The 110,197-nt window shown below is 70.8% G+C and carries 121 protein-coding genes, 2 tRNA genes and 1 riboswitch (2 of these 124 only partly in view); of the genes, 82 read left to right on the top strand and 41 right to left on the bottom strand.

Features of this window, described 5'->3' with window-relative positions; genetic code table 11:
- On the top strand, positions 1 to 677 hold the 3' portion of the coding sequence (locus ACFY2B_RS23340) for a hypothetical protein (protein ID WP_390765011.1). 121 nt of this gene lie to the left of the window's left edge; only the last 677 of its 798 coding nucleotides appear in the window; the start codon falls outside the window, past its left edge; the stop codon is at positions 675 to 677.
- Positions 678 to 741: 64 nt separating this feature from the next.
- Here the strand turns inward: ACFY2B_RS23340 and ACFY2B_RS23335 are convergent, their stop codons facing one another.
- Positions 742 to 1,053, bottom strand: coding sequence for a hypothetical protein (locus ACFY2B_RS23335; RefSeq protein ID WP_390765010.1), 312 nt, complete (start codon positions 1,051 to 1,053; stop codon positions 742 to 744).
- A gap of 99 nt (positions 1,054 to 1,152) precedes the next feature.
- On the opposite strand from ACFY2B_RS23335, the gene ACFY2B_RS23330 reads away from it, so the two are divergent.
- Complete coding sequence (locus ACFY2B_RS23330; protein WP_376532123.1) at positions 1,153 to 1,383, top strand: DUF4287 domain-containing protein; 231 nt, start codon at positions 1,153 to 1,155, stop codon at positions 1,381 to 1,383.
- A 166-nt stretch (positions 1,384 to 1,549) separates the two neighbouring features.
- Here the strand turns inward: ACFY2B_RS23330 and ACFY2B_RS23325 are convergent, their stop codons facing one another.
- From ACFY2B_RS23325 to ACFY2B_RS23315, 3 genes are all read right to left on the bottom strand, one after another.
- Positions 1,550 to 2,416, bottom strand: a complete 867-nt coding sequence (locus tag ACFY2B_RS23325) for a Bax inhibitor-1/YccA family protein (protein WP_390765009.1) — start codon at positions 2,414 to 2,416, stop codon at positions 1,550 to 1,552.
- A 228-nt stretch (positions 2,417 to 2,644) separates the two neighbouring features.
- Positions 2,645 to 3,820: a 4-hydroxybenzoate 3-monooxygenase gene (locus tag ACFY2B_RS23320; protein WP_390765008.1), complete on the bottom strand. Its 1,176-nt coding sequence runs from the start codon at positions 3,818 to 3,820 to the stop codon at positions 2,645 to 2,647.
- A gap of 224 nt (positions 3,821 to 4,044) precedes the next feature.
- Complete coding sequence (locus ACFY2B_RS23315) at positions 4,045 to 4,644, bottom strand: CGNR zinc finger domain-containing protein (protein ID WP_390765007.1); 600 nt, start codon at positions 4,642 to 4,644, stop codon at positions 4,045 to 4,047.
- Positions 4,645 to 4,970: 326 nt separating this feature from the next.
- On the opposite strand from ACFY2B_RS23315, the gene ACFY2B_RS23310 reads away from it, so the two are divergent.
- On the top strand, positions 4,971 to 6,191 hold the full coding sequence (locus tag ACFY2B_RS23310) for an MFS transporter (protein ID WP_390765006.1): 1,221 nt from the start codon (positions 4,971 to 4,973) through the stop codon (positions 6,189 to 6,191).
- On the opposite strand, the gene ACFY2B_RS23305 is transcribed toward ACFY2B_RS23310, so the two are convergent.
- Complete coding sequence (locus ACFY2B_RS23305; protein WP_390765005.1) at positions 6,188 to 6,937, bottom strand: class I SAM-dependent methyltransferase; 750 nt, start codon at positions 6,935 to 6,937, stop codon at positions 6,188 to 6,190. The two genes, ACFY2B_RS23310 and ACFY2B_RS23305, sit on opposite strands and share 4 nt — an antisense overlap.
- A gap of 307 nt (positions 6,938 to 7,244) precedes the next feature.
- Between ACFY2B_RS23305 and ACFY2B_RS23300 the strand changes: the two genes are divergently transcribed.
- On the top strand, positions 7,245 to 8,210 hold the full coding sequence (locus ACFY2B_RS23300) for an alpha/beta hydrolase (protein ID WP_390765004.1): 966 nt from the start codon (positions 7,245 to 7,247) through the stop codon (positions 8,208 to 8,210).
- Between the two features lie 103 nt (positions 8,211 to 8,313).
- On the opposite strand, the gene ACFY2B_RS23295 is transcribed toward ACFY2B_RS23300, so the two are convergent.
- From ACFY2B_RS23295 to ACFY2B_RS23280, 4 genes are all read right to left on the bottom strand, one after another.
- Entirely contained in the window at positions 8,314 to 9,141 is an 828-nt protein-coding gene (locus ACFY2B_RS23295) for an alpha/beta fold hydrolase (RefSeq protein ID WP_390765003.1), read from the bottom strand.
- 233 nt (positions 9,142 to 9,374) lie between these two features.
- Complete coding sequence (locus ACFY2B_RS23290; RefSeq protein ID WP_390765002.1) at positions 9,375 to 10,526, bottom strand: oxalate decarboxylase family bicupin; 1,152 nt, start codon at positions 10,524 to 10,526, stop codon at positions 9,375 to 9,377.
- 282 nt (positions 10,527 to 10,808) lie between these two features.
- A complete protein-coding gene (locus ACFY2B_RS23285) occupies positions 10,809 to 12,116 on the bottom strand; it encodes an Nramp family divalent metal transporter (RefSeq protein WP_390765001.1) in 1,308 nt (435 codons plus the stop codon).
- The gene (locus tag ACFY2B_RS23280) at positions 12,113 to 12,391 is read right to left on the bottom strand and encodes a hypothetical protein (RefSeq protein WP_390765000.1); all 279 of its coding nucleotides are present in this window, start codon (positions 12,389 to 12,391) and stop codon (positions 12,113 to 12,115) included. The genes ACFY2B_RS23285 and ACFY2B_RS23280 overlap by 4 nt, the downstream gene beginning before the upstream one ends.
- 463 nt (positions 12,392 to 12,854) lie before the next feature.
- On the opposite strand from ACFY2B_RS23280, the gene ACFY2B_RS23275 reads away from it, so the two are divergent.
- On the top strand, positions 12,855 to 13,679 hold the full coding sequence (locus ACFY2B_RS23275; protein ID WP_390764999.1) for a BTAD domain-containing putative transcriptional regulator: 825 nt from the start codon (positions 12,855 to 12,857) through the stop codon (positions 13,677 to 13,679).
- Positions 13,680 to 13,713: 34 nt separating this feature from the next.
- Positions 13,714 to 13,929 (top strand): hypothetical protein, encoded by a 216-nt coding sequence (locus ACFY2B_RS23270; protein ID WP_390764998.1) that lies wholly within the window; start codon positions 13,714 to 13,716, stop codon positions 13,927 to 13,929.
- 128 nt (positions 13,930 to 14,057) lie between these two features.
- Here ACFY2B_RS23270 and ACFY2B_RS23265 read toward each other — a convergent pair.
- Positions 14,058 to 14,142 (bottom strand) — tRNA-Leu (locus ACFY2B_RS23265).
- A gap of 429 nt (positions 14,143 to 14,571) precedes the next feature.
- On the opposite strand from ACFY2B_RS23265, the gene ACFY2B_RS23260 reads away from it, so the two are divergent.
- Together ACFY2B_RS23260 and ACFY2B_RS23255 are read left to right on the top strand one after the other, a co-directional pair.
- Entirely contained in the window at positions 14,572 to 15,345 is a 774-nt protein-coding gene (locus ACFY2B_RS23260; RefSeq protein WP_390764997.1) for an ABC transporter ATP-binding protein, read from the top strand.
- Between the two features lie 33 nt (positions 15,346 to 15,378).
- Entirely contained in the window at positions 15,379 to 17,907 is a 2,529-nt protein-coding gene (locus ACFY2B_RS23255) for an ABC transporter permease (RefSeq protein ID WP_390764996.1), read from the top strand.
- A gap of 78 nt (positions 17,908 to 17,985) precedes the next feature.
- On the opposite strand, the gene ACFY2B_RS23250 is transcribed toward ACFY2B_RS23255, so the two are convergent.
- Positions 17,986 to 19,272, bottom strand: coding sequence for a class I SAM-dependent methyltransferase (locus ACFY2B_RS23250; RefSeq protein WP_390764995.1), 1,287 nt, complete (start codon positions 19,270 to 19,272; stop codon positions 17,986 to 17,988).
- 312 nt (positions 19,273 to 19,584) lie between these two features.
- Between ACFY2B_RS23250 and ACFY2B_RS23245 the strand changes: the two genes are divergently transcribed.
- From ACFY2B_RS23245 to ACFY2B_RS23235, 3 genes are read left to right on the top strand one after another with little or no spacing between them, the layout of a single operon-like run.
- Positions 19,585 to 19,770: a hypothetical protein gene (locus tag ACFY2B_RS23245; RefSeq protein ID WP_390764994.1), complete on the top strand. Its 186-nt coding sequence runs from the start codon at positions 19,585 to 19,587 to the stop codon at positions 19,768 to 19,770.
- A gap of 7 nt (positions 19,771 to 19,777) precedes the next feature.
- The gene (locus tag ACFY2B_RS23240; protein ID WP_390764993.1) at positions 19,778 to 20,863 is read left to right on the top strand and encodes an aKG-HExxH-type peptide beta-hydroxylase; all 1,086 of its coding nucleotides are present in this window, start codon (positions 19,778 to 19,780) and stop codon (positions 20,861 to 20,863) included.
- Entirely contained in the window at positions 20,860 to 21,486 is a 627-nt protein-coding gene (locus ACFY2B_RS23235; protein ID WP_390764992.1) for a hypothetical protein, read from the top strand. The genes ACFY2B_RS23240 and ACFY2B_RS23235 overlap by 4 nt, the downstream gene beginning before the upstream one ends.
- A gap of 315 nt (positions 21,487 to 21,801) precedes the next feature.
- On the opposite strand, the gene ACFY2B_RS23230 is transcribed toward ACFY2B_RS23235, so the two are convergent.
- From ACFY2B_RS23230 to ACFY2B_RS23215, 4 genes are all read right to left on the bottom strand, one after another.
- Positions 21,802 to 22,065: a tetratricopeptide repeat protein gene (locus ACFY2B_RS23230; protein WP_390764991.1), complete on the bottom strand. Its 264-nt coding sequence runs from the start codon at positions 22,063 to 22,065 to the stop codon at positions 21,802 to 21,804.
- A gap of 244 nt (positions 22,066 to 22,309) precedes the next feature.
- Positions 22,310 to 23,707, bottom strand: coding sequence for an NAD(P)/FAD-dependent oxidoreductase (locus ACFY2B_RS23225; protein WP_390764990.1), 1,398 nt, complete (start codon positions 23,705 to 23,707; stop codon positions 22,310 to 22,312).
- Between the two features lie 474 nt (positions 23,708 to 24,181).
- A complete protein-coding gene (locus ACFY2B_RS23220) occupies positions 24,182 to 24,325 on the bottom strand; it encodes a hypothetical protein (protein ID WP_390764989.1) in 144 nt (47 codons plus the stop codon).
- A gap of 47 nt (positions 24,326 to 24,372) precedes the next feature.
- Positions 24,373 to 25,104: a dienelactone hydrolase family protein gene (locus ACFY2B_RS23215; protein WP_390764988.1), complete on the bottom strand. Its 732-nt coding sequence runs from the start codon at positions 25,102 to 25,104 to the stop codon at positions 24,373 to 24,375.
- A 292-nt stretch (positions 25,105 to 25,396) separates the two neighbouring features.
- Between ACFY2B_RS23215 and ACFY2B_RS23210 the strand changes: the two genes are divergently transcribed.
- The gene (locus ACFY2B_RS23210) at positions 25,397 to 25,669 is read left to right on the top strand and encodes a type II toxin-antitoxin system Phd/YefM family antitoxin (protein WP_390764987.1); all 273 of its coding nucleotides are present in this window, start codon (positions 25,397 to 25,399) and stop codon (positions 25,667 to 25,669) included.
- Positions 25,666 to 25,935 (top strand): type II toxin-antitoxin system RelE/ParE family toxin, encoded by a 270-nt coding sequence (locus tag ACFY2B_RS23205; RefSeq protein WP_390764986.1) that lies wholly within the window; start codon positions 25,666 to 25,668, stop codon positions 25,933 to 25,935. The genes ACFY2B_RS23210 and ACFY2B_RS23205 overlap by 4 nt, the downstream gene beginning before the upstream one ends.
- On the opposite strand, the gene ACFY2B_RS23200 is transcribed toward ACFY2B_RS23205, so the two are convergent.
- From ACFY2B_RS23200 to ACFY2B_RS23190, 3 genes are all read right to left on the bottom strand, one after another.
- Positions 25,857 to 27,635, bottom strand: a complete 1,779-nt coding sequence (locus ACFY2B_RS23200; RefSeq protein ID WP_390764985.1) for a recombinase family protein — start codon at positions 27,633 to 27,635, stop codon at positions 25,857 to 25,859. The two genes, ACFY2B_RS23205 and ACFY2B_RS23200, sit on opposite strands and share 79 nt — an antisense overlap.
- Positions 27,636 to 27,706: 71 nt before the next feature.
- Positions 27,707 to 28,027, bottom strand: a complete 321-nt coding sequence (locus tag ACFY2B_RS23195; protein WP_390764984.1) for a hypothetical protein — start codon at positions 28,025 to 28,027, stop codon at positions 27,707 to 27,709.
- Positions 28,028 to 28,038: 11 nt separating this feature from the next.
- Positions 28,039 to 28,431 (bottom strand): helix-turn-helix domain-containing protein, encoded by a 393-nt coding sequence (locus ACFY2B_RS23190; RefSeq protein WP_390764983.1) that lies wholly within the window; start codon positions 28,429 to 28,431, stop codon positions 28,039 to 28,041.
- A 304-nt stretch (positions 28,432 to 28,735) separates the two neighbouring features.
- On the opposite strand from ACFY2B_RS23190, the gene ACFY2B_RS23185 reads away from it, so the two are divergent.
- The 53 genes from ACFY2B_RS23185 to ACFY2B_RS22925 all read left to right on the top strand — a co-directional run bounded on the left by ACFY2B_RS23185 (position 28,736) and on the right by ACFY2B_RS22925 (position 63,756).
- Positions 28,736 to 28,972, top strand: coding sequence for a hypothetical protein (locus ACFY2B_RS23185; protein WP_390764982.1), 237 nt, complete (start codon positions 28,736 to 28,738; stop codon positions 28,970 to 28,972).
- Complete coding sequence (locus tag ACFY2B_RS23180) at positions 28,969 to 29,148, top strand: hypothetical protein (protein WP_390764981.1); 180 nt, start codon at positions 28,969 to 28,971, stop codon at positions 29,146 to 29,148. Before ACFY2B_RS23185 ends, ACFY2B_RS23180 begins: the two co-directional genes overlap by 4 nt.
- Positions 29,149 to 29,238: 90 nt before the next feature.
- On the top strand, positions 29,239 to 29,631 hold the full coding sequence (locus ACFY2B_RS23175; RefSeq protein ID WP_390764980.1) for a hypothetical protein: 393 nt from the start codon (positions 29,239 to 29,241) through the stop codon (positions 29,629 to 29,631).
- Positions 29,628 to 30,578: a hypothetical protein gene (locus ACFY2B_RS23170; RefSeq protein WP_390764979.1), complete on the top strand. Its 951-nt coding sequence runs from the start codon at positions 29,628 to 29,630 to the stop codon at positions 30,576 to 30,578. The genes ACFY2B_RS23175 and ACFY2B_RS23170 overlap by 4 nt, the downstream gene beginning before the upstream one ends.
- A 76-nt stretch (positions 30,579 to 30,654) precedes the next feature.
- A complete protein-coding gene (locus ACFY2B_RS23165) occupies positions 30,655 to 31,269 on the top strand; it encodes a hypothetical protein (protein WP_390764978.1) in 615 nt (204 codons plus the stop codon).
- Positions 31,269 to 31,457, top strand: a complete 189-nt coding sequence (locus ACFY2B_RS23160) for a hypothetical protein (RefSeq protein ID WP_390764977.1) — start codon at positions 31,269 to 31,271, stop codon at positions 31,455 to 31,457. The genes ACFY2B_RS23165 and ACFY2B_RS23160 overlap by 1 nt, the downstream gene beginning before the upstream one ends.
- The gene (locus ACFY2B_RS23155) at positions 31,454 to 32,491 is read left to right on the top strand and encodes a YqaJ viral recombinase family protein (protein ID WP_390764976.1); all 1,038 of its coding nucleotides are present in this window, start codon (positions 31,454 to 31,456) and stop codon (positions 32,489 to 32,491) included. The genes ACFY2B_RS23160 and ACFY2B_RS23155 overlap by 4 nt, the downstream gene beginning before the upstream one ends.
- A 1-nt stretch (position 32,492) precedes the next feature.
- Positions 32,493 to 33,269: an ERF family protein gene (locus ACFY2B_RS23150; protein WP_390764975.1), complete on the top strand. Its 777-nt coding sequence runs from the start codon at positions 32,493 to 32,495 to the stop codon at positions 33,267 to 33,269.
- Positions 33,266 to 33,973 carry a 3'-5' exonuclease gene (locus ACFY2B_RS23145; protein WP_390764974.1) on the top strand — a complete coding sequence of 236 codons (708 nt, stop codon included), beginning with the start codon at positions 33,266 to 33,268 and terminating at the stop codon, positions 33,971 to 33,973. The genes ACFY2B_RS23150 and ACFY2B_RS23145 overlap by 4 nt, the downstream gene beginning before the upstream one ends.
- On the top strand, positions 33,970 to 34,122 hold the full coding sequence (locus ACFY2B_RS23140) for a hypothetical protein (RefSeq protein ID WP_390764973.1): 153 nt from the start codon (positions 33,970 to 33,972) through the stop codon (positions 34,120 to 34,122). The genes ACFY2B_RS23145 and ACFY2B_RS23140 overlap by 4 nt, the downstream gene beginning before the upstream one ends.
- Positions 34,119 to 34,718, top strand: a complete 600-nt coding sequence (locus tag ACFY2B_RS23135; protein WP_390764972.1) for a hypothetical protein — start codon at positions 34,119 to 34,121, stop codon at positions 34,716 to 34,718. Before ACFY2B_RS23140 ends, ACFY2B_RS23135 begins: the two co-directional genes overlap by 4 nt.
- Positions 34,715 to 35,281, top strand: a complete 567-nt coding sequence (locus ACFY2B_RS23130; RefSeq protein ID WP_390764971.1) for a hypothetical protein — start codon at positions 34,715 to 34,717, stop codon at positions 35,279 to 35,281. Before ACFY2B_RS23135 ends, ACFY2B_RS23130 begins: the two co-directional genes overlap by 4 nt.
- The gene (locus ACFY2B_RS23125; RefSeq protein WP_390764970.1) at positions 35,278 to 35,520 is read left to right on the top strand and encodes a hypothetical protein; all 243 of its coding nucleotides are present in this window, start codon (positions 35,278 to 35,280) and stop codon (positions 35,518 to 35,520) included. Before ACFY2B_RS23130 ends, ACFY2B_RS23125 begins: the two co-directional genes overlap by 4 nt.
- Positions 35,517 to 35,903, top strand: coding sequence for a hypothetical protein (locus ACFY2B_RS23120; protein WP_390764969.1), 387 nt, complete (start codon positions 35,517 to 35,519; stop codon positions 35,901 to 35,903). The genes ACFY2B_RS23125 and ACFY2B_RS23120 overlap by 4 nt, the downstream gene beginning before the upstream one ends.
- 40 nt (positions 35,904 to 35,943) lie before the next feature.
- Positions 35,944 to 36,381: a hypothetical protein gene (locus ACFY2B_RS23115; RefSeq protein ID WP_390764968.1), complete on the top strand. Its 438-nt coding sequence runs from the start codon at positions 35,944 to 35,946 to the stop codon at positions 36,379 to 36,381.
- 84 nt (positions 36,382 to 36,465) lie between these two features.
- Positions 36,466 to 37,272 carry a hypothetical protein gene (locus ACFY2B_RS23110; protein ID WP_390764967.1) on the top strand — a complete coding sequence of 269 codons (807 nt, stop codon included), beginning with the start codon at positions 36,466 to 36,468 and terminating at the stop codon, positions 37,270 to 37,272.
- Entirely contained in the window at positions 37,269 to 37,433 is a 165-nt protein-coding gene (locus ACFY2B_RS23105) for a hypothetical protein (RefSeq protein WP_390764966.1), read from the top strand. The genes ACFY2B_RS23110 and ACFY2B_RS23105 overlap by 4 nt, the downstream gene beginning before the upstream one ends.
- A gap of 15 nt (positions 37,434 to 37,448) precedes the next feature.
- Positions 37,449 to 37,979 (top strand): histone-like nucleoid-structuring protein Lsr2, encoded by a 531-nt coding sequence (locus ACFY2B_RS23100; RefSeq protein ID WP_390764965.1) that lies wholly within the window; start codon positions 37,449 to 37,451, stop codon positions 37,977 to 37,979.
- Positions 37,976 to 38,236 carry a hypothetical protein gene (locus ACFY2B_RS23095; RefSeq protein ID WP_390764964.1) on the top strand — a complete coding sequence of 87 codons (261 nt, stop codon included), beginning with the start codon at positions 37,976 to 37,978 and terminating at the stop codon, positions 38,234 to 38,236. Before ACFY2B_RS23100 ends, ACFY2B_RS23095 begins: the two co-directional genes overlap by 4 nt.
- On the top strand, positions 38,233 to 38,490 hold the full coding sequence (locus ACFY2B_RS23090; protein ID WP_390764963.1) for a hypothetical protein: 258 nt from the start codon (positions 38,233 to 38,235) through the stop codon (positions 38,488 to 38,490). Before ACFY2B_RS23095 ends, ACFY2B_RS23090 begins: the two co-directional genes overlap by 4 nt.
- A gap of 37 nt (positions 38,491 to 38,527) precedes the next feature.
- On the top strand, positions 38,528 to 39,262 hold the full coding sequence (locus ACFY2B_RS23085) for a hypothetical protein (RefSeq protein ID WP_390764962.1): 735 nt from the start codon (positions 38,528 to 38,530) through the stop codon (positions 39,260 to 39,262).
- Between the two features lie 79 nt (positions 39,263 to 39,341).
- Positions 39,342 to 39,704: a hypothetical protein gene (locus ACFY2B_RS23080; RefSeq protein ID WP_390764961.1), complete on the top strand. Its 363-nt coding sequence runs from the start codon at positions 39,342 to 39,344 to the stop codon at positions 39,702 to 39,704.
- Positions 39,705 to 40,011: 307 nt separating this feature from the next.
- On the top strand, positions 40,012 to 40,329 hold the full coding sequence (locus tag ACFY2B_RS23075; protein WP_390764960.1) for a hypothetical protein: 318 nt from the start codon (positions 40,012 to 40,014) through the stop codon (positions 40,327 to 40,329).
- A gap of 18 nt (positions 40,330 to 40,347) precedes the next feature.
- Positions 40,348 to 40,623 carry an HNH endonuclease gene (locus ACFY2B_RS23070; RefSeq protein WP_390764959.1) on the top strand — a complete coding sequence of 92 codons (276 nt, stop codon included), beginning with the start codon at positions 40,348 to 40,350 and terminating at the stop codon, positions 40,621 to 40,623.
- 6 nt (positions 40,624 to 40,629) lie between these two features.
- Positions 40,630 to 41,067, top strand: coding sequence for an AAA family ATPase (locus tag ACFY2B_RS23065; RefSeq protein ID WP_390764958.1), 438 nt, complete (start codon positions 40,630 to 40,632; stop codon positions 41,065 to 41,067).
- Between the two features lie 169 nt (positions 41,068 to 41,236).
- Positions 41,237 to 41,503 carry a hypothetical protein gene (locus tag ACFY2B_RS23060; protein ID WP_390764957.1) on the top strand — a complete coding sequence of 89 codons (267 nt, stop codon included), beginning with the start codon at positions 41,237 to 41,239 and terminating at the stop codon, positions 41,501 to 41,503.
- Position 41,504: 1 nt separating this feature from the next.
- Positions 41,505 to 42,974: a terminase gene (locus tag ACFY2B_RS23055; RefSeq protein ID WP_390765050.1), complete on the top strand. Its 1,470-nt coding sequence runs from the start codon at positions 41,505 to 41,507 to the stop codon at positions 42,972 to 42,974.
- Positions 42,975 to 42,986: 12 nt separating this feature from the next.
- Complete coding sequence (locus tag ACFY2B_RS23050; protein ID WP_390764956.1) at positions 42,987 to 44,132, top strand: phage portal protein; 1,146 nt, start codon at positions 42,987 to 42,989, stop codon at positions 44,130 to 44,132.
- Positions 44,125 to 44,808 (top strand): HK97 family phage prohead protease, encoded by a 684-nt coding sequence (locus ACFY2B_RS23045; RefSeq protein WP_390764955.1) that lies wholly within the window; start codon positions 44,125 to 44,127, stop codon positions 44,806 to 44,808. The genes ACFY2B_RS23050 and ACFY2B_RS23045 overlap by 8 nt, the downstream gene beginning before the upstream one ends.
- Before the next feature lie 81 nt (positions 44,809 to 44,889).
- On the top strand, positions 44,890 to 46,107 hold the full coding sequence (locus tag ACFY2B_RS23040; RefSeq protein WP_390764954.1) for a phage major capsid protein: 1,218 nt from the start codon (positions 44,890 to 44,892) through the stop codon (positions 46,105 to 46,107).
- Positions 46,108 to 46,169: 62 nt separating this feature from the next.
- The gene (locus ACFY2B_RS23035; protein ID WP_390764953.1) at positions 46,170 to 46,415 is read left to right on the top strand and encodes a hypothetical protein; all 246 of its coding nucleotides are present in this window, start codon (positions 46,170 to 46,172) and stop codon (positions 46,413 to 46,415) included.
- Positions 46,416 to 46,427: 12 nt separating this feature from the next.
- Positions 46,428 to 46,982, top strand: a complete 555-nt coding sequence (locus ACFY2B_RS23030; RefSeq protein ID WP_390764952.1) for a head-tail connector protein — start codon at positions 46,428 to 46,430, stop codon at positions 46,980 to 46,982.
- The gene (locus ACFY2B_RS23025; RefSeq protein ID WP_390764951.1) at positions 46,982 to 47,446 is read left to right on the top strand and encodes a hypothetical protein; all 465 of its coding nucleotides are present in this window, start codon (positions 46,982 to 46,984) and stop codon (positions 47,444 to 47,446) included. Before ACFY2B_RS23030 ends, ACFY2B_RS23025 begins: the two co-directional genes overlap by 1 nt.
- Positions 47,447 to 47,474: 28 nt before the next feature.
- On the top strand, positions 47,475 to 47,675 hold the full coding sequence (locus ACFY2B_RS23020; RefSeq protein WP_390764950.1) for a hypothetical protein: 201 nt from the start codon (positions 47,475 to 47,477) through the stop codon (positions 47,673 to 47,675).
- 3 nt (positions 47,676 to 47,678) lie between these two features.
- A complete protein-coding gene (locus ACFY2B_RS23015) occupies positions 47,679 to 48,665 on the top strand; it encodes a phage tail tube protein (RefSeq protein ID WP_390764949.1) in 987 nt (328 codons plus the stop codon).
- Positions 48,666 to 48,672: 7 nt separating this feature from the next.
- Positions 48,673 to 49,179 carry a hypothetical protein gene (locus tag ACFY2B_RS23010; RefSeq protein ID WP_390764948.1) on the top strand — a complete coding sequence of 169 codons (507 nt, stop codon included), beginning with the start codon at positions 48,673 to 48,675 and terminating at the stop codon, positions 49,177 to 49,179.
- 11 nt (positions 49,180 to 49,190) lie between these two features.
- Entirely contained in the window at positions 49,191 to 49,658 is a 468-nt protein-coding gene (locus ACFY2B_RS23005) for a hypothetical protein (RefSeq protein ID WP_390764947.1), read from the top strand.
- Positions 49,659 to 49,788: 130 nt separating this feature from the next.
- On the top strand, positions 49,789 to 52,986 hold the full coding sequence (locus ACFY2B_RS23000; protein WP_390764946.1) for a hypothetical protein: 3,198 nt from the start codon (positions 49,789 to 49,791) through the stop codon (positions 52,984 to 52,986).
- Entirely contained in the window at positions 52,964 to 54,850 is a 1,887-nt protein-coding gene (locus tag ACFY2B_RS22995; RefSeq protein ID WP_390764945.1) for a LamG-like jellyroll fold domain-containing protein, read from the top strand. Before ACFY2B_RS23000 ends, ACFY2B_RS22995 begins: the two co-directional genes overlap by 23 nt.
- 10 nt (positions 54,851 to 54,860) lie before the next feature.
- Complete coding sequence (locus ACFY2B_RS22990; RefSeq protein WP_390764944.1) at positions 54,861 to 55,316, top strand: hypothetical protein; 456 nt, start codon at positions 54,861 to 54,863, stop codon at positions 55,314 to 55,316.
- Positions 55,313 to 55,822, top strand: coding sequence for a hypothetical protein (locus ACFY2B_RS22985; protein ID WP_390764943.1), 510 nt, complete (start codon positions 55,313 to 55,315; stop codon positions 55,820 to 55,822). Before ACFY2B_RS22990 ends, ACFY2B_RS22985 begins: the two co-directional genes overlap by 4 nt.
- Before the next feature lie 77 nt (positions 55,823 to 55,899).
- Complete coding sequence (locus ACFY2B_RS22980; protein ID WP_390764942.1) at positions 55,900 to 56,841, top strand: N-acetylmuramoyl-L-alanine amidase; 942 nt, start codon at positions 55,900 to 55,902, stop codon at positions 56,839 to 56,841.
- A gap of 12 nt (positions 56,842 to 56,853) precedes the next feature.
- Entirely contained in the window at positions 56,854 to 57,072 is a 219-nt protein-coding gene (locus tag ACFY2B_RS22975; RefSeq protein WP_390764941.1) for a hypothetical protein, read from the top strand.
- A 2-nt stretch (positions 57,073 to 57,074) separates the two neighbouring features.
- Positions 57,075 to 57,290, top strand: a complete 216-nt coding sequence (locus tag ACFY2B_RS22970; protein ID WP_390764940.1) for a hypothetical protein — start codon at positions 57,075 to 57,077, stop codon at positions 57,288 to 57,290.
- On the top strand, positions 57,287 to 57,604 hold the full coding sequence (locus ACFY2B_RS22965; protein ID WP_390764939.1) for a hypothetical protein: 318 nt from the start codon (positions 57,287 to 57,289) through the stop codon (positions 57,602 to 57,604). The genes ACFY2B_RS22970 and ACFY2B_RS22965 overlap by 4 nt, the downstream gene beginning before the upstream one ends.
- Positions 57,605 to 57,898: 294 nt before the next feature.
- Positions 57,899 to 58,537, top strand: coding sequence for an HAD family hydrolase (locus ACFY2B_RS22960; RefSeq protein ID WP_390764938.1), 639 nt, complete (start codon positions 57,899 to 57,901; stop codon positions 58,535 to 58,537).
- A gap of 63 nt (positions 58,538 to 58,600) precedes the next feature.
- Positions 58,601 to 59,779 carry a helix-turn-helix domain-containing protein gene (locus ACFY2B_RS22955; RefSeq protein ID WP_390764937.1) on the top strand — a complete coding sequence of 393 codons (1,179 nt, stop codon included), beginning with the start codon at positions 58,601 to 58,603 and terminating at the stop codon, positions 59,777 to 59,779.
- A gap of 387 nt (positions 59,780 to 60,166) precedes the next feature.
- Entirely contained in the window at positions 60,167 to 60,523 is a 357-nt protein-coding gene (locus ACFY2B_RS22950) for a hypothetical protein (RefSeq protein ID WP_390764936.1), read from the top strand.
- Positions 60,524 to 60,713: 190 nt separating this feature from the next.
- Positions 60,714 to 60,938, top strand: coding sequence for a hypothetical protein (locus ACFY2B_RS22945; protein WP_390764935.1), 225 nt, complete (start codon positions 60,714 to 60,716; stop codon positions 60,936 to 60,938).
- A gap of 41 nt (positions 60,939 to 60,979) precedes the next feature.
- Positions 60,980 to 62,365, top strand: coding sequence for a hypothetical protein (locus tag ACFY2B_RS22940; protein ID WP_390764934.1), 1,386 nt, complete (start codon positions 60,980 to 60,982; stop codon positions 62,363 to 62,365).
- Positions 62,362 to 62,979 carry a class IV adenylate cyclase gene (gene cyaB, locus ACFY2B_RS22935; protein WP_390764933.1) on the top strand — a complete coding sequence of 206 codons (618 nt, stop codon included), beginning with the start codon at positions 62,362 to 62,364 and terminating at the stop codon, positions 62,977 to 62,979. Before ACFY2B_RS22940 ends, cyaB begins: the two co-directional genes overlap by 4 nt.
- A gap of 251 nt (positions 62,980 to 63,230) precedes the next feature.
- Positions 63,231 to 63,443, top strand: coding sequence for a hypothetical protein (locus tag ACFY2B_RS22930; protein WP_390764932.1), 213 nt, complete (start codon positions 63,231 to 63,233; stop codon positions 63,441 to 63,443).
- 112 nt (positions 63,444 to 63,555) lie between these two features.
- Entirely contained in the window at positions 63,556 to 63,756 is a 201-nt protein-coding gene (locus tag ACFY2B_RS22925) for a DUF397 domain-containing protein (RefSeq protein ID WP_390764931.1), read from the top strand.
- A 21-nt stretch (positions 63,757 to 63,777) separates the two neighbouring features.
- Here ACFY2B_RS22925 and ACFY2B_RS22920 read toward each other — a convergent pair whose 3' ends face one another.
- The 14 genes from ACFY2B_RS22920 to mfd all read right to left on the bottom strand — a co-directional run bounded on the left by ACFY2B_RS22920 (position 63,778) and on the right by mfd (position 82,415).
- A complete protein-coding gene (locus ACFY2B_RS22920) occupies positions 63,778 to 64,026 on the bottom strand; it encodes a helix-turn-helix domain-containing protein (RefSeq protein ID WP_390764930.1) in 249 nt (82 codons plus the stop codon).
- A gap of 206 nt (positions 64,027 to 64,232) precedes the next feature.
- Positions 64,233 to 65,189, bottom strand: coding sequence for an exopolyphosphatase (locus ACFY2B_RS22915; RefSeq protein WP_390764929.1), 957 nt, complete (start codon positions 65,187 to 65,189; stop codon positions 64,233 to 64,235).
- On the bottom strand, positions 65,186 to 65,857 hold the full coding sequence (locus tag ACFY2B_RS22910; RefSeq protein WP_390764928.1) for a DUF501 domain-containing protein: 672 nt from the start codon (positions 65,855 to 65,857) through the stop codon (positions 65,186 to 65,188). Before ACFY2B_RS22910 ends, ACFY2B_RS22915 begins: the two co-directional genes overlap by 4 nt.
- A gap of 29 nt (positions 65,858 to 65,886) precedes the next feature.
- A complete protein-coding gene (locus ACFY2B_RS22905) occupies positions 65,887 to 66,363 on the bottom strand; it encodes a septum formation initiator family protein (protein WP_390764927.1) in 477 nt (158 codons plus the stop codon).
- A gap of 211 nt (positions 66,364 to 66,574) precedes the next feature.
- Entirely contained in the window at positions 66,575 to 67,861 is a 1,287-nt protein-coding gene (gene eno, locus ACFY2B_RS22900; RefSeq protein WP_376532145.1) for a phosphopyruvate hydratase, read from the bottom strand.
- 562 nt (positions 67,862 to 68,423) lie between these two features.
- On the bottom strand, positions 68,424 to 69,128 hold the full coding sequence (locus ACFY2B_RS22895) for a transglycosylase family protein (protein WP_390764926.1): 705 nt from the start codon (positions 69,126 to 69,128) through the stop codon (positions 68,424 to 68,426).
- 4 nt (positions 69,129 to 69,132) lie between these two features.
- A riboswitch (cyclic di-AMP (ydaO/yuaA leader) is annotated at positions 69,133 to 69,300 on the bottom strand.
- A 182-nt stretch (positions 69,301 to 69,482) separates the two neighbouring features.
- Positions 69,483 to 70,577, bottom strand: a complete 1,095-nt coding sequence (locus ACFY2B_RS22890; protein WP_390764925.1) for a transglycosylase family protein — start codon at positions 70,575 to 70,577, stop codon at positions 69,483 to 69,485.
- Positions 70,578 to 70,771: 194 nt separating this feature from the next.
- On the bottom strand, positions 70,772 to 72,052 hold the full coding sequence (locus ACFY2B_RS22885; RefSeq protein ID WP_390764924.1) for a cytochrome P450: 1,281 nt from the start codon (positions 72,050 to 72,052) through the stop codon (positions 70,772 to 70,774).
- Positions 72,049 to 74,121, bottom strand: a complete 2,073-nt coding sequence (locus ACFY2B_RS22880) for a hypothetical protein (protein ID WP_390764923.1) — start codon at positions 74,119 to 74,121, stop codon at positions 72,049 to 72,051. Before ACFY2B_RS22880 ends, ACFY2B_RS22885 begins: the two co-directional genes overlap by 4 nt.
- A 176-nt stretch (positions 74,122 to 74,297) precedes the next feature.
- Complete coding sequence (locus ACFY2B_RS22875; RefSeq protein ID WP_390764922.1) at positions 74,298 to 75,302, bottom strand: nucleoside triphosphate pyrophosphohydrolase; 1,005 nt, start codon at positions 75,300 to 75,302, stop codon at positions 74,298 to 74,300.
- A gap of 212 nt (positions 75,303 to 75,514) precedes the next feature.
- Entirely contained in the window at positions 75,515 to 76,165 is a 651-nt protein-coding gene (locus ACFY2B_RS22870; RefSeq protein WP_390764921.1) for a SurA N-terminal domain-containing protein, read from the bottom strand.
- A gap of 423 nt (positions 76,166 to 76,588) precedes the next feature.
- Positions 76,589 to 77,416: a glycoside hydrolase domain-containing protein gene (locus tag ACFY2B_RS22865; protein ID WP_390764920.1), complete on the bottom strand. Its 828-nt coding sequence runs from the start codon at positions 77,414 to 77,416 to the stop codon at positions 76,589 to 76,591.
- 387 nt (positions 77,417 to 77,803) lie between these two features.
- Entirely contained in the window at positions 77,804 to 78,529 is a 726-nt protein-coding gene (locus ACFY2B_RS22860) for an HNH endonuclease family protein (RefSeq protein ID WP_390765049.1), read from the bottom strand.
- Between the two features lie 316 nt (positions 78,530 to 78,845).
- A complete protein-coding gene (mfd, locus tag ACFY2B_RS22855; RefSeq protein ID WP_390764919.1) occupies positions 78,846 to 82,415 on the bottom strand; it encodes a transcription-repair coupling factor in 3,570 nt (1,189 codons plus the stop codon).
- A 143-nt stretch (positions 82,416 to 82,558) separates the two neighbouring features.
- On the opposite strand from mfd, the gene ACFY2B_RS22850 reads away from it, so the two are divergent.
- Positions 82,559 to 82,834 (top strand): type II toxin-antitoxin system Phd/YefM family antitoxin, encoded by a 276-nt coding sequence (locus ACFY2B_RS22850; protein ID WP_376532066.1) that lies wholly within the window; start codon positions 82,559 to 82,561, stop codon positions 82,832 to 82,834.
- Positions 82,831 to 83,085 carry a type II toxin-antitoxin system RelE/ParE family toxin gene (locus tag ACFY2B_RS22845; RefSeq protein WP_390764918.1) on the top strand — a complete coding sequence of 85 codons (255 nt, stop codon included), beginning with the start codon at positions 82,831 to 82,833 and terminating at the stop codon, positions 83,083 to 83,085. Before ACFY2B_RS22850 ends, ACFY2B_RS22845 begins: the two co-directional genes overlap by 4 nt.
- Before the next feature lie 84 nt (positions 83,086 to 83,169).
- Here ACFY2B_RS22845 and ACFY2B_RS22840 read toward each other — a convergent pair whose 3' ends face one another.
- Both ACFY2B_RS22840 and ACFY2B_RS22835 read right to left on the bottom strand, forming a co-directional pair.
- Positions 83,170 to 85,734, bottom strand: a complete 2,565-nt coding sequence (locus tag ACFY2B_RS22840) for an ABC transporter permease (RefSeq protein WP_390764917.1) — start codon at positions 85,732 to 85,734, stop codon at positions 83,170 to 83,172.
- Complete coding sequence (locus tag ACFY2B_RS22835) at positions 85,731 to 86,519, bottom strand: ABC transporter ATP-binding protein (protein WP_390764916.1); 789 nt, start codon at positions 86,517 to 86,519, stop codon at positions 85,731 to 85,733. The genes ACFY2B_RS22840 and ACFY2B_RS22835 overlap by 4 nt, the downstream gene beginning before the upstream one ends.
- A 550-nt stretch (positions 86,520 to 87,069) precedes the next feature.
- On the opposite strand from ACFY2B_RS22835, the gene ACFY2B_RS22830 reads away from it, so the two are divergent.
- Positions 87,070 to 88,563 carry an MFS transporter gene (locus tag ACFY2B_RS22830; RefSeq protein WP_390764915.1) on the top strand — a complete coding sequence of 498 codons (1,494 nt, stop codon included), beginning with the start codon at positions 87,070 to 87,072 and terminating at the stop codon, positions 88,561 to 88,563.
- A 214-nt stretch (positions 88,564 to 88,777) separates the two neighbouring features.
- On the opposite strand, the gene ACFY2B_RS22825 is transcribed toward ACFY2B_RS22830, so the two are convergent.
- The 3 genes from ACFY2B_RS22825 to ACFY2B_RS22815 form a co-directional block, all read right to left on the bottom strand.
- Positions 88,778 to 89,665, bottom strand: a complete 888-nt coding sequence (locus ACFY2B_RS22825) for a cellulose-binding protein (RefSeq protein WP_390764914.1) — start codon at positions 89,663 to 89,665, stop codon at positions 88,778 to 88,780.
- A gap of 163 nt (positions 89,666 to 89,828) precedes the next feature.
- Entirely contained in the window at positions 89,829 to 92,954 is a 3,126-nt protein-coding gene (locus ACFY2B_RS22820) for an SUKH-4 family immunity protein (RefSeq protein ID WP_390764913.1), read from the bottom strand.
- A 7-nt stretch (positions 92,955 to 92,961) separates the two neighbouring features.
- Complete coding sequence (locus ACFY2B_RS22815) at positions 92,962 to 93,990, bottom strand: SMI1/KNR4 family protein (RefSeq protein ID WP_390764912.1); 1,029 nt, start codon at positions 93,988 to 93,990, stop codon at positions 92,962 to 92,964.
- A 299-nt stretch (positions 93,991 to 94,289) separates the two neighbouring features.
- Here ACFY2B_RS22815 and ACFY2B_RS22810 point away from each other — a divergent pair, with 299 nt between their 5' ends.
- Both ACFY2B_RS22810 and ACFY2B_RS22805 read left to right on the top strand, forming a co-directional pair.
- A complete protein-coding gene (locus ACFY2B_RS22810) occupies positions 94,290 to 94,841 on the top strand; it encodes a YwqJ-related putative deaminase (protein WP_390764911.1) in 552 nt (183 codons plus the stop codon).
- A 64-nt stretch (positions 94,842 to 94,905) separates the two neighbouring features.
- A complete protein-coding gene (locus ACFY2B_RS22805) occupies positions 94,906 to 95,415 on the top strand; it encodes an SUKH-3 domain-containing protein (protein WP_390764910.1) in 510 nt (169 codons plus the stop codon).
- Between the two features lie 227 nt (positions 95,416 to 95,642).
- On the opposite strand, the gene ACFY2B_RS22800 is transcribed toward ACFY2B_RS22805, so the two are convergent.
- On the bottom strand, positions 95,643 to 96,956 hold the full coding sequence (locus ACFY2B_RS22800; protein WP_390764909.1) for a sensor histidine kinase: 1,314 nt from the start codon (positions 96,954 to 96,956) through the stop codon (positions 95,643 to 95,645).
- 166 nt (positions 96,957 to 97,122) lie between these two features.
- On the opposite strand from ACFY2B_RS22800, the gene ACFY2B_RS22795 reads away from it, so the two are divergent.
- From ACFY2B_RS22795 to ACFY2B_RS22765, 7 genes are all read left to right on the top strand, one after another.
- Positions 97,123 to 97,983 carry a hypothetical protein gene (locus tag ACFY2B_RS22795; RefSeq protein ID WP_390764908.1) on the top strand — a complete coding sequence of 287 codons (861 nt, stop codon included), beginning with the start codon at positions 97,123 to 97,125 and terminating at the stop codon, positions 97,981 to 97,983.
- A gap of 23 nt (positions 97,984 to 98,006) precedes the next feature.
- Positions 98,007 to 98,081: transfer RNA gene (locus ACFY2B_RS22790), tRNA-Gln, on the top strand.
- Between the two features lie 110 nt (positions 98,082 to 98,191).
- A complete protein-coding gene (glmU, locus tag ACFY2B_RS22785; protein WP_390764907.1) occupies positions 98,192 to 99,640 on the top strand; it encodes a bifunctional UDP-N-acetylglucosamine diphosphorylase/glucosamine-1-phosphate N-acetyltransferase GlmU in 1,449 nt (482 codons plus the stop codon).
- A 132-nt stretch (positions 99,641 to 99,772) separates the two neighbouring features.
- Positions 99,773 to 100,753: a ribose-phosphate diphosphokinase gene (locus ACFY2B_RS22780; RefSeq protein ID WP_376532042.1), complete on the top strand. Its 981-nt coding sequence runs from the start codon at positions 99,773 to 99,775 to the stop codon at positions 100,751 to 100,753.
- Positions 100,754 to 101,019: 266 nt separating this feature from the next.
- Positions 101,020 to 101,616 (top strand): 50S ribosomal protein L25/general stress protein Ctc, encoded by a 597-nt coding sequence (locus ACFY2B_RS22775; protein WP_390764906.1) that lies wholly within the window; start codon positions 101,020 to 101,022, stop codon positions 101,614 to 101,616.
- A 77-nt stretch (positions 101,617 to 101,693) separates the two neighbouring features.
- Positions 101,694 to 102,290: an aminoacyl-tRNA hydrolase gene (pth, locus tag ACFY2B_RS22770; protein ID WP_390764905.1), complete on the top strand. Its 597-nt coding sequence runs from the start codon at positions 101,694 to 101,696 to the stop codon at positions 102,288 to 102,290.
- An 89-nt stretch (positions 102,291 to 102,379) separates the two neighbouring features.
- Positions 102,380 to 102,883 (top strand): hypothetical protein, encoded by a 504-nt coding sequence (locus ACFY2B_RS22765; protein ID WP_390764904.1) that lies wholly within the window; start codon positions 102,380 to 102,382, stop codon positions 102,881 to 102,883.
- Positions 102,884 to 103,117: 234 nt separating this feature from the next.
- Here ACFY2B_RS22765 and ppc read toward each other — a convergent pair whose 3' ends face one another.
- Entirely contained in the window at positions 103,118 to 105,850 is a 2,733-nt protein-coding gene (gene ppc, locus ACFY2B_RS22760) for a phosphoenolpyruvate carboxylase (protein WP_390764903.1), read from the bottom strand.
- A 356-nt stretch (positions 105,851 to 106,206) separates the two neighbouring features.
- Here ppc and ACFY2B_RS22755 point away from each other — a divergent pair, with 356 nt between their 5' ends.
- The 3 genes from ACFY2B_RS22755 (at position 106,207) to ACFY2B_RS22745 (ending at position 108,609) form a co-directional block, all read left to right on the top strand.
- Positions 106,207 to 107,214, top strand: coding sequence for an acyl-CoA desaturase (locus tag ACFY2B_RS22755; RefSeq protein WP_390764902.1), 1,008 nt, complete (start codon positions 106,207 to 106,209; stop codon positions 107,212 to 107,214).
- Positions 107,211 to 107,885, top strand: a complete 675-nt coding sequence (locus tag ACFY2B_RS22750; RefSeq protein ID WP_390764901.1) for a TetR family transcriptional regulator — start codon at positions 107,211 to 107,213, stop codon at positions 107,883 to 107,885. The genes ACFY2B_RS22755 and ACFY2B_RS22750 overlap by 4 nt, the downstream gene beginning before the upstream one ends.
- A gap of 109 nt (positions 107,886 to 107,994) precedes the next feature.
- Positions 107,995 to 108,609, top strand: coding sequence for a Uma2 family endonuclease (locus ACFY2B_RS22745; protein ID WP_390764900.1), 615 nt, complete (start codon positions 107,995 to 107,997; stop codon positions 108,607 to 108,609).
- Here the strand turns inward: ACFY2B_RS22745 and ACFY2B_RS22740 are convergent.
- Complete coding sequence (locus ACFY2B_RS22740) at positions 108,581 to 108,967, bottom strand: VOC family protein (RefSeq protein ID WP_390764899.1); 387 nt, start codon at positions 108,965 to 108,967, stop codon at positions 108,581 to 108,583. The genes ACFY2B_RS22745 and ACFY2B_RS22740 overlap by 29 nt on opposite strands.
- A gap of 2 nt (positions 108,968 to 108,969) precedes the next feature.
- On the bottom strand, positions 108,970 to 109,776 hold the full coding sequence (locus tag ACFY2B_RS22735; protein WP_390764898.1) for a trans-aconitate 2-methyltransferase: 807 nt from the start codon (positions 109,774 to 109,776) through the stop codon (positions 108,970 to 108,972).
- A gap of 133 nt (positions 109,777 to 109,909) precedes the next feature.
- On the opposite strand from ACFY2B_RS22735, the gene tamR reads away from it, so the two are divergent.
- Positions 109,910 to 110,197: the 5' portion of a MarR family transcriptional regulator TamR gene (gene tamR, locus ACFY2B_RS22730; RefSeq protein ID WP_390764897.1), read on the top strand. It continues 210 nt past the right edge of the window; only the first 288 of its 498 coding nucleotides appear in the window; its start codon is at positions 109,910 to 109,912; its stop codon lies off the right edge, out of view.

Below are 110,197 nucleotides of genomic sequence, written 5' to 3'. Positions count from 1 at the left end.
CGGAGAGCCAGGCGGCGGCCGCACGCGCCCTGCTGCCCGCCGCCCGCACCACCACCGACACCGAGCAGATACGCGCCGCCGTCGCCGAGGCGCTCGCCGAGGAACGGGAGCGTGAGCTGGCCGAGGCGCGCGCGTTCTGGGCCGCGCAGGAGGCCCGGGACGCCTCCGACGCGCCCTCGCTGCTGGGCCTCGCCGACAATGAGCCGTTCCTGCCCCGGCAGACCGACTTCGCGGGCCTGGAACCGGTCGCCGAGCCGCTGGCCGAGCCGGCCACGGAGGCCGACGAGTTCTCCGGCGGAGACTCCCCCGAGTTGGCCGCGGCCCGCCGCCGGCACCCCTCGCACCCGGACTTCGTGCCGGTGCAGTCACCGGTCGTGGGCGACCACGAGCGCACCCTGTCCACCCTGGAGGAGCTGGCCGAGTCCAGCGTGGAACTGACCGACGTCCGGCCTGGCCCGCTCGGCACCCTCGACGTCTATGTCTTCGCCGACGGCACGACCCTGTGCATGACGCCCGGCCACCGCGAGACCGCGGAACACCTGGCGGCGGCCCTGCGCTCCGGCGAGGCACCGGTCCTGCTGGGCGGCTCGGGCATCTCGGGCGCGTACACGCTGACGTTCGCCTGCGGCGAGGAGACCGTGTACATCCTGGCCGACCGGGTCATCACGTCCCTGTAGACCGTCCGCGGCCCCGCCCGTCCGCGCTTGCGCGGTGCGTACGGTGGGCTCTCCGGCACGTCCGCTACACGCCCGCGCGCTGCCGGGCCTCGTCGACCAGGCGCACCGCCTCCGCGACCTCGGTGTCGCTCCGCAGGACCAGGGCGAGGTCGTGTCCGGCCACGGTGATCTGGTCCGCGGCGGCGAACATACCGGCGTCCGGCATCTCCCGCGGCTCCACCGCGGGGTCCTCGATCCGCTGGGCGCGCACGGCCAACTCCCTTGCCAGACCCAGCGCCTCGGCGGCGGCGCTGCGCTGCAAGCGGCTCTGCGGGGCCGCGCGCAGCCGGTCGGCGAAGTGATCCACGGCACGAGTGAGGGGCGTCGTATCTACCACGCGGTGAGCGTAACGCCTCTTACCAGGAGTGTTGCCAATGTGCCAACACTCAGGCACGGTGACGTGAAGGACTGGCTTCGAATGCGTCCGGAGGCGCCGATGTCCGAAGTCTTCTCGGAAGAGACCCACCGAAATCTGCTCGCCCGTATCCCCCGCTGCACCGGTCGTGAAGTGTCCGACTGGTTGCGGACCGTCGACGAAGGCCCCGCCCTCTTCCGCTTCGAGGAGAAGGTCAGCTGGCTCCGCCACGAGCACAATCTCGCGTACGGCCATGCCAAGGCGCTTGTTCATGAGTACGACTTGAGGCGGGCCGCGCGCAAACTTCTCTAGCGCGTGCGTCCACCACGCCGAAGGGCCCCGGGAAAACCCCAGGGCCCTTCGCGCTGTCACCGGCCGGTCGTTCACGACCGGCAGCCGGACGGATCCCGACGGCCGGACGGCTACCGGCTACCGGCTACCGGCTACCGGCTACCGGCTACCGGCTACCGGCTACCGGCTAATCGTTGCTACTGAAGATCGCCACGAGTCGCAGCATCTCCACGTAGATCCAGACAAGGGTCAGGGTCAGGCCGAACGCGGCGAGCCACGCCTCCTTGCGCGGGGCGCCGTAGGCGATGCCGTCCTCGATCTGCTTGAAGTCGAGGGTCAGGAAGAACGCGCCGAGCAGGATCGCGATGATGCCCACGATCGCGCCCAGCGGACCGAAGCTGCGCAGCCCGCCGTCACCGGCGACACCGAACGCCACCAGCAGCAGGTTGACCACCATGACCAGCACGAACGCCATGGCGATGGCCATGCCGATGCGGGCGTAGCGGGCAGTGACGCGGATCCAGCCGGCCTTGTAGACGACCAGGGTCGCGGCCGAGACCGCCAGGGTGCCGAGCACCGCCTGGAACGGGGCACCGCTCCACCGGCTGTTGTACATCTCGCTGATCACGCCGAGGAAGACGCCTTCGAAGGCGGCGTATCCCAGGATCAGCGCGGGGGACGGGGTGCGCTTGAAGCTCTGCACCAGGGCCAGGACCATCGCGATCAGCGCGGAGCCGATCGCCAGGCCGAAGCTGCCGGACGAGACCGGGAGCAGGGCCCAGGCGAGGACGGCGCCGAGGGCGACCACGCCCAGCGTGGTGGCCGTGCGCATGACGACGTCGTCCATCGTCATCCGGCCGGCGGCGGCCGGGGCCTGCGGCGGAGCGCCGTGCTGCTGGGTCTGCTGGGCGTAGGGGTTCGTCGCGTACGGGTTGCCGCCCTGGGCGTACGGGTTGCCCGTCGCGTACCCGGCCTGCGGCGCGGTGTTGAAGCCCGCGTAGCCGTTGTCGCGGCTGAACCCCCGTCGCGAGAAGACCGGGTTGCTGCTCCTCATTTCACTCCTCCACGGCCACCCTGCGCGGCCTTGGCTCAAGAGTAATAGGTTGGCAAAGGATAGACCCTAGTACCTGGGGAGGATCTTTTCCCAGCCGTGCTCGCAACACGCTACGCGGAAGCCCCATTCCCGGCCACGGAGAGCGGCATTCCATGACAGTTCCGCTACACGTCCGTTCGGCCGAATTACCGAACGGGCGTTCGACAAAACGGCCCATCGCGGGGCGCGTCAGTCGAGCGGGAATCCCGTGTAGCCCTCGGCCAGGTCCGTCCGGGCCGCCCGGTTGGCGGCGATGCGCTCCAGCCGGGCCAGCTGGAGGCGGTGCTCGAAGTCGGTGGCGTCCGGGGCCGGGTGCAGCAGGGTCGTCATGTCGTAGGAGAAGCGCTCCGCCTGCCAGACGCGGCGCAGGCAGGTGGCGGAGTAGGCGTCCAGGAGCCCGGCCGAGCCGGTCTCCTGCCGGTGGGTCAGCGCTCGGGCGAAGGTGACGACGTCCCCGACGGCGAGGTTCAGCCCCTTGGCGCCGGTGGGCGGCACGATGTGGGCGGCGTCCCCGGCGAGGAAGAGGCGGCCGTACCGCATGGGCTCGTGGACGTAGGAACGCATCGGCGTGACCGACTTCTGGGTGATCGGGCCGCGCTCCAGCCGCCAGCCGTCGGCGGTCTCGAAACGCCGCTCCAGCTCCGTCCAGATGGCGTCGTCGCTCCAGTCGGCGGCGTCCGTGTCCGCCGGCACCTGGAGGTAGAGGCGGGAGACCCGCGGGGAGCGCATGGACAGCAGGGCGAAGCCGCGGTCGTGGCGGGCGTAGACCAGTTCGTCGTGGGAGGGGGCGACGTCGGCGAGGATGCCGAGCCAGCCGTAGGGGTAGGTCCGTTCGAAGGTCCGGGAGAGCGCGGCGGGGAACGCCGTGCGGGCCACGCCCCAGAAGCCGTCGCAGCCGACGACGTAGTCGCATTCCAGGACGTCCTCGCGGCCGTCGTGCCGGAACGGTACGCGCGGGCGGGCGGTGTCGGCGTCCTCCACGGCCAGCGCCTCCGCCTCGAACAGCAGCGGTCCGCCTTCCTCCAGCTGGAGGGCGATGAGGTCCTTGCAGACCTCCGTCTGGGCGTACACCATCACGGACCGCCCGCCGGCCAGCCCGGGGAAGTCGACGCGGTGGCGCTGCCGGGCGAACCGCAGCTCGATCCCGTCGTGCCGCAGCCCCTCCCGGTCCATGCGCTCGCCGGCGCCCGCCGCGCGCAGCACGTCGACCGTGCCCTGTTCCAGGATTCCGGCCCGCTGGCGGTGCTCGACGTAGGCGCGGTCGCGGCCCTCCAGGACGACCGAGTCGATGCCGGCGACGTGCAGCAGCCGGGCGAGGAGGAGTCCGGCGGGTCCGGCTCCGATGATGCCGACGGTGGTACGCATCGGTCGTTTCCCTTTCCACGGTGTCACGGGGTCACGGTGTTCGGCGGCTCGCACCGGCGAGCCGTGCGGGCGGCCCCGGTGCGCCTGGCCGAGCCGCTGTGTTCGGCGCTGCGTACGCCTTCACTTGTTCGCCTGGTGAAATTTACTTCACCATTCTGCTTCCGTGAGTCTGCGACCCCGCCCGCCGGGTGTCAACAGGCTGCGCCTGTGCCCCGGGGTCGGCCTCACCTGTTCGAAGCCTCCGGGGCTCCCGGGGCGGCGCGGGCGCGGTGGGCCGCCACGCGCTCGCGGGTCGCGCAGCGGCGGGAGCAGTAGCGGCGTTCCGGGCCGCTGCCCTGGGTGATGAAGACGTCGTGGCAGGCGGCCGACGCGCAAACGCGGCCGGGCGGGCGCTGGCGGTCCCAGACGAGGACGGTGAGCGCCATGCAGGACGAGGCGAGGAACCACTCGTCCCAGGGGGCGTCGTCGGCGCGGTCGAGATGCGGGTGCCAGGGCGTGCCGCCGCCGTGCGAGGTGAGCCGGAGCCGTCCGGTGTGCGCCCGCAGCAGCCCGTTGAGCGCGGTGGCAGCGGCGTCGGCGTCCTCGGCGGCGAAGACCTCCCGCAGCCGGGCGGCGGCGCCGCGCATCAGGTCGACGTCCCGCGCCGTGAGGTCGAGGGGATCGCTCTCCCCGTGCTCGCGGAGCACCCGGGCGACCTCGGCGGGGTCGGGGGCGTCCGGGCCGAGCACGTTGACCAGGGCGGCGGTACGGCGCGCCATGGTCAGCACGGAGTGCCGGGTGGACCAGTCGTCGGTGGTGGTGGACACCGGTCGAATGTAACGCATATTGCGGAGTTTTCCGTTACCCCCCTAACGTCTCGCGCGTGAGTGAACGTGAGCGTCGCGCGACGCGTCGCAGCTCCCGCCGCGGCCCGCTCGCCCATCTAGTGCCTCGGCAGGCAACGTTTGCCCGTCAAGGAGCGGCGTTCGGTGCGTGCTCTGGGGGTCCCCCTGCTCGAAGAGCTTGGGGGAGTGCCGGCCGGAAGTCCTCGTACTGGACGTACTTGGGCTTTCGGCCGGTGCGGCGAGAGTGCGTGCCGGGCGTCGCGACGGGGCGAACGTTGCCTGTCGGGGCACTAGCCGGGGCGCTGGCGGCCCGTACCGGGGACGAGATGTCGGGACCCGCGCTGATGCTGGCGGGACTCGCCCGTACCGGATCGGCCGCCGCGGCGGCGGCCCTGCTCGCGGGCGTCACCGTCGCCGCGGCCGTGGGTGGCCCGGTACTGGGCGCGCTGCTCGACCGGGTGGCGCGGCCCGGCCGCCTGCTGGCCACGGCACTCGTGCTGTACGCGGCGGGTCTGACGCTGGTCCTGCTGGGACTCGGGCGGCTCCCGTTCCCGCTCAGCCTGCTGCTCGCGGTGGTCACGGGGCTGCTGGGTCCGGCGCTGTCCGGCGGCTGGACGGCCCAGCTGCCGCACGTCGTGCCCGCCGACCGGCTGCCCCGGGCGAACGCGCTCGACGCCATGACATTCGGCGCGGCGAGCCTGGCCGGACCGGCCCTCGCGGGCGGCGCAGCGGCGGCGCTGGGGGCACCGACGGCCGTCCTGCTGGCAGCGGCCCTCATCGGGGTGGCGGCGCCCACGGCCTGGCTGCTGCCCACCCGGCCCACGGGGACGGACGGCCCACGCGCCGCCTCGTTGTCCTCTTCCCCACCCGCCGCCCTGCCGACTTCCACGCCCTCCTCCCCACCCACCTCCGCGCCCTCCTCCCCGCCCGCCTCCGTGTCGGCCGGGGTCGCCGCCGGTCTGCGGGCCGTTGTCGGCAGGCCCCGGCTGGCCCGGGCCACCCTCACCTCGGTCGTGGCCTGCATCGGTCAGGGCATGGTGACGGCCTGCCTCCCGCTCCTGGGTGAGCGCGCCCTCGGCGGAGCCGACCGCGGCGCGGCGCTCCTGTCCTGCGCGGCGGCCTCCGCCCTCGCGGCCAACGCCCTGCTCGCCCGGTTCCCGCGCACCGTCGCCCCCGACACGGTCGTGTGGGCCGGGTGCCTGCTCCAGGCGACGGCAACGGCGCTGGCCGTGCCCGGCCGTCCGGTCCCGCTGATCGCCGCCGCAGTCCTGACGGGAATCGCCGAAGGACCGTCCCTGACCGCCCTGTTCGCGGTGCGCCACCGGGAGGCCCCGGCCGGGTTGCGCGGCCAGATCTTCACCACCGGCGCCAGCCTGAAGATCACCGCCTTCGCGCTGGGCGCGGCCCTCGCCGCCCCGCTGGCCGCCCGCTCCCTGCCCCTCACCATGACCCTGGCGGCGGCCACGGCAGCGGCGGCGGCCCTGGCGTTCTCGGCGTTCTCGGCTCTCCCGACTTCGCGGCGCGACGGCGCCGTACGACGTCCCTAGGCGGCCGGCCGCACGACGGTCAGGCCGCACCGGTAGGGCTCGTCGAGTGCGCCGGCGGGGAAGTCCCGCACCAGCGCGGTGTGGTTCGCGCCGAGGATGTCGGCGCGCTCGGCGGGATCCATGATCACGAAGTGCGAGTGGGTACCGAGGTTGCGGGTGTGCTCGTCGACCGTGATCCGGCGCGACCAGGTGAACTCGCGGGTGGCCACCTGGACCGGATACGCGGTGAACAGCTCGGCCACGGTCGTCGGGAAGCGGCGGGTGAAGGGCGCGAGCCGTTCCTCCTCCTCCGCGACCCAGGCGACGCGGAGGTCGGCCTGGTTCCACCACAGGGCCAGCGCCCCGTGCGGGCGCAGGACGCGCAACGCCTCGGGAACGGAGCGGGCCGGATCGGTCCAGTGCCAGCTCTGCGCATAGGTGATCACGTCGAAACTGCCGGCCGCGAACGGCAGGGCTTCGCCCTCGCCCCGTACCAACGGGACCTCCGGCTCGGCCCGGTGCAGTTCTCCGGCCATGCCCGCGCCCGGCTCCAGGGCGACGACACGGGCTCCCCGCTCGCGCAGCAGCCGGGTGGCGATACCGGTGCCGGCTCCGCAGTCCAGTACGTCGGCCCCGGCCAGTCTCCGGCCGGCGAGTTCCGCCACGGCGTCGAAGAGGTCCGGCGGATAGCCGGGGCGGGCGCCCGCGTACTGCGTGGCGACACCGTCGAAGGACAGGGCGCGGGCCCGGTTCGCGTCGGATGCCATGATCACGACCTTTCGTCGCCCGGTCCATGGTCCACGGTCCATGACAAGTCGGCAAGACCCTGACCGCACGCACCACGGGCAGGCATCCGTCACGGCGACCGTCACCACGGGCACCACGGGCACCACGGGCAAGTGATCACGCCTCGCCCGCCCGCCTGTCCGCCTGTCCGCCCGCTCCGTTCAAGCGCCCACAACACCATGCCAGGCATTTTAGTTGTGCACGACTCAGTAGTGCACTACTATTCTGCCCGTGCCCAGCCGGACCGGCCGGGTGCACCGAGCATCGACGTACCGCAGGAGGAGCCCCATGTCCGAGCAGACCGGCCGTCCCGTGCTGGAACCCGCCGCCGCCGCGTTCGCCGAGGCCACCGCCAACCCGCCCTACCTCTTCGACCTCGGCCCCGTCGAGGGCCGCAAGGCCGTCGACGACGTCCAGTCGGGCGCTGTCGACAAGCCGCGGGTCGACGAGGAGTGGATCACCGTCCAGGGCGGACCCACCGGATCGGTCAAGGCCCGTGTCGTCCGGCCGGCCGGCGCCGACGGCCCGCTGCCCGTCGTCCTCTACATCCACGGCGCGGGCTGGGTCTTCGGCAACGCGCACACGCACGACCGCCTCGTGCGCGAACTCGCCGTCGGCACCCGTGCCGCCGTCGTCTTCCCCGAGTACGACCTCTCACCCGAGGCCCGCTACCCCACCGCCGTCGAGCAGAACTACGCCGTAGCCCGCTGGATCGTCACCGACGGCCCGGCGAAGAACCTCGACGCCACCCGCATAGCCGTCGCCGGCGACAGCGTGGGCGGCAACATGGCCGCCGCCCTCACCCTCATGGCCAAGGACCGCGGCGACGTCCCCCTCGTCCAGCAGGTCCTCTTCTACCCCGTCACCGACGCCGCCTTCGACACCGGCTCCTACCACCAGTTCGCCGAGGGCTACTTCCTGCGCCGCGACGCCATGCAGTGGTTCTGGGACCAGTACACGACCGACCCCGAGGACCGCGCCCGGATCACCGCCTCCCCGCTGCGCGCCACCACCGACCAGCTCACCGGTCTGCCGCCCGCCCTCGTCATCACCGCCGAGGCCGACGTCCTGCGCGACGAGGGCGAGCGCTACGCCGGCAAGCTCCGCCAGGCCGGCGTCCCCGTCACCGCCGTCCGCTACCAGGGCGTCATCCACGACTTCGTCATGCTCAACGCCCTCCGCGAGACCAACGCCGCCGAGGCCGCCATCACCCAGGCCGTCACCACCCTCCGCACCGCCCTCGGCACCGACTGAGCGGCGCGCGCACGCCCCTCGGCACCGACTGAGCGGCGCGCGTCCGGCCCGCCGCACACCGGGCACACCGGGCGCGGCGGGCCGGACCACGGCTCCGCCGGGGTCAGCGGCGCAGGAACTCCAGCAGGTCGGCGTTGAACCTCTCCTTGTAGCCGGGCACCATCGCGATGCCGTGGCTGCCGCCCTCGTACACCTTCAACTCGGCGTCCGGGATGATGTTCACGGACTTGCGGGCGGTGGCGTCGATGGGTACGACCTGGTCGTCGTCGCCGTGCACGATCAGCGTGGGCACGTCGAACTGCTTCAGGTCGTCGGTGAAGTCGGTGTACGCGAAGGCGTCCACACACTTCACCCCGCCCTCGATGGTCTCGGCCATGGCCATGTGCCAGAACGCGTCGCGGTTGCCCTGGGTGACCTTGTTGCCGGGCCGGTTCGCGGAGAAGAACCCTTCCGAGGTGTCCTTCCAGAACTGCGAGCGCTCCGCGAGGATGCCCTGCTTGAGCTGCTGGAAGACCTCGTCCGGGACGCCCTCGGGGTTGGCCGCGGACTTGAGCATCAGCGGGGGGACGGCCGACAGCAGGACCGCCGAGCGGATCCGGCCGGTGCCATGGCGGCCGATGTAGCGGGCCAGTTCGCCACCGCCCATGGAATGCGCGACCAAGGTGACGTCACGCAGGTCCAGGGTGGTGATCAGGTCGTTGAGATCGTCGGCGAAGGTGTCGAAGTCGTAGCCGCCCCACACCGGGGTGGAGCGCCCGTGGCCGCGCCGGTCGTGCGCGATGCCGCGGTAGCCGGCATCGGCGACCGCCTTCAACTGGTCCTGCCAGGCATCGCCGTTGAGCGGCCAGCCATGGCTGAAAACCACGGGCTGGCCGTGCCCCCAGTCCATGTAGAAGATCTCGACTCCGTCTCGGGTGGTACACGTGGGCATGGTCAGTGCCTCCGGTCTTCCTGGACGTACCCCCCTTCTCCACCACCCTGCACGCGCCACCGACGGTGTGCACCTCGGCCGCCCCATCGGCGGGAGACGGACCCGGACGTCCGGGCACACGGCACGCGCCCGGACGGACACGGAGCGTACGACGAGCCCGGCAGGCCCCCTGGGGCCCTCGCGGAGGGAGGCCCCAGGAGTCGCCGCCGGGCGGGGTGATCGGCCGGACCGCGCTAGGGGCGGAAGTTCGGCTGCTTCTCCTTGCGGAGCGAGTTCATCACGGTGTCGTTGAGGTTGAGGTGGTGGCGGACCAGCTCGCTGGGGGTGAGCGCCATCCACTGGGCCAGGCTGACGTCCTCGAAGCGGGGCGCCAGGAACATTTCGAGCAGCTTCAGCGGGGTGTCGCCGGTGTTCTCGATGTAGTGGCCCATGGCGAACGGGACGTAGCCCACGTCCCCGGCCTGGTAGTCGAACGTCCTGTTGCGCCCCGAGTCGGCGAAGACGCCCATCCTTCCCTGCCCGGAGAGGTAGTACTGCCACTCGTCGTTGGTGGGGTGCCAGTGCAGTTCCCGGATGGCGCCGGGCTCGATCTCCACCAGCGCGGCCGACGTGGTCGTCGACGCCTCGAAGTTGCGTGAGTCGACGACCCGGGCCGTGCCGCCGCTGGTGGCCACCGGCGTCTGGGAGTCCAGGCTGTGCTTGAAGCTGCGGGGCACGTCACCGCTCGGGCTGAGAATCCGGTCGGATTCGAGCGACGGCGGGACCTGGCCGTTGAACATGTACAGCTCGGAGGTCGGGAGCGAGGAGAAGTCCTCCTCGCGGACGCCGAAGTTCTTGGCCAGCACCGACCGGGGCGTGTGGGCGAACCAGTCGCTGATGAGGAACGTGTTGTTCTCGGAGAATCCGCCGTCGTTGAAGACGAGAAGGAACTCGACGCCCTCGTCCAGCGCCTGGATGTGGTGCGGTATCCCCTGCGGGAAGAACCAGAGGTCGCCGGCCGAGACGTCTTCGAGGAAGTTCCGGCCTTCCTGGTCGACGGCGCTGATCCGGCACTTGCCCTCCAGGACGTAGGCCCACTCGGACTGCTTGTGCCAGTGCAGTTCCCGGATCGCTCCGGGCTTGAGCCGCATGTTCACGCCGGCGAGGGTGGTGGCGATCGGCAGTTCGCGCTGGGTCACCTCGCGGGCCCAGCCGCCGTCGTCGAGTCGCATGTGTGCCTGGCTGAAGGAGAACTTCAGGTTCGGCACGGTGCCCGAGTCGGTCTCGGGCGGGACAAGGATGTTGGGGTTCTGGAGGTCCATCTGCGTGTTGCGCGGGCCGTCGTCGGTGGCCCCCTGGCCGTCCCGGATGGGCTGCGGCACCTCGCGCGTGGGGGTCTCGGTCATGGCGGAGCCCTGCCTTTCTGATGTGGGGTGGCCTGGCCGACCGTTTCTGACGGTCCGTCATGCCAGTGGGTCGGAGCCTGTGGCGGTCGCGGTGGTCCGGGGCCGCGGCGGTCCTAAGCGATCGGTCGGAACGGTCGGTCGGAGCAGCCCAGCCCTTCGGGTCGGTCGGAGCCGTCCTTCGGGTCGGTCGGTCGGAGCGGTCCTTCAGGCCGGTCTCCGGGTTCAGGCCGGTCGCGGCGGTCGGATCGGGTCGGGTCGGGTCGGGTCAGGTCAGGTCAGGTATCAGCCGCCTTTCACCATGGTCACGATGAGATAGGCGTTCAGGCAGATCACCAGGGCGCACACGAGAGCGCCGGCCGCGGTGGTGACGGGCCGGTTGGCCAGCGGGCCCATGAGGTCCTTGCGCCGCGTGATGACGACGAGCGGAAGCAGGGCGAAGGGGATGCCGAACGCGAGGACGACCTGGCTGAAGACGAGCGTGGAGGTGACGGGAAGCCCGACGCACAGCACGAGCAGCGCCGGTGCCATGGTCACGAGGCGCCGTGCGAGGAGCGGGACGCGCCGCCGCAGGAATCCCTGCATCACCACCTGCCCGGCGCACGTCCCCACGCTCGCGGAGGAGATGCCGGACGCGAGCAGCGCCACCGCGAAGGCCATCGCCGCTCCGCCGCCGACGGTCCGGCCCAGGTCGGCGTGTGCGGCGGTGATGGCGTCCAGACTCCCGAGGTCCGTGTCCTGGAAGAGAGCCGCGGAGAGGCAGAGCATGCCGAGGTTGACGGCGCCCGCGAGGGTGAATCCCACGGCGCAGTCGATCCGCAGGTAACGCAGCAGGAAACGCCGGTCGTTCGGCCCGTCCGCCCGCACCCGGCGCTGGGTGAGCGCGGAATGCAGGTAGACCGCGTGCGGCATCACGGTGGCCCCGACGATGGCCGCGGCGAGCAGCCCGGTGTCCGCACCCCGGAGGTCGGGCACCAGGCCGGCCGCGACGCCGGTCGCGGAGTGCCGGCCGACGGTCAGCAGGTCGTAGGCGAATCCGCACAGGACCAGGAGCAGCAGGGCGGACACGGCGAGTTCGAAGGTGCGGCAGCCTCTTCGCTGACAGGCCAGGACGGCGAACGACACCAGCGCCGTCACCAGCGCGGCGAGCGGGATCGGCATGCCGAACAGCAGGCTCAGCCCGAGCGCGGCACCGGCGAACTCCGCCAGGTCCGTGGCCATCGCGACCAGCTCCGCCTGCGCCCACAGCAGTCGGCTCAGCCACCGCGGTGCCAGCTCGCGGCACTGTTCGGGGAGGTTCCTGCCGGTGGCCAGCCCGAGCTTCGCCGACAGGTACTGCACGAGCAGCGCCATGACGTTGGCGAGTACGACGACCCAGACGAGCAGGTAGCCGGTGCGTGCGCCCGCCTCGACGTTGGTCGCCACGTTGCCCGGGTCGACGTACGCGACCGCCACGACGAAGGCCGGACCGAGCAGCGCCAGCCGGAACCGCCACCGGCCCCGGGCGCGGATGTCGGAGAAGTCTCCGAGGACCTGCGCGGTGTCGGCCGGGCCGACGGGACGTGCGGGCCGCGCGGTGACCGGAGCGCTCATCGCCGCCGCCCGGGATCCGGCCGGCCGGGCACGGAAGGTGCCGGCCGGTTGTGGACGAGGCGGCGGCTGGTCAGCCGGAACACGAGGAAGGCGGCGAGGAGCAGCCCCCGGCCGGGCATCTGGTGGGTCACGGCCAGGACGACGAGGAACATCAGCAGCGCGTCGTAGGTCCGGGCCGGAATTCCGGTGCGCCGCGGACGGAGGGTGCCGGCGCCCGGCAGGAGGCCCGCGCACCAGGGGGACGGAGGTGAGGATGTGGAGCGGTGCGTGAACACGGTGTCTCCTCTCGTCTCATGGCCGGTCCCCGATACCGGGTCACACGGGGAGCCTGGAGGAACCGGATCACCGAGTCGTCACCACGCCGTCACCCGCGCGGCGGGGCGCCTCCCGCGGGCAGGGGGCGGCCAGGAAGGCGCCGGTCCGTGCGCCGTGCGCACGGTCGGGGCGGGGACGTCCGGGCCCAGATGTGCGGACGGACCCACGGTGTTCCAATGGGAGGTGCGGCCCGCCCGCGCCGCCGCACCACCGGCCGGCGACGATCCGACGGTGCCCACGGCGGAGCCGCAGAGCATGTGTCACCACGAACTCCGCGGACACCAGGCACGCCGCGGACGCCGAGAACTCCGCGGACACCACGCACTCCGCGAACTCCCCGGACACCGCCGGGGCCACCGGACGTGCCACCCGGAGATTCCTCTTTCCGCCGGCGACGGCTTCTTCGCGGTCCGAGGAGACGCAATGGACGAGCACTCCGCCGAACAGCAGTCGCGCGACCTTCCCCAGCTGACGCTCATGGGCGGTTTCGACCTGCGGTACGCGGGACGGTCCGTGCCGGTCGCGCCCGCGGGCCGGCGCTTGCTGAGCCTCCTCGTGCTGAGTCGCCGCACGCTCACTCGGGAACACGTCGCCGGGAAACTGTGGCCCGACACCTGTGGCGACCGGGCGGCCGGCTCTCTGCGCTCGGCCCTGTGGCGGTTGCCCAGACCGGAACGGCCGCTGGTCGTCGCGACGGTGAGCACCCTTCAGCTGTCACCGGACATCGCCACGGATCTGGCGGCCGTCGAGGACACCCTGCAACGGGTGATCGTCTGGTCGGAACGGTCGGAACGGTCAGAGCCGCCGGGGCCGCCGGGACCGTCCGAACCGCCACGGCGGCCGGACGGGTACGCCGCGGCGCCGCCCCCGGACCTGGCGCCGGCGGACCACGCCCTGAGCAGCGACCTGCTGCCGGAGGCGTGGGACGAGTGGGTGATCGTCGAGCGGGAGCGGCTGCACCAAATGCGGCTGCACGCCCTGGAATCGCTCGCCCGGGGCCACCGGTCGGCCGGCCGGTTCGGCCGGGCGCTGGACGCGGCCCTGCGGGCAGTCGCCGGCGAACCACTGCGCGAGAGCGCGCACCGGCAGGTCATCGAGACCTACCTCGCGGAGGGGAACACCGGCGCGGCCCTGCGGCACTTCGGCGAGCTGCGCGAGCTGCTCCGTACCGAACTCGGACTCGAACCCTCCCCGGCGCTGTGCCGCCGCATGGACAGCGTGGTCGCGGCCCTGCGCACGCGACGGTGACGTTCGGGTGGCGGCGGCCCGCGACGCTGGAGCCATGACTGTTCCTGACACTCGCACCGGAGTACTCGTCATCCGTGTCTGGTGGGAGCCGGGACAGACCCCGGCTCTACGGGCCCGCCTGCTGGTCGCCGACAGCGCCCTGCACCCCCCTGTCGTCTACGCGACCGCCGCGGGTCCGGACGACGTCTGCCGGCAGGTGGCCGCATGGCTCCAGAGGTGGACCGAGAGCATCACGGCCCCGGGTGAGTGACCTCACCCGGCCTCACCCGGCCCCGGACCGCACCGGCGCATCCACCGGTGTTCCCGTCGTGCTTCCGCGGCAGGGCAAAAGTATGGCGCCGACCAGCCGTTTCCGCAGGTCAGCGCCGATGTACCAAGTGGTGCCCGGAACCGGACTTGAACCGGTACGCCCGCGAGGGCAGCGAGGTTTAAGCTCGCCGTGTCTGCATTCCACCATCCGGGCAGGCCTTGGCTCCGCTTTTCGGGGGTCCCGAGCCTATCGGGACGGCCCCCCTGAACAGCGGGCACGCGGACCGATGTTGTCTTATTTTATTGATGTCTGAGGGTGCATCAGACCACGGTACGGTCCATCCGCACTTGCCAATAGCGTGACGGCCGGTGGGTACGTGCGTACACGGAATGACGGAATTTCACCGTCCCTACGAGGGCGCTCCACCTGTTCTTGGCAAGTCACCGGGCCGGTGCCCGGCGGGCGGCGGCGTCTCCTGCTTACGGGTCGTCCCACCGTCATCCCCAGGTATGACGCGGCCCTCTCCCCTCCGACCGGAGTCGGCCCCGAGAACGGGAACAGCGGCTGACTCCCGCGCCCCGGGCGGCCGGGACGATGGACGCAGTCCCCATGAAGCCGTCGTCCTGACAGGAGCACCCTCCCGTGACCACCACACCCCTCGCCGCCCACCAGGCCACCGCCGTGGCCGCGCGCGCCACGGAGCTGTCGAAGATCTACGGGCAGGGCGAGACCCAGGTGGTCGCCCTGGACCGGGTCTCCGTCGACTTCCAGCAAGCCCAGTTCACCGCGATCATGGGGCCGTCGGGCTCCGGCAAGTCCACGCTGATGCACTGCGTCGCGGGCCTCGACACGTTCTCCTCCGGCTCCGTGCGGATCGGCGACACGGAGCTGGGCTCCCTGAAGGACAAGCAGCTCACCAAGTTGCGCCGGGACAAGATCGGGTTCATCTTCCAGGCGTTCAACCTGCTGCCGACGCTGTCGGCGCTGGAGAACATCACGCTCCCGATGGACATCGCGGGCCGCAAGCCGGACAAGCAGTGGCTGAACACCGTGATCGAGATGGTGGGCCTGTCGGGACGGCTCAGCCACCGGCCGGCCCAGCTCTCCGGCGGCCAGCAGCAGCGCGTCGCCGTCGCCCGCGCCCTGGCTGCCAAGCCGGACATCGTCTTCGGCGACGAGCCGACCGGAAACCTGGACTCCCGCTCCGGCGCCGAGGTGCTGGGCTTCCTGCGCAACTCGGTGCGCCAGCTGGGGCAGACGGTGGTGATGGTGACCCACGACCCGATGGCCGCGGGCTACGCGGACCGGGTGGTGTTCCTCGCGGACGGACACATCGTCGACGAGCTGTACGGGCCGACCGCGGACTCGGTCCTGGACCGCATGAAGCGGTTCGACGCCAAGGGCCGCACGAGCTGATCCCCGACCCCACCACGGACTGAAGAGAACACCATGTTCCGCACCGCCCTGCGCAACGTACTCGCGCACAAGGCCCGGCTCCTGATGACCGTGCTCGCCGTGATGCTCGGCGTGGCTTTCGTGTCGGGGACCCTGGTCTTCACCAACACCATCTCCGATGCCTACCAGAACAGTTCCGCGCAGGGCTACGACGGCGTCGACGTCGCCGTACAGCCCAAGCACCAGGACGCCGCGGGCGACCGGACCGGCAAGACGCCGGAGCTGACCCAGTCGGTGCTCGACGCGAGCGCCAAGGTCCCGGGTGCCGCCTCCGCCACCGGTGTCGTCAGCGGATTCACCGCGATCGCCGACAAGGACGGCAAGCTCGTCGGCGGCGGCTGGCAGTCCCGCGGCGGCAACTACTGGGGCGACAAGGACGCCCGGTACCCGCTCATCGGCGGCCACGCCCCGAGCGGCCCGGACCAGGTCCTCATCGACTCCAAGTCCGCCGAGCGGGCCGGCTACAAGGTCGGCGACACCGTGCGCGTCTCGGTCGACGGCCCGGTCCTCACCCCGAAGGTCGCCGGCATCTTCACCACCGACGACGGCAACGTGTCCGCGGGCGGCAGCCTCGCCCTGTTCGACACGGCGACCGCGCAGAAGCTGTTCGGCAAGCCGGGCACGTACGACGAGATCGACGTCCGCGCGAAGCCGGGCACCGGCCAGGCCGCCCTGAAGACGCAGTTGGACGCCGCCCTGCCCAAGGGCCTGACCGAGACCACCACCGGCAAGAAGCTCGCCGACGACCAGGCCGAGCAGATCGCCTCCGGCATGAGCGGGCTGCGGCAGGGGCTGCTGGTCTTCGCCGGCATCGCGCTGTTCGTCGGCACGTTCATCATCGCCAACACCTTCACCATGCTGGTCGCCCAGCGCACCAAGGAACTGGCGCTGCTGCGGGCGGTCGGCGCCTCCCGCCGCCAGGTCACCCGGTCGGTGCTGATCGAGGCGTTCGTGGTCGGCGCGGTCGCCGGTGTGGCCGGTCTGCTCGCCGGCATCGGCATCGGCGCGGGGCTGCGCTCGCTGATGGGGTCGTTCGGCCAGACGATGCCCGACGGACCGCTGGTCGTCACGCCCGGCACGGTGGCCGCCGCCCTCGTGGTCGGCATCGTCATCACCATGCTGGCGGCCTGGCTGCCCGGCCGCCGGGCGGCGAAGATCCCGCCGGTCGCCGCGATGAGCAGCCTGCACGCGCAGGCCACCACCAAGTCGCTGGTACTGCGCAACACGATCGGCGCGCTGTTCTCGGCGGCGGGCGTCGCGGTGATCGTGGCGGCCACCGGGATGGAAGGCTCCGACGGCCAGGCACCGATGGGCCTGGGCGCCGTACTGCTGATCATCGGTGTGTTCGTCCTGACGCCGCTGCTGTCCCGCCCGCTGATCGCGGCGGCGGCCCCGGTGCTGCGTGTCTTCGGGGTGGCGGGCAAGCTCGCCCGGCAGAACTCGGTGCGCAACCCGCGCCGCACCGCCGCCACCGCGTCGGCGCTGATGATCGGCCTGACCCTGATCACCGGCATGACGGTGATGGCGGGCAGCCTCCAGACGGCGATCGACAAGATGGCTGGCTCGGCGCTGCGCGCGGACTACGTCGTGTCGATGGCGAACGGCAACCAGCTCTCCCCCGACGTCGCCCGCAAGCTCGCGGCCACGGACGGCGTGACCGCCAGCAGCCCGCTGCGCAGCGCGCCCTCCCGTATCGACGGCGAGACCGAGTACCTGACCGGCGTCAACGGCTCGGCCATCGGCAAACTGACCGACCTGAAGGTCGATGCGGGCTCGTTCACGGTGGCCGGCACCCAGGTCGTGGTCGACGACGACATCGCCAAGTCCCGCGGCTGGAAGGCCGGTTCGGACTTCACGGTGCACTACGAGGACGGCAAGCAGCAGCGGTTGACGGTGGCCGGCGTCTACGAGGGCAACGACATGATCCGCGGGATCATGCTCGACACCGCGACCCTCGCGCCGCACCAGTCCGACGCGGCCGACATGCAGGTCATGGTCAAGACCGCGGACGGCGCGTCGAGCGCGGCCAAGGACCGGCTGGAGAAGGCCCTCGGCTCCAACCCGGCGATCCTGGTCCAGGACAAGAAGGACCTGTCCGACAGCATCGCGCAGGTGTTCACCATCGTGCTGAACATGGTCTACGGCCTGCTCGCGATGGCGGTGATCGTCGCGGTCCTCGGGGTCGTCAACACCCTGGCCATGTCGGTGTTCGAGCGCTCCCAGGAGATCGGCATGCTCCGCGCGATCGGCCTGGACCGCAAGGCAGTCAAGCGGATGGTCCGCCTGGAGTCCCTGGTCATCTCCCTCTTCGGCGGCATCCTCGGCCTCGGCCTCGGAGTGTTCTTCGGCTGGGCCGCCGGACAGCTGATCGGCGCCCGGCTGTCGACCTACGAACTGGTCCTGCCGTGGCCCCGGATGGGCATCTTCCTGCTGCTCGCGGGAGTGGTCGGCATCCTGGCCGCGCTGTGGCCGGCCCGGCGGGCGTCCCGGCTGAACATGCTGGCGGCGATCAAGTCGCAGTAGCCGCCGGCGATCCGGTACGGATGTGCGCGGGCCCCTTCCTTGCTCGGGAAGGGGCCCGCGTTCCTGTCTGCGGTCCGGTCAGTTCCAGGTGCGGGTGCGCAGGGGCAGCCCGGACTTCCCGGGCTCGGGAGTGCGCACCGCGAGGACCTGGTTCACGCCGATGCGGTTGGTCTCGAAGGCCAGCGCGGAGGCGGCCATGTACAGGCGCCAGACGCGGGCGCGGCCGGGCCCGGCGAGGCGGACCGCCCGATTCCAGTCGGCTTCCAGGCGGGTCACCCACTGGCGCAGGGTGAGCGCGTAGTGCTCGCGGATCGACTCCACGTCCCGGACCTCGAAACCGGCCCGCTCCAGCAGCGTCACGGTGCTGCCGACCGGGGCCAGCTCCCCGTCGGGGAAGACGTAGGAGTCGATGAACTCGTCCACCCGGTAGGCCGTTTCGTCCCGCTGCGGACGGCGGGCGATCTGGTGGTTGAGGAGCCGTCCGCCGGGCTTCAGCAGGGCGTACAGATCCGTCGCGTACTCCAGGTAGCGTTCGGCGCCGACGTGTTCGGCCATGCCGATGGAGGAGATCGCGTCGTAGGGGCCGTCGACGACGTCCCGGTAGTCCTGCACCCGGATCTCCACCCGGTCGGTCAGCCCCTCCTCGGCGACCCGCTTGCGGGCGAAGGCGGCCTGTTCCTGGGAGAGGGTGACGCCGACGACGTGCACGCCGTGCTCGCGGGCGGCGTGGATCGCCATCGAGCCCCAGCCGCAGCCGACGTCGAGGAGCCGCATGCCCGCGGTGAGGCCGAGCTTGCGGCAGACGAGTTCGAGCTTGTCGCGCTGCGCGGACTCCAGGGTCCCGGCTTCCTCCCAGTAGGCGCAGGAGTACACCATGGACGGGCCGAGGACGATCTCGTAGAAGTCGTTGCCGACGTCGTAGTGGTGGCTGATGGCCTGCTTGTCGCTGCGCCTGGTGTGCAGGTGCCGGTGCCTGCGGACCTCCTCGCGGGGCGGGGCGGGCGGGATCGGCGGTCCGGCCATCTTCAGCAGCTCACCGGCGGCGGCGAGCACCCCGGGCTCGCGCAGTCTGCGGCCGAGCGGACGGGTGTCCTCGCCGCGCTCCCACACCAGTGGGGACATCAGCGCGAGCGCCGAGTAGAGGTCGCCCTCGACGGTCAGGTCGCCGGAGACCCAGGCCCGGGCCAGGCCCAGCTCGCCCGGCTTGAACAGCAGTCGGCGCAGGGCGCGCCGGTTGCGGACGACCAGGACCGGCGCGCCCGGTGGGCCGGCCTGTGAGCCGTCCCAGGCGCGGACGCGGACCGGGAGCGGTGCTCCCAGCAAGTGCTCGACAAGACTCTTCAGCCGCGACGCGGCGTCGGCCATGATGCACACCTCCGGAAGAGGGATCGGGTGGGACGGAACCTGCGGAATCTGCCACTGGATTCGGTCACCTCAGGCAACGATCGCACTGGGCGACGTCATTCCCCAACGCTGTCACCGGCGCCACCATGCCCGTACCGCCACATCGCCGCCACACTGACGCCACCGTTCGTCCACAGGACACCCGATAGTTCGGCCACAGACACCCGATAGGCGGATCGGGGCGCTGCGCACCCGCCGGGACGAGCGCCGCGACACACCGTCCGGGCCGGGCATTTGAGAAGCGTGTCACGAACGTGTATGACACCATCCCCCATGAATTCCGAAGCGCCGGCGGGGGAAGTCGCAGTCGATGCCAGGCCCTGGCTCCCCGGCCTGAACGACACGCTGATCGACGACCTGCCGTCCCTCGACGACCCGACGCTGCGGCCGGCCGTCACGGCGCTGCTGCACGACGTCCGGCGCCCCCTCAGCTCCGTGGCGGGCAGTCAGGGAAGCTGAACCGGACGTGACACCAGGACACCACCGGCTCTCCCCGGCCTGCTCCACGGCGCTCGGTTCGGCCGGGGACAGCGCGCCGGCGGCCCGGGAACCGCCGGCCGCCGAGTACAGCAGGCGGCTGTTGCTGCTGCGGATCCTGCTGGAGCGGGGCGGCCCGGTCACCGACGGGGCCGGCCGGCTCCCGGCGACCGCGTCCGCCTGGGACCTGCTGGCCCGGGCCCAGCGCACGGCCCCGGACCGGGTACGCCGGGTGATCCTCGACCCGCAGACCGGGATCTGGGTCGCGGACGCCCTGCGGGCGATGCCCGCGACCGCGTCCGGCACGACCGGGAGCCACGCGGCCGGGGGCGTCCCGTTCTGGGCCGAGTGCGGCGGTCTGCACCGGCTGGCCGCCGCGGCGGCCGGCGTCGCGGGCCTCGACTTCCGGATCGAGGTGCCCGTCGAGAACGGCACCGTCCTGCTGCCCGGCCTGGGCCGCGCGGACGTGCCGCACGGCGACACGGCGGAGGTGTGCGGCGGCCCGGCCGGGCTACGGATCGGGGATGTCGCCGTGCTGCGGGACCCCGAGACGTCCACGCCCGGCTGGTCGGGGCTGCGCCGACTGCGCGCGGAGTGCGCCGGGCAGGTCCTGGACGTCGCCCTGGACGACCTGGGACGCCCTCCGGTCGGCGGGCACGCGCGGCGCCCGGCGCAGCTGACCGGCACCGAGTACGACGGCTGGCGGCGCCGCGCGCAGGGGGCGTGGGCGGTGCTGGTGCGGGACCACCCGGACACCGCGGCGGCCTTGTCGGCGGGCCTGCTGTCACTGGTGTCGCTGCCGCACGGGGAACGGCTGAGGCCGCACAGCGCCTCCTTCTCGGACGCCTTCGGCTGTGTGGTGCTGTCGGCTCCGCATCCCGACGACGAACCGGGCGCGGCCACCGAACTGGCGGTCACCCTGCTGCACGAGTTCCGGCACACGGTGCTCAACGGGCTGATGCGGCTGGCCCCGCTGCACGACGGCACGGACGACGGGCTCTACCACGCGCCCTGGCGGGACGATCCGCGCCCGCTCATCGGGCTGCTGCACGGGGCGGACGCCTTCGCCGGGTGACCGCGTTCTGGCGGGCCCGGCGGTCGGCCGACGGCGGGCCCGCGGCGCTCCTCGCCCACTTCGAGTTCGCGCTGTGGCGCCGGCAGACCTGGGCCGTGCTGACGGTCCTCGGCGAACGCCCGGCGCTGACCGCGGCGGGCCGCCGTCTGGTCGAGGGCCTGCGGGCGGCGCTCGCCCCCTGGCTGGACGAGCCGGTGCCGCAGCCCGCCGCACGGCTCGCCGAACTGTCCGCCGTCCACCACCGTGGGGTCTGGCGGTCGTACCACGTACGGCCGGACAAGGAAGCCGTACGGGCGGTGGCCGCGGCGCTCGCCACGGGCGGCGCCCTGCCCGACGCGGACGTCCCGGCCCTGCCCGACGGCACGGTCGAGCCGGACCCCCGGGGCTGCCCGGCGCCACCCCCGCCGACCTCGCCCTGGTCGCCGGGGACCGGAGCGGGCCCACGCCCTGTACGCCGCCGGCCTGGGCCGCCCCGGCGCATGGGCCGGTCTCGCCCTGGCCCTGCGCGAGCGCGGCACCCCGCCCGTTCGGCTGCTCGCGGAGCGACCCGAGTTCGTCCGCGCGGTGGCCGCCGAGCCGGGCGGCCGGTTCGACGTGCCCGGCCTGGTACGCGGCTGACCTGACACCGGCCGACCGGCCGACGGTGCCACCCAGCCCCTGCCTACGACGAGCGACGCCCGGCACACTCCGGGCATCGCCAACGATCGTCTCGGCACCCGCCTCCTCCGGGCACCGCCCAGGACCGTCTCGGCTCCCGCCCGCCCTGGGCGCCCGCCACGGCCGTCTCGCACGGCCGGGGCGCGACCGGCGCGGGCACCGCCCGCGCCCGGCGACCCACGCCCGCCGGGCCACGCTCAACGGCGCGCGCCCAGCGGTCCGCGGCTGGCGGCTGGCGGCTGGCGGCTGGCGGTCACGCTCAGCCGCTCACGTTCAGCCGGTCACAGTGGCATCGGGTCGATGTCGCAGTTCGCGCGGCGGCTCGTGTCCAGGGCCTGGACGACGGCCGGGTGCTCCTCGCCGAGCGTGGCGCGCAGGCGTTCCGCGGTGGCGGAGTGGAGCGCGTCCGCGTCCGCCGTACGGCCCGTCTCGCGCAGGTTCATGGCCAGGTTGGCGGCGCAGGCCGGCGTGGAGGGGTGGTCCGCGCCGAAGATCTCGGTGCTGCGCCGCAGGGTCTCGCTGTCCAGGTCACGGGCGGCGCGCACCCGCCAACGGGGCCGTGCCGAGGAAGCCGTGCCAAGGGGGCACGCGTGCCCGCCCACCGGACGGGGCGGTGTCGAGGGGCACGCGAACCACCGGCCGCACACCGAGCAGGCCGCCCGGTGCCAGGGCCCGGCACCAGGACAAGTACTCGCCGCACGCCGAAGGGGCCGCCCGCACCACGGATGGCGGGCGGCCCCTTCGGGCGGCTGGACGAGGCGGACGGGAGCCCCGGTCGGGCTCGGCCGGTCAGGATGCCTTGGCCTTGGCCTCGCTCTTGTCGGACCCGGCCACGGCCGCGGCGGCGACCGGCGCCGGCTTGGCGGCCTCGTAGAACTCCTCGCGGGGGTGCTCCATGGCGCCGAGGGAGACGACCTCGCGCTTGAGGAACATGCCGAGGGTCCAGTCGGCGAAGATGCGGATCTTGCGGTTCCAGGTCGGCATGGCCATGCCGTGGTAGCCACGGTGCATGTACCAGGCGAGCCGGCCCTTGACCTTGATCTTCATCTTGCCCATGACGATCATCGCGACGCCCTTGTGGAGGCCGAGACCGGCCACCGCGCCCTTGTTGGCGTGCGCGTACGGCTTCTGCGGGAAGCCCCGCATGCCGGAGATGACGTTGTCGCCGAGCACCTTGGCCTGGCGCAGCGCGTGCTGGGCGTTGGGCGGGCACCAGGCGTTCGGGTTGCCGGCCTTGCGGCCGACGAGGTCCGGCACCTGGGCGTTGTCACCGGCGGCCCAGATGTAGTCCGTGCCCTGCACCTGGAGGGTCTCCCCGGTGTCCACGTGGCCGCGCGGACCGAGCGGCAGGCCGTAGCGGGACAGGACCGGGTTGGGCTTGACGCCCGCGGTCCACACGATCGTGTTGGAGTCGACCTCCAGCCCGTTCTTCAGCACCACGTGGCCGTCGACGCAGGAGTCCATGGAGGTGGAGAGGTAGATCTCCACGCCACGGCTCTCCAGGTGCTCCTTGCCGTACAGGCCGAGCTTGGGGCCGACCTCCGGGAGGATCTTGTCGGCGGCGTCGACGAGGACGAACCGCATGTCCTCGCGGGAGACGTTGTTGTAGTACTTGGCCGCGTCCCGGGCCATGTCCTCGACCTCGCCGATGGTCTCCGCGCCCGCGAAGCCACCGCCGACGAAGACGAAGGTGAGCGCCTTGCGGCGGATCTCCTCGTCGGTCGTGGAGTCGGCCTTGTCGAGCTGTTCGAGGACGTGGTTGCGCAGGCCGATGGACTCCTCGATGCCCTTCATGCCGATGCCCTGCTCGGCGAGGCCGGGGATCGGGAAGGTGCGGGAGACCGCGCCGAGCGCGATCACCAGGTAGTCGAAGGGCAGTTCGTACGCCTCGCCGACGAGCGGGGCGACGGTCGCGACCTTGCGGTCCTGGTCGATGGTGGTGACCCGGCCGGTGAGGACCTCCGCCTTCGGCAGCACGCGTCGCAGGGGGACGACGACGTGGCGAGGGGAGATGCTGCCGGCGGCGGCTTCGGGGAGGAAGGGCTGGTAGGTCATGTACGACCGGGGGTCGACGACCGTGACGGTCGCCTCGCCGTAGCGCATCTTCTTGAGGATGCGCCGAGCTGCGTACAGGCCTACGTACCCACCGCCTACTACGAGGATCCTGGGACGCTCCGTGGTGCTCATGGCATTGAGTATCCACCTGCCTCAGGGGGGTGGCTCGTGCGCCCCTTCACAAGCTTGGCAGGGCCTTGTGTTAGACTCCGCGGCCCACTCGGACCAGGCCATGGCGGGGCCGCGGGACCCGTGTCCGGTACCGACCGTTGTCAATGGCGCGTGAGCTGCCCGTCCGGAGTTCCAGGGGAGGCGGACAACCCCTTCCAACACCGCCGCACGACCCCTCCGGATCGCTCCCTTGAGCACGCCCGCAGGGCCGTTGAGCCCCCTGACGAGAGGCCCCGACCCGTTCGGCCCGACACCCGGCAGGAAATCCTTGTGAAGAACTTCACGAAGTTTTCCGGCAGCGCGTCGCGGGACGGCATGTCGAGGCCCCCGCAAGCCGCTCATATGTTATCCGGATGGCTCAGCGGAGTGCCACCGGCGGGTGAAAGGTCGGTGGAGGCCGGGTGGAGAACGGCCTGGAGGACCAACGGCGTGGGCTCAGTTGACGGCGGCGCCGGTGGCCTGGCGCCGCCCCGGCCGGCCGGTACCGCCGATGGCCGGTACCGCCGCGGTCGGGGCGGTGGTGCGTCGGCCGGCCGCCGTCATCGAGGAGGGCCGGGACCTGTCCTCGACGAGCGGCATGCCGGCCGACACCGCCTGGCGTGTGCCGCCGGCCCGGCGGCCCGGCCTCACTTCAGGTGGCGGCCGAAGAACCGGTCCCCGTCCTCCCGCTCGAACCACGGGGTGCCGGTGTGCCCGCCCAGATTGGCGTGCAGCGTCTTCTGCTTGCTGCCGAAGGCGTCGAACAGGTCCAGGGCCCGCTGCCGGGGGTTCCCCTCGTCGTCCCACTGCAACAGGAACAGCAGCGGAACGGTGATCTGCCGGGCCTCCTCGCGCTGGGCGCGGGGCACGAAACCCCCGGCGAAGAGACCGGCGGCGGCGATACGCGGTTCGGTCACCGCGAGGCGGATGCCGAGGGCGGTCCACCCCGAGTACCCGACCGGGCCGCCGGTCTCGGGCAGCGCGAGGAGGGCGTCCAGGGCGGTCCGCCATTCCGGGGCCGCCTTTTCGACCAGCGGGCCGACGAGGGACTCAAAGATCTCGTCGGTCGGCTCGCCCGCCCGCATCGCCCGGCGGAGGTCGGCGCGCGCCTGCTCGTCGGCGGCGGAACGGGGCCGGTCACCGCACCCGGCGGCGTCGATGGAGGCCACCGCGTAGCCGCACGCCGCGGAGAACCGGGCGCGGGCCACCAGCCGGGGTTCCGCCTTGGGCAGGCCGTTGTTGTGGGCCATCAGGATCAGCGGGACCGGCGCGGACGCGGACGCTGCTTCAGGCGTCCACAGGGTGCCGGGGATCTCGCCGAGGGAGAACTCGCGCTCGATGACGCGGTCGTCGAGGCGGTGTTCGGAAATGAATCGCACTGTCGTGCCTTTCGGGAGTGCTCAGAGTGGCGCTCCCGGACGACCTACCGCCCGACCGTGACCCCGGAGGGAAGCACCCATGTCGATACGTTCACGGGTACCACCTCCTCGATCTCTCGCACGGCCTCCGGAAAAGTAGCAGTGGCCGCCGTGGTCCGCCAACGGGTTTTCACGGCGGCACCGGGGCGCTGCTCTCCGGGTGGCGGGCCGTTCGGTGCGCGATCCGCTCGTTCGCCGGGGTCCGGCGAGATCCCGCCGGTCATGTGTACACGAAAATGCGTACACTGACCTCATGACTGAGAACACCGTGACCGTACGGGAAGCCCGCGCGCACCTCGCCGACCACATCAACCGGGCCGAGGAAGGCGTTCCGACCGTCATCACACGCAACGGCGCTCCGGTGGCAGCCGTCGTCCCGATTGCGGACTTCGAAGCGCTGGAGGAAGCGGCCGACGTCATGCTGGCACGCGAAGCCGAAGCGGTCCTGGCCGAGGGCGGCCCCACCGTGACGATGGCGGAATTGCTGGCGGATCTGTTCACCGAGCACGGCGGCGAGGCCGCGTGAAGTACGCCTTCCGGTTCACCACGACGGCGCAGCGGCAGCTCCGGGCCATCAGTCGGCCCGACGCCATGCGCATCCTGGCCGCGCTGACCGCGCTCGGTGACGACCCGTACCGCGAGGACGCCGACACCAGGAAACTCACCGGCCCGTCCGGGCTCTACCGGCTCCGGGTCGGAAGCTACCGGGTCGCCTACCAGATCAACGACGGAGAACTCGTCATCCTCGTCGTCAAGGTGGGCGACCGGCGGGACGTGTACCGCAACCTGTAGGCGGTCAGGCCAAAGACCATCCGATGCCGTCGATGATGTCCTACAAACTTCCACTCCCGCCCGGACCGGGCGGGAGCAGCCACTACTGCACGAGCGCCGGTTCTTCCTTCCACATGGGGATCACGCGAGCCGGCAGCCTGGTAGCGGGATGGACGAGGCAGCACCCACACGTACCGCATCAGCTGCCGCAGCAGCAGGTTCTTCTGCACCGTGGTCAAGAGGTGCGGCTCCTCCCACTGAGCGAGCAGATCGGCCGCCAGGGGCTGGAAGTCCGCAGCCGTCTTCTTCGGTTTCTCCCCTTCATGTTGTGCCAGCTGGGCGAGCACCTGCTTGCGGTCGGCTTCCAGATTCTTCACGGCCTGGTCGTAGGCGTCGGCCGGGTATCTGTCTGGATTGAGGGCGTAGTCGGTGGTGAGCCTGGCCAGTGCGTCTGAGAGCCGTGCCGTCTCGGCGGTGAGCCGGGCGCGCTCCACAGCCGGGTCGGGTCCGGCCGGGCGCGGTACGGGAATGGTGGACGGAGCCGCGTCCACGCCAGCCGCCACGTCCTGGATGAAGGGACGCACAATCTCGGACAGGAGCCACTTGCCGGGGGCGGTGGTACCGGGGCAAGTCACGCCGTCGGACTTGCGTGAGCACCGCCAGTCCACATCGCGGCCGTCGGCGCGGCGCTTTGGGCTCATCGAAGAACGGCAGTAGCAGCAGCGAACCAGGCCCGTGAGTTCGTAGGTGGCGTGGCGTGCGCGGATCGGCTGGCGGCGGACCAGGGATCGCCGCGCACGGTACGCCTCCCAGATCTCTGTGGGGTCGGTGTCTACGCCGTAACCGATGATCGGCAAGTGGGCGCCGTCCATGTACCGCCAGTGCTGACAGTTCTTATAGCCGCGGCCCTCAGCCTTGGGGCAGTCGCAGTCGTCACGGACACGCAGCATGCCAGCTGGGAATCCGCTGTCCATGTAGCGGAGCAGGCTGCCGTAGCCCCATGGGCCGCCGCGGGTGCTCTCGTGGCCGGCGACGTTGAGCTGCTGGGCGAGCGCGACCATGCCGGTGCCGCCGAGGTACTGGGCGTAGAGGGATGCGACGACCGGGGCCAGCTCGGAGTGCGGTTCGTACAGCTCTGGTTGGGTGCCGTACCCGGTGGGCGAGGTGGGGTCGGGGATTCGGCGCGGGTGCCAGATGTAGCCGAAGCGGGGGCGGCCGGCGGAGGGCACGCCCTGGGCGAGGCGGTGCTTGTGGGTCTCCTGCCATGCCTCGCCGATCCGTTCGCTCTCGAATGCGGCCAGGTCGAACTGGATACGCCTGCTGAACCGGCCGACGGCGTCGCTGGCGTCAATCCGTTCGGTGGCGGACTCCAGCTTGCCACCGACCGCTTCGAGGGCATGAAGGTTGAAGCGGATACCGTAGTCATCGCGACCGAACCGGCTGTACTTCCAGACGGCAATGCCTCGGCCGACGCCTCGTTGTACCAGCTCGATGGCCCGCTGGATCTTCCGCTTGAAGTGGCGACCGGATACGTCCAGGTCTGAGATCCACTCCACGATGCGGCGGCCGGTCTGCGATGCCCACGCCTCGATCGCGGCCCGCTGGATCTCAGGGCTGATCTTCTCTTCTTTCCAGGTCGAAACACGGATGTAGCCGATCCACGGCTCCAGTTGCAGGTGATCGGCTGACTGGAATGTGGGTGGTGCCTCTGCTGCTGTCATGGTCTGGCTCCGGGTACAGATGAGCCCCGGTCGCGGTGCCGCGCCGGGGCCTCGATGCGATGCGGTGCGCGCTACCTCGCGCGCTTGTCCAGGCGCAGTACGTCTGCGGTGTCGCCGCGGGCGAGCGTGGCGTCGAGACGCAGATGCCTGGAGTGCGTGGTCACCCCCCGGTCGTGGGCCCAGTGGTAGTAAGCGCGGGCGGCGACCGGGAGCGTGGCAGCGAGGCTGAGGGTGCCCAGGGTGGTGAGGGCGAGACCGATATCGGACGCCGTGGTGATCGTGTTGGTGGTGCGTGCCGTGATCTGGACCGCGAGGCCCACGATCATGGTGAGTGCCGCGATGCCGGCGAGTGCGTACCGGGTGCGCGAGCGGATGTCGATACGGCGTCTCATGTCGTGCGCTCCTAGCTGGTGTTCGCCCCCCCTGTGAGGGCGCTGATCATGGTGAGTACGGCCTGTTGGTGCGCTGGGTTAGTGACACCCAGGGCTTCGAGGGCCTCGCGTTGAGTGATGGTCCGGTCCCCCCGGGCCGGGAGTTCATCTGGATCGATGTAGCCGCAGATGGCGAGGAGGGGGGCGATCGGGACACCGAGGCGTCGGGCGATCTGCTCGATGGCGGTAGTGGCGGGGCGCTCGATGCCGCGGAGCCATCGACCGAGGGCCTGGGGGCTGACCCCGGCATCTTCTGCAAATCGTGTGCGGCCTCCGCCTCTGGGGCCGAGGTCATACCCTCTGGCCTCCAGCTGCTCAGCCAGCCATACGCCGAAGCGTTGGGCATCCGTCTTGTGCGTAGACATGCCGGAGAGGCTATCGCGCGTGATAGGTCGACGGGAGTAGCTATCGCGACATGGAGTCTCCGATCGGGGCAAATGGCATATGCGGTGGGGCTAGCCTCCGCACAGTATCCCCCACGTGTTCGATACTGCAACCGTTACAGAGAACGGTAGTTGAGGCAGAAAATCGAACAAGCTGACTCACCTGCAAAGAGCCCTCCATCACGGAACCTTCACGCAAATCATACCTACCTCTCCAGGTAGATAGCTGATACGGTTCATCTACCGCAGCAGGTAGATACCTGCTGAGCGAGAGAGGTATGTCTCCGTGAGGTACGACCGAACAGCACTACGAGCAGCGGCCCGCAGCGCCGGCCACAAGAACAGCCGCCAGATGTCCCTTGCCCTGGGCGTCGGCGAGATGACCGGGTGGCGGCTGTGGCACGGCGTCGGTGGCGTCAGTGCCAGCACCGCCGAACGCGTCCAGGTCAACTACCACTTGCCCGTCACAGTCCTGCGCATCCCCGCCGAGCAGGCGGAGGCGCGCACGGAAGTGCCGGCGTGAGCGCGCTGACCGTGACCCGCGCTCAGGCATACGCCGCGACGCGCGCCGTTCTGGACCAGGCGCTCGCGGATATTGCCGCTGACTACGCGGCGGGACGGCTGAGCCCGGAGCGGGCTGCCGCCTACGAGCGGCTGCTGACGCGGCATCGCCGCGACCAACTGGTGGCCGCCGCCTGACCCTCCATGCGCCGAAGGGCCGCCTGACTTCCCGGCCTGGCGACCCCACGACTCGGCGCCTCCACACACACAGAGAAAGCAGAGGTCACCGTGACCAACAAGATTACCGACAGTGGGGCGCGAGCCGTTCTCGCCCTGCGCGCGATGGAGGCCAACGCCTTCCGCGTGAGCCAGGTGACGACCCGGCTCCTGGACGAGCGCACCGACCTTCCCGAGCTGATCGGCGTACGCCCCATGGCCACGGCGAGCGACGCCAGCGTCGACCTTCAGCCGGACACCGTTGACGACGCCCGGCAGTGGGCGGCGTCGCTGAGCATCGAACTGGAGATCAAGGACGAGGAAAGTTACCTCCCTGGCTGGCGGGCGCGCAGGTCGTGCGGAAGGGCGGTCATCGATGGGGTGACCGTGTTCGTGGCGACGTCCGAGACCTACTCGCCGGAGGAGTGGGCCGCGCTCCAGGCCGCCGAGGCGGTGACGGCATGACGATCTCGTCTCTCGCCCTCACGGCGAAGAGGGTCATCGAGGCGGCGTGGCTGGATGGTCCGTCGTACGACTTGGCGACGCAGGCGGCTGAGGCGCTGGAGTCCGCGCAGTTGCTCCAGTCGCCTGAGACGGCCGCCGAGCACGAGCGGCTGCGCAAATCCCGTGACGCGTTCCGTGACCAGCGCAATGCGGTGTTCGGGACGAACGAGCGGCTGCACGCGCAGGTAGAGGAGTCGGGTCAGGCGCGGCTCTTGGCGGAGAACGAGACGCGCTCTGTGAGGCGCGAGGCCGACGCGCTGCGCACCTCGTTGGAGAAGCGGACTGCGCTGCTGCGCGAGGTGCAGGCGATGTGCCGCCAGCGTGGCAAGGAAATCGCGGGCCGGAAGGCGTATGGCGACCAGCTGAAGGCGGAGGCCGCCGAACTGCGGGACCTCAGCCGGAAACTCGTCGAGCAGGCGCGTGACGCTCGCGCGATGGTGACGGCGATGCGCCCGGACTATCAGGCCGCGGGGCGGCTGCGGGCCCGGGTCGCCGAGTTGGAGGCCGCGCTCTGCACGAAGGATCGGCCGGTCGACGAGGACCCGATCGCGTACGCGCTCACCGACCAGGCCGCCGCCGAGGCGGACGGGATCACGCAGCGGATCGCGCCGGTGCAGGCCCTCCGCGAGGACGAGACCGCCGCCGTGTGCCAGTGCGGCAAGCCCGGAGCCGATCCGTACTCGTGCGAAGCCGACGACTGCTCGGGCCACTTCTCCGAGCTGAACCCCTTCGCGGGTGCGCGCCCGGTCGACGAGCGGAGCGCCGAGGTGTCCCGTAAGTGCGGCGCGTGCGGGTGGCGCACGACTGTCTGGCACGTGGATGACGGATCGGCTGAGCAGGAGCTGCACGAGCACGTCGTACGCGTCCATGGCCGGGACCTGATCGAGGCGGGCGGTGAGCGCTCGTGATCACCGCCCTGATCGTCACCGCCGCGCTCGCCCTGTACGCGCTCGGCTGCTGGGCCGTGGTCTGGGGGTGTGAGCGATGAGCGCCCGTCGTCAGATCATCGCCGCGCTGTCCGAGGACAGCATGGGTGGGATCGCCACCCTGGAGGACGTTGCCCGCGCTGAGCAGCTGGTCGACGCGCATCGTGCCGAGGTGCTGCGCGAGGCCGCCGACCGCATCGACGGGACGTCCGCTATCTCCGCGGCCGTCCACGCAACGACAGAACTGCGCCGGATAGCCAGGGAGAAGTGCAGCCGCGCGGCGGCCGATGCCACTCCCGGCCCGGCCGACCCCCGGCTTGAGCACTACGTCACCGCCCTACGCAGCGCCGACCCGTACGCCCTCGTCGAGTGCCGTGACGACCTGGAGCGCCTCGCCCGCGCCGTGATGGCCGTGGCCGACGAGGAGACGGACCCGGTCTACCGCAGCGGCTACGCCACCGGCCGCATGCACGCGGCCCCCGAGGGGTGGGTGCTCGGCCAGTTCACGCCCGTGTTCACGACGAGCGACGGCACCGATCGTGCCGCGACGGAGCTGCGCTGCTCGGCGTGCGGCGGGCTGGACCAGGGCGTCGGCCCGCACTCCCTCGTCGACCTGATGGCGCTCGCGTCCCGGCACCAGTGCCAGCCCAACTCAAGGAAGGACGGCGCCTGATGACGACCGTTGTTGAACTGGAAGAGCAGATCGTCAAGTTGGAAGAGGCGCTTGAGGACACGGAGAGCAAGCTCGCCGAGGTCACCGAGGAGCGCGACGACCTGAAGCGTGAGCACCATCTGCTGACGGAGAAGGTCGCCGACGCGCAGCACCTCGCCGAGGAACTCGTGCGGGAGCTGGACCGATGACGACCGTCGTGCAGGCCGGGGCGCAGGCCCCGGCCGCCGGCCGCCGGGTCACACCCACCGGCCGCCTCATCCTCCCCGCCGACGCCGATCGTACCGACTGGCTCACCGCCCGCCGCTCCGGCATCGGCTCCAGCGACGTCCCCGCCATCCTCGGCCTGATCAAGCAGAAGCCGCCGGTCAAGGTCTACTACGACAAGCTCGGCTACGACGTCGACGACGCGGGCGAGGACGCCTACTGGGGCACCGTCAACGAAGCGAACGTCGCTGACCGCTGGGCCATGCAGAACCGGTCGGTGATCCGCCGGGTCGGCCTCGTCGCCCACCAGGACCATCCGCACTGGATGACCACTCTCGACCGGCGCGTCACCGAGTGCCCGCTCGACTCCGACGAGCAGGCGCCCTGCGCGCTGGAGATCAAGACCCGCTCGGCGTTCAAGTCCGCGCAGTGGCACGCCGGAGCGCCCGACGACGTCACCGCACAGGTGCTGTGGCAGATCATCGTCAACGGCTACGAGCACATGCACTACGCCGTCCTCATCGGCGGCAACGACTACCACCAGGGCGTCATCCGCGCTGACGAGTACCGCGACGTCATGGCCGACATCACCGTCGCCGTGGACCGGTTCTGGACCGAGCATGTGCAGGCCGAGGTGCCGCCGGAGCCGACCGGTGACGGCGACGCGGTCACGAAGATGTTCCGCCGCCTGCACCCCACCCGCACCGGGTCGGTCGACGTCGACATGCACCCCGACGCTTACAGCGCACTCCTCGACTACACCCGGCACCAGCGCGCCGAGGCCGCCGCGAAGAAGGCGAAGAACACAGCGAAGGCCCGCCTCGTGGCCGCGCTCGGCCCGGCACAGGAAGCCCGCCTCAGTGGGGAGCGCGCCTACTCGCTGGAACCCACGAACGCCGCTCCGAAGGTCGACTTCGAGCTGATGGCCGAGCGCTACCCGGACGCCTATCGGGACTGCGTCGCGCCCAACCCGACCGAACGCATCGCTATCGCACCGCAGTACAAGGGGGGCATCTGACATGGGACTGCGTGAGAACGCAGCCGCTGCGGCCGGCCGGACACCGACCGAGGGCGAGCCGCCGTTCAACGGGCCGGCCGCATCCCGGCCGGCGCCGGACCTGACCGAGCCGGACCTTGGGGACCTGACCCAGGACGCCGAGTCCATCCCGGCCGTCGTCGCCTGGTCCCGGGTGATGGGCGAGGTGCGGGCCATCGGGAAGAACCAGCGCTTCGACGGCGGCAACGCCGGGCGGTTCAACTTCCGCGGCGTCGACCTGGCCCTGAACGCCTTCGGCCCGGCCTGCCGTAAGCACGGCGTCGTCGTCGCGCCGGTGAGGGTCGAGCCCCAGTACCGGGACATCAGCACCAAGAGCGGCGGCGTGAAGCGGGAGTGCACCGTTCTGGTCACCTACCGGATCTTCGGCCCGGCCGGTGACTTCTTCGATACGCAGGCCGCGGGCGAGGCATCCGACTCCGGCGGCCGGTCCACGCCGAAGGCCCAGTCGATCGCGCTGCGGACGCTGCTGCTGTCGGCGGGCCTGGTGCCCACGGAGGACCGCGATGCCGACGCCACGGAGTTCGAGCGCTCGGAGTCTCCTGTCCGGCCCGCTGCGAGCTACCTGGACGAGATCTGCAGCCCGCACACGAGCGCGGGCCGGTTGCGGCAGATCCATCACGAGCTGGGCAGCACACGTCAGCTGGGTGCGCTGGTCACGAACGAGGTCGGTGACGAGGAGCAGATCGGCGCGATGGTCGTTCGGATCGGCAAGGAGCGCGCCGCCGGAGGTGGCCAGTGAGCTGGCACCTCGGCCGCCTCGCCGGCTTCGACCTGGAGACCACCGGCGTCGACTTCGAGAACGACCGCATCGTGACCGCCTGCGTCGTCCAGTGCGGCGGCGGCCAGCCCACCGCCTCCGCAACATGGCTGGCCGACCCCGGAATCGAGATCCCCGAGCAGGCCGCCGCCGTGCACGGCATCACGACGGAGCGCGCCCGCGCGGAGGGCCGGCCCGTCGCGGAGGTCGTCGCGGACGTCGTCGCCGCGCTCGGGCAGGCCATCACCCACGGCCTCCCGGTCGTCGCGATGAACGCCCGCTTCGACCTGACCATGCTGGACCGCGAGGCCCGCCGGTACGGACTTGAGCCGCTGCCCGCCGGGTTCCCGGTCGTCGATCCGTACGTCATCGACAAGCAGGTCGACAAGTACCGCAAGGGCTCACGGAAGCTGACCGCCCTGTGCGAGCACTACCAGGTGCCGATCGGGGACGCGCACACCGCCGACGCCGACGCGATCGCCGCCTGCCGCGTCGCCTGGCGGCAGGGCTCCCGGTACGAGCAGCTCGCCGCGATGAACCTCGACGAGCTGCACACGGCGCAGGTCGCATGGGCGGCCGAGCAGGCGGCCGGCCTTCAGCGGTTCCTCCGCAAATCCAACCCGGACGCGTTCTGTCCGACCGCCTGGCCGCTCGTCCCGCACCAGCGGAACGGAGGCGGCGCATGAACGCCCAGATCGCCGTCGGCGCCGCCGCCCTCATGGCCGCTCTGACCGCCGCCACGTTCCTCGCGCGCTGGTACGTCCGCCCGGCCCCCGCCAGTGGCCGGCACCGCAACGAGCCCTCGCTCAAAACCCCCCGGAAGGAAGGACAGTGAGTACCCCGGCCCTGTTCGACACCGAGGTTCCGGCCGCCACCACGGCGGCCGGGCCCCGGCCCCGCTACCGAGTCGCCGGACTCGACATCAGCCTCACCGGCACCGGAATCGCCACTCTCGGCGGCACCACCCTCATCCCCTCCACCGGACGCCGCAAAGACACCATCGTCCAGCGCCGCACCCGCTTGAAGGGCATCACCGATCAGGTCCTCACCGCCGTCGGCATCGTCGATCTCGCCGTCATCGAAGGACCCTCACACCACTCCGTCGGCGGCTCCGTCTGGGACCGCGGCGGCCTGTGGTGGCTCATCGTCGACGGCCTGTGCGCCCGAGACATCCCCGTCGCCGTGATGCCGCCGATGTCCCGCGCGAAGTACGCCACCGGCAACGGCGGCTCCCGGAAGGCCGCCGTGATGGAGGCCGCACAACGCCGGTACGGGGCGGTCCTCGACAACGACAACGAAGCCGACGCGCTGGTGCTCCGGGCGGCCGGACTGGACTGGCTTGGGCAGCCTTTGGCCGAGGTCCCGGCCGGGCACCGTGCGGCACTGGCCGGCTGCCAGTGGCCCGACCGCGAGGCGGTGACCACCCGATGAACCAGAACGCCACCCGCGCCGACATCACCGCCATGCTCCGCGACGGCCACAGCAACAGCCGTATCTCCCGCGACCTGCGCTGCGACAAGCACCGCGTCGCCCGCATCCGCGCCGAGCTGGACCTCCCCGCGTACGTCCCCGTCGAGCAGACCCGCACCCTCGAAGAGAAGTGGGCCGCCTTCACACAGCCGGCCGACGGCGGACACCTGGAGTGGACCGGCGAACGCGCCGCCACCTCCGCAACCCCGGTCCTGCGCTACAAGGAGGAGTCCCACAGCCCCGCCGCGGTGGCCTTCCGCATCCGGACCGGCCGCGACGCCGTGGGCTACGCCATCGCCGACTGCGGCCGTCAGCACTGCGTCGCTCCGGACCACGTGGAGGACGAGGCCGGCCGGAAGAGGAACCGCGAGCAGCTGCGGTACCTCACCGGCGGGCAGGAGCGGAAACCGTTCTGCGTCCACGGACACGACCAGGCCGAGCACGGCCGGTACAAGCCGGACGGCACGGCGTACTGCGAGGCGTGCAAGGCAGACCGGAAGCAAGCTGCGAGGGCTGCCGCGTGACGCCCCGCCGACGTCGTCATGCCCCGCCGCCCGCCTACGAGCCCGGCCGGCTCCTGGACTGGCGCGACGGAGACGTGCACTGGTCCGGCCGCGAACTCCCCTGCCGCTACTGCGGCTTCCCCACGCACCTGCGAGACGGCAAGCGCAAGCCCGCACACAAGGTCTGCGCCGAGGACGCCCTGACCCTCCAGGCCACCGAGACAGCCGCCGCCTATCACCTGAACGGACAGCACCTGTGACCGACCGCCCGTACACCGATGACGACCTTCGCGCGGAGGCCGCCCGCCAGCACGCCGCCCTCACCGAGGACCCCGACTTCATGGGCGTCGGTGAGCAGATGGACGACCAGACATGGCGCAGCCTCAGTGAGGACGACTACGACGCCGCGCAGCGCAGCATCCACGACCTGATCAACGGGGCGGCCGACGTATCCGAGTGGGCCGTCAACCTCGGCGCCGACGGCCTGGAGCCCACCGGTCACACCCTCCAACTCGGCGTGGACCCGGGCGACGGCGACCGGCCCCGTATCCGCCTCCACTTCGCCTTCGCTCCCGAGATGGACGACGACGCCCGCGACCGCTTCGTCATGGAGCTGTCCAAGGCCATCGCCCGCAACCTCTGACCTCTACCCCGAGCACCACCGATCCAGAAAGGCCCAGCACATGCCCAAGCTCAGCCCCGCCGACGTCCCCGAAGTCAAACTCGACTCCGCCGCCGCCAGCATCGAGAACAGCCTCTCGCGCGAACAGCGCCGAGGACTCTTCGAGAAGCCCGGCAAGGTCGTCTTCGCCATCGTCGAACTCACCTCCAAGTCCTACACCGGCCACGCCGAGGACGAAGACAAGGACCCCCAGGTCAAGCTCCGCGTCACCTCCTGCGAGGTCGCCCGCAGCGACGAGGACGCCGCCGCCCTGGCCGACGCCAAGCGCGCCATGTGGAGGGGCCGGCAGATCGACGGAACGTTGGACGAGGTCGGTGACGGCCCGCAGCGCCCGGACGCCGCCCTCTTGGACGTCACCGCGTCGAAGCCGACCGAGGCCGAGCTGAAGGCCCACAAGCGGCGCCAGGAGGACCGCCGCCGCGCCGAGTACGTCCGCTAGCCGCCCGTCGTCCGGGGCGGCCGTACAGCGGTCGCCCCGGGCCTTGCCGGATCGGTCCCGCACCATCGCTGAGAAGAGAGCACGTTGAGCACAGAGGAGCAGGCCACCCCAGCGGGCGGCAGCGTGCCGAACGCCTTCGGCAACGCCCTCGCCTGGAAGTGGACACGGCAGATGCCCACCGCCCTACGGCGCACCGGGCTGCCCACGCTCCTCTATGCCCTGCGTGCCATGGCCAACGCCGCCGGAGAGCTGCGCTTCGCCGACCGGAAGCCCATCCGTATCCAGGACATCGCCAAGGCCGCGTGCGCCGACGAGAAAGACAGCCGCCGCTACCTGGAGGCCGCGATCCGCGCGGGCGTCGTCGGTATCAGCGGAGCACGCCGTCGCGGCGCCCCCACTCTGTATGTCCTGCTGCTCGCTCCTGCACCGGACTGGACGGCCGCCGAGGAGTACCTCAGGGCGACCGCGCGGCGTCCGGGCAAGCGGCCAGCGGTGTGGCAGGGCGAGAAAAGTTCGGGGGACCGCGACCCGAACCAGTTCGGGGGACCGCGACCTGAACTTACCGACGGTACGACGGAGGAAGTTCGGGGGACCGCGCCCCCTATGAGTTCGGGGGACCGCGCCCCGATTGGTTCGGGGGACCGCGCCCCGAACAACCCAGGGATAGCCAAGGAACTACCCCAAGAACTGGCTGAGGTCTCTTCCCAACCTCAGGTAGGTGAGCCCACCGGTGAGCAGATCGATCACCAGGACAAGCCAGGAACGGACCCGCCCGACGAACCCGCCGACTTCGTCCGCTGCGCCCGCTGCCACACGCCCATGATCCGCCGCCCCGGCCGCATCACTCACACCCACTGCCAGCCCCTCGACGCCGAAAGGACCGCGTCGTGAGCACCCCGTACGAGCGGCTCCTCGCCGAGGCCATCCCCACGCGTCCCCCAGCCAAGCCACCCGGCGAACCCTGGACACCCGAAGAACAAGCCCAGCACCTCGCCGACCTCGAAGCCGAACTCGCCGCCATCGGCCGAGACCGCCGCCAGACCACCGCCTGACCCCCAGGGGCCCACATGACCGTCACCGCCCTCCGCCACCTCCTCGACGAGATCGACACCCAGGGCGGCCCCGACGCCGCCCGACACAACCACCTCCACCTCCCCGACGACGAAGGGATCGAGCCCATGAACACCACGGTGCACGCAGCCCAAGCCGCCAGCTCCGATCAGCTGCCCGTCGGCAAGCTCCTCGCCTGGGGCGACGCTCACCCGGACAAGGACGTCCAGGAGCAGGCCGCACGCGCCCGCATGGCGCTGCACGGCCTGCGCACCCGGCACGCCGCGGACCAGGAGCTGACCGCCATCACCACCGAGCGCCAGGAGCTGGAACAGCGCCTGGCCGAACTCCAGGCCCGCGAGCAGGAACTGGCGCCCGCCAAGGCGAAGCGGAAACGCGCCGCCTACGTCCGCGACTACGACACCCGCGAGGTCCGCGCCTGGGCCGACGCGAACGGCGTCGAATGCCCCCGCGTCGGCCAGATCCCCAAGCGCGTCCTCGACGCCTGGCGCGCCGCCACCGCGACACAGGGCGGACAGCAGCCGTGATCCTCTTCGAAGCCATCGGCACCCTGACCAGCCTCGGCAGAGCATTCCTCGCCTGGCTCGCGGTCCTCGCCGCCGTCGCCACCATTGTGCTCCTCGCCGGAACCGCCCTCGGAGCGTGGGCCGTACGCGGCCTGTGGCGGCACGTCGTCCGCCCCTCCTGGGCACACGGACGCCTCCACGCCCGGATCATCGCCCGCACCCGTGTACGAGCCTCACAAGGGCGTACAGAGCCCCACAGCCCCCGGAGTCACCGATGACCGAACGCCACACCGCCGACACCATCACCGACGACGCCCTCGACGCGCTGTACCGCCGGATCGAGACGCTCGAACACGTCGCAGCGGGCAACAAACGCCACGTCCAGCAGATCGTGCCCGACCTGGAGCGCGCCGAGGCCGCCATCGAGCGGGTACGCGCCCTGGCCTCCCGGTGGGCCGTCCTTCGCGCCTACGGCAGCGCCGCCACCGAGTTGGGCGCCGCCCTCGACGGCCCCCAGCAGCCCACCACCTGAGCCACTCCCGTACGTCCGCAAGGAGCGCAGCCCCGCGATGACCGCTGCCACCCCGGTACAGGTCAACCTGGAGACCATCGCCCGCCGATGGACCGACCTCCAAGACGCCCTCGCCTCGACCGGCACCACCACCTGGCCCCCCGCCGGCCGCATCAGCGACTACCTGACCGCCCTCGACCAGGCAGACGCCGAACTCGTCGAAGCCGCCCACTGGCAGGCCGCCTACACCCGCCAGTACCTCGACCGCGACCCCAACCAAGTCGGCGCCACCCGGCCCCCCTTGCGCATCGAGATCCTCGACACCATGCGCACCGTGGAGGCCGCCCTCGTCGCCACCGCCGACCAGGTCGCGGCCATCGTCCAGCGCTCCCCCATGCCGTCCGCCCCGCGGTCATGGCCGGCCGCCGACCGCGCCCGCCGCGACCAGCTGGCGCACGCAGACGCCACAGACCCCCGACGCTGGCAGTACTCAGGCAGCCGTACAGCAACCCGCGCAGCACTGTGGCTCCTCGCGCGCGTACACGGCGCACCGGGCCCGTTCCGGCCGCTGCCCGACCGCGAGGCCCAGCTCATCGCCAACGTGGCCGCAGGCGCCCGCCAGCGCATCGAACAGGCCCTCGACATCGGCAGCCGCACAGCCGCCATCGCCCGCCCCTGCCCCGGCTGCGGCGGACGCCTGGAGATGCACGGAGGCGCCGGCGCCAGACCCGTCGCCCACTGCACCGGATGCGGCCACACCTGGACCCACCCGGACCCCGCAGCCGCAGCCTGACCCACACACCAACGCGGGCCCGCACCGGCGACTCCACCGCCGAACGGGCCCGACTACCCACGATCGGAGAACCCCGACCATGAGCAGCACGAAGCGTACCCAGCCCACCCCGCCCAAGACCGGCGCACGTCCGACCGTCCGCGTCACCGACGACGCGTTCGCCGAAGACATCGCCGACCTCATGCGCGCACACGACACGTTCGCGGACGCCGTCCGACAGGCCGTCGGACAACTCGCCGCCCTCTACCGCACCGCATGGGCCCACGGCATCGTCCCCCGCGGCACCGCGCCGACCCTCGCCGCCTACCAGTTCGCCGAGCGTCCGACGCGCGAGAACTTCACTGCCAGCAAGAACGCCGCCTCGTCGGACCCCCGTCGGGCATACCGCGGCATCGGACAGTTCACCCGCACCACGCCCACAGAACACTTCCGCCAGCAGTGACCGACACGCGACCCGCCAGTCCGACAGGCGAACAGTTGCAATCCGCCTGATCATCAGTGACACTGGCCCCACGTCCGGCGTGCCCGGACACCACAGACACACGACGAAGCCCCAGCCGCAAGTCCCCCTCGGCTGGGGCTTCGTCGTGTCCGTCCGCCGCCCGGCGCAGCAGGCTGGAGGGTGGCCCTGCGGGTGACGGCAACGCCCGGCGGCGGACCTCAACGTCACAACACGACCACAGGCCCTCCATGGCAGCTTCGCGTGGCGCATGATGCCCACCTCAGCGTCAGTAACCACTGGGGGGACCATGAAGACCCGCACAGCCGCTTGTGCCGCCCTGCTCGCCCTCACCGCGGCCCTCACCGCCTGCAGCAGCTCCGAAAAGGTCAAAGCCGACCCTGCCGCCTGCAAGGCCGCCCTGGAGAAGCAGATCGTCAAAGCCCCCGATCCCGACATGGACATCAGACGACCCGCCGCCTGCAAGGGGATCGACGACGACACCATGCAGGAGTACGCCCAAGGGATCATCGGCAGGCACATGAACGACGACCTCAACAAGGCCATCGACGACTTCGGCCAGTCCCTCGACGACTACGCCAACAACCTGCCCACAGACGCACCCTGACCGGGGGAGGTAGCGCCCGTGGCTGGCAACCCCCGCAACGGGCGCCCCTACCGTCGCCTCGTCGACTGGCTCCGTGCCCAGTACCTGCCCTGCTGGATCTGCGGACACGCCATCGGCTACGACCTCGACGCCAGGCACCCGCTCAGCTTCACCCTCGACCACCAGGTGCCGCTGTCGAAGGGCGGCAGCCTCCTCGACAGGGCCAACGCCCGGGCCGCGCACCGGCGATGCAACAGCGCCCGCGGCAACCGCCCCGCCGCCAAGCCCCGCAGACGGCCCGCCCTGAGGTGGTGACCCCCTGTGCTGTACGTCATCACCGGTCCGCCGGCCGCAGGCAAGTCCAGCTGGATCGAGGCGCACGCGAAGCCGGCGGACATCGTCATCGACCTGGACCGCATCACCCGCGCGCTCACCGGGCCCGGCGCCCCGGCCTGGAATCAGGACTCGCTGCAGCTCCGCGTCGCCCACCGGGCCCGCTACGCGGCCATGCGTGAGGCGTTCGAGCTGCGGGACCAGGTCGACGTGTACCTGATCCACACCATGCCCAGTGCCAAGGCCATGGCCAGGTACAAGCGGATGGACGCGCGGGTCGTCGCCGTGGACCCGGGCCGGGACATCGTGATGCAGCGCATCGAAGCCATGCGCGACCCGGAGATGAAGCGGGTCGCCGCACGCTGGTACCGGTCACGGCCGGCGACCGGGCAGACGGTCCGGGCCGGCCGGACGATGGAGTGGTGACCGGCACCGGCCGGTTCTTTGAGAGCCTTCCCGGGCGACCCAAACGCCCTTGTCGCCCGATTTTTTACACGGGGTCTGTACTCGCTGATCCGCGTGAACTCAGTTCGACCGAATTAGCGGACCGTCACCCTGGGTGACGTCACGTTGTGTGACTGACCCGGGGGTGATCATGGCGACCAACGTCGAGGCGACCGCCGCCGAGATCGAACGGCTCCGGGTCGGCGAGATCGCACCCGGCCTGGCGCAACTCGCCCTCACGCTCGCCGCGACCCTCGACGGGAAGGACGGGGCGACGGCCAAGGCGAACGCGGGCCGTGAGCTACGCGCAGTGCTGGAGTCCTTGCGGAAGCTGGCGCCGGTCGCTGCCGAGACGGACCGGGTTGACGAGCTGGCGAAGAAGCGGGAGGACGGCCGTGTCCGTGCTCGCCGAGCCTGAAATGCGGGGCTTGCAGACGCCGCGGCTGTTCACTGCGCCGCCGACGTTCCTGTCCTCGGCCGGGCAGGCGGCCGTGGAGCTGGCGGCGATCGCCGGGCTGGAGCTGTTCCCGTGGCAGCAGCGGATCCTCGACGTCGGTCTGCGGGAGCGGGCAGACGGCCAGTGGTCCGCGTTCGAGGTCGCCGTCAACGTCCCGCGCCAGAACGGCAAGGGCGGGGTGATCGAAGCCCGCGAGCTGGCCGGGCTGTTTGTGCTCAAGGAGCGGCTGATCATCCACTCGGCGCACGAGTTCAAGACGGCCCGGGTCGCGTTCCAGCGCATCCAGTCCCTGATCCTCGGGTGCCCTGAGCTGCGGAAACGCGTCAAGCGGATGTTGTGCAACACCACGGAGACGTCGATCACGCTGGTGACTGGGGAGCAGTTGCAGTTCATCGCCCGGTCGGGCGGTTCCGGTCGTGGCTGGACTGGGGACTGCAACATCCTGGACGAGGACATGATCCTGGGTGACGACGCGATGGGCGCGCTCATGCCCACCATGTCCGCCGTCGAGAACCCGCAGATCTGGTACCTGGGCAGCGCCGGCATCGGCTCGCAGTCCGTGCAGCTGGCGCGTCTGCGGCGGCGTGCGCTGGCCGCGCTGGAGTCGGGCACACCGGATCCCTCGCTCACGTACTTCGAGTGGTCGGTGGACCCGCACCTGGACGAGTGCTCGCCGGGCTGCACGGACCACGACAGCTCGGACGATCCGGCGTCCTGGGCGAAGGCAAACCCGTCCCTGGGCTACCTGATCAGCCCGGAGTTCGTGCGCAACGAGCGGGCCTCGCTCGGCACGTCCGGAGTGTTCGAGCGCGAGCGGCTGGGTGTGGGTGAGTATCCGTCGGACGAGGCGGACACCTGGCAGGTCATCGGCGAGGAAGCATGGCGGGCTCTGGCGGTCGCTGACGCGGAGCGTTCGGCGCCGGTGGCGTTCGCCATCGACATGACCCCCGAGCGCAGCCATGCGGCAATCTGTGCGGCGTTCCGCTGGCGTGGTGGCGTGCACGTGACGGTCGTGGACCACCGGCCGGGTACGGGCTGGATCGTGGAGCGGGCGCGGGAACTGCACGGGAAGTGGCAGCCGCACTGCTGGGTCGTCGACCCGGCCAGCGCCGCGGCCTCCCTGATCCCCGCCCTGGAGGACGAGGGGGAGGGCCTGGGCGTCGAGGTGGTCAAGCCGAAGGCCCGGGAGATGGCGGCGGCCTGCGGGCAGTTCTACGACGCCGTGACCACGCAGTCCCTGACGCACTTCGACGAGGCGCCGTTGGCGTCGGCTCTGGCGGGCGCGCAGAAACGGGACCTCGGGGACGCGTGGGCGTGGGCGAGGCGGACCGTGGGCGTCGACATCAGCCCGCTCGTGGCCGCCACCGAGGCAGCGTGGGGACTCGGCGCCGAGGTTGAGCAGCCCAAGGACATCCTGGAAAGCGTGTGGTGAGGAGGGGATGACGTGAGCAGGTGGTGGCCCTTCCGCCGGACGGCGCTGAAGCGGGCGATCTCGTATCAGGACGTGTGGGGTGCGGGCTCGGACCCGGCGGTGCTGCGCGGCAGCAGCCAGGAGCGGGCGCTGCGCCTGGGGCCGGTGTATGCGGCCACGCGGCTGCTGGCGGACTCGGTGGCCTCGCTGCCGCTGAAGACGTACCGGACGGACGGCGAGGACCGTCGGCGTATCCCGCCGCCCCCGCTGTTTAGGCGGCCGGCCGCGGTCGGTTGGCGCTACGACTGGCTGCACCGGTGCATGACGTCGCTGACGCTGCGGGGCAACGCCTACGGGCTGATCGTCGCCTGGGGGCCGGACGGCTGGCCGAGTCAGATCGAGTGGCTCCACCCGGACGACGTGAGCATCATGGACAACCTGGCGCCCGTCCCGGTCTGGTACTACAAGGGCCGCCGCCTGGAGGACGGGCAGATGTTCCACATCCCCGCCTACACGATGCCGGGGCAGATCCTGGGCCTGTCGCCGATCGCCTATTTCGCGACGACGACGGAGGCCGGGCTGCTGGCCAACCAGTTCGGCCGGGACTGGTTCGCCAACGGCTCCACGCCCAGCGCCGTCCTGGAGTCGGACATGGCCGTCGACCGGGACGCCGCCACGATCCTGAAGGCCCGGTTCAAGGAGGCCGCGCAGGGCCGTGACGTGGTCGCGCTGGGCAACGGCGTGAAGTACCGGCCGATCTCGGTTGCGGCGAACGAGTCGCAGTTCCTGGAGACCATCAAGGCGACCGCGAACCAGATCGCCGCGATCTACGGGGTGCCGCCGGAGAAGGTCGGCGGTGAGACCGGCGGCAGCCTCACCTACGCCACCGTGGAGCAGAACAGCATCGACCTTCTGACGTGGACCCTGCGCCCGTGGCTGGCCCGCCTGGAGGAGGCGTTCTCCAGCCTGCGCCCGCCGACGGAGGAGTGCGCGTTCAACGCGGACGCGATGCTGCGTACGGACACGCTGACCCGCTACCAGGCGCACCGGATCGCCCGCTCGATCGGGCTGAACAACATCGACGAACTGCGCCGGCTGGAGGACGAGCCGCCGCTGCCCGGCGGCCTCGGGCAGGACTACACGCCGCTGCATCTGCCTGTGCAGGAGAGGAATGGATGACGTGAACGGTGAGACGGAGCGCCGGTTCACCCGCGGCCTGGTCAAGGTCCGGGCGGCGGGCGAGAGCAGGACGATCGGCGGGTACGCGGCGAAGTTCAACACGCTGTCGCGGAACCTGGGCGGGTTCGTCGAGCGCATCGACCCCGGTTTCTTCGCCAAGAGCGACGGCGACGGCTGGCCGCGGGTGATGGCCCGCTACAACCACGACAACAACATGCTGCTGGGCACCACGCGGGCGGGCACGCTGCGGCTGCAGACGGACGGCACGGGCCTGGACTACAGCGTCGACGTGCCGGCCGCCCGTGCGGACGTCTTCGAGCTGGTGCAGCGCGGTGACGTCACCGAATCCTCGTTCGCGTTCTACACCTTCGAGGACGACTGGGCGATGACGGACGACGGCTTCCCGGTCCGCACCCTGCTGTCCGGCCAGCTGATCGACGTGGCCCCGGTCAACGACCCGGCCTATCTGGACACGTCCACCGGTCTGCGCTCGCTCGCCGAGCGGGCGGGCGCCGGGCTGGAGGAGGTCCGGGCGGCGGCCGTGGCCGGTGAGCTGAAGCAGTTCCTCGGGGCCCCGGCCCCCACGGTCATCCCGACCGGCGGGCAGGGCGACACCCACCCGCTCGTCGCGGTACGGCAGCGACGCGCCGAACTGATGAAGCGCCGCACCTTCTGAGGCAGGGCGACACCCACCTCAACATCCCTACGCCCCGGCAACCGGCCGCGGGCGCCGTCGTCATGCCCAAGGAGGGCCACGATGTCCGAGTTCATCAAGCGGCTGCAGGAGCGCCGCCTCAACGTGTGGGAGCAGACGAAGGAACTGCTCGACACCGCGGAGAAGGAGAAGCGGGACCTGACCACCGAGGAGGAACAGACCTACCAGCGGCTGTCCGCCGACCTCGACAAGATCGACGAACGGGTCAAGGATCTCGCCGGGGCGGAGCAGCGCAGCAAGGACGCCGAGGACGCGTTCACGCAGCTGCTCGCCAAGCCCGCCGAGGCCCGCCGGCAGCCGGCCGAGCACGAGTCGGAGCTGCGCCGGTGGGCGCGGGGTGAGATGCGCGGTATCAACATCGCCCCGCCCGCGGGTGTCAGCTTCCGTGACCTCGTCAAGGGCACCGCGACCGCGGGCGGCAACACCGTCCCGACGACCTTCTACGGCCGGCTGATCGCCCACCTCATCGAGGTGTCCGGCCTGATGATGGCCGGCCCCACAGTCCTGAACACTGCGTCCGGCGAGACCATCGAGATCCCGGTGACCACCGCGCACTCCTCGGCCGCGCTCACCGCGGAAGCCGCACCGCTGAACGAGTCCGATCCGGCGTTCGCCAAGCGGACCCTGGGCGCCTACAAGTACGGCGTTCTGCTCCAGGCGTCCTCCGAACTGCTCACCGACACCGGCGTGGACCTGGAGGGCTACCTGTCCATGCAGGCCGGCCGCGCGCTGGGCAACGCATTCGGCACCCACGCCATCACCGGCTCGGGCACCGGCCAGCCGACCGGCGTCATCACCTCGGCGTCCACCGGCAAGACCGGCGGCACCGGCGCGGCCGGCGCGTTCACCGCGGACGACCTGATCGACCTGTTCTACTCCGTGATCGCGCCGTACCGGAACAGCACCTCGTGCGGCTGGCTGATGCGGGACGCCACCCTCGGCGCCGCCAGGAAGCTGAAGGATCTGCAGGGCCAGTACCTGTGGCAGCCGTCCATCCAGGTCGGCGCCCCGGACACACTGCTGGGCAAGCCGGTCCACACGGACCCGAACGTCGCCGCGGTCGCCGTATCGGCGAAGTCCGTCGCGTTCGGCGACTTCTCCCAGTACTTCGTCCGCATGGCCGGCGGCGTGCGCTTCGAGCGCTCCGACGACTACGCGTTCAACTCCGACCTGACCACCTTCCGGGCGATCATCCGCGCGGACGGCCTGCTCGTCGACCAGACCGGCGCCGTCAAGGTCTTCGCCGGCGGCGCGTCCTGACCCATCCGTACCCGGGGCGGCCACGACCGGTGGCCGCCCCTTCCAGCCCTGAGGGAAAACAGATGCGCGTTCGTATGAAGGTCACGATCTCCGGCACCCGTGACGGTGAGCCCTGGCCCGAGCGGGGCGGCGTGGTCGACCTGCCCGACGGCGAAGCCGGACAGATGATCGCGGCCGGCCTGGCCGTCGAGGACGACGGCACCGCCGGGGGCGAGGCCCCAGTGGAGGAGCACGCCACCGTGCCCGGCTCCCCGGAGAAGGCCACGCCCCGCCGCAAGGCCGCGGCGAAGCCGACCGCCGAGAAGTAACCGGAGGCCGGCATGGCGCTGTTGACGCTGGCTGAGGCCAAGCAGCAGCTGGACATCCAGACCGACACCGACGACACCGAGCTGCAGGCGTACATCGACGGACTCACCGCGGTGATCGAACGGCACGTCGGCCCGGTGGAGACCCGTGAGGTCACGGAGACGATCGAGGGCCGCGGTAACACCATGTGCCTGTCGCGCGTTCCGGCCATCGCCCTGGTGTCGGTGGTACCGGCGGTCGAGGCGGGTGACCCACTCGACCTGGCCGCGCTGGTCCTGGACGGCGCTACCGGCATCGTCCGCTACCGGGGCGGATCGTTCGGCGGGACCGTGTGGAGCGTCCGGTACAGCGCCGGCCGCGTCGAGGTGCCGCCCACCATCAGCCTCGCCACGCGGATCCTGCTGCAACACCTGTGGCGCACCCAGTACGGGGCGTCCCGGGGTCTGGCCGGGATCGGCGGCGGTGACGACTTCAACGTGACCGAGCCCATCCCTGGCTTCGGGTACGCGGTGCCCAACCGGGTCCTGCAGTTGCTGGAGCCGTACAAGGTCCCGCCGGGGGTGGCGTGATGCCCACCTCCCGCGTCCCGGCCGCAGTCGACGCGCTGCTCGCGATCCTGCGGGCGTCGCCCGCCCTTGAGGGCATCCGGATCGCCGACGGCCCCGAGTCGGTGAACCTCACCGCCAAGCACCGGATCCACGTGGGCTGGCAGCCGGGCGACAGTGCGGCCGTCACGCTGGAGCAGTCCTGGAACGCGGCCGGCGCCCGCACCCGCGACGAGACGTTCTCGATCGCCTGCTACGCGGAATCCCGGTCGGGCGACAAGGACATGGCCCTTCGCCGCGTGAAAGTCTTCGAGATCGTGGCGGCCGTCGAGACGGCCCTGCGCGCCACCGATACGGCACCCCAGGCCCCGACCCTGAACGGCACGGTCCTGTGGGCCGAGCTGACCGCGGGCGACCTCACCCAGGCCCAGAGCGAGGGCGCCATCGCCGGGCTGGCGTTCACGGTGACCTGCCAGGCCCGCATCTGAACCCATTCCACCCTGAGGAGCAACTGCCATGGCGCGTGTGCGCTTTGTGGGGCCCGAGCAGGTGACCGTCCCCGAGCTGGGCGGTCGCACGGTCGAGCCCGACGAGATCGTCGAGGTCCCCGACGACCGGTTCGAGGGCTACGTCTGCCAGCCCGCGAACTGGGAGCCGATCGAGGAGCCCGGCGCGACGAAGAAGACCGCGGCCAAGCCGCAGAAGACGGAGGGCTGATCTGTGGCGATCGGGTCCGGGCTCGGCGCCCAGCTGGGGATCAGCGCCGAGACGACGTATGGCACCTACGTGGCGCCGGCCAGGTTCCTGGAGTTCACCAAGGAGAGCCTGGTCCTGAAGAAGACCACCGCGCAGTCTGCGGGGATCGCGGCAGGCCGCCTGCTGGCCCTGTCCTCGCGGCGTGTGGTCACCCGCCGGGAGGTCTCCGGGAGCGTCGACCTGGAGGTCGTCAACAAGGGCATGGGCCTGCTGGTCCAGGCGCTGATGGGGACGACGGTCACTCCGGTGCAGCAGGCCACGACGGCCGCGTACCTGCAGACCCACACTCTGGCGAGTACGGCCGGGAAGTCCCTCACCCTCCAGTTGGGGGTGCCGTTGACCACGGGTGCGGTCACGAACAAGACGTTCCTGGGCTGCAAGGTCACCAGCGGGGAGTTCTCGTGTGAGGTCGGCGGCATACTGACCGGCACGTTCGAGGTGGACGGCAAGGACTGCGACGAGACGCAGACGCTGACCGCCGCCTCCTACTCGAACATGAGCCCGTTCCACTTCGGGCAGATGGCGCTGAAGACGGGCACGTTCGGCACGGAGACGGCGCTTGACGGTATCCGCAAGGTGTCCGTGAAGATCGAGCGCCCGCAGGACGTCGAGCGGTTCTACGCGAACCAGTCGGCGCTGAAGAAGGAGCCGGTCGAGAACGACCAGGTCAAAATCACCGGGAGCCTGGAGACGGACTACGTCGCCACGACCCTGGACGACCTGCACACCTCGGACGGTGCCACGTCGCTGGTGTGGGAGTTCGTGGGCGCGAACATCGCCTCCACCTACTTCGAGACGTTCCGGATCACGCTGCCCGCGGTCAAGCTCGACGAGGGCCCGCCGACCGTGGACGGCTTCGGCGTGATCAAGCCGACGTTCTCCTTCACCGGCCTGTACGACGGCGCGAACCAGCCGAAGATCGAGATCATCTCGACCGACACCACGGTCTGAGCCGGTCGTGACCCGTGATGTGCGGATCCTCAACACCGGCAGCCTGCTCGAACTCTCGCGGCGCCTGCGGGCGGCCGGTGGCGAGAACATCCGCCAGTCCATGCACCGACGTGTCCGGCGCGCGGCCGAGCCGCTGCGCGACGACCTCCAGGACGCGATCCGCGGCCTGGACATCCGTAGCCAGGGCCGCAGCACGCGGCCCGGCGGCCCGTCCCCGAACGGCCGGCCGCTGCGGGCGACGATCGCCGACGCCATCCGGATCAGCGTCCGTACCGGCTCCAGCCCGGGCGCCACGGTGTGGATCGACAAGGGCCGCATGCCGCCCGACCTGAAGAACGTCCCCGCCCAGCTGAACCAGGGCCGTCTGCGGCATCCGGTGTTCGGCAACCGGCGCCGCTGGGTCAACCAGTACGCGGCCCCGCCCTGGTGGGACACCACCGTCCGCAACCACCGCCCGCGCATGGAGTCCGAGGTCGCCCGGATCCTCGACGACGTCCGGCGCCGCCTCGAATAGGAGCAACCCCGTTGATCATCCAGTACAGCCCCGACGGCGGCGAGCCGCAGCGGTTCGACGCCGGCCGCCTGCGCGCCTCCGAGATCCAGGTCATCGAGCGCACGGCTGACGGCCGGTGGGCCGACATCAAGGCATCGCTGCGGGCCGGTGACGTCAACGCCCTGCGCACGGTCGCCTGGGCCGTCAAGAAACGCACCGAGCCCACTTTGCGGTTCGCGGCGTTCGATCCGTTCGAGGACGAGCTGCGGGTGCTGCTCGACGCGCGGGAGGTCCGCGCCTACGCCGAGGGCATCGCCGACCAGTACGGCGCCGACCCGGAGCAGCTGGCCGCCGCGTTCGACGAGTTGCGCGACGCGGCAGCCGACCGTGAGGCGTGCGAGCAGGCCATCACCGCCGTGACGGCCCCAAAAGACCCGGCCCCCGCCCCCGTCCCGGTCCCGGCCGGGACGGAGACGGCAGCTTCACCGAGCGCCGCCTGAGCTACCTGCCGCTGTTCGGCGCGTACCTCCACTACACAGCGCGGGATGTCGACGACCTCACCGAGGACGAGTTCGAGCTGCTTACCGCGTGGATCGACAACCACCAGGCCCAGATGCAAGGGGGTGAGTGATGGCCGGCTCCCAGCGGCTGCGGTTCATCCTCGACGGCGACGACCGGCTCTCCCGCGTCCTCAACAACGCCGGCGACTCCTCGGTCCGGCTGCACCGCCGTCTCAACGACGACATGGACGGCAACTCCCGGGCGGTCGCCCGGTTCACCCAGGACGCCAACGGGCGCCTGCACGACCTGCGGGGCCGGTTCGTCGCCGTCGCGGATGCGTCCCGCCTCATGGCCGGTGGCATGCCCGACGTCACCCGGCAGCTCGACGACGTGACCGGAGCGGGCAGCGGCGCAGCAGCCTCGCTCGGCCAGTCCGGCGGCGGTCTGGGCGGTGTGATGCTCGGCGTCGCCGCCGCTGCGGGCCTGTCCCTGCTGCCCGCCCTCGGCGCCCTAGTCCCCGCCCTGGCGGGCGCCGGCCTCGCTGCGGGCACCCTGAAGATGGGGGTCTCCGGCGTCGGTGACGCGCTGGAGGCGCAGGCCAAGGGGCAGAAGGAGTACGCCGACGCGCTGAAGAAGCTCAGCCCGCCCGCGAGGGACTTCACGAAGTCGCTGGTCGGCCTGAAGAAGGAGTTCGGCCCGATCGGCAAGGAGATCCAGGCCGCTATGCTGCCCGGCTTCACCCAGGCCGTGAAGGCGGCCGGGCCGGTCGTAACAATCCTCGGCCGGGCGATGACCGACATGGGCTCGGCGTTCGGGGACGCCGCCGAGGGCGTCGGCCGCCTGCTGCGCGACTCCGGGTTCCAGTCCGACCTGCAGACCAACCTGAAGTTGGGCACCGGGTTCATCAAGGACATGACCGGCGCCCTCGGACCCTTCACCCGATCCCTGCTCGACCTGGGCGCCGCGTCCGGCCCGACCCTCAAGGCGCTCTCCGACGGCATCGGAGGGCTGCTGGCCACGGGCCTGCCCGCGATGTTCGACGGGCTGAAAGCAGGCATCCCCGGCACCGCCGCGATGCTCAACGGGCTGTTCTCCGCGGTCAACGACACCCTCGGCGGGCTGGGCCGCCTGGCCGGGGAGTTCGGCCGCACCCTCGGCCCCGTCTTCGGCCAGCAGTTCCAGCTCGGCGGCAGCCTGATCGCCGGAGCCATGGACACCGTGCGCGGCGCGGTAGTCCTACTGCGGCCCGTCATCCAGGACATCGGATACGGGTTCAAGGCCATCCTGGACGTCGGCCGGATCATCGGCCCCACCCTCGCCGACACCGGCTCAGCCATCCTCGGCGCGTTCGCCCCGATCGGCGCCTCGGTCAACCAGGCCATCGGCCCGCTGCAGACACTTGACCTGTGGGTCAACAACAACCGGGCCAGCATCCTGGAAGCGGCCCGCATCTTCGGCAACGGCATGATCGACATCACGCAGGCCGCGGCCCAGGCTGCGCCGTTCGTCGTCAGGGCGTTCGGGATGATCAGCCGCAGCATCCTGGACGCCATCGACATCGCCGTGTCCGTCCCCGCGAAGATGTTCGGCTTCCTCCCAGGAATCGGCGACAAGCTGAAGGCCGCCAACCGGCAGTTCGACCAGTTCAAGGACGGCTACATCGCCACGCTCGGCGCGGCCGAGAGCAAGGCCGGCGACTTCGCCGCGTCGGCCACCAAGAACCTTGCGCCGCGCCAGCTGCAGATGAACATCGCCAACTGGAACGCGCAGATCGACGCGGCCAAGGCGAAGCTGAAGACCGTCCCGGCATCGAAGCAGGCCGCCCTCAAGGCGACCATCAAGGACCTTCAGGACAAGATCGCATCGGCGAGAGCACAGCTGAACGCCCTCAATGGCAAGACGGCTACGACCTATGTGCAGACCGTCCGTCTGGGCGGCAGCGGCCCGTACCGCGGCAAGGAAGTCCCGGCCGGCGCGACGGGCGGCCTGTTCACCGGCTCTACGTTCCGCCACCGCGGCTACGCCAGTGGCGGCCTGGTCGACGGTCCGGGTACGGAGACCAGCGACAGCGTCTTCGCGCCGTGGCTCAGCAAGAACGAGTTCGTCGTCAACGCCGCCAGCACCCGCCAGTACCTGCCGTTGCTGCGTGCGATCAACTCCGGCACCCTCGGCACCGGCAGCCTGGGTGCCGCGGGCCTGGACGTGGGCAAGGGCCTCGTCAAGGGCATCGACGCGTCGGCGGCCGGGGTCGGCGAGTCCTCACGGCGTATGGCCGCGGCGGTGACGCAGGGGGTGCGGGATGAGCTGGAGATCGCGTCTCCGTCGAAGAAGATGCAGGCCCTCGCCAAGGACATCGGCGCAGGTCTCATCAAGGGCCTGACCGGGTCCCGGGACAAGATCCAGGCGACAGCAAAGGACCTGGCCACCGACATCAGGACCGCGTTCTCCGGCAAGAAGGAAAGCGGCCTGCTCGCGATGGTCGACCGGCAGTCGAAGAAGCTGCAGGACTACGCGGCCCAGCGGGACGCGTTCGCCCGGCGGATCGCCGAGGCCAAGGAGTACACGAGCGGCCTGACGACGAACGCCCGCTCGGCGGCCGGCCTGTCCAACCTCGGCATGTCCCCCGAGGAGGTCACCGCCGGCGGCATCAAGTCCGGGCTCCAGCAGAAGCTGTCCCAGATCAAGACGTTCAGCTCGTACATCAGCACACTGGCCAAGCGCGGTCTGAACAAGGGGCTGCTGCGGCAGATTCTCGACATGGGCCCGGTCGACGGGTACGCCTACGCGTCCGCGCTCGCGGGCGCAGACAAGGCCACCCTGGCGTCCGTCAACAACGCCCAGAAGCAGATCGACATCCAGACCAGTGCCCTGGGCCACAAGGGCGGCGACCTGATGTACGACGCCGGGAAGCAGGCGGGCAAGGGCTTCCTGACCGGTCTGCAGGCGCAGCAGAAGGACATCGAGAAGCTGATGACGTCGATCGCCAAGGGGATGGAGAAGTCCATCAAGAAGGCCCTCGGCATCAAGAGCCCGTCCCGCGTCATGGCCCAGGTCGGCGCCTACTCCACCCAGGGCCTGGCCCAGGGCCTGGTCGACGGCGTGCCGGTCCTGGACCGCGCGCTGGATGCCGTCTCCGGCCGGGTGGCCGCGACCCGGCCCGTCCTCGGCCGGCCCGCGGTCACGGCCGGCGGCGGCTCGACGACGGTCAACCTGACCGTGCAGGCCGGGATCGGCACCGATCCGGTCGCACTGAAACGAGAGCTGCGGCGGATGCTGCTCGAACTCAAACGCGACTACGGCGGCAATGTCGCCCTGGGAGTGGGGTGACCTCGTGGCGCTGCTCGTCGAGATGGGGTGGGGCGGCCTGGTCCAGGACCCGGCCGCCATCACGTGGACGGACATCTCCCAGTACGTCGACATCGCCCAGGGAGTGACCATCACCCGGGGGGCGTCCGACGAACTGTCCGAGACCCAGCCCGGGACAGCCTCGCTGCGCCTGGACAACCAGGACGGCCGCTTCACGCCGGGCAACGCGGCCAGCCCGTACTACCCGTATGTACGGCGCAATGCCCCCATCCGGATCAGCGTGGTGACCGGCGCCACCGTCAAACCCCGCTTCTACGGCATGGTCAACGAGTTCCCCGTCAGCTGGCAGGGCCTGTCCAGCAGCGTTGCCATCACCGCGACGGACCTGTTCAAACGCCTCAACCGGCTGCCCGTCCTGCGGTCCATGCTCACCGAGGAGATAGCCAGCTTCTTGCCGGCCGCGTACTACCCGCTCACCGAGCCCGGCGACTCCACCAGCGCCGGTGACCTGTCCGGGAACGGGCTGCCGTCGATGGCCATCGCCCAGGCCGGATCCGGCGGCACGCTCACCATGGCCGCCGACACCGGGCCGGCCGCCACCGGCGACAGCACCCCCACCCTCGCCCCGTCCACCGCCACCGCGGGGAAGTACCTGACGGTCGATCTGGGCGCGGCCACGCAGCAGAAGCTCACCACCGGCACGATCGCGATCGAGGCGTGGTTCAAGACCACCACGGGCGGCCGGGCCATCCTCAGCCTGTACTCACCGGACCTGCAGTGCGTGCAGGTGCTGTCGCTCACCGCGAGCGGCGGGGTGCAGATCGAATGGACCGACGCGGGAGCCGGGACCCTCGCCGTGGAAACGGTCGCTGGGACGAGCGGCCTGGCTGACGGGAACTGGCATCAGGTCGTATGGGACCAGAGCCTGAGCGGCAGCATCGCCATCGACGGCCTCGGCGTGGACCCGACCATCCCGGTCACGGACGGGTTCGACCAGCGGATCCTGCAGATCGGCGGCTACCGCGGCACCCGCCTGTGGTCCGGATCGCTCGCCCACGTCGCCGTGTACGCGCGGGGTGGCGGCGCCGTGCTCCAGTCCCACTACCGCGCGGGCATGAACGGGTTCGCGGGCGAACGCGCGGACACTCGGGTCTACCGGCTCTGCAGCTACGCGGGCCTGCTCGACACCCTCATCCAGGGCACCACCCACGACCCGATCGCCTCCCAAGGCCCCGGCGGCACCGGTGTGGTGGCGCGGATGCGGGAGGTGGAATCCACCGAGTCCGGGAAACTCTTCGCCGCCCGCGACCGGTTCCTGATGACCTACCAGTCCCGTGATCTGCGCTACAACCCCGGCCCTTCGAGCGAGGCGTTCACCGTCGACTACGCCGACCTGGAGCCCGGTATCGCCTTCGCTGACGACGACCAGAAGCTGGTCAACAGCCTGGAGGCGTCCCGGCCGGGCGGCGCGACACAGAAGGTGACCGCACCGCAGAGCATCCAGGCGTTCGGGGTCTACGACCCGGGCACCCTGTCCATCCTCAAAACCTCGGACAACAGCGTGCTGGACGCCGCGTACTGGCGGGTGTCCCGCTACGCCGACCCCGCGCCCGAACTGCGCGAAGTGCCGATCGAGGCGTACACGATGCCCAACTACCTGAACATCCTCGACGCCGACATCTCCAGCTTCTTCACCGTCTACAACGTGCCCGCCCAGTCCCAGGCCCCGAGCATGCGGGTCACCGTCGAGGGCTACACCGAGACGATCAAAGAGCAGTCGCACCTGATCCAGTTCCACACCTCGGCGTCCCTGACGGACTCCGTCTGGGTCCTCGACGATCCCTTGTACAGCAAGCTCGACGAGACGACCCGCCTCGCCTACTGAGAGAGGTCTCATGACCGCACCAGCTCCGCCCGCCGACAGGATCGAGCGCGCGGAAACCTACTACCTGCCGCCGCCGCCCTGGCCCGGACAGCCCGCGCAGGACTGGTCCCAGGTGCCCGGCGCCGAACTCGTCTACCACTGGGCCGAGTACCGGCTGAGCCGCCGCGTCCCCATCCCCACCGAGCCGGTCCCGGACCATCCGGGCGTGTACGCGCGGATCGATGACGGCCGCTGGCTCGCCGAGTGCGACGCCTGCCGCTCTGCGTGGACCGTGTCCGTGAGCGATCCGCGGTTCGGGTGCGTGCAGTGCAGGCGGGCATGGGTACCGCTGATCCTCCCCGCCGACACCACGGCAGCCGAGGCCCAGGCGCTCGCGCTGGAGCACCGCTTCTGGTGGCAGCCCGAGGACCCGGCCAACCCCAGCCCTCCGACCACCGACCCCGGACAGGAGGCCGTGCAGCCGTGACGTTCGCACCGAAAACCTGGCAGGTCGGCGAAGTCGTCACGGCGGCCATGCTCAACACCGAGATCCGCGACCAGCTCAACAGCATGTTCGGCGCCTGGACCACCTACACCCCGACGTTCGCTTCCACCGGCACCGCGCCCGCCGTGGGCAACGGGATCCTGGCCGGCCAGTACATGAAGATTGGCCGGACCGTGATCCTGTCCATCACGTTCACCGTTGGCTCGACCACCACCTTCGGCAGCGGCAACCTGAACTTCTCCCTGCCGGTCACCGGGGCGAGCGCCTCGAACGGAGTAGCCCTCAACGCCAGCGCCAGCCGGACCGGAACCCAGAACTTCGTTCTGGGCGCCATCCCCCTGACCAACAACGCCACCACCACGGCCACGATGTGGTTCGCATCACCCAGCACTACCGGCGACTGGGACGCCTGGACCACCTCCACCCCCTGGACCCTCGCCGCCGGCGACATCGTCCGCGTCTGGGGCATCTACCAGTCCGCCACCTGACCACACCCCCACACCCCACCACCGTCAGCCCCGCGCCACCCGGCCGGGGCTTTCGCATTCCCAGAGAAGGACTCCGCATGGCCAAGTCCGGCCCTCAGCGCTACCCCGGCGCCTCGACCGCGAACTGGTACCAGAACAAGTACGGCGGCGACGCGATGGACTCGAACACCATCGTCTGGCACACCACCGAGGGCACATCACTGCCCTCGTACAACGGCGGCGCCGAGGCCCCGAACTTCACCGCCCGGCCCGACTTCACGGCGAAACGCCTGGAGTGGTTCCAGCACTTCGACTTCGACGTCTCCTCACGCGCCCTCGTCAACAAGGCGGGCGGCGTGGAGACGAACACCCTCAACGTCTGCCAGGTGGAGATCATCGGCACCTGCGACCCGACCACCCACAAGAAGTGGGGCTCCACCCCGCACCTGTACACGCCGAGCCTGCCGGATTGGGCGATCCGCGACCTCGCCGCGTTCGCCCGGTGGGCGCACGACCAGCATGGCGTGCCCCTCACCAGCGGCGTGACCTTCAAGGCGTACCCGGGCTCCTACGGCTCCAACGGCGTCCGCATGAGCAACAGCGCCTGGACCTGCTTCAAGGGGCACTGCGGCCACCAACACGTCCCCGAGAACGGCCACGGCGACCCGGGCGCGTTCCCGATGGCGGCCATCCTCAACGCCGCCAAGGGCAGCACCGGGACAGCCCCGAAACCCACCACTCCGGCGAAACCGGCCGTCGACCTGTCGAAGCTGGTCACCGCGGCCCGCACCGACCCGGGCGCCAAGCAGGGCCACCAGACCTACCCGGCCGGCGTCCGCCTCGTCGAGGCCGCACTCCGCGCCGAGGGCCTGCTGTCTGCCCGGTACGCGGGCGACGGCAGCTTCGGCAGCACCACCGTGACCGCCTACGCCGCGTGGCAGCGGCGCCTCGGCTACTCCGGCTCCGCCGCCGACGGCATCCCCGGCCGGACCACACTCTCCAAGCTCGGCGCGAAGCACGGCTTCACCGTCACCTCCTGAGGAGCGCCCACCATGCAAAACCTCCACCCGGGCACAGCCGCGGTCCTCCGCCACTTCGCGTGGGACCACCTCCCCGAACACCTCCAGGCGGTGAGCCGGCCATTCGCCGAGCTGGCGCACGACTTGGCCGCCAAGCTCGACGGCCCCGAACTGACCGCCGGTCTCCGCAAGCTGCTGGAGGCCAAGGACTGCGCCGTTCGCGCCGCACTCGACACCCCCAAGGAGTCCTGACCATGAAGTTCTTCACCGACCTCGCCGAGCGCACCGTCGCCACCTACCTGGAGGCGTTCCTCGGCCTGCTCCTGGCGTCCAGCGTCGTCGACCTGTCCACGGCGAAGGCCGCCGCGGTCGCCGCGATACCGGCCGGCCTCGCCGTCGTGAAGGGCGCCCTGTCCTCGCTCATAGGGTCGTCGTCCAGCGCCGCGGCCCTGCCGAAGGGAAACGCGTGACCGTCCCCGAGGCGTCTGTGGCGGTCGAGCTGGAGCGGCTGCGCGGCACCGTCACGACCGGCTTCGCGAGGATTGAGGGTTCACTGTCGGTGCTGGTCGAGCGGACGGCCCGTACCGACGAGGCGGTCAAGCAGCTCCGCGCGGATACCGACGAGGCCGTGAAGCAGCTCCGTGCGGACATGGACAAGGACACCGGCGAACTCCGTGCGGACGTCGAAGCGCTGAAGGGGAGCCGGTGGCCGCTGAACGCGGTCGGTGCCCTCTCGGGCGTGGCCGGTGCGGCGGCCGGCGCCGCCGCACTCTTCCTCCGCTGAACCACGGCGGCCCCAGGCGGCTGTCACCCGGATGCCCCGCGCGACTCGACGGCAAGCGGTGCCGACGGCAGCATGAGCACGGGCGGTCGCCTCCTGGCCTCGATCCCAGCGAATCGCCGAGACCGGCAGACGGCCCCCTTTTTTCGGAATGTGCCCCTGGCGGCGTGGTCAGGTAGGAGGAGCACCCTCCGGAAACCCCGCTGGGTCGATCGCACCCCTCGCCCCAGCGGCAACGGCTCCTACTGCCTTCGGGCAGTGGGGGCCGTTTCGTCATGCCCGGGTACGCTCCCGACCATGATTCGCGCTGTGATCTTCGACGTCGGCGAGACGATCACCCGAGATGATCGGTACTGGGCGGCCTGGGCCGACTGGCTCGATGTCCCCCATCACACTCTCTCAGCCCTCGTCGGCGCTGTAGTCGCGCGCGGAGACGACAACGCCGAAGCGCTACGCCTGCTACGCCCCGGCATCGACATCCCCGCCGAGTACGCCGCGAGGGAAGCTGCCGGCCGCGGCGAGTACCTCGACGAGAGCGACCTGTACGACGACGTCCGCCCCGCCTTCTCCGCACTCCGCGAACTCGGCGTTCGCGTCGTCGTCGCAGGCAACCAGACAGCCCGCGCCGGGGAGTTGCTACGCGAGCTGGAGTTGCCCGCGGACCTCATCACCACGTCCGGCGAACTGGGCGTGGCGAAACCGGCATCGGAGTTCTTCGAACGGGTACTGACCGCGGCCGGCCTGGACGCGGCGACTTCCTTGTACGTCGGCGACCACCCGGCAAACGACGTCGGCCCCGCACATGCCGCCGGCCTGCCCTCCGCGCACCTGCGGCGCGGCCCTTGGGGCAACCTCTGGGCGGGAACCTCGGAGGCGGCTTCGGCGGACTACCGGATCGACAGCCTGCTTGACCTCGTTGGGATCGTCTCTGCCTGACCTCCCTTACGAACCAACCTGGTAGCGATACGGTGGCAGACCCAGGACAGTTCGGGGGCCTACATGTCCGTACGTTCGGTCGGTGAGCGCATCGCCTACTACCGGAGCGTGGCACGCCCGCGGATGACCCAGCAGCAACTCGCCGACGCCGCATGTGTAGCACTGGGCACCATCCGCAAAATTGAACGCGGGGAACGCGGTGTCAGCACCGACACCCTGGAAGCCATCGCGGACGCGCTCCACGTCGACCCGGGGCGCCTGCTAGGTGACCGCGAGGTGACCCAGTCCCGAGTCCACGCCGCGCTGCCCGCGCTGTCCGGCGTGATCGCCGCCTACGACCTCCCCGACGGCGCCCCTGTCCGCGCACTGCCGCAACTGCGCGTGGCTGTCGAGGAGGCGGTCGGGTGGCGCCTGGCCGCGCAGTACACCCGGATCGCCCGTGCGCTCCCCGACCTGCTACCGGAGCTGCTGCGCGGCTATCACGCAGCAACAGAAGGGGAACGCCGGGAGTGGGCGAGCCTGTTGGTGCGGGCGGCCCGTTCGGCAGACGCAGTCGCGTACAAGGTCGGCGCCAGGGATTTGTCCGCCCGGATGATCGAGCTGATGCGGTGGGCTGTCCCCGCCTCCGAAGACCCGGTGCTCACGTCGTCCGTCGCCTATGTGCGCACCGAGACGTTCTTCGCCGCTCGTGCGCACGCCACCGGGTTGCGCGCGCTTGAGGCAGCCATCGACGCCGCCCCCGCACCGGACGACACTCCGACGACGGCGGCACGCGGCGCGCTGCACATGCGGGCCGCAGTCATCGCCGGCCGGGCGGGCGACGGGTCTGCGGCTGGCACGCACTTGTCGGAGGCCCGCGCCTTGGGCGACCGGGTCCGTGAGGACGTCTACTGCGGGACTGCGTTCGGACCGGACTCCGTGCGCGTCCATGAGGTCTCGGTGGCGGTGAGCCTCGGCGACGAGCACGCCGGCCGTGCCTTGGACGTCGCCCGCGAATGGGCGCCTCCGCAAAACCTCCCCGCGGAGCGACGGTCGGGGTTCTACATCGAGATGGGCCGCGCACAGCTGTGGGCCGGCCGTCCGGATGATGCGTTCGAGGCGCTGAAGGTCGCGCGTCGGATCGCGCCGCAGCACACCCGGGAGCATCCGTGGGTTCGGCAGGACGCGGCGACGCTGCGTCGGTTGAAGCGTGCGGACGTCGAAGACCTCAGCAACTTTGCGGAGTGGTGCGCGGCCACCTGACTACCCCTCACCGGGGTACTTCTGCCGTGCGGGTAGGGCCACCATCTGTCGCACGCGAATGCCGAGCAGATGGGACCTGGGATGCCTGACGCGCCCCTGCCCCCGCCGATGGTCATAGACCGCGAAGTGAGCATCGCCCGTCTTCACGGCCTGGCCTGCTTTCACTGCGGGTCTGTCGCTGGGCCTTTGCGTATGGCAGGGAGAGTCGTGGTGCGTGGTGCGACTCGTGTGTGGCCGGTCGTCACGTGCGGGTGCCGACGTGAGTAGCCCGAGATCCCGGCCGAAGGAAGTCCCCGGCGACCGTGCGACCGGTCCCGGGGCGTGGCCGACTGGTGAAGGAGTCGACATGCCGCACAGTACCGTCCAGCCGCTCTACGGGGTGATCAGATGAGCAGCACGGTTCAGGAGATCCCCGCCGAGGTCCTTTTGATCCTGGCGCTGCCCGCCCTGGACGGCCTGGCCGACGGCAAGGTTCGGGGTGCCGAATGCCTCTGGTGCCCCACGTCGTTGACCGGTGCGACCGCTGTCGACTTCGGTCAGCAGCGCTCCCCGTTGAACGGCTCGTCGGCGGTGTCGGGGATGGCCTGGTTCCCCCGGGCCTGCCGCTCCTGTGTCGCCGACCGCGCCCACCGCGGCCTGTTCACCCACACCGTGGCCTGCCCGCTCTGCCAGGCAGAGCAGACAGCCGCTGACTGCATCGTCGGCCGCGGCCTGTACCGGCTGGTGAGGGACTGCCGACGATGACTCCGAACAGACTCCCTGCCCGCGCAAGGTCCGGGCTCGGCTACATGACGATGCGCGTCTACCGGGTAGACCGCTACGGCACGGTCACCCACGACACCGGACGGGTCGTCGTTCCGCCCGCCCAGGTGCTGACGCCGCTCATGGACGGGTACCCGCCGTGCGCGTGCCCTCGCCACCGAGATGGCCCGGCATGATCCCGCGGCCTGAGCCGCCGCCCGCCGCGTCGCTCACCTACGCCCAGTACTCGGGATGGGCCTGCTGCTGGTGCGGCAAGAGCCTCCTTGACGTCATGGGCGCCCAGTCGGCCGGTTTCGCGCGTGGCCGGAGCGGCGCCCACGTCCTCGACAACGAGGTCTACGCCTGCCCCGACTGCGCCGGCGCCCCAACCACACAGCTCCCCAGCCCGTCCCCCTAGGACGGTTGGCGGAGACCGAGTGCGCTCAACGAGGAGTGCAAATGTCTGGTTCCACGTTCTCGACCATGCTGAAGACCTCAGCCGGATACATCGACATCGCAGCCAATGCGCACGGCGAGGAGAAAGCGTTCCTCGCGCTCCAGGCGCTCAAGCGGGTGCGCGACAGCAATCCGCATCTGGTAGAAGTCGGGCCCGGAGGCGGGTCGGCCGTCGCCTACCTGGCTTCACAGCTCGCCTCCGACGGACACCACAGCAACGGCCCCAGCCTCACGCTGGTCGAGGTACCAGGCGTGGCGTCGGGCTCGCTCGTCCAGGCCATGGACGAATTCAACCGTGCGGGCGGCAACTGCCAGATGGTCACGGGCTTCGCCCAGGACATCGGGACCCTACTCAGCGAACCTGTCGACGTCATCAGCGCGTCCGCTCTGCTGCATGAGGTCTACTCCTACGGCGGCGGCTACAACGGCCTGCACGCGATGATCCGTACCCTGCCCACCGTGTTACGGCCTCACGGCATGTTCGCCTACCGCGACGTATACGCCGTCAAGGCATCCTCGCTGCACGACCGTTCGCTTCAGACCTACACGTCACGGTCCTGGATCAAGTTCCTGCGGATGTTCGTCCCGCAGTACCTGCACGAGGGCACCCACCCCTACCACTCCGCGGCCGACCACATCGTCTGCCGGCAGAACTCCCGGATCGTCCCGGCCGACCAGCTCGACGAGCACACGGCGGTGGTCGTCACCGCACCCGTCGGCATCTTCCGGGAAGTCCAGCGGCACTACGTCACCCTGCGCGACCACGTCTGGCGATCGGGTGTCCTCGGCTTCACACCGCACCTGGAGGGCCCCCTGGCAGGAGACTGGATCGACGCGAAGCACGGCCACAAACGGGTCCACTACGCCCTGACAGAGACCGACTGGTTACCGGCCTCCCAGAAATCCACGCTGCTCGCCCTCAGCGAGCACTACCTGGACCACTACACCGTGGACGGGGACATCTTCGACGAGTGCACCGACATCGCCCTGAACGCGTTCCTGTCCCTCGCCGAGCAGGACGACGGGGAGTGCGGCCAGGTCTGGCAGAGTTGGGTCACCCGGGAAGGACGCGAGACATACGCCTACATGACCCTCGACGGGCTGCTGGCCGCCGTCGCCGTCCACTCCACCGAGGCAGCACAGGACGAGCGGACCGTCCTGATGCCCGTGCGGGTGACGGACGTCCTGCGCCGTGACCGCGCCTACTACAACCGGTACCTGCGGCGTGCACTCCCCAACCCCTTGCGGGACGCCAAGCAGATGGTGCTGTTCTCGAACGTCCCCGCCACCGACTCCCGCGCGCTCGGGAAGGGGATGCAGTGCCTTCAGCAGTGGTGCAGCAAAGGGAACCTCGCCCGGGTCTACTCAGCCATCAACTCAGGAGGATGACCGCATTGGACGGAAAGATCGAAGTGGAACGCAAGCGGCAGCTCCCGGACGACGGGGCTTCCCTGGCACAGCAGTTGACGGAACTCGGCTGGACGGGCGCACAGCCGCAGACCGAGACGGACACCTATTACAGTCGGCCCGACGTCGATTACTTGCAGACCGTCGAGTGCCTGCGGGTACGCCGCCGCGGAAGCTTCGCGGAGGTCACCTACAAACCACCGTCCACCGCGGCCACGCACAGCGCGGACAGCGTCATCGCGAAGCCGGAGACGAACGTTCACCTCGCTGCGGCGAGCCAGGCCGCCCAGGCGGACCAGCTACTGGAGGCCATCGGCATGCGGCTCCTGGTCCGCGTGGAGAAGACCCGGACGGCGTACAGCCACGCGCTGCACCCGGGCGTCACGGTCACGATCGACATGGTCGTCGGCGCCGGTGCCTTCGTCGAGACGGAGGTCATCAGCACGGATGCCAATGCCGCCACGGCGGCCGTCGAGCAGACGGAGAAGGAACTCCGAATCGCCGACCTGCCCCCAGTGGATCTCCCGTACCGAGATCTCGTGCTCCGGAACACGCAAGAGGCCCTGAGTCCTCCCGGCCGCCGCTCACGAAGTTGATCGAGGAGGACTACGGGCTGCTCCCCCGCCCGGTGCCAGCCGAGTAGCAGCCCTTCCCCCGGCCCCGCTCGTCTGCTCCCCCCGTGGCAGATGGGCGGGGCCCCTCGGCCTGCGCCACGGAGCGCCCTCTCACGCCTGCCGACGCCCACCTACGCCCAGTACTCGGGATGGGCCTGCTGCTGGTGCGGCAAGAGCCTCCTCGACGTCATCGGCGCCCAGTCCGCCCAGCACGCAACCAGTGAGGAGGAGACATGGAAGACGAGGAGCCCGCGGAGAACAGCACGGCCGAGCGGATGACCCGGGCAGCGCAGTCCGCCGGGCGCGCGGCTGGCTACTGCTACCTGGAGCACCCCCTCGGCAACCGGTTCTGCACCCGGCGCCCGCACACCGACTCGCTGCACATCGACTACTACCGCGGCCGGGAATCGGCCGCGGACACCCAGGGCATCAGCTGGTGCGAATGACCGCCGTGTCGAACCTGGAACCCGAACCACCGGCCACCATGCGTACCGGCCACAGCGAGACTTCCGGCGCTACCCGCTCCGGTTGATCAAGGAAAACGAAAGGCACAGCAAGATGCACAACAGCAACGACGGGCTGACCTGGTCCACGTCCTCCTACTCCGGAGGCAACGGGGCCTGCATCGAGGTCGCCAAGACCGAGGCCGGCGCGCACTTCCGGGACACCAAGGACCGCCCGCGCGGTGCGGCGGCCGTCTCTCCTGCGGCGTGGGGGGCGTTCCTCGGCGCTGTGACGTCAGGCACACTCGGCGCTTGATCAGTCGAGCCCCGGCCACGATCACGGTCGGGGCTCGATCTTTCCCTGGACCAGTTGGGCAACAGGCACCTGGAGGGCGCAGGCGATGGCATACAAGCTGTCTGTGCTGGTGCCGGTGCGGCCGGCCTCGATGGCGCCGATAGTGCGGGGAGCGAGTCCGGCTGCGTGGGCGAGCTGCTCTTGGGAGAGGCTCCGCCGGGTGCGGGCCTCACGGACGTGGTCGGCGAGGAGGCGCCGGAACGCGGTGAGGCCGGGCGGGGGATCAAGCACGCGTCTACGCTCACGGCCGATGATCACCTCGTCACGGCAGAATGTTGCCGAATTTGGTTTGCCATTGAAATGGTCCATGCGGACCGGATACGGTAGCTCACGCTCCGCATCGGGGCCGCCCAGCGGTGCGTAGACATCCCGGTGCGGAGATGAAAGGGCCCCAGACGGCATGCCGTCTGGGGCCCGCTCCTGCTTCAGAGCATGTTTTAGCAGGTCAAGCGCTCTGCCAATTTGTAGGCTATGCCGTCGAGGATGTCGTGCTCGCTCACGACGACCTCGTGGGCGCCGGTGCGTTCCATGATCGCCAGCAGTACGAGCGACCCCGCGCCGATGACATCGACGCGCCCGGGGTGCATGGAGGGGATCGCGGCCCGCTCAGCGTGCGTGGAGCGCAGCAGCCACTCGGTGATCTCGCGGACCCGGTCCCGGGAGACACGGGAATGGTGGATGCGGGCGGAGTCGTAGGCGGGCAGCTCCTGGGCGATCGCCGACACGGTGGTCACGGACCCCGCGAGACCCACCAGCGTGCGCGCCTCGCGCAGCGGAACCGTCTTCTCGGCGAGGTCCAGCGCGGCCTCGATGTCGGCCCGCATGGCGGCGATCTGCCGCTCGGTCGGCGGGTCGCTCACCGCGCCCTTGTGGACCAGGTGGCGCTCGGTCATCCGGACACAGCCCACGTCGACGGAGCGCGCCGCGCGTACCCGATCGTCGCCGACCACGAACTCGGTCGAGCCGCCGCCGATGTCCACGACCAGGTAGGGCCGGGCGAGGTCGTCGCGGCCCCGGAGTTCCGCGGTGGCCCCGGTGAAGGAGAGCGCGGCCTCCCGGTCCCCGGAGATCACCTCGGGCTCCACGCCGAGGATGTCCAGCACGCCCCGTACGAACTCGTCCCGGTTCTCCGCGTCCCGGGAGGCGGAGGTGGCCACGAACCGCAGCCGCTCGGCGCCGTGCTCCTTGATGACCGCGGCGTACTCCCGGCAGGCGGCGAAGGTCCGCTCCAGGGCCTCGGGGGCGAGCCGGCCGGTGCGGTCGACGCCCTGGCCGAGCCGCACGATGGTCATCCGCCGGTCCAGGTCGACGAGTTCGCCCGTCGCTGGGTCGGCGTCGGCGACGAGCAGCCGGATCGAGTTCGTACCGCAGTCCACGGCGGCCACACGGGTCACTGGTCGTCCCCCTCCGGGGTGTGCTTCACACCATCGGTGTCTCCGGTGTGGGCGGTGTCTTCGGTGTCCATAGTGCCGGTGGTGAGCGTGGCTCCTGTGGTGCTGAAGGTGCCTGTGGTGTCTGTGGTGCCGGCGGTGTCTTCGGTGTCGGTGGAGGGGGCCGTGACGCACGGTCCCTTGCGCCACCACTCAGGCAGCAGCGCGATCGCCTCGTCGCCCAGCGGGTTCACCCCGGGCCCGGCGGCCAGTGCGTGGGCGACCAGGACGTGCAGGCACTTCACCCGGTCCGGCATGCCGCCCGCGCTCGGGAAACCGGTCAGCTCCTCGATCTCGTCCCGGCGCCGGAGGTAGTCCTCGTGCGCGGCACGGTAGGCGGCGGCCAGGTCGGGGTCGGCGGCCAGGCGGTCCGTCATCTCCTTCATGACGCCGTTCGCCTCCAGTGTGCCGATCGCCGAGGAGGCGCGCGGGCACGTCAGGTAGTACAGCGTCGGGAAGGGGGTGCCGTCCGGCAGTCGCGGGGCCGTCTCCACGACGTCCGGCTGTCCGCACGGGCAGCGGTGGGCGATCGCGCGCAGCCCGCGCGGCGGTCGCCCGAGCTGCTGCTTGAATGCCTCGACGTCCGCGGCGGTCGGTTCGGTGCGCGGAGTGGGCGGCGGAGGCGTGTCCATGACTGTGTTCGGGGTGTCTCTCTGTCGGTTCACTGGTCGGAGGCGTCGGACTTGTCGACGCCGTCCCAGACGTTCGCGTACCACGGGCGGTGGGCCGCGCCGAGGTCGGCGCGGGCCTGCTTGGCCGCGTTCGGGTCGATCATGATGTAGCCGGTCTCGCCGGGCAGCACGTAGTGCAGCCGCTCCCGGATCTGCTGCTCCGCGTACGCGTCGTCCTGCCAGCGTGCCTTGAGGTCGCGCAGCCGCTCGACCCGTTCCTGGGCCTGCTGGCGCTGCCGTTCCAGGTCGGCGATCTGGCCCCGCTGGGAGACGTACTGCCGTATCGGGTAGGCGAGTGCCACCACCATCGTGCACAGGACCAGGGCGAGCAGCGCGGCCCGTCCGGTGAGCCGGGAGCGGCGGTCCTGCCGCCGGGACTGGGAACGGTACACCCGGGCCGCCGTCTGCTCCCCGAGCAGCCGCAGCCGGGTCGTGGTGGAGAACCGGTCCCGGTCCTTCGCGGCCATCTCCGCCTCCCCTTCCCTGCCTGCTTCCCCGCACGCTTCGCGCATGCCTTGCACACGCTTCCGGCGTGCCGCCGGCATGCTGCCGGATCGCTTCCGCTGTGCTTCCGCGTGCGTGCTCCGTGCGCGTCATACGCGCGTACGTCCCCGGACACGGTACGGGACCGGGTACGGGGACGTACGTACGACTGGCTGAGCCTCGGCCTTCGGCGGATCAGCCCTTGAAGCGCGGGAAGGCGCTGCGGCCGGCGTAGACCGCGGCGTCGTCGAGGATCTCCTCGATGCGCAGCAGCTGGTTGTACTTGGCGACGCGCTCGGAGCGGGCCGGGGCGCCGGTCTTGATCTGGCCGCAGTTGGTGGCGACGGCCAGGTCGGCGATGGTGACGTCCTCGGTCTCACCCGAGCGGTGCGACATCATGCACTTGAAGCCGTTGCGCTGGGCCAGCTCGACGGCGTCCAGGGTCTCGGTCAGCGAGCCGATCTGGTTGACCTTGACCAGCAGGGCGTTGGCGGTGCCCTCCTCGATGCCGCGGGCCAGCCGCTCCGGGTTGGTGACGAACAGGTCGTCGCCGACCAGCTGCACCTTGTCGCCGAGCTTGTCCGTGATGACCTTCCAGCCCGCCCAGTCGTCCTCGAACAGCGGGTCCTCGATCGAGACGAGCGGGTAGGCGGCGACCAGTTCCTCGTAGTACTCCGTCATCTCGGCGGCGGAGCGCTCCTTGCCCTCGAAGACGTACTTGCCCTCCTTGTAGAACTCGGAGGCGGCGACGTCGAGGGCGAGGGCGATCTGCTCCCCGGGGACGTACCCGGCCTGCTTGATCGCTTCGAGGATCAGGTCGAGGGCGTCGCGGTTGGAGCCCAGGTTCGGGGCGAAGCCGCCCTCGTCGCCGAGGCCGGTGGACAGGCCCTTGGTCTTCAGGACGGACTTCAGGGTGTGGTAGACCTCGGCGCCCCAGCGCAGGGCCTCGGAGAAGGACTCCGCGCCGATCGGGGCGATCATGAACTCCTGGATGTCCACGTTGGAGTCGGCGTGCGAGCCGCCGTTCAGGATGTTCATCATCGGCACCGGCAGCAGGTGCGCGTTCGGGCCGCCCAGGTAGCGGAAGAGGGGGAGGTCGCTGGCCTCGGAGGCCGCGTGGGCGACGGCGAGGGAGACGCCGAGGATGGCGTTGGCGCCGAGCGAGCCCTTGTTGTCGGTGGCGTCCAGGTCGAACATGGCCTGGTCGATCAGGCGCTGCTCGGTGGCGTCGTAGCCGACCAGCTCCGGGCCGATCTGCTCGATGACGGCGAGGACGGCCTTCTCGACGCCCTTGCCCAGGTAGCGGTTGGGGTCACCGTCGCGCAGCTCGATGGCCTCGAAGGCGCCGGTGGAGGCGCCGGACGGGACGGCGGCACGACCCGTGCTGCCGTCGTCGAGGCCGACCTCGACCTCGACCGTGGGATTGCCTCGGGAGTCCAGGATTTCCCGGGCTACGACGACGTCGATGGACGGCACGAGCATCTCCTTCATGGAATGTGACGCTGGAAGTGCGGGGCTGTGCGCCTTGCGACTAGAGCCTAACCGGCCCGGGGGCCTCGGCCGGTAGCCGACCGCCCCGTGGACAGGGTGACGACAGTTGACGGTACACATTGTTTCTGAACGGAACAAAGGGGGGAACGGAAACTGCCGGCGCCGGCTCGGGGTGCGCGAGGTAAAGGGCGGCGCGGACGTGCGGGAATGCCCGGGAAACACAGAAAGCGGGCGGACGCGGGCCAAAGGGCGAGCGGCAGGAAGGGCGAGCAGCGCTGGAAGGGCGAGCGGCGCGGAAAGGACGAGCGGCACGGAAAGGAACGCAACAGAAAGGAACAGACAGAAAGAACCCGCCCCGGCGCGCACGGGGGAAAGCGCGCCGGGGCGGGGAGCCCGTGGGGACGGGGGCTGCCCCCGGGCGTCCTCCACGATGGAGGCCGCCGCTGTGCGGGGGCTGTGACCGGGCTGCCGATCGGCTGTCGCCTCGGGAGCGCCCGCCGGGGTCGAACCAGGAGCGGTCCGGCGGGGGCCCTTCAGGAGCGGACCACCGGGGTCACTTCAGGTGCAGCTGCTGGCCCGGGTAGATGAGGTCGGCGTTCTCGACGATGTCCTTGTTCAGCTCGAACAGCTTCTGCCAGCCGCCCGCGACGTGGTGCTTCTCGGCGATCGAGCTGAGGGTGTCGCCCTTGACGACCTTGTACTCGCCGTCGCCCTTCTTGACCTTCTTGCCGGTCGGGGTGGTGACGGTCCTGCTCGCGGCCGGGCGGTCGGCGGTGCGCGAGGCGGCCTGCTGCTCGGTGGCACGGCCGGTGGTGGAGCCGGTCGAACCGGAACCGCTGGAACCGGAACCGGAACCCGAACCGCTGGAGTCGCCGCCGGAGTAGGGGGTGCTGGACAGCCCCGTGCCGCAGACCGGCCAGGCGCCCTTGCCCTGGCTCGCGAGGACCTTCTCGGCGATCTCGATCTGCTGCGACTTGGTGGCCTTGTCGGCGGTGGCCGCGTACTGCGTGCCGCCGTAGGCGGCCCAGGTGGACGCGGAGAACTGGAGGCCGCCGTAGTAGTTGTTGCCGGTGTTGATGGACCAGTTGCCGCCGGACTCGCACTGGGCGACGGCGTCCCACTGGGAGGCGGTGGCGGCGGAGGCGTCGCCGACGGCCATCAGCGGGGCGGCGACGGCGGCACCGGTGACACCGGCGAGCGCGACGACGCGGGTGGCCTTGGACGGGCGACGGTGCTTGCCCTTGCTGGAGAACAGCATGGATCGATCCCCTCACCGACGCCTGCGAGGTGAGCTGTCGGGTTCGGGCCGGTTGAGTTGCCCGGCCGCACCTCCGTGTGGAGGCGCGGCTTCACCCCTAGCCGCTTCGGTCAACCGACCGCAGCGGCACCTACCTTGGGTCCCCCGCTCCTGCCTACGGCGCTCGACGCGACGACTGTTCCCGTACGGCCGCTGGCAGGATTAGGCGTTGCGGCAGCCGGGGCCCGCGGTGGCGAGCGGTCATGACCGTAGACACGCGCTTCGGGGAATTTCAAAGACGATCAAGGCTTCTGAGACTCATCCCACACTTTCGCCAAACCGGACATTAAGCCCGAAGCAGGGCGCCAACTCCCGCTATCCGACGCGCCCTTCGGTCCCGGCCTTCAGGGTCTGACCGGGGGTGATGTGGTCCGGGTCGGAGCCGACGACCTTCTTGTTGGCGGCGTAGAGCGCATGCCATCCGCCGTCCACGCCAAGCGAGTCGGCGATGGAGCCGAGGCTGTCGCCGGCACGGACGGTGTAGACGTGCTTGCCGGACGGGGCAGCCCCTCGGCCACCCGCCCCGGTTGTCCCGCTTTCATCCGCACTGCCGCCCCGATGACGGCCGCCGCCACCCAGGGAGCCGGTGTCGACCAGGCTCCAGGAGCCGCCGGTCCGCCAGGAGTTGTCCGCACCGGCGGGGTCGGGGGACTCCGTGGACGAATCACCGATTCCCGGCGAAGCACTGGAGTCAGGTGATGCCGACTTGTCGGGCTTGCCGGACTTCGCAGACCCGTCCGTCGCGCCGTGGCCCGCACCCGTGCCCGTGCCCGGACTCGCGCTCGACGACGGAGAGCCGGACGGCGAACCGCTCGGGAGGGAGTCAGAAGTGGAATCCGAGGACGGATCCGAGGAAGTGCCGGACGACGGGGGCGAGTCGGACAAGCCCTGCGAGCCAGGCAATCCGGATGAATCAGATGAACCAGACCCGGACGCCGAGCCCTTCGAACCCGACCCGTCCGAATCCTCCGCGGAATCCTTCTTGCCGGACGAGGAGCCGTCCGTGACACCGGTGTCCACCCCGATGTGGCCGGACTTGGCGGTGAGCCCGGAGAGCAGGGCGCAGGTGGCCCAGGGGGTCGTCCCCTGGTCGGCGAGGATCTTCTCGGCGACCGCGATCTGCTGCTGGCGGCTGGCCTGGTCCGGGGTGACCGCGTACTTGTCGCCGCCGTACTTGTCCCAGTCCTGCTGCGAGATCTGCAATCCGCCGTAGTACGAGGTGCCCGTGCTGGCGCTCCATGCGCCGCCGCTCTCGCACTCGGCCACCCGGTCCCAGGTGGTGCCGTCGGCGGCACTCGCGGCGGTGGCGGCGAGGAGCGGGATGGCAATCGCGGAGCCGGTCACTCCGGCCGCGACGACGAGGGCCGGAGCCTGGCGGGGGCGACGGTGACGACCGTTCCCGGTGAGCATGCGGAAGCCTTTCGCGCGACGGCACTGACCGGTGCGGCCGATCGTGCCGGACTACCGCACCGAGGGGTGAACGTATAGGCATACGATCCCTAGTCACAAGTTAATGCCGCACAGATCACGTGAAGATCACAGCCGTGAAAGGCTGTCATTTTCCCTTTCCGGCAAGGGTCTACGGCATTTCACACTCCGGTCGATCACCGGACAGGAGTGAACTCCACCGGCAAAGTGCGCAATCCACGCATGATGAGCCCGCCGCGCCACCGCAGATCGGTCGGATCCACCGCAAGTCGCAGGTCGGGGAGGCGGGTGAGGAGGGTGGCGAGCGCGGACTGGCCCTCCAGCCGGGCAAGCGGGGCGCCGAGGCAGTAGTGGATTCCGTGCCCGTAGCCGAGGTGTTGGTTGTCACGCCGGCCGAGATCGAGCACGTCCGGATCGGCGAACCGCTCCGGGTCCCGGTCCGCGGCGGCCAGGACGACCAGGACGGGGTCACCGGCCGCGATCCGCTGCCCGCCGATGTCGACCGGCTCGGTGGCGAACCGCCAGGTGGCCAGCTCCACCGGGCCGTCGTACCGCAGAAGTTCCTCCACCCCGCTCGCCAGCAGCGCCCGCTCCCCGGCCGCGAGGGACCGTTGCAGCCGGTCGCGCTGCCCGGCGTGGGTGAGCAGGGCGTAGGTGCCGTTGCCGATGAGGTTGACGGTCGTCTCGAACCCGGCGAACAGCAGGATGAAGGCCATCGCCGCCGCCTCGTTCTCGCTGAGGTGCTCGCCCTGGTCCGAGGCGCGGATGAGGCCGGAGATGAGGTCCTCGCCGGGCGCGGGCTCGGCGGGCAGCGCGGCGCGCTTGCGGTGGATCAGCTCGGCCAGGTAACCGCGCATCTTCTTCACCGACCGGGCCACCCCGCCCCGGGGCCCTCCCCCGTGCCGGATCATCATCCCCGCCCAGTCCCGGAAGTCGTCCTGGTCCTCACGGGGGACGCCGAGCAGGTCGCAGATGGCGTAGATGGGCAGCGGGAAGGCGAACTCATGGATGAGGTCGGCCGAGCCGCGGTCCGCGAACCGGTCGATGAGCTGATCGCTGAGCTGCTGCACGCGCGGGGCGAACTCGGCGACCCGCCGCGGCGTGAACGCCTTGCTGACCAGCCGCCGCAGCCGGGTGTGGTCTGGCGGATCGATATTGAGCAGATGTGTCATCAGCTCGGCCTTGCGCTCCCCCGGGATCCCGGTCTTGCCCCTGGCGTGCGCGGGCTCGTCGTGATGCGCCGGGTTCTTCGACAGCCGTGGATCGGCCAGCGCCTGCTTCGCGTCCGCGTAACGGGTGACCAGCCATGCCTCGACCCCGCTGGGCAGCTCCGTCCGGTGCACGGGGGCGTGCTCACGCAGCCAGGCGTACGCCGGGTAGGGGTCCGCGGCGAACTCCCAGGTGAAGAGGGAGGGCGCGGCGGGGGCGGAGGCCGGGGGGAGGGGCTGGTCGGTCACTCCTCGACGGTATCGGGCGCGGGCAGGTGGGAACGGCTCCGGTCCCACCAGTACCGGGCGCGGACCTCGTAGATCACGGCGAGCTGCCGGGCCGCCTCCGCCACGCCGCGCCGCGCCGCCACCTCCAGGTACGGGATCGCCTGCCCGTCGTCGCCGCGGCGCAGCAGCAGCGTCGCCAGCTGGAGGGCCGCGGGCTGATGCCCGAGGTCCGCGGCCCTGCGGTACCAGTCCTCCCGCTCCGCCCCCTCGGTCAGCGACGCGAACCGCATGATGACCGGGATGTCGCCCCCGTCCAACCGCGCACGCAGCGCGGCCCGTGCCGCGTCCAGGACGGCCGGGCGGTCGACCGCCCGGTCCCCGAGCAGCGTCCACCACACGTCGTCCGGAACGGGCGACAGGCCGCCCGACCGCAGCGCCTCCGCGACGAGCGCCCCGTACGCCCGCCACGTGCCGGTCTTCTCCCCCGCCACGAGCAGCCCCGATATCCCGAACATCGGCGCCGTGGCCCAGGCCAGCGCGGCCTCGAAGGGCTCCCGCTCCGCGCCGTGGGCCGGATAGCAGGCCGCCGCCCGCAGCAGCAGCTCCACCGGCACGGCCTCCGTGACACCGCACCGCACCAGGTCGACGGCCGCCCGCACCAGCAGCCGCCCGCGCGGATGCTCGGCCTGCGTGCCGAGGCGCTGCCACTCGTCGTACAGCAGGTGCCCGATCGCGAAGTAGGAGGCGGCGCCCTCCCGCCCGCTCCACAGGTAGGCCGGGTACGCGCGCGGGTCATCGGTGTGCCCGGCCAGCCGCTCCAGCTCCGCCTCGCTCCACTCCCGGGCCAGCTCGACCGTGCGGGCCAGCGCCAGCACGCTCTCCCCCGGGCCGGTCCCGGAACGCCGCCGGTAGTACTCCCCCGCGGACATCGTGCCGAGCACCACCACACCGCGGCCGGTGAAGCGCTGCAAGAGCCGCCGGTCCAGTCCGCCCGGACCGAGGTGGTCACTCAGCTCGTCGAGCCAGAGGACCCGCTTGCCCGGATCGTCCTTCAGCTCGCCGGGCAGCCTGCGCAGGTCGTCGTGCGGATCGGCGGCGTGCAGCAGGTAGCCCTCCGCCGCCAGCGACCGTACGGCGTGCCACGCGGTGTACGACTTGCCGGCGCACGGCTCGCCGAGGACCACCACCAGCCCGCCCCGCCCCAGCAGGTCCCGCAGTTCCGCGTCGCAGTCCCGGGGGACGTACGGCGGCACCTCCGCCAGTCCGGGGACGAGCCGGGTCGGCCGCACCCCGAACCACACCGGGTCGGCCTCGTCCACGGGACCCCACTGCCCGGTCGCGGGCCCCGGCACGGCCGGGTAGCTGAGGTACTGCACGCCGACCACCTGGCCGTGGAAGGTGGCGTCGCGGAAGTCGACGTGGTCGGCGGGCCGCGCCGACCCGTGGTCCTGGGCGAGCGCCTCCGGCGCGGGGTCGTGGACGGACGGTGCCGGTGCGGAGGCGCGGACGGGCGAAGCCGGTGCAGAGGCGCGGACGGGCGAGGCCGCTTCGGGGGCGTGGCCGGGCGAAGCCGGTGCGGGGGTGCCTGTGAGTGGGGCCGGTACGGGGGAGTCCACGAGTGGCGGTGGTGTGGGGGCGTCCGCTTGTGGGGCCGCGGCACGGATGTCCACGAGTGGGACCGGGGCGAGGGCGTCGGCGTTGTCGCGGGGGGTGGCTGAGCCGTTGGCCGTGTCGGAGTGGGCGGTCTCGGAGTAGGCGGTCTCGGGACGGGCCTCGTCGGAGTGGGTGGGGTCGGGGTGGGCGAGGTCGGATTGCGTGCCGTCGGGGATGGGTGTGCTGTCGGTGAGCGCTGCCTCGGAGAGTGCGTTGACGGAGTCGGGGCGGGGCGGGAACCACCGTTCGGGCGCGGGGCGGCCGGTGGTCCGCATCCGGTCGACCAGCCGACGGTAGGCGTCCGGGCTCTGCTCCCGCAGCGCGAGCAGGTAGCTGCGCAACGACTCACGGCTCGCATAGCCGGGGAACTGTAACTCCCTTTGCGCGTCCGGCATCTCCAGGAGCTTGCCCACGAGCCAGTCCAACTCCCGCTCCATGCAACGCCCCCACGCGTAGCCGCCACCCGTGTGGTCAACGGTACTCGCGGTTGATCCGCCCGGCGGCCTCCGAGCGCTTCCTGAGCGGGCCCCGGTCGATGGCCGAGCGCTCCGCCGGAAGTGGGCGCGACGCCACCGCGGGGTGCCGTCGTGCGTCTGCGGCGCCGTCGTGGCTCTCAGGCGTCCACCCCCTCCGCGGCCCGCACCGCGTCCCGGTAGGCCCGGGCCGCCGCCCGCAGCGCCGCCTCGGGGTCCACGCCCGCCGCCTCGGCCCCCGCCGCCAGCGCCAGCAGTTCGTAACCGATGCCCTCGCCGCTGGGCAGCGGCACCTCAAGACCGGCCGTGCGCACGCGGGAGGCGAGCTTGGCGGCCAGGGCGAGCCCGGGCTGGCCGAGCGGAACACCGTCGGTCACCGAGGCGCGCCGCTTCTCCTCCGCCTTCGTGCGCAGCCAGTGTTCCTTCACGTCCTCCGGGGTCTCGGCCGTCTCGTCGCCGAAGACGTGCGGGTGCCGGTGGATCAGCTTGGCGACGATGCCGCCGGCCACGTCGTCGACGGAGAAGGGCGCGTCGGTGTCCTCCTCGGCTATGCGGGAGTGGAAGACGACCTGGAGCAGGACGTCGCCCAGTTCCTCCCGCAGTTCGGCGCGGTCGCCGGCCTCGATCGCCTCGACGAGTTCGTACGCCTCCTCGATGCTGTACTTCGCCAGGCCCTCGTGGGTCTGCCGGGACGACCAGGGGCACTCGGCGCGGATGCGGTCCATGACCTGGACCAGGTCGAGCAGCCGGGCACCCGGCAGGTCGTACGAGGCGGGGAGCAGTTCCAGCTCGGGCATCCGGACACGGCCGGAGCCGGCGAGCCGGGCCAGTCCGTCGGTGAGGGCCGGTTCGCCCTCACCGGTCGCCACGACCGCCACCGTGTGCCCGCCGGCGCAGGCGTCGACCAGTTCCCCGGCGGTGGGGGATGCCTCGTCCACGGTTATGCCGGCCTCGCGCAGATAGGGCAGCTGCGGGTGGGCGCCGTCCGCGCACAGCACCCGGTCGGCGGCGCGCAGCGCCTGCCAGGCGGGCCAGGAGAGCAGGCCGGGCGCGACGCGGTGGCTGGTGGTGAGCAGGATGACGCGGCCCGGCAGGGCGTCCGGGCCCGGCTGCTGAGCGGCGGCGTCGAGGCTGGTGGTGTTCACGCATCGAACGTAACGCACACCCGCCGACCGCCCCGCGAGTTGTCCACAGGCCGGGGCGGTCGGTGCGATCGTATGACTGCGTCACTGGCGCAGACCCTCCGCTGCGGACGCCCCGGCGACCGGCTCCGCACCGTCAGGGGCTCCGCGTCCTCACCGGCTCCGCATCGTCACCCGCTCCGCATCCTCACCCGCGGCCGGCCCGCCGCAGCCGGCTACGCCGTCTGCTGCTGGGGCCCGTTCTCCGCGATCTCCCGCAGCCACGGCGTCTTCACGTCGACGCGGCTGCTCTTCTCGACGTCCCAGGCGCCGTAGCGCGGATTGAGGTCGACGTGGAGTTCCGCGGAAGCGGAGGACAGGGCCTTCCAGAAGGCGGGCGTCGTGGTGTCGGTACCGAGCTTCTGCGCGAGCTTCTGGGCCTCCAGCTGGAGCCGGAGGTTGCCGTCGAGCCGCCGGGGGGCTACGCCGTACCGCTGGAGCCACGTCGTCTCCAGCGCCGTCGCGCCGCCCGCCTGCTGCTCCAGGCTGGTGCGCATCTGCTGGACCTCCTTGCGGTCCACGGTGACGTGCTGGTCCTGTGCGGCGCGGTGCAGCACCCGGTCCAGGACCATGTTGTGCAGCGTGTCCCGGGTGAGGGCGCTGGTGGAGGCGAGGACCTGCTGGTACTGGGTCTCGTCGGGCACCGCGGCCTGCTGGGCCCGGCGCACCTCGTTCACCCGGCCCTCCAACTGGGCGACCGTGATCCGCTCACCGCCGACGACGGCCGCCGCGCCCGGATGCGCGTCGCTTCCACAGGCGGTGAGCAGGGGTGCCGCGGCGGCGATCGCGGCGGACAGGACGAGCGCGGTGCGACGGCGGCGGTGCAAGGGAGCCTCCCGAGGAGATTGTGCGACGGTGCACAAAGTCTTGCGGTGATCGATGGTAGGCAGTGGGCAGGCTCTGGCCAACCCATTGGACCAACGATTCGCCCAGTCTTCGGGTACCGCTGGTCGGCGCCGCCGTTCTGGACCGCCCCGCACCGCCGCCCCTCCGGCCTGCTGTTCCGGCCGCCGTAGCGGTCCTTCGTTCAGGCCAGAGGTCCGTCGTCGAGGTCCGTCGTCGAGGTCTGTCGATCGGCCCGTCGATCAGGTCCGCGTCCAGGTCCGTCGATCAGGTCCGCGTCCAGGCCCGTCGATCAGGTCCGCGTCCAGGCCCGTCGATCAGGTCCGCGTCCAGGTCCGTCGATCAGGTCCGTCGTTCGGCCTCCGGTGTTGTCGGCTCCTGAGGCCGCGCCGGTGTCGGGAGCCCGCTCAGCCGGTGATGGCGACGGGCGCGTCCCAGGCGTTGCGGTCGACGGTGATGGTGTAACCGCCCCGCGTCTCCTTGCTGTTGACCATGTACTGGTGCCCGCGGCTGTGGTTGGTGAACTGGGTCGCGCCCCACGGCCAGTCCGTGGTCGTGGTGTTCTTCTGGTCGTACAGCGCGTACCAGAGGTTGCCCGGCAGGTCGGTCTTGTTCGTCGCCGTGGCGATCGCCTTGGCGCTGGAGGAGGCGAAGCCGTAGTAGCCGCCGCGGTAGGTCTTGTCCCGCAGGGTCTTGGTGAAGGAGCGCACGTACGCCAGTACGGCGTCGTTGCACGACTTGTTCGTGATGTCGTACGACTCCATGTCGAGGTAGATCGGGCTGCCCGCCTTCATCCCGAGCGCGGCTGCCTTGGCCACGGCGTCCTTGCCGTCGGTCGCGCCGAGGGAGGTCGCGTTGGCGGCGGTGAGCTTCTCCGACTTGGTGCCGGTCTGGCAGGGCGGCTGGGCACCGACGTAGATCGGGATGAGCTTCCAGCCGACCGAACTGACGGACTTGACCCAGGAGGCGGTCAGGTTGGGCTGCGCGCAGCCTCGGTTCTTGCCGCCGACGTAGACGGCCGCTGCGCCGTAGAGGCCGCCCTTCCACGCCTTCATCGCGGCGAGCGACGGCGCGGTGCAGGCGTCGAAGGCGCGGCCCGTGTACGTCTTCTGCGCGGGCCAGGCCGTGGCCGCCATCGAGGTCTGCGCCGTGATCCCGGCGCCCGCGAGGACGGCGGCCCCCGCCACGCCCCACGTGATGTATCTACGTCTCTTCGACTGCCGGTGACCGGCCATCTCCACCCCTGGTTCACAGTGTTCGCGATGTTCGTGATGTTCGTGATGTTTGCGACGTTCACGATGTTCGTGACTTTCATGACATGCGCGGTGTTCGGCGCATGCGCGATGTCCACGACAGGTGGACGCTCGCGGCGTCCACCGAAAGATACTGAGCCCCCGGACGTGCCCCCCTGACGGGTCACACATCCGGCGCGGCAGCATCCGTACGGACCTGTACGCGTGCGGGATACGGACATGTACGCGTGCAGGCGTGCGCGCGGGACTTGGGCGGTGCCCGAAGAAGCAGCACCGTATCGGAGGCCGCCCGTCAGCCCGGGAAACAGTTCCTCTTGATCATGACAAGAATCTCTCCCGGCACGGCAAAGGAACTTTGCCCGGCACGGCTCACTTCGCGTGGAAGCGGGAAGGCGCCTTCGTCGGGTTGCCGCCGGTGGGGAGTTCCTCGTTCGGGCAGGCGGAGAGGACCTTCTCCATCGCGGACTGCTCCGCGGCCGTCACCCACAGCTCGTACTTCTTCTTCACCGCGACCTGGGCGGCGACGTACGCGCACCGGTAGGACTTGTCGGGCGGCAGCCAGGTCGCCGCGTCGCCGTCGCCCTTGCCGCGGTTGGTGCTCGCGTCGACGGCGAGCAGGTTGAGGGGGTCGTTGGCGAGGGCTATGCGCTTGCTGGCGTCCCAGTACTTGGCACCCTTCTGCCACGCGTCCGAGAGGGCGACGATGTGGTCGATGTCCACCTGGCTGCGGCCGCGCCGGTAGGTGACGTCCTTGCCGGAGTACGGGTCGGGTTCCAGCACGCCGGAGGAGACCTTGCAGTCGCCGCCGGTGAACTTCACCTCCCGCAGGTCGCGTTTGAGGATGTCGTCCCGGGTATCGCAGGAGTTGGAGTCGGTGTCGGCCCAAGCGGTGCCGAACCGGTCGCGGGCGTAACCGGTCTTCGGCGCACGGCCCTTGACGGTCAGTGACTTCGCCGCGGCGAGGGCCGCGCCCCCGCTCCCACCCCCGCTGCCGGTCCCTTCGGGTCCGGAGGAACCTTTTGTCTGGCCTTCCGTGCAGCCGGCCACGGCGAACAGTACGACGGCGGCGGTGACGGCCCCGCCCCTCAGACGCATCACGGCGCGTCCCCCTGGTTCTCTGCTCCGCCCCACCCTGGAGCAGATCGTTGCTGTCCCACCGTAGCGACCGGCCGGCGGGCAGCGCAGCGGGCTCACAGGGGCATTGGGGGCAGGCCGGGCGTATTCCGGTCGCGCTACGGGATACGCCGATCCCCGCCCCCTAGCTGCACGGATCCGCTACGGGCCGGGAACCGGCGCGGATCCGCTACCGGCCGGGGGACGGCATCGATCCCCTGCCGGCCAGGGGGATCGACAACCTACCGGCCAGGGGGCGGCATCGATCCGCCGCCGGGCCTGGCTCCGCCTCGATCCGCTACGAGCCGAGGATCGTGGTCAGGAATTCGCCGACCCAGGCCAGCAGTTCGCGGCCGACCAGGGGCTTGCCGCCCACCTTCGCGGTCTTCGGGCGGGGCACCAGGACCTGGTGGGCGGCCGGCTTGATGACGGTGCCCGGGTAGAGCCGCTTGAGCCGCAGTTCCTGCGACTCGCGCAACTCCACCGGCGCGAAACGGATGGTGGTGCCCTGGAGGACGACCTCGCCGACCCCGCAGGCGCGTGCGAGCATCCGCAGGCCGGCCACCAACAGCAGGTTCTCCACCGGCTCGGGCAACTTGCCGTAGCGGTCGGTGAGTTCCTCGCGCACGGACCTGATGTCGTCCTCCGAGTTGGCGGAGGCGATGGCCCGGTACGCCTGGAGGCGCAGCCGCTCGCCGGGCGCGTAGTCGTGCGGGACGTGCGCGTCGACGGGCAGCTCGATCTTGACCTCCAGCGGCGGCTCCTCCTCGATCTCGCCGGTCTCCAGCTGCCGCCGGTAGTCGGCGACGGCCTCGCCCACCATGCGGACGTACAGGTCGAAGCCGACGCCCGCGATGTGTCCCGACTGCTCGCCGCCGAGCAGGTTGCCGGCGCCGCGGATCTCCAGGTCCTTCATCGCGACGTACATGCCGGCGCCCATCTCGGTGTGCTGGGCGATGGTCGCGAGCCGTTCGTGCGCGGTCTCCGTGAGCGGCTTCTCCGGGGGGTAGAGGAAGTAGGCGTACCCGCGTTCGCGTCCGCGGCCCACCCGGCCGCGCAACTGGTGCAGCTGGGAGAGGCCGAAGGTGTCGCCGCGTTCCACGATCAGCGTGTTGGCGTTGGAGATGTCGATGCCGGACTCGACGATCGTCGTCGACACCAGTACGTCGAACTTCTTCTCCCAGAAGTCGACGACGACCTGTTCCAGCGCCGACTCCGACATCTGGCCGTGCGCGGTGGCGATGCGCGCCTCGGGGACGATCTCCCGCAGCCGGGCGGCGGCCCGGTCGATCGACTCGACCCGGTTGTGGATGTAGAAGACCTGGCCCTCGCGCAGCAGTTCGCGGCGGATCGCGGCGCCGATCTGCTTCTCCTCGTAGGGCCCGACGAAGGTCAGCACCGGGTGCCGCTCCTCCGGCGGGGTGGTGATCGTGGACATCTCACGGATGCCGGTGACCGCCATCTCCAGGGTCCTGGGGATCGGGGTCGCGGACATCGTCAGCACGTCGACGTTGGCGCGCAGCTTCTTCAGCTGCTCCTTGTGCTCGACGCCGAAGCGCTGCTCCTCGTCGACGATGACCAGGCCGAGATCCTTGAACCGGGTCTCCGAGGAGAACAGGCGGTGGGTGCCGATGACGACGTCGACGGCGCCCTCCTTCAGCCCTTCCAGGACCGTCTTGGCCTCGGTGTCGGTCTGGAAGCGGGACAGGGCACGCACGTTCACCGGGAACTGGGCGTAGCGCTCGCCGAACGTCCCGAAGTGCTGCTGCACCAGCAGCGTGGTCGGCACCAGCACCGCGACCTGCTTGCCGTCCTGCACCGCCTTGAACGCGGCCCGCACCGCGATCTCCGTCTTGCCGTAGCCGACGTCGCCGCAGACCAGCCGGTCCATCGGGACGGACTTCTCCATGTCCTGCTTGACCTCGGAGATCGTGGTCAGCTGGTCGGGCGTCTCGGCGTACGGGAAGGCGTCCTCCAGTTCGCGCTGCCAGGGGGTGTCCGTGCCGAAGGCGTGTCCGGGGGCGGCCATCCGCGCGCTGTACAGCTTGATCAGGTCGGCGGCGATCTCCTTGACGGCCTTCTTCGCGCGCGCCTTGGTCTTCGTCCAGTCCGCGCCGCCGAGCCGGTGCAGGGTGGGGGCCTCGCCGCCGACGTACTTGGTGATCTGCTCCAGCTGGTCGGTGGGGATGTAGAGGCGGTCGCCGGGCTGGCCGCGCTTGGCGGGGGCGTACTCGACGACCAGGTACTCGCGGGTGGCGCCCTGCACGGTGCGCTGCACCATCTCGACGTAGCGGCCGACGCCGTGCTGCTCGTGGACGATGTAGTCGCCCGGCTCCAGGGTGAGCGGGTCGATGGTCTTGCGGCGGCGGGTGGGCATCCGGGCGCCGTCCTTGCCGGCCGCCTTCTGACCCGAGAGGTCGGTCTCGGTGAGGACGGCGATCCGCAGGTCCGGGTCGACGAAACCGTAGTCGATCGAGCCGCACGCCACGTGCACGACGGACGGCGCGATCTCCCCGAGGTCGATGTCCAGGCGGGCGGCGACGCCCTCGCCGCCGAGCACCTCGACGGTGCGGGCGGCCGGTCCGTGGCCCTCGGTGACGAAGACCGTGCGCCAGCCGTCGGCGAGCCAGCCCTTGGTGTCGGCGAGCGCCTTCGCGGTGTCGCCGCGGTAGGTCTCCGTGGCGTGCATGCGCAGCTTGAGGGTGTCCGCGTCCCCCGCCGGCTCCCCCGTCGCGTCGGCGGCAGCCGTCAGGGACTCGTCGGCGGCGAACGGGGACACCGACCACCACATCATGTCCAGCGCGCGGGCCCGGTCCCGGACGTCGGCGATGGAGCGCAGGGAGGCCGCGCCGACGTCGATGGGGGCGTCGCCGCCGCCGGCGGTGGCCGCCCAGGACGCCTGGAGGAACTCCTGGGAGGTGGCGACGAGGTCGGCGGCGCGCGTGCGGACCCGCTCCGGGTCGCAGACGACGGCCATGGCGCCCGGCGGCAGGACGTCGAGCAGCAGCTCCATGTCGTCGACCAGCACGGGGGCCAGGGACTCCATGCCCTCGACCGCGATGCCCTCGGCGATCTTCCCGAGCAGTTCGCCCAGCTCGGGGTGGTCCTCGGCGAGGGTACGCGCACGCGCGCGTACGTCGTCGGTCAGCAGCAGCTCGCGGCAGGGCGGTGCCCACAGGCCGTGCTCGGCGACTTCCAGGGAGCGCTGGTCGGCGACCTTGAAGTAGCGGATCTCCTCGACGTCGTCGCCCCAGAACTCGATGCGCAGGGGGTGTTCCTCGGTCGGCGGGAACACGTCGAGGATGCCGCCGCGCACCGCGAACTCGCCGCGCTTCTCGACCAGTTCCACGCGCGCGTACGCGGCGGCGCCGAGCGCGTCCACGATCTGGTTCAGATCGGCGTTCTGACCGGTCCGCAGGGACACCGGTTCGAGGTCGCCGAGCCCCTTGACCTGCGGCTGGAGCACGGAACGCACGGGAGCGACGACGACGGAGACCGGGCCGGTGGCGGGGTCGTCGGGGCTGGGGTGGGCGAGGCGGCGCAGTACGGCGAGGCGGCGTCCGACGGTGTCGCTGCGCGGGCTGAGCCGCTCGTGCGGCAGGGTCTCCCAGGAGGGGTACTCGACGACGCGCTCCGCCTCCAGCAGCGAGCGCAGTGCGGCGGCCAGGTCCTCCGCCTCGCGGCCCGTCGCCGTCACGGCCAGCACGGGGCGGCCGGCCTCGCGGGCCAGCGCGGCGATCGCGAAGGGGCGGGCCGCCGGGGGACCGACCAGGTCGACGTGCATGCGGTTGCCGTCGGTCGCCGCCTTGATCGCTTCCGCGAGGGCGGCGTCCTTGACGACGGCGTCGAGCAGACCGTGCAGGCTCATGGAGGGGGTTTCCGTCCTGGTATGGGCAACGCGAATCACCCGACACGCGGGGCGGGCCTGGGGTGTCCAGCCTACGACGCCCGCGAAGCGTTCACCCAGGAGAGCGATCGACTCTACGGAGAGTGAACTGTACAGTTCTGCACATGAGTGCATCGTTCCCCATCACCGAGGCTCGCGCCCAGTTCGGGTCCCTCGTGCGCCGGACGGCGACCGCACGCGAGCGCATCACCATCACGGATCACGGTCAGGCCGCGACCGTGTTCATAAACCCTCAGGAGCTGGCGGAACTGGAGTCGCGACTTGAGGACCTGGAGGATCAACTGGCGCTGGCCCAGTACCGAGCCCGACAGGCCAGCGGTGAGGTCATCGGCATCCCGCAGGACGAAGCGCGCGCACGACTCGGGCTGGAGCGCCGGTGAACTACACGGTCCTCTGGGACGAACCGGCCCTCGACACGGCGGCCAAGTACCTGGCCGAAGACCCCGACGGCTTACGCCAGGTGTTCGCCGCCACCGATCGTCTCGCCTCCGATCCCCGACCATCGGAAACCGCCGAATACGGCTCGCGCAATCTGCGCCGGATGCGCGTCGGGCAGTACCGCGTCATGTACGAGATCACCGAGAGCACCGTCACCGTCCTGGTGATCCATCTCGGCCGTCGAACGGCATGACGAAGACCGGGCCCGGTGGATGATCCACCGGGCCCGGCCCCTCCCCCGCGCCCCCGTCCGCGGTGACTGTGGTCCGCTGGGCCGCTACTCGGTAGCGATCGCGTTCAGTACGTTCATCCGGCCCGCCCGGAACGCCGGGACCAGCGCGGCGAACAGGCCCACGAAGGCCGAGCCGACGAAGACGCCGATGATCGTCGGCCAGGGGATGTCCAGGACGCCCAGCCCCTCCAGGGCGAGCAGCTTCTGCGCGGTCGCCCCCCAGCCCATGCCCAGGCCGAGGCCGAGGAGGGCGCCGAAGAGGGCGATGACCACGGACTCCATCCGGATCATGCGGCGCAACTGGCGCCGGGAGAGGCCGATGGCCCGCATCAGGCCGATCTCCCGGGTCCGCTCGACCACCGACAGCGCCAGGGTGTTCACCACCCCCAGGATCGCCACGATGATCGCCAGGGCGAGCAGGCCGTAGACCATGTTCAGGAGCTGGCCGATCTGGTCCTTCAGTTCCTGCTTGTAGTCGGTCTGATTGCGCACCTGGTAGGTCGGGTACTTCTTGAGCGCCGTCTTCAGGGACGCGTACGCCTGCTTCGCCTGTCCGTCGTCGGCCTTCGCGAACATGATCACGTTCGGCGGGATCTGGCTCTTGGGAACGTACTTCTCCATGGTGGCGATGCTGGTGTAGCGGGCGCCCTGGTCGATCGCGGTGGAGTCGTCCGTGACGGCGGCCACCTTCAGCCTCGCCGTACGGCCGCCCTTGAAGGCGACGGTGATGCTGTCGCCGACGTGCACGCCGTGCTTCTTGGCGTAGTCGGAGCCCACCGACATGGCGTCGGTGCCGTAGGCGTTCTTCAGGGTGCCCTCGGTGGTCGGGCGCCGCAGGTCGTCGGCGTACGACGGGTCCGCGGCCGTGATGCCCGAGGTGTCCTTCTTGCCGTCGGCCGAGGTGAGGGTGGCGTCCAGCATCTTGTAGCGGGTGACGTGGGCCAGGCCCGGGGTCTGCTCGATGGCCTTCTCCGCCTGCGGGACGATCGGCTGGTTGCCCTCGATGATGAAGTCCGCGCCGACCGACTTGTCCAGTTCGCTGGTGGCGGAGGCGACCATGGAGGAGCCCACCACCGACAGACAGGCGACCAGCGCCAGGCCGATCATCAGGGCCGCGCCGGTGGCTCCGGTGCGCCGCGGGTTGCGCAGGGCGTTGCGCTCGGCCAGGCGGCCGACCGGCCCGAAGGCCCGCAGCAGGACCGCGCTGATCGCCCGGACGACGATGCCGGCCAGCAGCGGGCCGATGACGACGAAGCCGATCAGGGTCAGCACGACGCCCAGGCCGAGCACGAGCGAGCCGTCGCTCGCCTTGTGGGCACTGGCCGCCGCGTACAGGGAGGCCGCGCCGGCGCCGGTGAGGACCAGGCCGAGCAGTGCGCGGATCCAGCCCGAGCGGACGTCGGCCGGGGTGCCGGCGTCGCGCAGCGCGGCCATCGGGGAGACCTTGCCGGCCCGGCGGGCGGGCAGGTAGGCGGCCAGCACGGTGACGACCACGCCGAGCACCAGGCCCACCACCGGGGTGGTGGCCTTGACGGTCAGGTCCCGGGTCGACAGGTCCATGCCCGCCGCGCCCATGAGCTTCATCAGGCCGACCGCGATGCCGACGCCGGCGGCGACGCCCAGGACCGAGCCGACGAAGCCGAGCAGCAGCGCCTCGATCAGCACCGACCGGTTGACCTGCCCGCGGGAGGAGCCGATGGCCCGCATCAGCCCGATCTCCCGGGTCCGCTGGGCGACCAGCATCGAGAAGGTGTTGATGATCAGGAAGATGCCCACCAGGAACGCGATCCCGGCGAAGCCGAGCATGGCGTACTTGATGACGTCCATGAAGGAGCCGACGCTCTTGCGGTTCTCGTCGGCGTTCTCCTTGGCCGTCTGCACCTTGTAGGGCCCGGCCAGCGCCTGGACGACGTTCCGCTTGAGCTGGGCGTCGGAGACGCCGGCCGCGGCGGTGGCGTTGATCTGGGTGTACCGGCCGGTGGCGCCGAGCAGGTGGCGCTGCGCGGTGGGGGTGTCGAAGTAGACGACGGCGGCGCCGGGGTTGGTCACCTTGAAGGTGGCGATGCCGACGATCCGGGCCGTGAAGTCACCGGTCTGCGCGATGGTGCGCAGTTCGTCGCCGATCTTCAGATGGTGCTTGTCGGCGGTGTCCGCGTCGACCATCGCCTCGGTCGGGCCGCGCGGGGCGTGCCCGGAGGTGATCTCCATGGACCGCAGGTCGTTGCTGGTCCAGTTGCCGGCGATGGTGGGTGCGCCGGAGGTGGCGCCCACGTTGTCGTTGTCGCCGTCGACGACGGTCACCTGCGTCGAACTGACCGCGCCCTCGGCCGACTTGACGCCGTCCACGGACTTGACGCGGTCCAGCGCGGCGGTGGACAGGGACAGCGGCACGCCGTTCTGCGGGGTCTGATCGGTCTTGGCGTCCTTGGGCGAGACGGTGACGTCGGACGCGGTCACCGCGAACAGCTTGTCGAACGTCGTGTTCATGGTGTCGGTGAACACCAGCGTGCCGCACACGAACGCGACCGAGAGCAGCACGGCTATCGCCGACAGCGCCATGCGTCCCTTGTGCGCGAAGAAGTTGCGCAGCGAGGTCTTCAGGACGGTCATGACGTACGCCCCCGGGCGTCGAAGTCCTTCATGCGGTCCAGGACCTGTTCGGCGGTGGGCTGGTGCATCTCGTCGACTATGCGGCCGTCGGCGAGGTAGAGGGCCCGGTCCGCGTAGGAGGCGGCCACCGGGTCGTGGGTGACCATCACGATGGTCTGGCCCAGTTCGTCCACCGACCTGCGCAGGAAGCCCAGCACCTCGGCGCCCGCCCGGGAGTCGAGGTTTCCGGTCGGCTCGTCACCGAAGATGATCTCGGGCCGGGCGGCCAGCGCGCGGGCCACGGCGACCCGCTGCTGCTGCCCGCCGGACAGCTGGGTGGGCCGGTGCTTGAGCCGGCCGGCCAGTCCGACGGTCTCCACGACCCGGTCCAGCCACGCCCTGTCCGGTTTCCGGCCGGCGATGTCCATGGGCAGGGTGATGTTCTCGATCGCGTTCAGCGTCGGCAGCAGGTTGAACGCCTGGAAGATGAACCCGATCCGGTCCCGGCGCAGTTGGGTGAGCTTCTTGTCCTTCAGACCGGTGATCTCGGTCTCGTCCAGGTAGATCTGCCCGGCGGTCACCGTGTCGAGACCGGCCAGGCAGTGCATCAGAGTGGACTTGCCGGACCCCGAGGGGCCCATGATCGCGGTGAACTGGCCGCGGGCGATGTCCACGTCGACGTGGTCGAGTGCGACGACCCGGGTCTCCCCGGAGCCGTACGCCTTGACGACCTGCCGCGCCCGCGCGGCAACGGCCGTACGCTCTCCAGTACCCCCATGCCTGGGAATGGTCACAGCCGATGTCACGGTAAGTCTCCTATGTCGGTTTGCTCGTGGTATGCCGGTGCCGGTAGGCGTGTGAAGACGCGCAGCAGTACGACGATGAGTCTCATGGCCGACGGGGGTGCGACGCGCTGGTGCGCGGCCCCGTCTTCTCCTGGGGAAAACCCCACCCCCGCCGTTGGGAGCGTCGCCCCCCAGCGACGTAAAGCCAGACTAAGGACGACGGCCACGGCGTTGCGTCCTCCGCCGGTACGAACCCTCCCCCGGTCCCAGTACGGAGGTCCCCCTAAGGGTCGTCCACCACCGGGTGGACCTCCTCCGGCGGCCTGTCCACCCCTCCTCCGATGCCGTCTCCACCCCGCCGGCGACGGCAGCCGCTCGCCCACCCGGACGTCCACGCCCTCCCGTCCAGGACGTCCACGCCCTACTGCCCGGAACGTCCACGCCCTTCCCCCCAGGACGTCCACGCCCTCCCGTCCAGGAAGTCTGCGCCCTCCCGCGGCGTCAGGCTCAAGTGGGAAGCTGTGTACGGCGAACAGCTGTACAGGGCCACAGAACAGGGGAGGGACTCCGGGTGAGCCGCACGAAACCCGCGGTACGGGACGCCGCTCAGCAGACCGGAACGAGCCGTCGGGGCGCGGTCGTCGCGGCCCTCATGCTCGCGATGGCACTGGCCGCACTCGACTCCACCATCGTCTCCACGGCCGTCCCGCAGATCGTCGGCGACCTCGGCGGCTTCTCCGTCTTCTCCTGGCTGTTCTCCGGCTATCTGCTCGCCGTCACCGTCACCCTCCCCGTCTACGGCAAGCTCTCCGACACCTTCGGCCGCAAACCGGTCCTGGTCGCGGGCGCGATCGTCTTCCTCATCGGTTCACTGCTGTGCGCGCTCGCCTGGAACATGGGGGCGCTGATCGCGTTCCGCATCGTGCAGGGCCTGGGCGGCGGGGCCCTACAGGGCACGGTGCAGACCCTCGCGGCCGACCTGTACCCGCTGAAGGAACGCCCGAAGATCCAGTCCAAGCTCTCCACGGTGTGGGCGGTGTCCGCGGTCGCGGGCCCCGGACTCGGCGGCGTCCTCGCCGCCTACGCGGACTGGCGGTGGATCTTCCTGGTCAACCTGCCCATCGGCGCGGCGGCCCTGTGGCTCATCGTCCGCCACCTCCACGAGCCCGCACGCGAGCCGCGCAGCACCCCGCGCATCGACTGGGCCGGCGCGCTCGCGGTGTTCGCGTGCGGCGGGGCGCTGCTGACCGCGCTGGTGCAGGGCGGCGTGGCCTGGGCCTGGCTGTCCGCACCGTCCCTCGCACTGTTCGCCACGGGCCTCGCCCTGGTCGCGGTCGTGGTGTGGGTGGAACGCCGGGCGGCGGAACCGATCATCCCCGGCTGGGTGTGGCACCGCCGCACCATCGCGGCCGTCAACCTCGCCCTGGGCGCGCTGGGCCTGCTGATGGTGGCACCCACGGTGTTCCTGCCGACGTACGCGCAGTCGGTGCTGGGCCTCGCCCCCGTGGCCGCCGGATTCGTGCTCTCCGTCTGGACGCTGACCTGGCCGGTGTCCGCGGCCCTGAGCCAGCACGTGTACCGGCGCATCGGCTTCCGCGACACCGCGCTGATCGGCATCGGCACGGCCGCGCTGATCCTGTTCGCGTTCCCGTTCCTGCCCTACCCGGGCGCGGCCTGGCAGCCGACGCTGCTGATGCTGCTGCTCGGCGCCGCGCTCGGCCTGTTCCAACTGCCGCTGATCGTCGGCGTCCAGTCGACGGTCGGCTGGGCGGAGCGCGGCACGGCCACCGCCTCCATCCTCTTCTGCCGGCAGACCGGCCAGACCATCGGCGCCGCGCTGTTCGGCGCCATCGCCAACGGCGTCCTGGCCGCCCGCCTCGGCGGCGCGGGCGACCTGGACTCGGTCACCCGCTCCCTGGACGACGGCACCGCCGCGGAAGCCACCCGGCACGCGATAGCCGACGCGGTGCACGCGGTGTACCTGGGAGCGGCCTGCGCGGCGGCCCTGGCCTTCCTGGTCCTGCTGCTCCTCGCCCCGCGCCGCTTCCCGGTACTGAAGGACTGACAGCGACGACCGCCCGCGGCTCCGCCCGAGGGCCTGCCACAAGGACGGACGCCGGACATGAAGACCGGGCGTGACGCACGGGCATGACGACCGGGCACGACGTACGGCCATGACGACCGGGCATGGCGACCGGGCACGACGACCGGGCACGACGTACGGCCATGACGACCGGGCATGGCGACCAGGCACGACGTCCGGCCGCCGCGGGCGCGGGTCACTCCCAGGCGGTACGCCCCGTCAAGGAGGTGAGGCTGTCGCGCACGCAGTCCATCTGCGCCTGCATCTCGTCCCACACCTCACCGTGCTCACGCAGCACCCGCTCGGTCTCCCGCGCGATCCGCTCCTCCTGCACCCGCGCCTCGGCGACGACCTCGGCGGCCCGCACGTGCGCCTCCTCCTGGTACCGGCGCGCCTCCTCCTGCGCCACCCCGAGCTCCCGCTGCGCCGCGACCAGCGCGGCCTCGGCCCGGACCACCGCCTCGGCGTCCCCGGTCTCCCGCGCCGCGGCCAGCTCAAGCTCCTCGTGATCCACCGCCGCCCACACCGCGGCCTGCTCCTTGGTCTGTTCGGCGAGCATCCCCGCGGTCCGCTGCCGCACCTCCCGCAGCGCGGCAAGGGCCTCACCCCGCTGCTCCTTCACCGCACGCCGGCAACCGATGCGGATCTCGTCCGCCTCGGCCCGCGCCGCGAGCAGCAATCGACGAGCCCGTTCCTCGGCCTCCTCGCGGACCACGACCGCCTCCTCCTCCGCCGGCCGACGCACGCCGAGCGCGTACTCCTCGGCCCGCGCCACCACCTCCCGCGCGTCCTGCCGGGCCGACTCCCGCAGCGCCGCCGCCTCCTCCTCGGCCAGCCGGAAGATCTGCCGCGGCCCCTCGCCGAGCGTCTCGTACGTCTGCGGCACCGCCCCCGCGGCGGCCTCCCGCAGCCGGTCCGCCGCCGCCTCCATGTCCCTGGCCAGTACGGTCAGCCGCGCAGCCCGCTCCCACGCCGCGTCCCGCTCCTGCGAGAGCGCCGCCAGGTACGCGTCCACCTGCCCCGCGCGGTAGCCGCGCCCCCGGACGGTCAGGAAGCCGTGCGACGACATCCATGCGCTGCTCATCCTGGGAACCCCTCTCCGTCGAACACACACGACATCATGATTTCGACGCACAACAGGATGAAACAGGCAGAACTAGTAATCAGCCGCAAATGTTTACGACACGCGAAAGGGCCGGGTCCGATCACTCGACCGGACCCGGCCCCACGGGCTCACCTGGACGCGACTACAACAGGCCGTCCCACATCTGCTCCAGCAGCACCGACCACCAGCTCTCCGGCGAACCGAGCGCCGCCGGGTCCAGCGAGGCGAGCTGCGCCTGGAAGTCGACGGTCCAACGGCCCGCCTGCTCCTGGTTCAGCCCGTACCGCAGCCGCCACATCCGGCCGAGCAGCGCCAGACAGCGCACGAACTCCGGCAGCCCGGTGTTCACGAACTGCGGCGGCACGGACACCCCGCCCGGCCCCGCCTCCATCGGCACGGCGACGATGTTCGCCGTGCCGTACTGCACGCAGACCGACCGGCCGAAGTCGGTACCCATCACCAGGTACGAGGCCGCGTCCAAAGCGGCCCGCACCCCCCGCTCCTGCGCCAGCTCCGCCAGCGTCGGCACCGGGCGGCCCGGCTGGGTCTGCGCCCAGAAGAACGGACCCAGGTCCATCGGCAGCCCGGCCACGACCAGCGTGTGCGCCACCACCGGCGGCACCCCCTGCCGGTCCACCGCGGCCTGCTCGAACCGGTACACGCCCGGCCCGAACACCGCCGCCAGCTCCTGCGCGATCCCCTCCGGCGGGACCGGCGGCGCCACCTGCACCGGCGGCAGCGGCGCCCGCACCGGCCCCGGCCGCGCGGGCCCGTCCGCCACCTGGTGCAACTCACCCTGGTGCGCGAGCAGTTGCCGCACGCCCTGCTGCCGGCTCGCGTGGTCCGTACCGTACGGCGCGATGCTCGTGATCCGCGCCTGCGGCCACTGCTCCCGGATCATCCGCGCACAGTAGGCGCCCGGCAGTTCGCAGGACTCCAGCTCCGTGTGGAGTTCGAGCACCTGGTCCGGCGGGACGTTCATGGCACGCAACTCGTGGAAGATCTGCCACTCCGGGTGCGGCATGCCCGGCGCAGACCGCCGGATCAACTGCTGCTCGGAACCGTCCTGCGCGCGATAGCGCAGCACGGCCTGATAGCCCGGACCGACCGTCGGCTGCGCCTGCTGCGGATAGCCGTACGCGGGGGGCTGCCCGGGGGACGGCTGTGCGGGGGCGGGCTGTACGGGGGCGGGCTGCCCCGGCACGGATTGCCCCGGCACGGGCTGAGCAGGCGGAGGGCCTCCCGGTACGGGCTGGCCTGCGGCGGGTTGACCTGGGACGGACTGCTGCGGAGCCGGTCGGCCCGGTACCGGCCGGCCCGGCATGGGCTGTCCCGACCCAGCCTGCCCCGGTGCCGGCCCGGCGGGCGGCGGGACCGCACCCGGCGGCATCGACAGCGGCGGGCCCGGCGGCATTCCGGGCGCCTGCGGCGGCGCGGGCGTGCCCGGGCCGGCCACCTGGCGCGCGGCCAGCATGGTCTCCTCATGGTGCACCGACGGCTGGGGGGCCGCGCCGGGTACCGGAGGCGCACCGGGGACGGCCGACGGGTTCGGCACGCCCGGAGCACCCGGGGACGGCGGAGCACCCGCAGGCCGCGGGGCGCCGGGAGACCGCGGGACGTCCCCACCCGTGCCGTCGCCGAGGTCCGGCCGGTTCATGCCGGCGAACACGGTGGCCGCGTGGTGCACGGTGCCGGGCGGGGTGCCGCCCGGGGCACCGGGCGGCTTCGGTGCGCCGGACGCACCGGGACCGGCACCACCCGGACCGTCGGCGCCGTGCGGCGGCACGAACTGCGCGGGCGCGTGACCGCCCGGCGGCACACCCGGCGTACCGGGCCCCGCGGCGGGCGGGGGCGCGCTCCCCGGCCGCGCACCCGGGCCGCCCGGAGCACCCGGCGGCGGAGGCGGCCCACCCGGACCACCGCCCCCACGGCGCGGCGGCACGGCCCTGCTCGTGGCGGCGCCCGTGAGGTCACCCGCGCCCGCCACGAGCGGCGTACTGCCAGGAGGCGGCGCGGTGGGCCCCTGCGGATGAGAAGGACCACCCGGCGCCGCACCCGGCACCGCGGCTCCGGGAGCCACCGGCCCCTGCGGATAGCCGTACGAGGGCACGCCCGGCGGAGCCGGCGGCGCACTGCCCCGCGGCGGAACCGGCGAGGGCGGCGGCACGCTCCCCTGCGGCACCCCCGGCGCGGCCGGCGGCGTACTGCCCCGCGGCGCACCAGGCGGCGCAGGCGGCAGCGCGCTCCCCTGCGGAGTCGGCACGGGCGGCGGCGTGCTGCCCTGAGGACCGCCCGGCGTCCTAGGCGCGCCCGGGACGCCGGAGCGCGGCTCGATCGCCGTACGCGGCAGTTGACTGCCACCCGGCATCAGGGCCGTCCTCGCATCCGGCGCGACGGCGGGCGGCTCGGGATCGTCGTCCGAGTCGCCCAGCGGCGGCGCGAACACCGTCTGGGGCAGCGGCACGGAACGGTCCTCGCCGAAGTCCGCGTTGGTGTCCGTACCCGTCCAGGGCGTCGCCCCCACGGGCACGGACGGCGAGACCGCACCGGCACCCGCCCCGTCACCGGCACCCCCGGCCGCCGGCCACCTCGGACCGGAACCACCGGCCGCCGCCGACCCGGTACCGGACGAACCACCAGTCCCAGCACCGGTACCGGTGCCGACGCTGGTACCGCCAGTACCGGCCGACCCGCCGGAACCCGCACCAGAAGACCCACCGGAACCGGCCCCCGCCCCCGACACCACACCCGCGCCCGCCGACGACCCCTGCGCCACGGACGGCGGCACCACACCCCCGGCCGACGACCCCGGCAGCCCACCCCCACCCGGCGAACCCCCCGAAGAACCGCCGGAAGATCCCCCCGAAGACCCCCCGGACGAACGCCCCTCCGACATCCCCAGCTTGTCCGCCGCCTCCTGCAACCACTCCGGCGGACTCAGCAGGAACGACGTCTGATGGAGATCCACCCGCGCCGCAGGCGCCCGCGGCCCCCCGGCCTCGTGCGCCGACCGGCCGTACTCCTCCTCGAACCGACGGATCACCTCCCCCACCGGCAACGCCGGCCACAACGTGGCCTCCCCGCTGTCCCGGGCGATCACCAGCCGCTGGGCACCCTCGTCCGAACGCGGCCCCGCGGCCCGGTCCTCACCCCACACCACGAAACCGAGATCGAACTCCCGCACCCGCACCTCACGATGCTGGTACGCGGGCACATCCCCGTTGATCCACTCCTCCGCGCGTTCCTGCGCCTGCGCAAACGTCACCATCGCAAGCTCACTCCCCCGCAGACCCGGCCGACGACACCGGCACCGCATCCGCGAAACCGCCGTCCACCATCAGACTCGCCACCGTCGACAACTCCGGCGGACTGCCCGCGAGCCGCGACAGGAAGGCATCGAAATCCTCACCGCACGGCAGCAGCAACCGCGCCACCCGCTCCGCCGGCGGCCACGCCGGATCCACGTCCCGCGCATCGTCGTACACGCAGAACCACACCGAACCGACCCGCTCACCCCTGACCTTCACCGCCAACAGCCCGCCCTGGACGAAAGCCACCCCCAGATAGTCCTTGGTCAGATGATCACGCAGACACTTGTTGACATACACCAGGTCATTGACCGCCGCCTCGTCCCGCACCGTGAAGAACGGCTGGTCCAACAACAGCCCCAACTCGGCGTCCAACGCCGTACCCACCGGCGCACAACCGCCCGCCGCCTTCAGAAAAGAGCGGTACCCACCCGGCAGCCGATACCCCAGCTCCTCCTCGACCCCCTGCACCTGCTGCTCCGTCACCGCCACACCCGACTTCGGCAGCCCGAAATGCGCCGGACGCGTCTCCTGCAACGGCCGCGTGCCCCGCTTGCCCTGGTCGACACGGGCCGTCGCCACCCCACCGTGATGCCGCAACAACGCCTTCACCTCGACCGGAACCAGCTCAAGACGCCGCGAACCCACCACGTGATGCCAGGTCCAGCCGTGCGGAGTGGCCACCTCCGGGATGGTGTCCCACAGTTCGTGCCCCGACGCCGACAACGCCGCGTTCGCCGACACATAGTCAGTCAGCCGCAACTCATCGACCCCGAAGCCCTCCGGCGGATCGGCGATCTCCGCCGCCGCACGCGCATAAGGAGAGAAATCGGGAAAGCCACGCTCATCGACCCGCACCCCTCTCGGATGCCGCGACGCCCGCACCGGATCCGGAAAGTGCACGACCTGCCCGGCATAAGCCGCGTTCGGCGGCGCGACCCCTCCCCCAGCCTGGCGGCCGGGTGGCGCCCCCAGACCGGGCCGACCTGTCGTCATGGCGCTTGCCCCCTGCGGCACTCTGTACGAGCCACGACCACACCACGCACGGCGCGCCACGACCCGTATCCGACTGTCTCTCCAACGTCACCGACGCGTTGACCGCACCCATCGCGGTGCCGACAGCCTATGCGGTACACCGGCACCGGTCACCGGGCCTCCACTTCCGTGACCAAAGGTCACCGCACCGTGACAGCCTGCCCAAAACCGGGCGTGTCGCACCGCCCCAGCTTCCGCACCCGCCACGGCATTTGGCACTCTGTGTCCTTCGGGGGATGCCCGGGGAGGTAAAGACGATCATGAACGCGACGCAGACGGGACCACATGCGAACGCCCGCGCCGAAGCACGGGCCGGCACCGGCGACGGGCCGTCGGGCGACCCCCGCATCGGCTGGAGCCACACCGAAACACCCCACGTCCCCACCCTGCTCCACCGCCGCGACGGCATCCTGCCGACCGTCGCCGCCGCCCTCTCCGTACGCGGCGACACCCTCACCGGCACCGCCGCCCGCGGCGACCACAGCCCCTCCCTGCACCCCCTCGTCCAGGACTTCCTCGACACCCTCACCAGCGACCAACGCGACCGCTTCACCGGACGCTGCGCCGAGACCATCCTCATCTCACGCCACATCACCACCGCCGACGCCGCCCGCAGCAAACGCGCCGCCCGCAAACCCATGACCAACGGCGAAGCCCGCAAAGCCCTCAAACACGCCAAACTCACCGCCCGCCGCATACGCGAGGACGGCGACCCCCTGCACGGCGCCTTCGCCACACCCTGCCGCGCCTGCACCGCCCTCAGCGACCACTTCGGCGTCCGCATCATCGACCCCGCCGCGACAGCCCGCTGACCCCACCCCCGACCACCACCCGCACCACCCGCACCACACCAAGATCCCGACCGACAAAGGGCAGATGCACACCGACCGCACCACCTCCACCCGCTTCGCCGTACCCGTCGACGCCGCCCTGCGCGCCGCCGGCTGGCAACCCGGACGCTGGGCCATACACCAGGCCGAGATCTGGGCCGACGCCCTGCGCGCCCACGCCTCACCCGCCGGACACCGCCACGCCGTCTTCCCCGCCGCGGTCGAAGCCTGGGCCGAATTCGGCAGCCTCCACATCACCCCCACCGGCCCCGGCCGCCAGGTCGCCCCCGCCACCCTCCACCTCGACCCCCTGCACGGCCTGCACCACGCCCGCACCCTCGGCGACCTCGGCCGCGCCCTCGACACCGAGGTCTGCCCCCTCGGCGCGGAACCCGACACCGGCGCACTCCTCGCCATCGACATCGAAGGCCGCGTCTACGCCCTCGACCACACCGGCGACTGGTACCTCGGCCCCGACATCGACCGCGGCCTCACCACCCTCATCGCCGGCACCCAGCCCACCCGCCTGACCACAGGCTCACCCACCACGGGCTGACCCACCACGACCCACCACGACCCACCACGGACCGAACGACCACGGGCTGACCCGACACGACCCGACCCACCACGAGCTGCCCCCACCACAAGCCGAACCCCACGACCAGCCACCCTGCCACCCGACCACCCGACCACCCGACCACCCCCACGAACGATCCACGCACCAACACCCGGCCGACCACCACCAACACCGGACACCAACGCCAACCGCAAGGGCACGCCCGCTCACACCGCCGGAATAACCGCCGACACCCGAAAACCCCCCGCATCCGTCGGCCCCGACACAAAAACACCGCCCAGCGCCACAACCCGCTCCCGCATCCCGAGCAGACCATTGCCACCGGACGGCAACCCCGCCACCGAAGCCGACGACAACTCGGGCGGCGGCTCGTTCTCCACCTGCATCGCGATCTCCGACCTACGATGCGCCAACCGCACATACGTCTTGGCACCCGCCGCATGCTTGTGGACGTTCGTCAACGCCTCCTGCACCACGCGATACGCCGTCCGCTCGACCTCCTGCGCATACGACCGCTCCTCACCCTCCACCGACAGATCCACCACCATCCCCGCGGCAGCCGACTGCCCGATCAACTCGTCCAACTCCGACAGACACGGCCCCTCCCCCACCCCGTCCTCCACCGCCGCCCGCGACGCCGCCGCAGCAGCCGCCACCCCCACAGCCGCCAACGGCACCGGAGCCGGACCCCGCACCGCACCGTCCCCCGAACGCAGCACCCCCAACATCTCCCGCAACTCCGTCAACGCCTGCCGCCCCATGTCCCCGACCAACGCCGCGTTCCGCACCGCCTTCTCCGGATCCTTCCGCGCCACCGCCTGCAACGCCGCCGCATGCACCACCATCAGACTCACCCGGTGCGCCACCACGTCATGCATGTCACGCGCGATCCGCGTCCGCTCCTCACCCCGCGCCCACTCCGCCCGCTCCTCGGCCCGCTCCGCGAGCAGTTGAAGCTCCCGCTCCAGACTGTCCGCACGCTCCCGCAGACTCTCCATCAGCCGGCGCCGCGCACCCACGTACAACCCGAGCAGCACCGGAGGAGCCGTCAGCCCCAGCGACGTGGTGATGGACGCGAACGGCTCGAACCAGTCACCGAGCGTCAGATCCCCACGCGCCATGTCCTGCCGCACCCGCACGAACGTGACGATCGCCGTCCCGACCAGCGACATCCCGGCCAACGCCACGATGATCCGGCGCGGCAGCTCGGCGGCGGCCAGGGTGTACAGGCCGACGACGCCCATCAGGAAACCCATCTGGGCCGGAGTGATCGCGATCGCCACGAGAACGACGGCGATGGGCCACTTCCGGCGCAACAGCAGCACGGAACCGGCCAACACCCCGAACAGGACCCCGACCGGCACCGGGATCCCCGCGTCCCGGGCGAACGGCAGACCCTCCGCCCCGCACTCCGCGGCCGACACCACCGCAAGGCTCACGTCGAGCGCCGCACTGCGCCACCTCGCCCACCACCACGGCCCGGCATGGGCCGCGGTGTGGTATTCCCCCGTCGTGGTCATGCGTCCAGCCTACGGGCGCCGGGTGCCGCTTTTCCGGTGAGTTTCGTCTATGCGCACCCACCACACTCCGTAAGCGGACGACTGCGAAATCCACAGATATCCCTCGAACTGCTGAACCATTCCCATCTCCCCCCGGAACGGATCATTCCGGCCGGACGGTATGTCCATGGAACAGATGAGCGGCAAATACGCCGACTTCGAGGGACTACGAGAGCGGGCGGTCGCGCTGCGGCGGACGGGGCTCAGCCGACGGCAGATCCGAGACCGGCTGCACCTCGACAACAACGACATCCTCAACCGGCTCCTGGAAGGCGAGCCGCCGCCGGATTGGACGAAACGACCGAACGCGAAGGACGACCTGCGGGACCGGGCCCGGGAACTGCGCCTTCAGGGCTGGACGTACGACCGGATCCAGGTGGAGCTGGGGTGCTCGAAGAGTTCGATCTCCCTGTGGGTCCGGGATCTGCCGAAGCCGGAACGGAGGCGGAGCACAGAAGAGGCAGCCGCCGTCGCCCGCAAGGGCTGGGAGGAGAGGCTCCGCCGCCGCGACGAGGAGCGCCGACGGACGAAGGCGGTCGCCGAGCAAGCGATCGGTGACCTGTCCGACCGCGAGGTGTTCCTGGGGGGCGTGATCCTCTACTGGGCAGAGGGCGCCAAGGACAAGTCGTACAACCGTCGCGAGAGACTGCAATTCATCAACAGTGACCCGAATGTCATCCGGCTGTTCCTGCGCTGGCTCGAAGTGCTCGGCGTGGAGCGCGAACGTCTGCGCTTCCGGGTGAGCATCCACGAGTCGGCCGACGTGATCGGCGCCGAAGAGTTTTGGGCCGGACTGGTAGGCGTGGCGTCGTCCGCCTTCCAGCGGACCACCCTCAAGAAGCACAACCCGAAGACGAGCCGGAAGAACACGTCGGAGGCGTACCACGGCTGTCTGACCATCTACGTACTCAGAAGCGCCGACTTGTATCGTCGCGCCGAGGGCGCCTGGTACGGCATAGTAGGAGGCGCCACTCGACAGACCGACTAAATGTCCGGTTTGGCTGAGAATGTTCCCCCGTGGTGTAATTGGCAGCACTGTGGCTTTTGGTGCCATCTGTCCGGGTTCGAGTCCTGGCGGGGGAGCCACGCAAGGTTCGGGCCCTGACCCCCCAGTCAGGGCCCGCTCTCATGTCCCCAACAAATCGCCCCGGTATCCTGCGGATGTCCCCAACCCGTCAAAGCCGAAGGGCAACTCCGTGAGCGCCAATCGCCCGGCCGCCGTCGTCGTTCTCGCAGCGGGTGAGGGCACCCGTATGAAGTCGGCCACACCCAAGGTCCTGCACGAGATCTGTGGTCGTTCCCTGGTCGGCCATGTGCTGGCCGCCGCACGTGAGTTGGCCCCCCAGGAGCTGGTCGTCGTGGTGGGGCACGCGCGGGAGCAGGTCGCCGCGCATCTCGCCGAGCTGGATCCGCAGGCGCGGACGGCCGTGCAGGACCGGCAGAACGGTACGGGGCACGCCGTGCGGATGGCCGTGGAGGAGCTGGGGGGTGGTGTCGACGGGACGGTGATCGTGGTCTGCGGGGACACTCCGCTGCTCACGGGTGAGACGTTGCAGCGGCTCGCGGCGGCGCATCACGGCGAGGGCAATGCCGTGACGGTGCTGACGGCGGAGGTGCCGGATGCGACCGGGTACGGGCGGATCGTGCGTGACGGTGTCTCCGGTGCGGTCACGGAGATCGTGGAGCACAAGGACGCCGATGAGGCGCAGCGTGCCATCCGGGAGATCAATTCGGGTGTGTTCGCGTTCGACGGGCAGTTGCTCGCGCAGGCGCTGGGGAAGTTGCGTCGGGACAACAGTCAGGGTGAGGAGTATCTGACGGATGTTCTCGGGATCCTGCGGGAGGCGGGGCATCGGGTGGGTGCTTGTGTGGCGGGTGATCATCGGGAGATCGCCGGTATCAACAATCGTGTGCAGTTGGCGCAGGCGCGTCGGATTCTGAATGACCGGTTGTTGGAGCGGGCGATGCTGGCGGGTGTGACGGTGGTGGATCCGGCGACGACGTGGGTCGATGTGACGGTGTCTTTCGAGCAGGATGTGGTGGTTCATCCTGGTACGGAGTTGTGTGGTTCGACGGTGTTGGCTGAGGGTGCGGTGGTCGGTCCTCGTGCGCGGTTGACGGACACGGTGGTGGGTGCGGGTGCGCGGGTGGATGCGACGGTGGCGGATGGGGCGGAGATCGGGGCGGGGGCGAGTGTGGGTCCGTTTGCGTATCTGCGTCCGGGTACGCGGCTTGGTGTGAGGGGGAAGGTGGGTACGTTCGTGGAGACGAAGAATGCCCGGATCGGGGAGGGTACGAAGGTGCCGCATCTGTCGTATGTCGGTGATGCGACGATTGGTGAGTTCACGAACATCGGTGCGGCGAGTGTGTTCGTGAACTATGACGGGCAGGACAAGCATCACACTTCGGTGGGGTCGCATTGTCGTACTGGGGCGGACAACATGTTTGTGGCGCCTGTCACGGTGGGGGATGGTGCGTACACGGCTGCGGGGTCTGTGATCACGAAGGATGTGCCGCCTGGTTCGTTGGCTGTGGCCCGTGGTCAGCAGCGGAACATCGAGGGGTGGGTGGCGCGTAAGCGTCCGGGGAGTGCTGCTGCGAAGGCGGCGGAGGCGGCGTCGGGGCAGGGGCGTAGCGAAGACTGACCGGAAACGGGTACGTGGAAGACGGCGTACCGTGATAAGTGCACATCCGCACCCACCAGCCGAGTGGACCTCTCTTGTGTTGTTCTGGGGGGTTGCTCGCAGGGCTGGCGACACCTCTGAGGAGACAGTGCTGTGACCGGGTTCAAGACGACCGGCGAGAAGAAGATGATGTTCTTCTCCGGCCGCGCCCACCCCGAGCTTGCTGAGGAGGTCGCCCATCAACTGGGGGTCGGGGTTGTCCCGACGAAGGCCTTCGATTTCGCCAATGGTGAGATTTATGTCCGGTACCAGGAGTCGGCTCGTGGTGCGGATTGTTTTCTGATTCAGAGCCATACGGCGCCGATCAATAAGTGGATCATGGAGCAGTTGATCATGATCGATGCGTTGAAGCGTGCGTCGGCGCGTTCGATCACGGTGATCGTGCCGTTCTACGGTTATGCGCGTCAGGACAAGAAGCACCGTGGGCGTGAGCCGATCTCGGCGCGGTTGATCGCGGATCTGATGAAGACGGCGGGTGCGGACCGCATCCTGACCGTGGATCTGCACACGGATCAGATCCAGGGTTTCTTCGATGGTCCGGTGGATCATCTGTTCGCGTTGCCGCTGCTGGCGGATTATGTGGGCGGGAAGGTGGACCGGGGGAAGCTGACGGTGGTTTCTCCGGATGCCGGCCGGGTCCGGGTGGCGGACCGGTGGTGTGACCGGTTGGGGGCGCCGCTGGCGATCGTGCACAAGCGTCGGGACAAGGACGTGGCGAATCAGGTGACGGTCCACGAGGTGGTGGGTGAGGTCAAGGGCCGGGTGTGTGTGCTGGTCGATGACATGATCGACACCGGTGGGACGATCTGTGCGGCTGCGGACGCGTTGTTCGCGCATGGTGCGGAGGATGTGATCGTGACGGCGACGCACGGTGTGCTGTCGGGTCCGGCGGCGGATCGGCTGAAGAACTCGCGGGTGGGTGAGTTCGTGTTCACGAACACGTTGCCGACGCCGGGTGAGCTGGGTCGGGATCTGGACAAGATCACGGTGTTGTCGATCGCTCCGACGATTGCGAGTGCGGTGCGTGAGGTGTTCGAGGATGGTTCGGTGACCAGTCTCTTCGACGAGCAGTGAGGTTTCTGCAGGGGTCCGGCTGAGCGTTTTTCCGCCGGGTGGGGCCGGGGCGTCGCCGGCTTGAAGATCCTTTTGGGTGTGGCCTTCCTCGCCGAGTAGACTGCTCGGGTTGCTCGGCGAGGGAGGCCGTGTCCCGTTTTGGGCGGGGTGCGGTGGTCCGTTATCGACGCGCTCTTCGTAGCAGGCCGTTCGTGGCCGGGTGACCTTCCCCAGGCTTCGAGTGGGCCGGGGTGCCCGCAGTCCTACTGCCTCTACGAGGAGTGATCATGTCCGAGGTGAAGCTCGCCGTTCAGACGCGTACCGAGTTCGGCAAGGGTGCCGCGCGTCGTATCCGTCGTGACAACAACGTTCCGGGTGTGCTGTACGGTCACGGCTCGCAGCCGCTGCACCTGACCCTGCCGGGTCACGAGCTGCTGCTCGCGCTGCGTACGCCGAACGTCCTGATCGCGCTGGACATCGACGGCAAGGGCAACGAGCTGGCGATCCCGAAGGCCGTGCAGCGCGACGCGGTGAAGGGCTTCCTGGAGCACGTCGACCTGCTGCTGGTCAAGCGGGGCGAGAAGGTCACGGTCGAGGTTCCGGTGCACACTGAGGGCGAGCTGGCCCCGGGTGGCAACCTGCTGGAGCACGTGCTGGTGGCGCTGCCGGTCGAGGCCGAGGCCACGCACATCCCGCAGGCCGTCACGGTGTCCGTGGCGGGTCTGGAGGCCGGTGCCTCGGTCCTGGCCAAGGACGTCGTCCTGCCGTCGGGTGTGACGCTGGCGGTGGAGGAGGACGCGGTGGTCCTCCAGGTGCTGGCCGCGCAGGCCGAGGAGGCCGCGGAGGAGGCCGCCGAGGGCGAGGAGGCGGCTGCCGAGGCGTGATCGGCGGTTCGGCGGTATAGGCTCCAGCCGCCGCTCCCTGGGGGGAGCGGCGGCTGTTGTGTGTGAAGGAGAAGGCCGTGACCACCCCTGTAGGTGCCCCCTGGCTGATCGTCGGGCTGGGCAATCCGGGACCCGGGTACGCGATGAACCGGCACAATGTCGGGTTCATGGTGGCCGATCTGCTGGCGGGGCGGATCGGGGGGAAGTTCAAGCGTGCGCAGAAGGCGCAGGCGCAGGTCGTGGAGGGCCGGATCGGTCCGGTGGGCCCGGGGAGCCGGCGGGTGATTCTGGCCAAGCCGCAGTCGTACATGAATCTGTCGGGTGGCCCGGTGAGCCAGTTGCGGGACTTCTACAAGGTGCCGGTGGCGAACGTCGTGGCGGTCCATGACGAGCTGGACATCGATTACGGGACGCTGCGGCTGAAGCTGGGCGGCGGGGACAACGGGCACAACGGGTTGAAGTCGATCACGAAGGCGATGGGGTCGGACTACCACCGGGTGCGGTTCGGGATCGGCCGGCCGCCGGGGCGGATGCCGGTGGCCGATTTCGTGCTGAAGGATTTCTCGTCGGCGGAGCGCAAGGAGCTGGACTACTTCGTGGACCGTGCGGCGGACGCGGTGGAGTGTCTGGTGGCCGAGGGGCTGGAGCGGGCGCAGAGCGCCTACAACTCGTGAGCAGCGCCTCCGGGGAGGGACGGGTGACCGGGGTCCGGGCGGTGTGGGCCTTCTCGCTGGGAGTTTGACGCGCGGCGTGGTTATGGCCAATGATCCCGGCCATGCCCGCCACCGCTGCCTCGTCCCGTCAGTCCCCGGTCGCCGCAGTGCGGTTGGGCAGGTTGGCGGCGATGGGTGCGCTCGCCGTGCTGATTCTGGTCGCGGGGGTGTGGGGTTCGTGGGGGACCGCGCAGTACACGATGCTGACGAAGGGCCGGGAGCGCGGCACGGTCAAGGTGACGAGCTGCGCCGACGACACCTGTTCGGGGCCGTTCGCGCCGGGCTCGGCGGGGGCGAGGGCACGCCCGCATGTGGTGATCACGAAGAGCGTCGCGGTGCGCAAGAACGAGACGTACGCGGTGGTGGTGAAGCCGGGTACCGACGAGGTCGTACGGTCGGGTCCGGCCGGGGTCCTGGGTGCCTGGGTGCCGTTGGGCGGTGCGCTGCTGCTGGCCGCGGTGGTGGTGGCGGGCGGGCTGCGGCTGGCCCGGATCGCGTGGATCCTCGCGGGTGCGGGGTTCGTGCTGCTCACCTCGGCGTTCCTGGCCATATAGGCGGCTTCCGCGTTCCTGGCCGTACGGGCGGCGCCTTCCTGGCCGTACGGGCGGCGCCTTCCTGGCCGTGCGAGCGGCGTCCGCGTTCCTGGCCGTATGGGCGGCTTCTCCGCGTTCCCGGCCTTGCGGGTGGCTTCGGTGTTCCTGGCCGCGTGGGCGGCTTCGGCTCGCTGACAAGGGCGGTGCCCCCGCGCCGTTCGGGCGTGGGGGCACCGTCGTGTCGGGTGGCCGGGGTCAGCCGGTGTTGCGCAGGCCCGCGGCGACGCCGTTGACCGTCAGGAGCAGGGCCCGGGAGAGCAGCGGGTCGGGCTGTGCTTCCGCGGCGGCCGCGTCCCGCTGCCGCTTGAGCAGGGTGACCTGGAGGTAGGAGATGGGGTCCAGGTAGGCGTCGCGGATGGCGAAGGTCTGCTTGAGCACCGGCTGGGCGTCGAGCAGTTCGTCCTCGCCGGTGACCCGCAGGATTTCACGGACCGTCAGTTCGTGTTCCGCGGTGATGGTGTCGAAGACGTGCTTCAGTTCGTCGGGGACGAGGGTGTCGACGTAGTGGCGGGCGATCCGCAGGTCGGTCTTGGCGAGGGTCATCTCGACGTTGGAGATGAAGTTGCGGAAGAAGTGCCACTGTTCGTGCATCTCGGCGAGGACGGTGTCGAGGCCCGCCTCGCGCAGCGCCTTGAGGCCGGAGCCGACGCCGAACCAGCCGGGGACGATCTGCCGGGACTGGGTCCAGCCGAACACCCAGGGGATGGCGCGCAGTCCGTCGAGTCCGGCCCCGGAGTCGGGGCGGCGCGAGGGCCGTGAGCCGAGGTGCAGGTCGGCGAGCTGGTCGACGGGGGTGGAGGCGAAGAAGTAGGCGGGCAGGTCGGGGTCGTCGACGAGGCGCCGGTAGGCGGTGTGGGCGGCGTCGGAGACGACGTCCATGGCGGCGTCCCAGCGGGCCAGGGCTTCCACGGACTGCCGGGGGGCCGTGTGCAGGGCGGATGCCTGGAGGGTGGCCGCGACGGTCAGTTCCAGGTTCTCCCGGGCGAGGGAGGGGACGAGGTACTTGTCGGAGATGACCTCGCCCTGTTCGGTGACCTTGATCTCGCCTTCGAGGGTGCCCCAGGGCTGGGCGAGGATGGCGTCGTGGGAGGGGCCGCCGCCGCGGCCGACGGTGCCGCCGCGGCCGTGGAAGAGGCGCAGCCGTACGCCGTAGCGGTGGGCGACGTCGCGCAGCCGGCGCTGGGCGCGGTGGATCTCCCACTGGCTGGTGGTGATGCCGCCGAACTTGGAGGAGTCGGAGTAGCCGAGCATGACCTCCTGGACGTCGCCGCGCAGGGCGACGAGCCGCCGGTAGGAGGGGTCGGAGAGCATGTCCTCCAGGATGGTGTCGGCGGCCTTCAGCTCGTCGGTGGTCTCCAGGAGCGGCACGATGCCGATCTTCGCCCAGCCGGCGTGCAGGTCGAGCAGGCCGGCCTCGCGGGCGAGGACGGCGGCGGCGAAGACGTCGTCGGCGCCCTGGCACATGGAGATGATGTACGACTCGATGACCTCGGGGCCGAAGATCTCCAGGGCGCGTTTGACGGTCCGGAAGACGCCGAGGGTCTTGGCGCCGGCGGCGTCCACGGGTGCCGGGGTGGGGGCGAGCGGCCGGCGGGAGCGGAGTTCCTTGGCGAGGAGCTTGGCGCGGTACTCGCGGGGCATGTCGGAGTAGCGCCAGGACTCCTCGCCGAGCCGGTCGAACAGCTGGCCGAGGGCGTGGTGGTGGGCGTCCGCGTGTTCGCGTACGTCCATGGTGGCGAGCTGGAGGCCGAAGGCGGCGAGGGTGCGGATGTTGCGGCCGAGGCGGCCGTCGGCGAACAGGCCGCCGCGGTGTTCCCTGAGGGAGGTCTGGATGAGGCGCAGGTCGCCGATCAGTTCGGCGGTGCCGAGGTAGTCCCGGCCCGGCTCGTGCGGGGTGCCGGTGGCGAGGCGCTGCTTGGTGTTGACGAGTTTCTGGCGGATGCAGGTGGCCTTGAGCCGGTAGGGCTCCTCGGCGTTGAGCCGCTTGTAGCGGGGGCTGATCTCCGGCAGCAGGTCGAGGTCGGTGTGCAGGGACTGGAGGAGTTCCTCGGTGGCGCCGGTGTAGCGGATCGAGTTGGAGAGGAAGCCGCGCAGTTCGTCGATCATCTCCAGGGCGTCGTTGATGCCGTGCTCGTGCTGGAGGATGAGGACGTCCCAGGTGACGTCGGGGGTGACGTTCGGGTTGCCGTCGCGGTCGCCGCCGATCCAGGTGCCGAAGGTGAGCGGGCGGCTGGCGTCGGGGATCTTGACGCCGACGCGTTCCAGTTCCGCGGTCAGGTCCTCCAGGACGTCGCCGACGGCGCCGGCGTGCAGTTCGTCGAGGTAGTAGATCGCGTTGCGGGCCTCGTCGGCGGGTTCGGGCCGTACGACGCGCAGTTCGTCGGTCTGCCAGACCAGGTCGATGTTCTCGGCCAGCCGGGTGTCGTGACGGCGGCGGTCGGACTCGATGACGGGGGTCTCCAGGAGCGTGGCGATGCGCCGGAGCTTGGTGAGGACGCTGCGGCGGGCGGCCTCGGTGGGGTGTGCCGTGAACACGGGGCGGACGTTCAGGTGCCGGGCCGTCTGCTTCAGGTGCTCGGGGTCGGCGTCCTTGAGGCGGTCGGCGGTGCGGGCGAGCAGGCCGCCCTCGGTGGCGCGCCGGGCGCGCAGTTCGCGTCCGCGGTGGACCTGCTCGGTGACGTTGGCGAGGTGGAAGTAGGTGGAGAAGGCGCGCACCAGTTTGGCGGCCGTCTCCAGTTCGGTGCCACGCAGCAGTTCGGCGGCGGCTTCGCCGTCCTCGCGGGTGAGGCGGCGGACCTTCTCGACCAGTTCGAGCAGTTCGGGACCCTCCTGCCGCACGAGGGTCTCGCCGAGGAGGTCACCCAGTCGCCTGATGTCGGCGCGCAGCTCAGTGCTGGTCGTGATGGTCTGATCGTCGGCACTGCTCACAGATGCGACTCCTTGCAGTGTTGAGGAGGTGCGTCGCGTCAGCGACTCCCCAGAAGGGCGGTGGTGGGAGACGGGAGGGAGATCGTCCGGGGCGTACCCGGTCGTCCGCCGCGGCGGCGGGTGCCGCATACGGGCGGGACAGCCGGGAAGTAATCAGAGCGGACCGCGCTGTCCGACCGAGTTCAAGGATAGGTGTCCATGCGGACGCGCAGGCTCACGGGCTCTTGCCGCGGCACGCGGCGCTGCCATACTTACGACGCCGTAGGTTACGGAACCGTAGGGACGACCGCTCCGTCCCGTCCGGTTCCGGCGGCCCGGCACCCCGTCTTGGCCCTCGACTCCCCAGGGGACGTCCCATGACCAGTAGTTCCGATGTGATCGAAGACGACCGGAAGGCCACCGACCCCTTGGTCCCGTCCGCCACGCTGGGTGGTGAGCAGAAGCGCTCGATCGAGCAGATCACGCTGCTGCTGTTCATCACCGTCCCGTTCCTCGCGCTGGTCGCGGCGGTGCCGCTGGCCTGGGGCTGGGGGGTCAGCTGGCTGGATCTCGGTCTGCTGGTCTTCTTCTACTTCCTCGGTTGCCACGGCATCACGATCGGTTTCCACCGCTACTTCACCCATGGCTCGTTCAAGGCCAAGCGGCCCTTGCGGATCGCGTTGGCGATCATGGGGTCGATGGCGGTCGAGGGTCCCCTGGTGCGGTGGGTGGCCGATCACCGCAAGCACCACAAGTTCTCCGACGCGGAGGGCGACCCGCATTCGCCGTGGCGTTACGGGGAGAGCGTGCCCGCGCTGATGAAGGGCCTGTGGTGGGCCCATATCGCATGGATGTTCGATGAGGAGCAGACGCCGCAGGAGAAGTACGCGCCGGATCTGATCAAGGACCCGGCGATCCGTGCGGTCTCCCGCCAGTTCGTGCTGTGGACGGTGGTGTCGCTGGCGCTGCCCGCGGTGATCGGCGGCCTGGCCACGATGTCCTGGTGGGGTGCGTTCACCGGGTTCTTCTGGGGGTCGCTGGTCCGGGTGGCGCTGCTGCACCACGTGACCTGGTCGATCAACTCGATCTGCCACGCCGTGGGCAAGCGGCCGTTCCGCTCCCGCGACCGGTCCGGGAACGTGTGGTGGCTGGCGATCCTGTCGTGCGGCGAGTCCTGGCACAACCTGCACCACGCCGACCCGACGTCGGCCCGGCACGGTGTGGAACGCGGTCAGCTGGACTCCTCGGCGTGGTTCATCCGCCGGTTCGAGCGGTTCGGCTGGGCGTACGACGTGCGCTGGCCGTCACGCTCACGTATCGATTCGCGCCGCAACACCGGGGAAGGCGGTTCCGGACGCGGGGCGGAGACCGCGCAGACGGCATGATTGACGCCGTGGCGACCGACTCCAGCACCCCAAGTCCAGAGAAGCCGCGGCGAGCGCGCCGCACCCGCATGACCGGTGCCGAGCGCCGCCAGCAGTTGCTGGAGATCGGTCGCACCCTCTTCGCGGCGAAGGGTTTCGAGGGCACGTCGGTGGAGGAGATCGCGGCGAAGGCCGGGGTTTCCAAGCCGGTGGTCTACGAGCACTTCGGCGGCAAGGAGGGGCTGTACGCGGTGGTGGTCGACCGCGAGATGCGCCGCCTGCTGGACATGGTGACCAGTTCGCTGACGGCCGGCCACCCCCGCGAACTGTGCGAGCAGGCCGCTTTCGCGCTCCTCGACTACATCGAGGAGTACACGGACGGCTTCCGGATCCTGGTCCGTGACTCCCCCATCCCGCAGTCGACGGGTTCCTTCGCCTCGCTCATCTCGGACATCGCCACCCAGGTGGAGGACATCCTGGGCCGCGAGTTCAAGAGCCGCGGTTTTGACCCCAAGCTGGCCCCGCTGTACGCGCAGGCCCTGGTCGGCATGGTCGCGCTGACCGGCCAGTGGTGGCTGGACGTGCGCCGCCCGAAGAAGGCGGAGGTGGCCGCGCACCTGGTGAACCTGGCGTGGCACGGCCTGGACGGCCTGGAGCCGAAGCCGCGGCTGATCGGGCACCGGAGGAGTTAGCGGTGTCCACCACGACCGGGTGTTGATCACCCATGGTGATGACCTCTGCCTGATGCGACGGCTACCGTGGATATCCAGGCCGAGAATCCCGCTCATGGGAGGAATCACCATGACTGCCGAGCCGAGCGCCGCACACGACTCCGAGCCCGGCATCCGCCTGCCTGTGCCGCCGCCCGAGGGTTTCACGGTCGACGACCTGTTCACCCTGCCGGACCTCCCGCCGCACACCGAGTTGATCGACGGGAGCCTGGCTTTTGTGAGTCCGCAGCGTCGTTTCCACGACAAGGTGATGGAACTGCTGGTGAGCGGCCTGCGCTCCACACTGCCGGACAACTTGAGCATCGAACGCGAGATGACCGTGGTCCTGGATCGACGCAATGGTCCTGAACCAGACATCAGCGTCGTCCGTTCGGAGGCAGTCACCGGGTTCGAGCAGACCCGTTTCAAGGCGGAGGACCTGGTACTCGCCGTCGAGGTCGTCTCCCCGGACTCCGAGGCTCGCGACCACCACAGCAAGCCCTTGAAATACGCGACCGCCGGTATCCCGCACTTCTGGCTGGTCGACATGGCCGAGGGAAATCAGCACCCGGTGGTCCGGACCTACGAGCTGGATCCGGTCAGCAGGGCCTACGTGCTCACCGGCATCCACCACGACAAGCTCGAACTCGCCGTGCCGTTCGACATCGACGTCGACATCACGCTGGACGCGCTGAGGCGTCTGTGACGGCCGCCTCCAGGAACTCCAGCCGGTTGCCCACCGGATCCGCGCTGAAGAAGCGCCGGTGACCCGGCAGTTCACCGTCCCAGGTGACGGGTGCGCCGTGGGCGGTGAGGCGGGCGGCGACCGTCTCGATGTCCGTGACCCGCAGTCCGGGGTGCGCCTTGCGCGCGGGGCGGAAGCCGTCCTCGACGCCGATGTGCAGGTGCACGGTGCCGGTCCGGAACCAGCAGCCGCCCATGGCCGCCAGAACCGGCGGTTTCGGGACCTCCGTCATGCCGAGGACGCCCGCGTAGAACGCCCGTAGCCGGTCCTCGGACCCGGCGGGCGCGGCGAGCTGGACATGATCGAGTGCGGCGATCATCCTCACGCCTCCCGCACCGCGACGGCGTACAGCCGCCGGAAGGGCAGGACCGTGCCGTACTCGGTGCTCGGGTACGCCTCGCGCAGCAGGTCGCGGTAGTCGGCGAGGAACGCCTCACGGGCCTCGGGGTCGTCCGCCAGGGCGGTGAGGACGGGTCTGAGGCCGGAGCCCTTGACCCAGTCGAGGACGGGGTCCTCGCCGGTCAGGACGTGGTGGTACGTCGTCACCCATACGTCGGGCGTGCAGCCGAGCCGGGCCAGGCGGTCCAGGTAGACGGCGGGCGGGTGGACGGAGTCGGTGCGGCGCAGGACGTGGGCGAGACGGGACCGCCAGCGGGGGCCGGCGGCGAGTTCGCGCATCAGGGCGTGCAGGGGCGCGTCGATGTTGTCCGGCACCTGGAAGGCGAAGGTGCCGCCGGGAGCGAGGGCGGCCAGCCAGTCGGGGAAGGCGTCCAGGTGGCCGGGGACCCACTGCAGGGTGGCGTTGGAGACGATCACGTCGTACGTCTCGGCGGGCGTCCAGTCGGCGAGGTCGGCGGGGGCGAAGTCGAGGTGGCCGCCGCCGGGTGTGGGGCCGGCGTGGGCCCCGGCGTCGGCGAGCATCTGCGGGGAGCTGTCGTAGCCGGTGATGTGCGCGGTGGGCCAGCGGTCGGCGAGCAGGCGGGTGACGTTGCCGGGGCCGCAGCCGAGGTCGGCGATGCGGGGCGCCCCGGCGGGCGGGTCGGGGACGCGGGCGAGCAGGTCGGTGAAGGCGCGGGCGCGGGGTCCGGCGTACCTGAGGTACTGGGCGGGATCCCAGGTGGCGGGCATGGCGGGCTCCTCGGTTCGTACATCGTTGTGATCGCCACTCTCCTCCCCGATGTACCTCGACGTCAAGAGACTTGAAATGAAGATACTTGATCTCAAGAGACTTAATGTCGACACAACCATTACACTGATCGCCATGGAGGACGAGGTCGATCGGCTGGTCGCGGCGTGGCGCCGGGAGCGCCCGGACCTCGACGTGGAACCCCTTGAGGTGCTGAGCCGGGTGAGCCGGCTGGCCCGGCACCTGGACCGGGCGCGTCGGCTGGCCTTCGCCGAGCATCAGCTGGAGCCCTGGGAGTTCGACGTCCTGACCGCGCTCAGGCGGGCCGGCACGCCCTACCAGCTCTCCCCCGGACAGTTGCTGACCCAGACCCTGGTCACCTCGGGCACGATGACGAACCGCATCGACCGGCTGGCGAAGAAG

The organism is Streptomyces sp. NPDC001270 (genome assembly GCF_042896695.1).
GTDB lineage: Bacteria > Actinomycetota > Actinomycetes > Streptomycetales > Streptomycetaceae > Streptomyces.
Note: the sequence above shows the minus strand (reverse complement) of the source record. Positions and strands in the feature narration are given on the sequence as shown.

Bases quoted from the DNA above. Each gene is read 5' to 3' on its own strand.
- ACFY2B_RS22765 (WP_390764904.1), top strand. From the start codon at position 102,380: ATGATCCCGGCCATGCCCGCCACCGCTGCCTCGTCCCGTCAGTCCCCG.
- ACFY2B_RS22975 (WP_390764941.1), top strand. From the start codon at position 56,854: ATGCAAAACCTCCACCCGGGCACAGCCGCGGTCCTCCGCCACTTCGCG.
- ACFY2B_RS23085 (WP_390764962.1), top strand. From the start codon at position 38,528: ATGACCGCTGCCACCCCGGTACAGGTCAACCTGGAGACCATCGCCCGC.
- ACFY2B_RS23055 (WP_390765050.1), top strand. From the start codon at position 41,505: ATGCGGGGCTTGCAGACGCCGCGGCTGTTCACTGCGCCGCCGACGTTC.
- ACFY2B_RS23130 (WP_390764971.1), top strand. From the start codon at position 34,715: ATGAACCAGAACGCCACCCGCGCCGACATCACCGCCATGCTCCGCGAC.
- ACFY2B_RS23255 (WP_390764996.1), top strand. From the start codon at position 15,379: ATGTTCCGCACCGCCCTGCGCAACGTACTCGCGCACAAGGCCCGGCTC.
- ACFY2B_RS22930 (WP_390764932.1), top strand. From the start codon at position 63,231: ATGGAAGACGAGGAGCCCGCGGAGAACAGCACGGCCGAGCGGATGACC.
- ACFY2B_RS23250 (WP_390764995.1), bottom strand. From the start codon at position 19,272: ATGGCCGACGCCGCGTCGCGGCTGAAGAGTCTTGTCGAGCACTTGCTG.
- ACFY2B_RS23150 (WP_390764975.1), top strand. From the start codon at position 32,493: ATGGGACTGCGTGAGAACGCAGCCGCTGCGGCCGGCCGGACACCGACC.
- ACFY2B_RS22990 (WP_390764944.1), top strand. From the start codon at position 54,861: ATGACCGCACCAGCTCCGCCCGCCGACAGGATCGAGCGCGCGGAAACC.
- ACFY2B_RS23025 (WP_390764951.1), top strand. From the start codon at position 46,982: ATGCCCACCTCCCGCGTCCCGGCCGCAGTCGACGCGCTGCTCGCGATC.
- ACFY2B_RS22995 (WP_390764945.1), top strand. From the start codon at position 52,964: ATGTCGCCCTGGGAGTGGGGTGACCTCGTGGCGCTGCTCGTCGAGATG.
- ACFY2B_RS23075 (WP_390764960.1), top strand. From the start codon at position 40,012: ATGAAGACCCGCACAGCCGCTTGTGCCGCCCTGCTCGCCCTCACCGCG.
- ACFY2B_RS22960 (WP_390764938.1), top strand. From the start codon at position 57,899: ATGATTCGCGCTGTGATCTTCGACGTCGGCGAGACGATCACCCGAGAT.
- ACFY2B_RS23170 (WP_390764979.1), top strand. From the start codon at position 29,628: ATGACGATCTCGTCTCTCGCCCTCACGGCGAAGAGGGTCATCGAGGCG.
- ACFY2B_RS22910 (WP_390764928.1), bottom strand. From the start codon at position 65,857: ATGGACACGCCTCCGCCGCCCACTCCGCGCACCGAACCGACCGCCGCG.
- ACFY2B_RS22755 (WP_390764902.1), top strand. From the start codon at position 106,207: ATGACCAGTAGTTCCGATGTGATCGAAGACGACCGGAAGGCCACCGAC.
- ACFY2B_RS23305 (WP_390765005.1), bottom strand. From the start codon at position 6,937: ATGGCATCCGACGCGAACCGGGCCCGCGCCCTGTCCTTCGACGGTGTC.
- ACFY2B_RS23315 (WP_390765007.1), bottom strand. From the start codon at position 4,644: ATGCGTTACATTCGACCGGTGTCCACCACCACCGACGACTGGTCCACC.
- ACFY2B_RS22955 (WP_390764937.1), top strand. From the start codon at position 58,601: ATGTCCGTACGTTCGGTCGGTGAGCGCATCGCCTACTACCGGAGCGTG.
- ACFY2B_RS23210 (WP_390764987.1), top strand. From the start codon at position 25,397: ATGACTGAGAACACCGTGACCGTACGGGAAGCCCGCGCGCACCTCGCC.
- ACFY2B_RS22815 (WP_390764912.1), bottom strand. From the start codon at position 93,990: ATGACGACAGGTCGGCCCGGTCTGGGGGCGCCACCCGGCCGCCAGGCT.
- ACFY2B_RS22750 (WP_390764901.1), top strand. From the start codon at position 107,211: ATGATTGACGCCGTGGCGACCGACTCCAGCACCCCAAGTCCAGAGAAG.
- ACFY2B_RS23200 (WP_390764985.1), bottom strand. From the start codon at position 27,635: ATGACAGCAGCAGAGGCACCACCCACATTCCAGTCAGCCGATCACCTG.
- ACFY2B_RS22810 (WP_390764911.1), top strand. From the start codon at position 94,290: ATGAACGCGACGCAGACGGGACCACATGCGAACGCCCGCGCCGAAGCA.
- ACFY2B_RS22880 (WP_390764923.1), bottom strand. From the start codon at position 74,121: ATGGAGCGGGAGTTGGACTGGCTCGTGGGCAAGCTCCTGGAGATGCCG.
- ACFY2B_RS22925 (WP_390764931.1), top strand. From the start codon at position 63,556: ATGCACAACAGCAACGACGGGCTGACCTGGTCCACGTCCTCCTACTCC.
- ACFY2B_RS22745 (WP_390764900.1), top strand. From the start codon at position 107,995: ATGACTGCCGAGCCGAGCGCCGCACACGACTCCGAGCCCGGCATCCGC.
- ACFY2B_RS23045 (WP_390764955.1), top strand. From the start codon at position 44,125: ATGGATGACGTGAACGGTGAGACGGAGCGCCGGTTCACCCGCGGCCTG.
- ACFY2B_RS23190 (WP_390764983.1), bottom strand. From the start codon at position 28,431: ATGTCTACGCACAAGACGGATGCCCAACGCTTCGGCGTATGGCTGGCT.
- ACFY2B_RS22865 (WP_390764920.1), bottom strand. From the start codon at position 77,416: ATGGCCGGTCACCGGCAGTCGAAGAGACGTAGATACATCACGTGGGGC.
- ACFY2B_RS22795 (WP_390764908.1), top strand. From the start codon at position 97,123: ATGGAACAGATGAGCGGCAAATACGCCGACTTCGAGGGACTACGAGAG.
- eno (WP_376532145.1), bottom strand. From the start codon at position 67,861: ATGCTCGTGCCGTCCATCGACGTCGTCGTAGCCCGGGAAATCCTGGAC.
- ACFY2B_RS22820 (WP_390764913.1), bottom strand. From the start codon at position 92,954: ATGGTGACGTTTGCGCAGGCGCAGGAACGCGCGGAGGAGTGGATCAAC.
- ACFY2B_RS22860 (WP_390765049.1), bottom strand. From the start codon at position 78,529: ATGCGTCTGAGGGGCGGGGCCGTCACCGCCGCCGTCGTACTGTTCGCC.
- ACFY2B_RS23035 (WP_390764953.1), top strand. From the start codon at position 46,170: ATGCGCGTTCGTATGAAGGTCACGATCTCCGGCACCCGTGACGGTGAG.
- ACFY2B_RS23275 (WP_390764999.1), top strand. From the start codon at position 12,855: ATGGACGAGCACTCCGCCGAACAGCAGTCGCGCGACCTTCCCCAGCTG.
- ACFY2B_RS23040 (WP_390764954.1), top strand. From the start codon at position 44,890: ATGTCCGAGTTCATCAAGCGGCTGCAGGAGCGCCGCCTCAACGTGTGG.
- mfd (WP_390764919.1), bottom strand. From the start codon at position 82,415: ATGAGCCTGCACGGTCTGCTCGACGCCGTCGTCAAGGACGCCGCCCTC.
- ACFY2B_RS23325 (WP_390765009.1), bottom strand. From the start codon at position 2,416: ATGAGGAGCAGCAACCCGGTCTTCTCGCGACGGGGGTTCAGCCGCGAC.
- ACFY2B_RS23140 (WP_390764973.1), top strand. From the start codon at position 33,970: ATGAACGCCCAGATCGCCGTCGGCGCCGCCGCCCTCATGGCCGCTCTG.
- cyaB (WP_390764933.1), top strand. From the start codon at position 62,362: ATGACCGCATTGGACGGAAAGATCGAAGTGGAACGCAAGCGGCAGCTC.
- ACFY2B_RS23165 (WP_390764978.1), top strand. From the start codon at position 30,655: ATGAGCGCCCGTCGTCAGATCATCGCCGCGCTGTCCGAGGACAGCATG.
- ACFY2B_RS22800 (WP_390764909.1), bottom strand. From the start codon at position 96,956: ATGACCACGACGGGGGAATACCACACCGCGGCCCATGCCGGGCCGTGG.
- ACFY2B_RS22775 (WP_390764906.1), top strand. From the start codon at position 101,020: ATGTCCGAGGTGAAGCTCGCCGTTCAGACGCGTACCGAGTTCGGCAAG.
- ACFY2B_RS23270 (WP_390764998.1), top strand. From the start codon at position 13,714: ATGACTGTTCCTGACACTCGCACCGGAGTACTCGTCATCCGTGTCTGG.
- ACFY2B_RS22825 (WP_390764914.1), bottom strand. From the start codon at position 89,665: ATGAGCAGCGCATGGATGTCGTCGCACGGCTTCCTGACCGTCCGGGGG.
- ACFY2B_RS23060 (WP_390764957.1), top strand. From the start codon at position 41,237: ATGGCGACCAACGTCGAGGCGACCGCCGCCGAGATCGAACGGCTCCGG.
- ACFY2B_RS22970 (WP_390764940.1), top strand. From the start codon at position 57,075: ATGAAGTTCTTCACCGACCTCGCCGAGCGCACCGTCGCCACCTACCTG.
- ACFY2B_RS22940 (WP_390764934.1), top strand. From the start codon at position 60,980: ATGTCTGGTTCCACGTTCTCGACCATGCTGAAGACCTCAGCCGGATAC.
- ACFY2B_RS23100 (WP_390764965.1), top strand. From the start codon at position 37,449: ATGACCGTCACCGCCCTCCGCCACCTCCTCGACGAGATCGACACCCAG.
- ACFY2B_RS23320 (WP_390765008.1), bottom strand. From the start codon at position 3,820: ATGCGTACCACCGTCGGCATCATCGGAGCCGGACCCGCCGGACTCCTC.
- ACFY2B_RS23285 (WP_390765001.1), bottom strand. From the start codon at position 12,116: ATGAGCGCTCCGGTCACCGCGCGGCCCGCACGTCCCGTCGGCCCGGCC.
- ACFY2B_RS23195 (WP_390764984.1), bottom strand. From the start codon at position 28,027: ATGAGACGCCGTATCGACATCCGCTCGCGCACCCGGTACGCACTCGCC.
- ACFY2B_RS23300 (WP_390765004.1), top strand. From the start codon at position 7,245: ATGTCCGAGCAGACCGGCCGTCCCGTGCTGGAACCCGCCGCCGCCGCG.
- ACFY2B_RS23090 (WP_390764963.1), top strand. From the start codon at position 38,233: ATGACCGAACGCCACACCGCCGACACCATCACCGACGACGCCCTCGAC.
- ACFY2B_RS23115 (WP_390764968.1), top strand. From the start codon at position 35,944: ATGCCCAAGCTCAGCCCCGCCGACGTCCCCGAAGTCAAACTCGACTCC.
- ACFY2B_RS22735 (WP_390764898.1), bottom strand. From the start codon at position 109,776: ATGCCCGCCACCTGGGATCCCGCCCAGTACCTCAGGTACGCCGGACCC.
- ACFY2B_RS22945 (WP_390764935.1), top strand. From the start codon at position 60,714: ATGATCCCGCGGCCTGAGCCGCCGCCCGCCGCGTCGCTCACCTACGCC.
- ACFY2B_RS22840 (WP_390764917.1), bottom strand. From the start codon at position 85,734: ATGACCGTCCTGAAGACCTCGCTGCGCAACTTCTTCGCGCACAAGGGA.
- ACFY2B_RS23020 (WP_390764950.1), top strand. From the start codon at position 47,475: ATGGCGCGTGTGCGCTTTGTGGGGCCCGAGCAGGTGACCGTCCCCGAG.
- ACFY2B_RS23220 (WP_390764989.1), bottom strand. From the start codon at position 24,325: ATGCCGCTCGTCGAGGACAGGTCCCGGCCCTCCTCGATGACGGCGGCC.
- ACFY2B_RS22895 (WP_390764926.1), bottom strand. From the start codon at position 69,128: ATGCTGTTCTCCAGCAAGGGCAAGCACCGTCGCCCGTCCAAGGCCACC.
- ACFY2B_RS23160 (WP_390764977.1), top strand. From the start codon at position 31,269: ATGACGACCGTTGTTGAACTGGAAGAGCAGATCGTCAAGTTGGAAGAG.
- ACFY2B_RS23245 (WP_390764994.1), top strand. From the start codon at position 19,585: ATGAATTCCGAAGCGCCGGCGGGGGAAGTCGCAGTCGATGCCAGGCCC.
- ACFY2B_RS23225 (WP_390764990.1), bottom strand. From the start codon at position 23,707: ATGAGCACCACGGAGCGTCCCAGGATCCTCGTAGTAGGCGGTGGGTAC.
- ACFY2B_RS22905 (WP_390764927.1), bottom strand. From the start codon at position 66,363: ATGGCCGCGAAGGACCGGGACCGGTTCTCCACCACGACCCGGCTGCGG.
- ACFY2B_RS23310 (WP_390765006.1), top strand. From the start codon at position 4,971: ATGTCGGGACCCGCGCTGATGCTGGCGGGACTCGCCCGTACCGGATCG.
- ACFY2B_RS22890 (WP_390764925.1), bottom strand. From the start codon at position 70,577: ATGCTCACCGGGAACGGTCGTCACCGTCGCCCCCGCCAGGCTCCGGCC.
- ACFY2B_RS23030 (WP_390764952.1), top strand. From the start codon at position 46,428: ATGGCGCTGTTGACGCTGGCTGAGGCCAAGCAGCAGCTGGACATCCAG.
- ACFY2B_RS22980 (WP_390764942.1), top strand. From the start codon at position 55,900: ATGGCCAAGTCCGGCCCTCAGCGCTACCCCGGCGCCTCGACCGCGAAC.
- ACFY2B_RS22950 (WP_390764936.1), top strand. From the start codon at position 60,167: ATGAGCAGCACGGTTCAGGAGATCCCCGCCGAGGTCCTTTTGATCCTG.
- ACFY2B_RS22805 (WP_390764910.1), top strand. From the start codon at position 94,906: ATGCACACCGACCGCACCACCTCCACCCGCTTCGCCGTACCCGTCGAC.
- ACFY2B_RS22740 (WP_390764899.1), bottom strand. From the start codon at position 108,967: ATGATCGCCGCACTCGATCATGTCCAGCTCGCCGCGCCCGCCGGGTCC.
- ACFY2B_RS23000 (WP_390764946.1), top strand. From the start codon at position 49,789: ATGGCCGGCTCCCAGCGGCTGCGGTTCATCCTCGACGGCGACGACCGG.
- ACFY2B_RS23295 (WP_390765003.1), bottom strand. From the start codon at position 9,141: ATGCCCACGTGTACCACCCGAGACGGAGTCGAGATCTTCTACATGGAC.
- ACFY2B_RS23155 (WP_390764976.1), top strand. From the start codon at position 31,454: ATGACGACCGTCGTGCAGGCCGGGGCGCAGGCCCCGGCCGCCGGCCGC.
- ACFY2B_RS23330 (WP_376532123.1), top strand. From the start codon at position 1,153: ATGTCCGAAGTCTTCTCGGAAGAGACCCACCGAAATCTGCTCGCCCGT.
- ACFY2B_RS23080 (WP_390764961.1), top strand. From the start codon at position 39,342: ATGAGCAGCACGAAGCGTACCCAGCCCACCCCGCCCAAGACCGGCGCA.
- ACFY2B_RS22850 (WP_376532066.1), top strand. From the start codon at position 82,559: ATGAGTGCATCGTTCCCCATCACCGAGGCTCGCGCCCAGTTCGGGTCC.
- ACFY2B_RS23290 (WP_390765002.1), bottom strand. From the start codon at position 10,526: ATGACCGAGACCCCCACGCGCGAGGTGCCGCAGCCCATCCGGGACGGC.